Below are 111,498 nucleotides of genomic sequence, written 5' to 3'. Positions count from 1 at the left end.
GTGTCCACGGTCCACCGCACGGGGACGTAGCCCAGGCTGTTCACGGCGTCGATGGTCCTCGCGTCGCGTTCACCGAAGGGGAAGCGGAAGAACGGGCGGGGATCGCCCCCGGCGGAGAGGATGGCCTGCTCGGCGCCGCGGACCTCCCGGGCGATCATCGGATCCGGCAGGGACGTGAAGCCGGGGTGCGTCATGGAATGGTTCGCCACCCGGTGGCCTGCTGCGGTGATCTGCCCGACCCCGCCGGGATGTGTCGCGACCCAGTTCCCGGTCAGGAAGAACGTGGCAGGGACGCCCTTCGCCGAGAGGGTCGACAGGATCGTCGGCAGGCCCTCGGCGTTCGCGCCGGCGTCGAAGGTGAGGGCGACGACGTACCCTCCGCCGGGCATGACCTCGACGTCCTGCCCGCTCAGCGATGGCGGGAACGGCGCGGGGGGCGGGAGGGGCGTCGGCTCCGGTCCCGGTTCCGGTGCGGGTGTCGGGGGCGCGACGCCGGGTGACGGCACGGGGTCCGGGGTCCGCGGCGCAGGCGCAGGCGCAGGCTCAGGCTCAGGTTCCGTTCCCGACTCGGGCGCCGTCGCGGCGGTGGACATCGTGACCGGCCCGGCAGGCGGCCCGGCCGACGGCGGCCCGGCGGCACGGATCGCGATCGCGACGGCGACCACCACGGCGAGTGCCAGGAGCGCGAGGGTGAGCACGACGGCGGCCGCTCGCCGTCGTGCGGGTCCGGCCGGCGCCGACGTCATGGTTCCTCCCCGGACGGCGTTCGCGGGAGGAATCGGGCAACGGTTCCGTGCGCCGCCGTCCTGCCCATGATCGGCCGTGGCCGGGTGGAGCGGGAGGGGCTTTGGTCCGGCTATTCCTTCACGGCACCGGCCGACGCGTTCATGATTTTCTTCTGGAAGACGAAGAACACGATGGCCACCGGCACGGTCATCAGCGCCGCCGCCGCGAGCTTCAGCGGGTACTGCGTGCCCTGGCTCAGCTGGCCCGAGGAGAGCTGGGCGACGCCCTTCGTCAGCGTGGTCAGCGCCGGGTCCTGCGTCGAGACGATGAAGTGGTTCAGCTCGTTCCAGGACCCCTGGAAGGACAGGATGACGATGGTCATGACGGCCGGACGGGCCATCGGCAGGACCACGGACCAGAACGTCCGGAACGTGCCGGCGCCGTCGATCCGCGCCTGCTCCTCGACGCTGACGGGGATGGACTCGAAGAAGTTCTTCATGATGAAGACCCCGGCGGCGTCGGCGAGCAGCGGCAGCACCATGCCTGCGTAGGAGTCGTAGATGCCGAGCTGGTTGATGACGAGGAACTTCGGGATGAGCAGCACCACGCCGGGCACGGCCATGACCGCCACGAGGAGGGCGAAGACCAGGCCCCGCCCGCGGAACGGGATGCGCGCCAGCGCGTACCCGGCGAGGGAGTTGAAGAAGACGCGTCCCGCCGTCACGAAGAGGGTGACGATGAAGGAGTTCTTCGCCCACGTCGGGAAGTCGGACGCCGCGAAGAGCTGCGTGTAGGCCGCGGTGGTCCAGTTCTGGGGGATCAGCCCGAGCGGGTTCTGGGCGGCTTCCGGCTCCGTCTTGAAGGAACTCGACACCTGGATGAGGAAGGGGAAGATGTAGATCAGGGCCAGGACGGCCAGCAGCGCGTAGAGCGCCAGGGCCCGCCGGCCCACCCCCGGGGACCTCCGGCGGCGTCCCGCGGACGGGGCCGGCGACGGGGGAGGCGTCGGGGCGGCGGGACGGGTGGCGAGCTGGCTCATCGCTTCGGCTCCTTGACGGGCAGGGCGCTGCTGGACGCGGTGCGCGCCCCGGTGGACGACGCCGTCACCGGCACCATGCGGCGGCGTCGCGGGACGTCCCGCTCGCGGAGGGCGAGGCGCTGCAGCAGCGTGAGGGTGACGATGATGGCGAACAGGATGAACGCGATCGCCGCACCCTCGCCCCACCGCTGGTTGTTGAAGGCGGTACTGAAGGACAGGTAGGCCGGGGTCAGCGTGGTCTTCGCGGGACCGCCCTGCGTGCCGGTGTAGATCTGGTCGAACACCTGCCAGGACCCGATCAGTCCCAGCGTGAGCACGGTGAAGAGGGTGGGGCGCAGCATGGGCAGGGTCACCTGCCAGAAGCGCTGCCAGCCGTTGGCGCCGTCGACCATGGCCGCCTCCTGCACCTCGCCGCTGATGTTCTGGAGCGCCGCGATGAACAGCAGCATGAACGTGCCGGACGTCGTGAAGATCGCCATGAGGATGAACGCGCTCATCGCCACGGACGGGCCGGCGAGCCACTCCCACCCGGACACGCCGAGGAACCCGGGCGAGGTCAGCGCCTCGGGGGCGGTCCCGATGCCGACCGCCGCGAGGATCACGTGGATCACGCCGCGGGGATCCTGGAACCAGTTGGGTCCGCTCACCGAGATGAACGAGAGCACGCGGTTGACGACGCCCGTGGAGCTGAACAGGAACAGCCAGAGGACCGTGATCGCCACGGAGCTCGTGACCGAGGGGAAGTAGAACGCCGTGCGGAAGAAGCCCCGTCCGCGCAGTACCTGCCGGTTCACGAGGACTGCGAGGAACATGCTGAGCCCGGTCTGGAGGGGCACCACCAGCAGGACGTAGTAGAGGTTGTTGCGGATGGAGGTCCCGAAGTCGCGCGAGGCGAGGCCTTCGCCGTCGAGGATCGCGGTGTAGTTCTCCGCGCCCACGAAGGCCACGGAACCGCCGATGGGGCTGCCGCGCCCGGTCCAGTCGGACACGCTCACCCAGGCGGCCATGAGGACGGGCACTACGAGGAAGAGGCCGAGGATCAGCACGACGGGGGTGATGAACAGCCAGCCGGTCATGCCCTGCCGCCCCCGCGGCGTCCGACGGCGGACGGTGTCGGTGCGTCGCGGAGAGGGAATCGATCGTGCCACCGGAATGCTCCTTTGCAGCGGTGCGGCCGGCCGTCAGGGCCGGGCCGGGGGTGGAACCGCGGCAGCGCCCGTCTTGCGGGCCGGGCGCTGCCGCGGGGTCTTCAGGTGCCCTACTGGGCGTCGGCGATCACAGCTTCGAGGTCCGGCTGGACGCCGTCGAGGAGCTGCTGCGGATCGGCGGTCTTCAGGCTCTCGAGCTGCGCGTTGAGCTCGGCGATGACGTCCACGGCGCCCGGCTGGGCCGGGACGTTCTGGGCGTAGTCGCCGCCTGCGATGAACGGCGCCAGGTCGGGGTACTGCTCGGACCACTGGTCCGCCGCCGACTGCACGGACGGCATCACGCCGAAGGCCTCCGCGAATGCCAGCTGGCTGTCGACGGAGGTCAGCTGCTCCACGAGCTGCCGCGCGCCCTCGATGTTGTCGCTGTCCGCGGCGATGCCCCAGCAGTTGGTGAACTGCAGGGTGCCCTTGCCGCCCGGGCCCTCGGGCAGTTCGGCGACGGTGTACTCGACGTCCGGGAAGTCGGCGTTCATGGCGCCGGCGATCCAGTTGCCCTCGATGACCATGGCGGCCTGCCCCTTGCCGAACGCCTCCCCGCCCCAGCCTGCGCCGAGGTCCGAGGAGTAGCTGGCGACGCCGTCGTTCAGGAGCTGCTGCACATAGGTGAGCGCCTCCACGTTCTCGGGGGAGTTCGCGGTCGCCTCGCCGTCGGTGACGAGGCCGCCGCCGGCAGCGGCCGCGAACGCGCCGACGCGCTGGAACTCGGGGCTGAAGGCGAGCCCCACGGTGCCGTCCTTCGTCAGGGCCGCCGCGGTCTCCGCGAGCTCGTCCCACGTGGTCGGCACGTCCGCCTCGGAGAGTCCGGCCGCGGCCCAGAGCTCGTCGTTGATCACGAGTGCGAGGGTCGAGAAGTCCTTCGGCGCGCAGTAGAGCGTGTCCTCGTAGGTGAACGCCTCGCGCAGCGCGGGGTAGAAGTCGTCCTTGGCGGGGAGGTCCTCGGCGTAGGGCTCCAGCGATCCGTTGGCCGCGTAGCCGGCGAAGGAGTCCGCGGAGACGTAGAAGACGTCGGCGGGATCGCCCGAGGCGAAGCCCTGGCTGAGCTGCTGCGGGAGGTCGGAGGCGACGTTCACGGTCGCGTCGATCCCGGACTCGCCGGACCAGGAGGACACTGCCTCCGTCACGGCGTCCGTCTCGGCGGTGCCCGAGGACCCGATCAGGACGGTCAGGGGAGCGTCCGTGGCTTCGGTCTGGTCGCCCGAGCCCGCGCCGGCGTCGGAGAAGCCCGACCCGCCGCAGGCGGTGAGTGCCAGGGCGCTCACGGCCACGAGGGCGGCGGCTGCGAGGCGCCGGGAGGTGCGTGGAGTGCCAGTCATCATTGTCTGTGTCCTTCGTCGGTGGTGTTCGATCAGGGGGTACCGGCGGTGGAGATGCCGGCGTCGAGGGGATACGGGGTGCGCCGGACGAGCGTCGCCGGAAGCAGCAGGTGCTGCTCCGGCGCCGGGACGCCGGCGCCTCCCGTGGTTGTTTCCGCAAGTTGGTGGGTGAGGACGGCGATCGCATGGCGGGCGGCGGCCTCGATGGGCTGGGCGACGCTCGACAGCCCGACGGCGGCGGCCACCGGGGTGTCGTCGAAACCGGTCACGGCCGCGGGCATCCCGGGGAAGGCCAGGCGCAGCTGCATGGCTGCGCCGAGGGCGAGGGAGTCGCTCACGCAGACGATCGCCGTCGCGCCCGCCGCGAGGAGGTGGCGGGCCGCCAGCGCCCCGGTCTGGACGCCGTCGTCGATGGACGCCGTGAGTTCCCGCATGCGGTCCGGGGCCACGCCGGCGGCGGCGAGGGTCCGCTGCCAGCCCGCCCGGCGGTCGTCCCCGGCCCCCGAGCCGGTGGGCCAGCCGAGGAACCCGATGGACTCGTGCCCCTCGCGGAGGAAGGCGGCGGTGGCCTCGGCCGTCCCGGCTCCGCCGTCGACGTCGACCCACGCGTGCCTGCTGCGGAGGGGATCCTCGGTGTCGCTCCAGGGGCGGCCGAAGGCGGCGAACGGGACGTCGTGGTCGAGGAGCCAGGCCGTCCGGTGGTCGCCGTGGTGGGTGCCGGTGAGGACGAACCCGTCGATGTCGGAGACCTGGAGCAGTTCCTCGTACTGGTGGATCTCGTCCGCGTCGGAGTCGGCGCAGAACAGTGTCAGCCGGTACCCCTCGCGCTGGGCGGTCTCCGTCAGGGCGTGCAGGAAGCGGTCGAGGATGGAGCCGTTGATGCCGTCGTGCACGGGCATGAGGCGCAGGCCGAGGTTCATGGACCGCCGGGTCCGCAGCTGGCGGGCTGCCGCGCTGGGTCGGTACCCGCTGGCGGCAATCGCGGCCTCGACCCGGGCGCGGGTCTCCGGCTTCACCCGGTGCGGGGCGTTGATGACGTTCGAGATGGTCTGCCGGGACACCCCGAGGGAGTCGGCCAGCGAGACCAGCGTGGTCTTCGTCATGGGTCCTCCTCCTCGTCGTCGTCCGCCGTGTGGCACCGGTCCCCGATGCGTGTTTACAACAATATGAACGTTCAAATAGGGTGGTGTCAACAGTCAATTTGATCGATCCAACAGTCGGGGCCCGTCGTCGGGCGCACGGCTGCATCAACAACTAGGAGCTCCGATGGCGCACCTCCAGCCCTTCCTGCACGACCTGACCGGCGTCTTCAGTGCGCCCATCCAGGCGTGGTCGGACCCGCAGGGCCAGATCCGCGGGGCGGGCGCGCAGGGCATCCACTGCGGCGACGACCGCGTGATCAGCTCCGCCGTCCTGACGGTGGACGGCGGAGAGCCGGAGTGGGTCGTCGCCCAGGTGCGGTCGGCCCGCCGGGTGGACTTCCTGGCCATGGTGCGCGTCGAGAACGCCGGCGCGGATCCGCTCGTCCAGCTCACGCGCACCCGGACGGCGTCCGCAGAAGGGATCAGCGAGGTGGTGCGCATCGAGTCGGCCCTCGACGGGCCGGTGACCCTGGTGCTCGCCTGCAGGCTCGCAGCCGACAGCACCCCCATGGAGAAGGTGAAGTCCGGTCAGGCATCCGAGGCGCCGCTGGCGGTCGATGCGCTGCAGTGGAACTGGCGCAACGCCGACACCACCGCCGTGCTGCACCCCGGCACGGCGTCCGTCTCCTTCGACGGCGGAGGAATCGACCTCCGCTGGGAGGTCACCGTGCACCCCGGAGCGGCGGCCGAGGTGGACTGGTCCCTGGCGCTGCAGGACACGGGCGCACCGATGACCGCCCCGACCACGGAGCCTCTCGAGGCGCCGGCCGTCGGGGACCGCCGCCTCGATCTGCTGCTGCGCCACTCCATCTCGGACCTCAACGGCCTGCGCATGGCGACGGTGGACCAGCCCGCGGCGACGTTCCTCGCGGCCGGCGCGCCCTGGTTCTTCACCATGTTCGGCCGTGACTCCCTGATCGCCGCCCGCCTGCTGCTCCCGGTGTCCACGGAGCTCGCCGGCTCCACGCTCACCGCGCTCGCCTCGAGGCAGGGCACCGTCAGCGACGCCGCCACGGCCGAGCAGCCGGGCAAGATCCTCCACGAGGTGCGCCGCGGCACGCTCCAGTTCGAGGAGAACGGCACGGGGATCGCCCTGCCGCCGGTCTACTACGGCACCATCGATGCCACCCCGCTGTGGATCCTGCTGCTCCACGACGCCTGGCGCGCCGGCCTGGACGCCGACGTCGTCGAGCGCCTCCTCGATCCGCTCGAGAAGGCGCTGACGTGGCTGCGTGACTTCGGCGACTCGGACGGCGACGGCTTCCTCGAGTACCTCGACACGAGCGGTCACGGCCTGGCCAATCAGGGCTGGAAGGACTCCGGCGACTCGATCCGCTGGCACGACGGTTCACTCGCGGAGGGCCCGATCGCGCTGAGCGAGGTCCAGGGCTACGCCTACGAGGCAGCCATCGGGGGAGCGGCTCTGCTCGAGGCCTTCGGCCGCCCCGGCGCGGACGGCTGGCGCAGCTATGCCGCCGGGCTGGCGGAGCGTTTCCGGGACGCGTTCTGGTGCTCGGACGCCACCGGCCGCTACCCCGCGATCGCGCTGGATGCGCAGAAGCGCGCGGTCGACGGCGTGACGAGCAATATGGGCCACCTCCTCGGCACGGGCATCCTCACGGACGAGGAGGAGGCCGTGGTGGTGGCACGGCTGCTCGACCCGACGATGTTCTCGGGCTTCGGCATCCGGACGGTCTCGACGACGAACGGGGGCTTCTGGCCCACGCGCTACCACGTCGGGTCCGTGTGGAGCCACGACACCGGCATGATCATCAGCGGGATGCTGCGGGCGGGTTTCGCTGACGAGGCCGCCGTCCTGGCGCGCGGCCTGCTCGACGCAGCGGAGGGCTTCGACTGGCGGCTGCCCGAACTCTTCTCCGGCCACGCGGCCGGCGACGTGGAACGGCCGGTGCCGTACCCGGCGTCGTGCCGTCCGCAGGCATGGGCGGCAGCCTCCGCGGTGCCGATCGCCCAGGCTCTCGGCGCGCTCTGACGCCCTTGCGTGTCGGCGGGACCGCCCGGGATCAGTGCAGGATGCGCTGGTACAGCAGGTGGTCCTGCCAGGACCCGGCGATCCTCAGGTAGGACGGCGCCGTCCCGATGAGCGTGAAGCCCGCCCCGCGCAGGACCGCCGTCGAGGCGGCGTTGCGCGGCAGGACGGACGCCTGGATGCGGTGCAGCCCCAGCTCGTCCCGGGCGTGCCGCAGCACCTCCTGCAGGGCGGCCGAGCAGACGCCCCGACCCTGCAGCCGCCCGGCCACCCAGTACCCCATGTGCGCGCTGAGGAACGGCCCGCGGACGATGCCCGCGAGGGTCATCGTGCCCACGATCCGCTCCTCCGCCTCGAGAACCCACGGTAGGTCGGTGCCCGCGGCCCCGGCCTCGAGCCGCGACGCGATCTGCTCGGCCTGGCCCGCCTCGGTGAAGAAATGGTCGTCCCGTAGGGGCTCCCACGGCTCGAGGTGCTCCCGGTTGTCCCGGTAGGCCCGGGCGAGGGCGGGCGCGTCCGCAGCCCTCAGGAGACGCAGGGTCACACCGGATGGCAGAGTAGGGAAGGGCACCCGGCCACTGTAGTCGGAGGCCCGGCGCCGCCGGTCGGGGTGGCGCCGGAGCGGCAGGAGAGGTGGCCCGTGGACGGTACCTGGACCATTCGCGAGGCGACGCGCGCGGACGCCGCCGGGTTCGCCCGCATCCAGATCGATGCCTGGCGCGCCACCTACAGCGGGATCCTGCCCGCCGACTACCTCGCGCGCCTGGACCTGTGGCGCCTCACGGCGGTCTGGGAGCAGCGGCTGGGCAGCGCGGCGGGCGCGGTCCGCCAGCTGGCCGTCTGCGTGGACGGCGGCATCGTCGGATGGGCGGGCTTCGGCGAGCCGCGGGACGACGTCGACGACGGCACGGGCGAACTGCACGCCATCAACATGGACCCCGCCCACTGGTCCCGCGGACTGGGCTCGTTCCTGTTCACCCGGGTGGCCCGCGAACTGGTCGGCATGGGATACAGCCGAGCCTATCTGTGGGTGGCCGACGGTAACTCCCGGGCCCTGGCGTTCTACGGGCGGCACGGGTGGTCACTGGACGGCACCAGCACCGACGACGACCGGTTCACCCCGCCGCTGCACGAACTCCGGGTGGTGTCCCCACTTCTCGCATGAAGGCTCTTCCGGCTGCTTCCTCCCGCTGCCACACTGTCGCCATGGCCGGAATCCCCGACGCACGCATCGACGCCTACATCGCCGCGCTCCCCGCCTGGCAGCAGGAGGTCTGCCGGACCGTGCGGCGTGTGGTGCACGAGGCCGATCCGGAGGTCGAGGAGACGATCAAGCGCACCCGCCAGCCCTACTTCGTGCTCCACGGCAACGTGTGCGCTCTTCTCGCCACCAGGGACCACGTGAGCGTCTTCCTCTACGACGGCGGCCTTGCCCCCGATCCGCACGGCATCATCACGGGCGGCCACGGCAACGCGACCGGACGGACGATCGCCGTCCACGAGGACCGTCCCGTGGACGAGGACGCGCTCCGGGAGATCTTCCGTGCCGTCATCGCGGACAATCGCAACGGCGGTTGGCGCAGCATCACCAAGCGTGCCAACCTAGGCGGATGAGCCCGCTCCAGGACATCCCGACCGCCACCGGCCCGCGGCCGGCCCCCGCGTCCCGGGCCCTGGACGTCCTTCCCCGGCACGTTGCCTGATCCGCAGGGACGGCGACGTCCCTCACAGGGCGAGACGCCCCCGCACCTCCGGCCCGCGTACCTCGGCCTGGTGTTCCTCGGCGGCATGGGCGGGACCCTCGCGCGTTTCGGGTTGTCCGAGCTCCTTCCGACGCCGTCGGGCCTCCCGTTCGGGATCTTCCTGATCAACCTTGCCGGCGCCTTCGCCCTCGGTCTGCTCCTCGAGGCGCTGGCGCGCCGTGGCCCCGACGCCGGCCGGCGTCGGGGCGTGCGGCTCCTCCTCGGGACCGGCTTCCTCGGTGGCTTCACCACCTACAGCGCACTCGCCGTCGACTCCGCGCTCCTCGTGGGGGGCGGGCGGGTCGTGGCCGGTCTGGGCTACCTCGCGCTGTCCGTCGTCGTCGGGCTCGGGGCGACGGCGCTCGGCATCGTGGCAGGCCACCTGGTCCACCGACGGTTACGGGGCCGCCGGGGAGGACGACCGTGAGCCTCGCACTGGTGCTCGCGCTGGGCGCCGCGGGCGGGCTGGGCGCGGTCGCACGCTTCGTGCTCGACGGCGTCATCCGCGGGCCGCTCAGCGGCGTCGTCCCCATCGGCACCATGACGGTCAACATCAGCGGCTCGTTCCTGCTGGGTCTGCTCACCGCGCTGGGCATGATCAGCGTCCTTCCCTCCGAGTGGATCCTCGTCTGCGGTGTGGGCTTCCTCGGCGGCTACACCACCTTCAGCACGGCGAGCAGCGAGACGGTGCGCCTCCTCCAGGCGGGCCACGTCGGTGCTGCCCTGCTCTCGGGAGCGGGCACCGCGCTGGGCGCGCTCGCGGCGGCCGCGCTGGGCCTGTGGGTGGGGCTGCTGCTCGCCTAGGCTGCAGCCATGCACGATCCCACCGGCGCCGTGCCGCGGCCGTCATCCAGCACGCGTCGTCCCGTGTCGGTCGTCCCGTGTCGGTCATCCCGTGTCCGTGTCGGTCCGGCCGGACACCGATGGCTGACGGGCGGGGAGGTGCACAGGCGTGGTGGTGAGTTCGCCGTGAACCGTGCGCCCTGCCTGCCAGTACCGGTTCCTTCGCGGGGTGTCGGTCCGGCGTCGATGACCCGGCGGAGTGAACCACGGTATGCCGCCGCGGAGCTCGACGCTCCACAGATCCTCGTGGATGACGTGATGGTGGCGGGAGCACAGCAGCACCCCGTTGTCGATGCTGGTCCCTCCACCGCACGACCACGGTGTCAGATGATGTGCCTCGCACCAGCTGGCCGGGACGACGCAGTCCGGGAAGGCACACCCCTTGTCCCGGGCGACGAGCGCCCGTCGAAGGTGTGGTGGAAACAGGCGTTGCGCGCGTCCCAGGTCGAGGACCTCTCCCTCGCTGCCCAGGACCAGCGGGATGATGTCGGCATCACAGGCCAGCCTCCTGATGGTCCGCGCACCGATCTGTACGGAGAAGACGGCGTCGCCCGCCCGCTCGGTCTCGCCGACCAGGTCCCTGTAATCAATGGTGACCATCACCTGTGGACGATGCCCGCCCGTCGCGGGTAGGCCTCCGGTCGACAGGGCGATCCTGCAGGCCGAGACCAGTCCATCGAGGAGTTGCTGCGGACGGGTCGGACCGCAGTGATCGACCGGCTGCTCCTGCGAAGCGGGTTCCGGCCCGGGCGCCGGGTCGCGTGCCGGACCGGGCGCACGGCCGGCCGCCTCCGGTCCTCCGCCATCGATCGGGTGTGCCGCATGCCCCCGGGATGCTCGTGGGTTGGCGGCCGTATTCATGACGGTGGCGAGCTGTTCGAACTGCTCGTCCGTGGCGCCGATCTCCAGGACGTGCAATCCGTGGCGCCGTCCCTTGAGGAAGACACCCTGGCGCGCGCGCAGTACCTTCTCCGTGGGTTCCCGTCCGTCCTGGTCGAGCACTGATTCCCAGCGGCGGACCAGGACGCGGAGGATGTCCTCGTCGGACTCGATCGCCTGCCGGGTGAGGTGCTGCTCCATCGACGCGAGCTGATCCGGTGGCGCGAAGGACTGCACCCGCTCGATCGCCTGTGCCACGGCGGCAGCCGCTCGTCCACTGACAGCGAAGGAATCCATGGCCCCACCCAGCGACTCCAGCCGGGGCGGGAGCGGGTTCCCGGTGGGTGACAGGCTCGGCAGCACGACCGCAGCCAGGTGCAGGCGACGTCGCGCCTCGGTCCGGCTGATACCCAGTGTCTCCCGAAGGAAATCAGCGCAGTTCCTGACCCTTCGCCCGACGTCGGCAGCTGACGCGGGTGGGCCGGGCGGGCTGGAAGGGCTGGATGACGTGGTTTCGGGACCCTCCGCAACCGACGGCGCTTCCGCCGGACCGGATGGGCCGGGAGCGCCCTGTTCCGACGCAAGGCCGTGGTGATCCGCCACCCTCGCTGCGAGGACCTGCAGGTAATCGACGACCTTCGACACCTGCTCCACGTCCACGACGAACCGCAGGGCGTCCTGGCGTGACAGGAGGTGGTGGTACTGGGCCAGGCCGAGGGCGCAGGCGCCGAGGACGGTGCGCGCCTCCTCGAGGGAGGATCCCGGGTGTGGGGAGCGTGCGATCGAGGTAATGACCATGAGCCGATATTATCGAACACATCTTCTAATAATCGAGGCGGGCGCGCGATTGTGGAGGGGTAGTGGGCGACTTGGTCTCCACAGGATTGCCCGCTGTTCACACGGGATCGGCGCCTCTCCGGGAGGGATGCCCTGCCCGCTAGGCTGGACGGGTGCCCCAGGAAACCTTCGACCTCCGTGCGATCGCCGTCGGCGCCTACGGCCCGTCGCTGCTGTACGGAGTCGCCACGGGCGCCATCCTGCCGGTCATCGCGCTCACCGCGCGCGACCTCGGCGCGGACGTGGCGACGGCCGCGCTCGTCATCACGCTCTCGGGTATCGGCTCCCTCGTCACGAACGTCCCGGCGACGCTGATCGCCACGCGCTTCGGCGAACGCAGGGCGCTGGTAGGGGCCGCGCTCTGGTGCGCGGCGGCCATGTTCCTCGCACTGGCAGCCACCACCCTGGCCGTCTTCGCGGCCGCCGTCTTCATGGTGGGCATGGCGGGCGCCGTGTTCGGGCTCGCACGCCAGAGCTACCTCACCGAGGCCGTGCCGGCGCACTTCCGCGCCCGGGCCCTCTCCACGCTCGGTGGCGTCACGCGGATCGGGGTCTTCGCGGGGCCGTTCGCGGCCGCCGTCGCCATGAGCGCCGTCGGTCTGGACGGCGCGTACTGGGTGGGCGGGTCGGCGAGCCTCGCCGCTGCGGCCCTGAGCTGGCGCGTCCCCGAGCTCGACGCCCCGGGGCGGGTCGCGATGACGGCCCGCACCCCGGTCGAGGCCGCGCTCGCGGCTCCGCCGACAGTACGCTCCACGGTGCGCAGCCACGCCCGGATCTTCCTCACCGTCGGGATCGGGGTGCTGCTGATCGCGGCGGTGCGGGCCACCCGGCAGGCGGTCCTGCCGCTGTGGGCCGAGAACATCGGTCTGGACGCCTCGGCCACGGCGCTGATCTACGGACTGTCGGGTGCGATCGACATGCTGATCTTCTACCCGTCCGGCAAGGTCATGGACGTCCGGGGCCGCCGCTGGATCGCCGTCCCGTGCATGCTCATCATGGGCACCGCCCTCACGCTCCTGCCCCTCACCGGGGACGCGACGGGCCTGCTCCTGATCGCCCTGCTCATCGGGTTCGGCAACGGCATCGGCTCGGGTATCGTCATGACGCTCGGGGCGGACTTCTCGCCGTCACCCGGCCGTCCGCAGTTCCTCGGCGTCTGGCGCCTGCTCACGGACGGCGGGACCATGGCCGGCCCCGGGCTGCTCGCCCTCGTCACCGCGCTCGCCACGCTGTCGGCCGGTATCTGGGCGACGGCGGTTCTCGGCTTCCTCGGTGCAGGGATCCTCTGGTACTGGATCCCGCGGGCGGCGCCGGGGTCGGCGCAACCGGCGCGCTCCCGGAGCTGACACCCCTCGGCGTCGTGCGCCGGACCGTGCCGCCCGTAGATCGGAAGACCCAAAGCATCCCCGACGCCGGCACGGTCAGGGGGTGCGCGGAGCGGCGGAGACGCGGGCCTGCGCGGAGAAGAGCCATCCCGCGGCGGCCGCGAGGGTGAAGCCGACGCCCACGATCCACGTGAGCCCCCACCAGAAGAACAGCGGGACGTTCGCGGTGCCGGGCTCCGGGGCCGGCCCGATGGCCAGGACGGAGAGGTAGAGCACCATGGACAGCGCGAGGCCGCCGAGTCCCAGCGCCCAGCACGCCACCAGCCACGCACGCGACGACGCCCAGAACGCGTCGTAGCCGTGCCAGTTGTTCCAGTGGTCACCGGTCCGCATGATGATCAGCCCGCCGATGAGCGTCCACGTCCCGACGGCCAGGAGCGCGGCGACGACGTCGGCCGGGCGGTGCCAGAGGTTGATGAACGTGGCCGCGCCCGCGAGGACGGAGTACGCCCCGCCGGCGGCGGCGGCGAACGGCCGCCAGCGCGGCGAGGCGATGATGAACACTGCGGCCGCCGCCGAGGCCGCGAGCGTCGTATGCCCCGACGGCAATGAATTGAACGCGAGGGTCTCGACGCCCCGGTCGGGGCGGTCGAACACGATGTTCTTGAGCAGCTGCGTGGTCAGGTTCGCGGCGAGGATGACGCCGACAGCCGTCACGGCGGCCGCCACCCGCCGTCGCACCACGGCCACGAACAGGATCGCCGCCGCAGCGACGACGATCGAGACGAGCGGCAGGGTGTCGAGGAACCGCAGGAACGGGAGCTGGGTGTCGGGTGCGGCGACGTCGGCCTCACGCCAGGCGGACTCGTCCGCGAACTGGCCCCTGGTGGTCCGGACGAAGGCCCAGTAGGTCCAGCCGAGTGCGGAGGCGCAGAAGACCGCGGCCAGCACGAACAACAGCGGCGAGCGTGCTGCCCGCGCCGATCCGGTGGAGGTTCGCTGGGACGTCATCCCGTCCATCGTTCCACACCACCGGGCCTGTCCGTCGCTGTTCCGTGACCTCCGCGGCGGCGTTCCGCTCCCGTACCCTGAGGGCGTGCGAACCTCGGACCATCCCCAGCCGGACGCCCTCTCCCTGCCGACCCTCGAGGAGGTGTCGGCCTCGGCGCGAATCGTCTCCGTGCCCATGCGCGTGAAGTTCCGCGGCGTCCTCGTCCGGGAGGCCCTGCTGGTGCGGGGGCCGGCCGGCTGGGGGGAGTTCTGCCCGTTCCTGGAGTACGACGACGCCGAATCCGCGCCCTGGCTCGCCGGTGCCCTCGAAGCGGCCTGGCACGGCTTCCCGGCCCCGGTCCGGTCCGAGGTCCCCGTGAACGCGACGGTCCCTGCCGTCGGGCCCGCCGATGTCGAGGGCGTGCTGGCCCGCTTCGGTCAGGTGGGCGCCGTCAAGGTGAAGGTGGCCGAGCGGGGTCAGGTCCTGGCCGACGACGTCGCGCGGGTCGCCGAGGTGCGCCGCCTCCTCCCCGATGCCGGGATCAAGATCGACGCCAACGGCGGCTGGACGGTCGAGGAGGCGCTGACGGCCCTCGAGGAACTCGCGCGGTTCGGCCTGCAGTACGTGGAGCAGCCGGTGGCCGACATCCCCGGCCTGCGCACCGTCCGGCTGGAACTGCGCCGCCGCGGCGAGGCGGTCCTCGTTGCCGCCGACGAGAGCGTGCGCCGCCAGGACGACCCGCTGCGGGTGGCCCGCGAGGACGCCGCCGATGTGCTCGTCATCAAGGCCCCGCCGCTCGGCGGCGTCCGGCGCGCGCTGGACATCATCGGCCGCGCGGGGCTGCCCGCCGTCGTCAGTTCCGCCCTCGACACCTCGGTGGGTATCCGCGCCGGGGTGGCCCTCGCCGCCGCGCTCCCCGCACTGCCCTACGCCTGCGGGCTCGCCACCGTCTCCCTCATGGCCGGCGACGTCGCCGAGGCCTCCCTCGTCCCCGAGCACGGGGTCCTCCCGGTGCGCGACGTCGAGGCGTCGGAGGAGCTGCTCGAGCGCTTCGCGGCCGGCGAGGATCGGCGGCGCTGGTGGCTGGACCGCCTGGCGCGCTGCTACCGGGTCCTCGACGGGGCGCAGCCGCACTGACGCGAGTTCCGATCCCGTTCACGCGGGGTTCACCGGCGTGCACCCCGCCCGTTCAGGAACCCCCGACAGGGTGGGGGCACGCCGTCCACCCCGTCGAGAGGTATTCCATGACTGACACCGCGCGCCGCCTCCTGCCCATGCTCGGCCACACCAAGGGGAAGCGCAGTGCCGTCACCTGCGCCCTGAAGTGTGACAACGCCTGCGCCGACGCCGTCTGCAACACCTCCGCCAACAACTACTTCCGCGATATCGCCTCGCGCGAGTTCTCGCGCCGCAGCGCGCTCGGGGCGGGCGCGGCCGGGGCCCTGACGCTCCTCGTCGCCTCCCAGACCGGTGCCGGTTCCGCCGTCGCGGCGCCGGGTGGGAAGGGGGCCGGCGCTCTGCCCTTCACCGCCATCGAGCCCGTGGACGCGCTGGTCGACGACATGACGGTCCCGCGGGGCTACGGCTGGAAGCCCGTCATCCGCTGGGGCGATCCGCTCTTCCGCACGTCCCCGGACTTCGACGCCGACCGCCAGACCGCCGCCGCGCAGGCGCTCCAGTTTGGCTACAACTGCGACTACACCGACGTCCTCGAGATCGAGGGCAGCAAGGGCCGCCGCGCGGTGCTCTTCGCCAACCACGAGTACACGAACGAGAACATCATGGTGCCCCCGACGACGCCCGCGGCGGAGGTCCGCGGCATCGGCAGGGCCGCCCACGGGCTCTCCGTCGTCGAGCTCGAACGCAGGAACCGGAACAAGCCGTGGTCCTACGTCCAGGGCGCCCCGCTCAACCGCCGCTACCTGACCACCACCGCCTACGAGGTGACCGGCCCCGCGGCGGGGTCGGATCTGCTGAGGACGAAGGACGACCCGGCCGGCCGCAGCATCCTCGGCACCCTCGGCAACTGCGCCGGCGGCACCACCCCGTGGGGCACCATCCTCTCCGGCGAGGAGAACTTCAACGGCTACTTCGTGGCCGCCGGCACCAGCGACGGCGATCGCCGCTACGGCATCACCAGCAAGCCGACGGCGCGCGGCTGGGAGATCGACGAGCCCCGCTTCGACACCCGCAACGCCGGGTACGAGAACGAGAAGCACCGTTTCGGCTACATCGTCGAGGTGGACCCGTTCGACCCCACGTCGACGCCCCGGAAGCACTCCGCGCTGGGCCGCTTCAAGCACGAGGGTGCGAACGTGACGGTCTCCGCCGACGGCCGCGTGGTCGCGTACATGGGCGATGACGAGCGCTTCGACTACCTCTACAAGTTCGTGTCCACCAGGAAGGTGCAGCCGGGCAGCAGCCCTGCGGCGCGCCGGGCCAACATGACCCTGCTCAGCGAGGGCTCGCTGTACGTCGCGCGGTTCCAGGGCAACTCCGTCGCCGAGATAGACGGCACCGGCACGCTCCCGACCGATGGCGCGTTCGACGGCGTGGGCGAGTGGCTGCCGCTGCTCATCGACAACGAATCCGTGGTCGCGGGCATGACCGCCGCCGAGGTGTGCGTCTTCACTCGGATCGCCGCGGACAGGATGGGCGCCACCAAGATGGACCGGTGCGAGGACGTCGAACCGAACCCGCGCACGGGCAAGGTGTACGTGGCGTGCACCAACAACACGAACCGCGGCGTCGGCAGCAGCGCCGTCGCGGACGAGGCCAACCCGCGCACGCAGAACCGCGACGGCCACGTCGTCGAACTCACGGAGGCCGGCGGCAACGCGACGGGCACCCGCTTCACGTGGAACCTGCTGCTGGTCTGCGGCGATCCCGCGCGCAACCCCTCCACCTACTTCGCCGGCTACCCGACGGACAAGGTCTCCCCGATCTCCTGCCCCGACAACGTGGCCTTCGACTCGGCGGGCAACCTGTGGATCTCGACGGACGGGCAGCCGGGCACCGTGGGCTTCGCGGACGGCCTGTTCAAGGTGGGACTGGAAGGCGCCGAGCGCGGCCGCGTGCAGCAGTTCCTCGCCGTGCCGCGGGACGCCGAGACGTGCGGGCCGGTCATCCACGACCAGGACGGCACCGTCTTCGTGGCGGTGCAGCATCCGGGGGAGGACGGAGAGTGGGCCGCGCAGGCCTCCCTGTTCCCCGACTACGTGCCCCTGGGCGGTGCCCCGCGCAGGGGAGAGGCCGCGCTGCCGCGTCCGTCGGTCGTCCAGGTCTATCGTGCGTCCGAGGGTCGCCGCGACGAGGACCACAACGGTCGCGGTCGGAAGCGGCAGGGCACGCCACGCCGCTAGCAGGTCCGCACGGTCGACGGGACGGCCCACGCCGGCTGATGCCACGCACCCCCACCTCCGGGTGGGGGTGCGTCCGTGTGGGGGTGGAAGGATGGAGCCGTGACCGACGCAGCCGTTCCCCAGCCCTCCTCCCTCGACTCCGCGGCCTCGGCCGCCCGTGTCGTCCGGGCCCTCGTCGCCGGTGGCGTGCACGACGTCGTCGTCGCCCCCGGCTCGCGCAGCGCCCCGCTGGCCTACGCGCTGTCCGAGGCGGAGGACGCAGGCCTCGTCCGGCTGCACGTGCGGATCGACGAGCGGTCCGGTGCCTTCACCGCCCTGGGGCTGGCGCTCGGCGGCCAGCGTCCGGCGGCGGTGGTGACGACGTCGGGCACGGCCGTGGGTGAGCTCCTGCCGGCGGTCATGGAGGCGAACCACGCCGCGGTGCCATTGGTGGTGATCTCCGCCGACCGACCCGCCGAGCTGCGCGGCACCGGGGCCAACCAGACGACGGTGCAGCCGGGACTGTTCGGCGTACATGTACGGATGGGCATCGACGTCGGTGCGGGCGAGGACCCGGGCCCGACCGTCCGGGACGCCCTCCACGCCGCCCTCGGCCGCGCCGTGGGCGGCGTCCCGACCGCTCCGCCGGGCCCGGTCCACCTCAATCTGGCCTTCCGTGACCCGCTCGTCCCGGCAGATCCCGGGGACGCAGGGGACGCCTGGGACACAGGGGTCACCGGGAACACGGGCGAGGATCGGCCGGCGACCCGACCGGGGGCGGGCTTCGCGGTGGCCACCGGTGCGGATGACGGCGGCGGCACGGCGGTCGGGTCGGTCGGTGGTGCGGCGGGCGGCTCGGTCGGTGCGGACGACGGCGGCGCCGCGACGGCCGGGCCGGGCGGGGGCGCCGATGCTTCCGTGCCAGGCGGCGGCGCGGAAGCACCCGTGTCCGCGGAAGCAGGCCCGCAGCCCGAGGGCAGGCCGCACCGCACCGGCGCCGGGCGGACCGTCGTCGTCGCCGGCCACGGGGCGGGGGAGCTCGCCGCGGTGTTCGCCGCGCACCTGGACCTCCCGCTGTTCGCGGAGCCGTCCTCCAACGCGCGGTTCGGCAGCAGCGCCGTCGCTCCGTACCGGCTGCTCCTGGAGCACCTCGGCGCCCCCATCACACGGGTGGTGACGTTCGGCCGGCCCACGCTGTCCCGACCCGTCGCCGCGCTGCTGGCCCGGCCCGACGTCGAGCACGCGCTGTACCTGCCCGCGCCCGTCGCCTGGTTCGAGGACGGCCGGCGCCCCGAGCGCATCATCGACACCCTGCCGGAACTGCTCGCCTTCGCGGGGCGCGGCGAGGAGGGCTGGCTGCGCTCCTGGCGGGAGGCCGGCGCGGCGGCGGACGCCGCGATCCAGTCGCTGCTGGGCGACGAGCCCCAGCTCACCGGACTGCACGTGGCCGACGCCGTCTGGGAGTACACGCACGGCAACCTGGTGCTCGGCTCGTCCAACCCGATCCGGGACGTCGACCTCGTCGCCGCGACGGACCAGCATCCGCTGGAGGTCTTCGCGAACCGCGGCCTCGCGGGTATCGACGGCACCATCTCGACGGCCACCGGGGTGGCCCTCGCGGCGGGCATCCCCACGCGCGCGCTGCTGGGCGACCTCACGTTCCTGCACGACGTCGGCGGCCTGCTGGTCGGCAGCGGCGAACCGCAGCCCGACCTGCAGATCGTGGTCCTCAACGACGGCGGGGGCGGGATCTTCGGCCTGCTCGAGCACGGGGCCGAGAGCACGACGGCGCGCTACGGGCCCGCCGTGGAACGGCTGTTCGGGACGCCGCACACGGTGGACCTCGCTGCGCTGGCCGCCGCCTACGGGCTACGCCACGAACGGGCGACCACGCCCCAGGAGCTGGATACGGCGATGGAGCGGCCCATCAGGGGCCGCTCCATCCTCGAGGTGCGGGCGGAGCGCCCGACGCTCCGGGACCTCCACGCGCGCGTCCGCCACGCGGTGGCGTCCGCGGCGCCTCGCGCCTAGATGTACTGAGCCGTCAGGTTGGTGACACTCGGGTGATGGGTGTGGTTCCGATGCCGGTGTGGATACGTTCAGTGTTGTAGTGCTCGAGCCAGGGTGCAAGGGCGGCTTGACGGTGAGCGCTGCTGGTGAGGCGGGCGTTAACGTGAGACACGAGGACCTCCGAGCACGAAGTGTGGGAACTAGACAGCTCCACTTAGCCCGGAGGTCCTCCTCCATTTCAAGACCCCCGCGTCAACAACGTCCCAGCCCAGTACACCTAGAGCACCTTCGAGAGGAAGAGCTTCGTCCGCTCGTGCTGCGGGTTGCCGAGGACGTCCTCGGGCTTGCCCTGCTCCACGACGACGCCGCCGTCCATGAAGACCACCCGGTCTCCGACCTCGCGGGCGAAGCCCATCTCGTGCGTGACCACCATCATGGTCATGCCCTCCCGGGCCAGCTGCTTCATGACCTCGAGCACGTCACCGACGAGCTCGGGGTCCAGGGCGCTGGTGGGCTCGTCGAACAGCATCATGTCCGGGTCCATCGACAGGGCGCGGGCGATGGCCACGCGCTGCTGCTGGCCGCCGGAGAGCTGCGCCGGGAAGGCGTCGGCCTTCTCGGCGAGGCCCACCTTGGCGAGGTTCCGGTGGGCCACCTCGACCGCTTCCGCCTTCCGCCGCTTCTTGGCGCGCTGCTGGGCGAGGGTCAGGTTCTTCAGGACGCTCAGGTGCGGGAAGAGGTTGAACTGCTGGAAGACCATGCCGATGCGCGTGCGCACGCCGTCGAGGTCCGTCTCGCTGTCCGTGATGTCGACGCCCTCCACCATGACCGTGCCGCTGGTGGGCTCCTCGAGCCGGTTGACGCAGCGCAGGAGCGTGGACTTGCCGGAGCCGGAGGGCCCGATCACGCACACCACCTCGCCGTGGTCCACGTGGAAGTCGATGCCCTTGAGCACCTCGTTGGCGCCGAAGTTCTTGCACAGGGCGCGGACCTCGATCGCGGGGACCGCCGTCGAACGCGTCGGAACCGATGCTGGGTGTGCCACCGGGATCACCGGCCTCTCTTGTTGTGTCGTTCGAGCTTCGCCACGAGCTGGGTGAGCGGCAACGTGATGACCAGGTACATCATGGCGGCCACGACGAGGGGCGTCGCGTTGGCCTGGCTGGTCAGGGCGTCCCGGGCGAAGGTGGTGAGTTCCCGGTCCGCGATGGCCATGCCGGCGATGAAGAGCAGCGACGTGTCCTTGATGAGGATGACCAGCTCGTTCGTCAGCGGGGGAGTGATGATCCGGAAGGCCTGGGGGAGGACGACGGTGAGCATGGTCCACGCCGGGTTCATGCCGAGGGAGCGCGCGGCCTCGACCTGTCCCTTGGGCACGGCCTCGATCCCGGCCCGGATGGTCTCCGCGATGTACGCCGCGGACACCACGATCAGGCCGATGAGACCGGCCCCCGCGTTGCCTCCGGGCGGGCGCCACTCGAACGCGATGGGGACCGCATAGGCGAACCCGAAGATCACCAGCAGCGCGGGCAGCCCGCGGAACAGCTCGATGTACCCGGTGGCGACCCACCGGTACGGCAGCACCGGGGAGAGCTTCATGAGCGCCAGCAGGAGCCCGAGCAGCATGCCGCCGACGAAGGCGATGGCCGTGTAGACGATCGTGTTCTTCGCCGCGATCGTGACGACCTCGGGGAAGGTCGCAGCAGCGACCTCGAGATCGAGGAAGTTCGTCTGGATCTTGTCCCAGTCGGCCGCGAGGATGATGAACAGGACGACGGCGACGAAGACCGCGTAGAGGACGCCCTGGATGAGGCGTCTGCGGGTTGAACGTTTCACGCGGTGGATCTACCTTCCTTCGGGAGGTGGCACCCGCGCGGCCCCGGAGTCGTCGGACATCCGGGGCCGCACGGGCAGGGCTGGTCTACTCCGCGAAGTAGGAGTCGTAGATTTCCTGGTACTTGCCGTTGTCGCGCAGCGTGCCGAGCTGCTCGTTCACGGCGGCCACGAGTTCCTCGCTGCCGCTCTTGGCCATGATGAAGCCGTACTGCTCGTCGGTCGGGTACTCCTCCGCGATGGTGAAGGCGCCGTCCTCGGTGTGGCCGATGTTCACCGGGAGGTCCTGCAGCAGGGCATCGACGTTCCCGGCCTGGACGGCGGCGTACATCTCGGCGTCCGACGGGAACTGGATGATCTCGGCCTCGGGAGCGTTCTCCTCGGCATAGGTCTCGCCGGTGGTGCCCTGCTGCACGCCGACCTTCTTGCCGGCGAGGTCCTCGATCGAGGCGATGTCCGAGTCGGTCGGCACGAGGAGCGACTGCAGCGAGTCGTAGTACGGGTCCGAGAACGTCAGGTTCGCCTTGCGCTCCTCGGTGATCGTGACCGCGCTGGCGCCGATGTCGCACTGGCCGGCGGCGATGACGGCGCCGCTCTGGAGGCCGTTGAACTCGACGTCCTGGACGGAGAGCTCGAGGTCCATGCCGGCGGCGATCTCCTTCATGAGATCCATGTCGAAGCCGGTGTACTCGCCGTTCTCCTCGTACTCGAAGGGCGGGTACGGGATGTCCGAGCACACGGTGAGTGAGCCCTCGGACACGAGGTTCAGGCCGCTCGCCTCCTCGGAGGCGGCGTCGTCGGAACCTCCGCCGCACGCGCTCAGCGCGAGTGTGCCGGCGGCCATCGCGGCCAGCAGTGCAGATTTCTTGGAAAGCATCGGTACCTCATTCGGGCGGGTGGGACGGGGACGGTTCTGCTGATTCTAGCGGCAGGGAGAGGTGCATCACAGGCGACAGGGATTGCCTGCTGGTCACCAGGGCAGGTCGGTGGCGACGGTCATCGGGACAGGCCGAGGGCCTCGATCATCGGCCGGAACTTGCTCCACGTCTCCGCGAGCTCCGCCTCGGGCTGGGACCCCTCGACGATCCCGCACCCCGCGTAGAGCCGGACGCGCGTGGGTGTCTCGACGACGGCGCCGCGCAGGGCGATGCCCCACTCCCCGTTCCCCCCGGCGTCGATCCATCCCACCGGCCCGGCGTAGGGCCCGCGCTGCAGGTGCTCGAGCTCGCGGATGAGCGCCCCGGCGACCGTCGTGGGGGTGCCGCACACCGCGGCGGTGGGATGCAGCGCCTGCACGAGGGCCAGGGACGTCGGCACCCGGCCGTCGTCGTCCGCCGCGAGCTGTGCCGTGACGTCCGAGGCGAGATGCCACACGTTGGGCAACTGCAGCACGAACGGCTCGCTGTGGGAGGTCATGGAGCTCGTGAACGGCTGGAGCGTCTCGGTGAGGGAGTCGATCGCGATCTGGTGCTCGTGGAGCTGCTTCCCCGACCCCGCGAGGACCCGGTCCGCGTAGCCGGGGTCGCCGGCCGGCGCGTTGGCCCGGTCGAGGGTTCCGGCGAGCACGCGGGCGCGAGCCGTGTTGTTCTCCACCTTGATGAGCATCTCCGGCGTCGACCCGATCAGGCCGTCCACGGCGTACGTCCAGCAGTCCTCGTACCGCACCGCGAGTTCGCGCAGCACCTGCGCCGTCGCGACAGGCGTCTCGAGGTGCGCGACGACGTCGCGCGCCAGCACGAGCTTGCTCAGCTCGCCGGCCTGCACGTGCTTGACGCCCTCGGCGACCGCGTGCTGGTACTGGTCCTCGCTGAGGACGCCGGGGCCGAGACGGTCGCCCGGGTTGGGGGAGCGCCCGGCGTCGGGTTCCACGAGGTAGGCCGCGAGCGCCGCCTCGGCCGCCTCGGCGCTCAACTCGGCCTCGGCGTCGTCGGTGATGAAGGTCAGCCAGGCACGGCCCTCGCTGCAGCCCACCACCACCTCGGGGACGATCAGGCGTGATTCGTGCGCGGAGGTCTTGGAGAAGGCGAACGAGCCGAAGGCGATGAGGCCGCTGCCGGGGACGTCGAGATCGTCGAGCACCTCCGCGCCGGCGAGTTCGCGGCGCCACCATTCCTGGGCCTGCGTGAAGCGGTCGGGCCCGGTGACGGTGAACCGGGCGGTCTCGCCGTAGGCCACGAGTCCGGACCCGCGGCGGATCCAGGTGAGGGCGTCGTTGCGGACCACGTACTCGAGGAGCCCGGTCTGCGGGTCCATGTCCGCCCGTGCCACGGTGATGCTGCGGAGCCCGCGGGACTGCCCGGGCGCAGGGGGCAGCGCAGTGAGGGACGGTGTGCTCATGATGCCTCAAGCGTACTCCGCGGCGTCCGGGCGACGCCGTGCGGTCCCGTGAGGTTGGGCACGTGCGCCGGACGCCGGTCGGGTGGCCGGCGTTTCTTTGAGACAATGGGCGAGTGAATCGCGCATCGCTGGAGAAGCGGCCTGACGAAGTAGCAGCCATGTTCGACGACGTGGCGCCCAAGTACGACGTCGTCAACGACGTCCTGTCGATGGGGCAGACCCGCCGGTGGCGCCGCATCGTGGTGGACGCCGTCGGCGCGGAGCCGGGACAGCGCGTCCTGGATCTCGCGGCCGGCACCGGCACGTCGAGCGAGCCGTACGCGGACGCGGGGATCGACGTCGTCGCCTGCGATTTCTCGCTCGGCATGCTCAAGGTGGGCAAGCGACGCCGCCCCGACATCGACTTCGTGGCCGGAGACGCCACCGACCTCCCCTTCGCGGACAACTCCTTCGACGCGTGCACCATCTCCTTCGGCCTGCGCAACGTGAACGAGCCGAAGAAGGCGCTCGCCGAGATGCTGCGTGTGACGCGGCCCGGCGGTCGCCTCGTCATCGCGGAGTTCTCCCAGCCCACCGTCGCGCTCTGGCGCACCACGTACACCGAGTACCTCATGCGGGCGCTCCCCGCGATCGCCCGCAAGGTCAGTTCCAACCCCGACGCCTACGTCTACCTTGCGGAGTCCATCCGGGCCTGGCCGAACCAGGACGAGCTCGCCGCGTGGATCGGCGACAGCGGCTGGGACGGCGTCCGGTACCGGAACCTCAACGGCGGCATCGTGGCCGTGCACCGCGCCACGAAGGCGCCCGCAGCGCCCGGCGAGGAGCCGCTCCTGCCGGGCCAGGTGCGGCTGCGCCGTCGGACGACCGAGGTCGACTAGATGTCGGTCCTCATCGTCGGGGCCGGCCCGGCGGGCTCCACCGCCGCCTACTACCTCGCGAGCGCCGGGATCGAGGTGACCGTCCTCGAGAAGACCTTCTTCCCCCGGGAGAAGGTCTGCGGCGACGGCCTGACGCCCCGCGCCACGCGCGAACTGCAGCTGCTCGGCCTGCCGCACGACGAGAGCGAGGGGTGGCGCCGCAACCGCGGGCTCCGCCTGATCGCCGGCAAGCGCACCGTCGAGGTGCCCTGGCCCGAGCTGAGCGATTTCCCCGACTACGGCCTGGTCCGCACGCGCCTCGGCTTCGACGAGGCCCTGGCCCGGCACGCCCGGTCCGCCGGCGCCACGATCCTCGAGGGCCACTCCGTGTCCTCCGCCGTCCGCGACGACGCCGGACGCGTCACGGGCGTCGTCGTGAACCTGCTCGACGCCGACGGCCGCAAGACGGGCGAGAGGCGCACCTTCTCCGCCGACGTCGTCCTCGCCGCCGACGGCAACTCGACCCGGACCGCCGTCAGCCTCGGGATGCAGAAGCGCGACGACCGCCCGCTCGGCGTCGCCGTCCGCACCTACTTCACCAGCCCCCGCACCGACGACGACTGGATGGAAGGCTGGCTCGAACTGCCGGACGCCACCGGCAAGCCCCTGCCCGGCTACGGCTGGGTGTTCGGCGTCGGCGACGGCACCTCCAACGTGGGCCTCGGCATCCTGAACTCGTCCGCCGAGTTCGGCAAGCTGGACTACAAGCAGGTGCTGCGGGACTGGACGGCGGGCATGCCCGCCGAATGGGGCTTCACGCCGTCGAACATGGTCGGCGAGATCCGCGGTGCGGCGCTGCCCATGGGCTTCAACCGGACACCGCACTACAGTCCCGGACTCCTGCTCCTCGGGGACGCGGGCGGCATGGTCTCGCCGTTCAACGGCGAGGGCATCTCCTACGCGATGGAATCCGCCCGGTACGCGGCCGAGTTCATCGCGCGGGCGCAGGGAGTGGCGTCGCCGCTCGGCCGCGACCAGGTGATGTCCGGGTACGCCCCCTACATCCGCGAGCAGTGGGGCAGCCACTTCACGCTCGGCCGCGTCTTCGCGCAGCTCATCGGCAAGCCCGCCATCCTCTCGCTGGCCCTGCGCACCGGCATGCCCGTGCCGATCCTCATGCGCTTCGTGGTGCGCATGCTCGCCAACCTCACGGACGCCGGGGGCCGGGGCTTCGAGGACCGCGTCATCCACCTGCTCGAGTCGCTGGTGCCGCCCACCTCCAACCAGCCGTCCCTGGCCGGACACCTGCGTGCGCAAAGCGCCGCCCCACTTCGTTAGTCTTAGACCGTGACACAATCCTTCGACTCCGGGTGGGCCAGCGCGGGCCTCAACAGCGCGCTGGACACGGCGGACACCCCCGGCGACGCCCTGCGCCTGCCTCCCGGGTTCGCCCTCATCGCCGAGGACCCGGAACTCGGACCGTCCGTCTCCTCGTGCCTGGCCGAGGTGGAGAAGCAGCTCCGCAACGCCATCGCCAATTCCGACCCGCTGGCCGACGCGACGAGCCGTCACCTCGTGGAGGCCGGCGGCAAGCGGATCCGGCCGCTCCTGACCATCCTCGCCTCGCACCTCGGCAACCCGGCGCGGGCCAAGGTGGTCCAGGCCGCCGTCGTCGTCGAACTGACCCACCTCGCCACGCTCTACCACGACGACGTCATGGACTCCGCGCCGTACCGCCGCGGCGCCCCGACCGCGCACGAGGTGTGGGGCAACTCCGTCGCCATCCTCACCGGGGACCTGATCTTCGCCCGCGCGTCGATCCTCGTCTCCGAACTCGGCGGCGAGGCCCTCGGGATCCAGGCCCGCACCTTCGAGCGCCTCTGCCTCGGCCAGCTCCACGAGACCGTGGGCCCACGCGAGGGCCAGGACGCCCTCGAGCACTACCTCTCGGTGATCGCCGACAAGACCGGCTCCCTCGTGGCGGCTTCCGGGCAGCTCGGCGCCCTCTTCGCGGACACCCCGCGGGAGGTCATCGACATCATGGTCGCCTACGGCGAGAAGGTGGGCGTCGCGTTCCAACTGGCGGACGACGTCATCGACGTGACCGGCCTCAAGGTGAAGTCCGGCAAGGCCCCCGGCACCGATCTCCGCGAGGGTGTTCCCACCCTCCCGGTGATCCTGCTGCGCCGTGCGGCCGCAGCGGGCGACCGCTCGGCCGCCGACGTCGTCGCGCTCGTCGACGGCGACCTGTCCTCCGACGAGGCCCTCGCCGCCGCCGTCATCGCCGTGCGCGAGCACCCGCAGACGCAGGAGGCGTGGGCCGTGGCCCAGCAGTGGGCGGACGAGGCCGTGGCGGCGCTCGCGCCGCTGCCGGACAGCGTGGTCAAGCAGGCGCTGGAGAGCTTCGCGCAGGCGGTCGTCAGCCGGGACGTCTAGCGCCGACGCCGGTGCGCCCGGCGTCGTACCCGGACAGCGCGGCTTCCTGCACGGCTTTCCCTCGACTGGCCCTTCTGCACCGGCGTGTTCGGGCGCGACACGCGGTTCCGGCCCTGAAACCCGTGCACGACGCCGCACCACCCGACGCCGCACCACCCGACACCGCACCACCCGACACCGCACCACCCGACACCGCACCACCCGACACCGCACCACCCGACACCGCACCACCCGACACCGCACCACCCGACACCGCACCACCCGACACCGCACCACCCGACCTGGCCCGAGTCCACATACCCGGACCGGGGGTGCCCCGACGACCACCGGCCACCTTGGCTTGGGTGATGAGCATCGACCGGATCCTGGCGAGCAGGGGCGGCGTCGCACGGACCGGGGACCTTCTGGCCGGCGGCGTGAGCGAGCGCGACCTCGAGCGGCACCTCTGCGCCGGGAGCATCATCCGGGTACGTCGGGGGGTCCTGGCCCGCCCGGACGCACCGGAGGACCTCGTCCGGGCGGTCGCGGCGGGCGCCCGGCTCACCTGCGTCTCGGCGGCGGGGCACTACGGGCTGTGGTGCGTCCGTCGCACGGCCGAGCTGCATGTGTGCCGGGTGACGCGGTCGGCGGACGGGTGCGTGAACCATCGGGGGAGGACGGTCCCGCCGCACCCCCGCCTTCCCCTGGTCGGGCTCGCCGACGTCCTCGTCCACGTCCTGCAGTGTCGCCCTGCCGACGAATCGGCGCCGATGGTCGAAAGCGCCTTCCGCCGTGGGGACATCACCCCGGGCTTCCTCGAGGCGCGGCTGGTCGGGAAGCGGAACGGCAGGGCACGGGCGGCGCTGGCCTCGGTGGAGCTGACGGGTGGATCGGCGATCGAGGTCGTCGCCCGGCTGCTCCTGCGGGGAGCCGGGCTGGAGGTGCGGCCCCAGGTCCACATCGACGGCGTGGGGCGCGTCGACTTCCTCGTCGAGGGATTCCTGGTCGTCGAGATCGACGGCGCAGCCTACCACTCGGACCGGCAGGCACTCCGGCGGGACCGGAGGCGCAACAACATGAGCATCATCGGCGGCTATACCGTACTGCGCTTCTGCTACGAGGACGTGATGTTCGCCCCGGACGAGGTCCTCGCCCTGGTCTTCCGGGCGCTCGGACGCCGTCCGGTCCGGTGAGGCGTGGCTTCGTGCACGCGTTTCCGCCGGACGCCCGTCCCCACGCGGTGTGTCCCCGCGCGACACGCCCTTCGGCGCTGGAACCCGTGCACGAACCCACAGAGGGAGGAACGGCAGCGGGCGACGGCGGGGTCAGCGGGGGAGGAACGCCCGCAGCTCGTCGGCCTTCCGCGCCCTGATCTCCGGGTCCACGATGGGCCGCTTCGGCGTGAAGTAGAAGCCGTCGTCGTGCCAGCGGGGCAGGACGTGCTGGTGGTAGTGCCACACGTGCTGGCTGCCGGCGGGCTCGTTGTGCTGCCGGGTCGAGACGCCGTCGGGCTGCCAGGCGAGCTTGATGGCGATCGCGATGTCGCGCGTCAGCGTCATGATCCGCGCGGCGGCGTCGTCCGGCAGTTCGTACAGCAGTTCGACGTGCTCGCGCGGAGTGATCAGGACGTGCCCGGGGTTCGGGTCGAAACCGTGCGAGGCGATGAATGCGAGCGCGAGGTCGTCGGCGTAGATGACGTCACCCGGGCGGCAGAGGTTCCCCGGGTTGCCGAAGTCGGAGCGCGCGAGGTCGCAGAACGGGCACCGGTACCCCTCCGGCGCGTGGTGGGCGAACTGCATCAGTCCTCGTCGTCCTCCTCGAAGACCCACTCGAACAGATCGAGCACGTATTCGCTGAACGTGCCCTCCTCGCTCTGCCATTCGCCGCGGACGTTGTTGCGCCGCCAGACGATCGGGTCGGGGACGTCCAGCTGGTCCGCACGCATGCCCCAGGTGTACTGCTCGTCCTCGTCCTCGAGGAACAGGAGGAAGCCGTCCTCGATCTCGAGCTCGTCGGGGTCCCAGAAGAAGTGGAACGCCTCCATGATGTCCTCGGTGGCACCGACGGCGCGGTAGAAGTCGCGCAGCGCCAGGGGCAGGTCGAAGTCCTTGCCCTGGAGCATCTCGGCCAGCTCGTCGTCGGACAGGCCGTCTTCCTCGGCCCACTCGTCCTCGAAGTACTGGGGCACCAGGGCGCGGAATTTGTCGGAAAACAGCTCAGTCACAAGTACTCCAGGAGGGGGGTTGGGGGTACTCCCATCCTAGCGGCCGCGTCCGGGCTACGTGCGCGCGCTCCACGTCCGCACGGCGAGCGGCGCGTGCCAGCCGTAGCGCCAGGCGAGGACCCGCAGGGAGAAGACGAGGGAGGCGGCGACGGTCCCCGTGACGAGGGTGAAGGTCCCGGTCAGGTAGAGCACGGTGACGACGACGGAGCCCAGCATCGCGGGCAGCGCATAGATGTCACGGGGGTCGAAGAGTTGCGGCACCTCGTTCGCGACGACGTCGCGCAGCAGACCGCCGCCGACGGCCGTGGTCACGCCCAGGAGGGCGGCGGAGACCGGGTGGAGACCCGCGTCGAGGGCCTTTAGGGTGCCGGTGATGCAGAACAGGGCCAGCCCGCCCGCGTCGAAGACGACCAGGACGCGTTTGCCGCGTTCCACGCCGGAGAACACGAAGTACACCAGCGCGGTGGCGAGCAGGGGAGGCACGAGGTAGACGGGATCGGTGAAGGCGGCGGGCGGGACGTTGAGGATGAGGTCGCGGGCCACTCCGCCGCCGAGCGACGCGAGGGACGCGAGCAGGAGCGACCCCACGAGGTCGAAGCCCTTGCGGGCCGCCAGCAGGGAGCCGGAGACGGCGAAGAAGAAGACGCCGAGGAGGTCGGCGCCGAGCGCGACGTGCGGGACGGTATCCATCAGATCCTTCGAAGTTCCGGCGGGGTGCCCTCGGGGTCCGGAGGGTCGACGGAGGCCAGGAGGGCCTGTCCAGCATGACAGACGGGGCGGTGCGCCCGGGCGCTAGGCTGGCCCCATGACGAGCAGAGACGTGGACGGCACGGGGACGACGGCGCCGAGTGCGAAGGGCGGCTCGCGCGCGATGCGCGTGGCATCCCGGCTGATCGGCCTCCTGCCGACGAAGAGGAACCTGAGCGGCACCGACTGGGTCGACGCGAAGTATCCGGGCCGCACGTACCCGACGACGGCCGCCATCCCCTGGACGCTCAAGCAGACGCACACCATCCAGGAGAAGCGGATCGACGGCCTCAGGACCATCACGGTCCGCCCCCTGAAGGGCTCCACCCGTTCGCACATCATCTACACGCACGGCGGGATCTACATCAACGAGCTCGCCCGGCCGCACTGGTGGATCATCGCCGAGCTGACGAAGCGGACCGGCGCCGCCGTCACGGTGCCGCTGTACCGGCTGGCCCCCGAGAGCACCTACCGGGATGCCTTCCCGTACCTCGTGTCCGTGTACCGCGACGTCCTCACGACGGCGGAGGCCGACGACGTCACGCTGATGGGGGACTCGGCCGGCGGCGCGCTCGCCGTCGCGCAGACGTGGGCGTTCCGGGAGGCCGGTCTCCCCGCCCCGGGACGCGTCGTCGCGTTCTCGCCCTGGTTCGACGTGACCGCCACCAACCCCGACATCCCCGCCCTCGAGGCCGTCGATCCCATGCTCTCCGTCGCGGGCGGGGTGCAGGCGGGCCTGTGGTGGGCGGGCGGCGACGACCCCCGGACACCGCTGGTCAGCCCGGCCTGCGCGCCGGAGGAGCTGCTCGCGGTCCTGCCGCGCACCCGCATCTACCAGGGCACGCGCGATGTCTGCATGGCCGACGCCCTGGTGTTCCGGGACCGTGCGGTCGCGGCGGGTGCCGCCGTCGAACTGAAGGTCTACCCGGGCGGCTTCCACGTCTTCCCGGCGTTCCCCCGACTCCCGGAGTCCCGGGACGTCTATGCGGACCTCACGAGGTTCCTGGGCCGGCCGGCCCTTCCGTGACGGACGTCCGGGCCTCCCGGGAAGCCCCGGGCGGTCAGGCCCGGGCCGAGTCCCGGGACAGGACCCAGACGTTCGTGTCGCCCGCGCGCTCGACGGTGACGGTGGTGACGAGGGCACGGATCATGGAGAGCCCGCGCCCGGACTCGTCGTAGTCCTCCAGCAGGGCGTCGTCGTCCGGGCCGGGCCCCGCCGGTCCGGTGAGGTCGGGCACGGGGTCCAGCGGCGCCGCGCCGATCTCGCTGATGACGGCGCGCAGCCGCTCGACGGCGACCGTCAGCTCGACGCCGAGGAGGAGCGTGGCACCGTCCGCGGCGACACCGTGCTGGACGACGTTGCTCGCGGCCTCGATGACTGCCGTGGTGAAGGCCATCTGGTCGGGTGCCGGCACGAAGGCGGCGTCGAGCCACAACTGCTCGAGGAGGACGTGCAGGTCCTCGATCGCCTGCTCGGCGGCGGGCTCCTCGAGGGTGCGCCGCGCCAGGATGTCAGTCATTGCCGAAGGCTTCGTCCGCGGTCGCGTGGGGCGTGAGCACGCGGTGCATGCTGGTGAGTTCGAGCACCATGGTGACCTGCGGCTGGACGGCGGCGATCCGCAGGTCACCGCCGGACTGCCGGGCCAGTTTCAGGCAGCCGATGAGGGCACCGAGCCCCGAGGAGTCCATGAAGCTGGTGTCCGCGAGGTTCACGACGATCCGCGTGCCGCCCCCGTTCACCACGTCGTCGACGACCTTGCGCAGTTTCGGTGCCGCCACCATGTTCAGGCGGCCGTTCGCCGCGACCTCGGTGTAGCGCCCCTTGTCCTGGACCGTGAATTCCATCTGCTCTTCCCTCTTCCGCTGCCTGTCGGCCTGCCGTGGTTCGGTGTGTTGCTGGATCGATGCGCGCCGTCCCGGTGACGGGGCGTCAGCCGCGCGCGTGGCGCAGGATGACGACGGTGACGTCGTCGGCGACCTCGGGGACGTCGGCCAGGCCCAGCAGCACCGCGCAGGCCTCCTCGGCGCTCACCGCGGTGGCGACGACGCCGGCCACCGCCTCGGTGAACGCGTCGACCGTCTCGTAGATGTCGAGCAGGCCGTCGCTCACGACGGCGAGCGCGTCGCCGCGTTCCAGGCGCACGGTGGACGCGGCCCAGGCCTGGTCCGGCCACGCGCCGACGGGAGGGCCCGCGGAGGGCAGGCGGGTCACGGTGCCGTTCCCCGCGACGTGCAGCGCGAGGCCGTGCCCGGCATCGACGTAGCCGACGTCGCCGCTGGCCGCGTCGAGGCGGCCGTGGAACAGCGTGACGAAGGAACTGGTGTGGTCGAGGTCCGCCTCCGTGGCGCGCGCCGCCATCGCGAACGCGCTCTCGAGGCTCGGGTGGGACGCGACGGAGCGCATGGTCGCGCGCACCGTCGCCGCGACCAGCGCAGCCCCCATGCCCTTGCCCATGGCATCGGCGACCGTGAAGTGGAGGCCGTCCGGGGTCGGGTACCAGTCGTAGAAGTCGCCGCCGACGCTCCTCGACGACCGGAAGCGCCCGGCCAGCTCGAAGCCGTCGAGCGTGATCCGGTCGCGGGGAAGCAGGTTCTGCTGCACCTCCGCGGCGCGCCTGCGCTCGTCCGCGTTCGCGACGTCGACGGCGTCCTGGCGGCTCTGGCGCCGGAACAGCGAGTTGACGCGTGCCACGAGTTCGCGGGGACTGAAGGGCTTGCTGATGTAGTCGTCCGCGCCCGTCTCGAGACCCGTGAGGCGTTCGATCTCGTCGGTGCGGGCCGTGATCATGAGGATGTAGGCGTCGGAGAAGGTGCGGACCTCGCGGCAGATCTCCACGCCGTCACCGTCGGGGAGGTTGAGGTCCAGGGTGATGAGATCGGCACCCGCACGTGCGTGCCGGAGCCCCTCACGCGCGGTCGCCGCCTCGGTGACCTCGAAGCCCTCCCGTTTCAGGATCTGCACGAGCAGCCCCCGGATATCGACATCGTCCTCGACGACGAGGGCACGGCGGATCTCGGGGGCGGCAGTCATGGTCCTCATTAAACGCTACGCCCCGAGGCCTTCCGGACGCGGCACGGGGCGTCGGCGGAATCCCCGGGTTGTTGCGGTGAAATTGATGCGATCTTGAGGGGTCTGCCGACTTTCGCCAGCCGGAATCGCGGGACTGCCGCGTTACTGTGTGGCTGGCGAAACGAGAATCGCCCCGCCGTTCCGGCGGACGAGTCCGAGGACCACCTAGGGGGCGGTGAGCAGATGGACAGGGTGCTCTCCCACCTGACGCTCAACAGGAGGCAGTTCCACGAACTGTCGTTGCGATCGCGCGTCGTCCTCAGCCAGCTGCCGCTGTCGCTGACCGTCCTGCTGATCGTCGCCGGCGGCCTGGCCTTCCACCAGGACCTCTTCTCCAGCCAGGCCTTCCTGATCGGGCTCTGGATGCAGGCCGTCCTGCTGGGGCTGTGTGTACTCGTCCCGTGGGACCGGCTCCCGCACGCGAGCTTCCTGGTCATCCCACTGCTCGACTTCATCCCGATCGGGTTCATGCGCTACGGGGCGGGCACCGTCATCACCGGGGTCGGCCTTCTCACCGTGTTCCCCATCATCTGGCTCGCGGCCTCCGGCCTTTACCCGCGGGCGGTCCTCGCCGCAGGTTTCCTCGCCTCGCTCGGCATCGTCTGGGTGCCGGTCTTCGCCACGGACACTCCGGTCACCTCGCAGTCGCTGACGCAGTCCTTCCTCCTGCCGTTCATCATGCTCGCCATCGGCGTGACCGTCCGCGTGATGACGGCGAGCATGATGGCGCAGCAGGCCGTCGTCGAGGAGAAGGACCGCGCCCTGCACGTGCTGCTCGAGGAGAGCGCACGCCGCGAACGGTTGCTGGACACCGTGGTCAACAGCGTGAACATCGGCGTGGCCGCCGTCGACGAGGCGGGCCGGACGGTCCTCTCGAACCGCAAGCTCGAGCAGTTCCGGGTGCTCGCCGGCGGGGCGCCCACCACCGACGAGGGGGGCCTGCGCATCTTCCAGCAGGACGGCGAGACGGACCTGCCGGCCGTCCGGCGTCCGACGCGGCGTGCGGCGGAAGGCCAGGTGTTCTCCGACTATCTCCTGTGGTGGGGCGAGCGGCCCGACCAGCGCGTGCTCTCGACGTCGTCCCGGCTGATGACCAACCAGGCCGGGGACCGCGAGGGCTCCGTCGTCACGTTCAACGACGTCACGGAGCTCGTCACCGCGCTGAACGCGAAGGACGAGTTCGTGGCGACCGTCTCGCACGAGCTGCGGACCCCGCTGACGGTGATCCGGGGATACCTCGAGCTGCTCCTGGGGACGCCGGATCTCGATCCCGACGTCGCGGCGGGCCTCGAGGTGGTGTCCAGGAACTCCGAGCGGCTGCACAAGCTCGTGGTGGACCTGCTGTCCGCCGCGGAGGACTCGCCCGGGATCGCCCCGGTGCCCACGGACTTCTCGGGGCTCGTGGGCAACCACATCGCCACGGCCGAGCAGGCCAACATGAACCCGCTGGTGCGCTTCGAGGACCTCACCGACCCGGGGCTCGTCGCACTGTGCGACGCCTCCCGCATCGGCGAGGTCCTGGACAACCTGCTCTCGAACGCGGTCAAGTACTCGCCGGGCGGCGGCCGCGTGAGCATCCGCGCCCGCGAGGTCGGCGGCCAGGTGGAATGTTCCGTCACGGACCAGGGCAGCGGGATGACGGCGGAGGAGCAGCGGGGCGTCTTCTCGAAGTTCTTCCGCACCGCGGGAGCCCGCAACGCGGCGATCCCGGGGGTGGGGCTCGGCCTCGCCCTCTCCAAGGCGATCGTGGAACGCCACGGCGGCACCATCACCTGCCGGAGCATCGTCGGCGAGGGCTCCACCTTCACGTTCCGCCTCCCGCTCGCCCACGCGGACCAGGTGCAGGTCCTGCAGGCCCAGGACCACTAGCCGCAGCGCCGGCTGAGCCTGAGTCGGCCCGGGCCGGGGTCAGGCGGGGCGGAACCGGTGACCCGGCCGGGCGGCGGACCGGCGTGGCGGAACCGGGGTCAGGCGGGGCCGAGATCCACGGTGGCCGTGATTCCGCCGCCGGGCGTCTCCGTGAGGCCGATCGACCCGCCGTGTGCCGCCGCGATGCGTGCGCACGTCGCCAGGCCGATCCCGCTCCCGGCCGGATCGCCGTCCCGGTGCAGCCGCACGAGCGGTTCCAGGACCCGCTGCCGGTCCGCCGGCGCGATGCCCCTGCCGTGGTCGATGACGCGCAGCAGCTGCGTCTGGCCGACGGTCGCGACCACCTCGATGCGAGGGGGAGAGCCGGGCGTCGAGTACTTGATGCCGTTCGCCACGAGGTTCTGCAGCAGCGCGGTGACCTGCGCGTGGTCGACGTTCAGTTCGGCGTCCTGCACCGTCACCACGGCGTCGCAGGCGCTGCTGAGCGGCAGGACGTCCTGCAGCACGGCGTCCATCATGGTGGTCAGGCTGACCGTCCGGCGGCTGATCCTGCCGCCGATGCGGGAGAACTCGAGGACCTCCTCCACGGTGGACAGCATGCGGCTGGCACTGCCACGGATGATGCTGAAGTAGCGGGCCGCCGGGCCCGCGGCGACGTCGTCGTCCTGCTCGCTGAGCTCCGCGTAGCCGAGGATCGCCGTCAGCGGGTTCCGGAGATCATGGCTCACGCGCGCGGCGAACCCCGCCAGGTCCTCGTTGCTGCGCCGCACCACCTCGAGGGCCTCGACGAGCTGACGGGTCCTCAACTGCAGTTCGAGGACCTCCACCACCTGCCGTGCCAGGATCTCGAGCCCTTCCCGCTGGTCCTGGTCGATCGTGCGGACCGTCGGCGAGAACACGCAGAGGGTGCCGAGGGCCGCGCCGTGCTCCGCCACGAGCGGCACGGACGCGTAGGAGCGCACGTGGGCGATGCCGCCGTTGACGAAGGGGTTGTCGGCGAACCGCGGGTCGCGGGAGGCGTCCGCCAGGGCGGTGATCGCCCCGCTGGTGAACACCCGGGAGCACATGGAGTCGTCGCGCGAGCACACGGCGGCATCCACGCCGACGGCCGCGATCTGGTGCTGCTGGTCCGCGGTGATGATGTTGATGACGCCCGCGTCCAGGCCGCTCACCCGCACCGCGAGCTTCACGAGGTCGAGCAGTTCCGGCGGCGTCGCGTAGTCGGCGGTCCCCGCCGGGGACGCGTCCACGTCGCCGTAGGGGAGCCGGTAGTCCTGCAGGACCGCCAGGCGCGCGAGCTCCTCGGGAGGGGACTCGTCGGTGGAGAGCCGGGAAGAGAGCAGAGACACGAGGACCCCCGAGGAACTGTGAGACCGGTACAGGTGCGTCAAGCATGCCATGCGGCCGGGTGGGCGCGGGGGATGGTGCCGCGTCCGGGGAGGGTGGCGTCAGCCGAGCGCCCGCACGCGGAGCGCGAGGTACAGGTGCACGCGGTCCGCGGTGACCGCAGGATCGTAGCCCGTGAGCGCCACGACCTGCTGGAGCCGGTAGCGGATCGTGTTGCGGTGCAGGCCAAGGTCCGCGGCGACGGCGGCCACCGAGCCGTCGAGGTCGAGGTAGCGCTGCAGCGTGGCCAGGAGTCCCGCCCCGTGGGCGTCGTCGAACTCCTCGAGCGGCCGGAGGGTCTCCGCCGCGAGGTCGGCGAGCGGCACGTCCGCGCTGGCCATCAGCAGGGACGTCAGGCTGAGGCGGTCCGCGACATTGAGGGACTGCCCCCGCTGGAGCGCCTCCCGGGCCTCGAAGTAGCTCCACCGCAGCCCGTTCGGCTGGACGTAGGTGCCGCCGACGCCGACGCGCGCCGTCAGTCCCGCGCCGTGCAGGTACCGGCTCAGCTCTGCCGGGTCGGGCATGGATCCGGCCGGGAGGACGAGCACGAGCCGGTCGTCGACGAGCCCCGCGACGCCGCGGCTCCAGCCGTCGGGCAGCGGGAGCGTCCGCAGCGCGCGTCGCTGCCCGGAGGCGACGTCGACGATCAGGACGCTGTGCCGCAGCGTCGTGTCGATGCCGGAGCCGGCGAGACGGGCCGCTGCTTCGGCGCCGGCCAGCGTGCCGCGCACCACGTCCTCGAGCAGCTGGCCCGCCGCCGCGCGCACCCCGGTCCGGTTCCTGGCCTGGTTGGTGAGCTCGACCGAGATCAGGCTCTGCGCGTAGTCCACGACGGCGGTCCGTCCGTAGGGTTCGGCGAGGGCGAGGGTACAGCGGTCCTTGAGGCCGGTGGCGACCGGCACCCGATGCCAGGCCGCCGGGTCCCCGGCCGCCGGATCCGCTGCCCCGGCCCCGGGCCCGGACCCGACCCCGGTCCCGGCCCGCGGGGCGGCGGCGACGCCGGGGGAGCCGGCACCCACGCGTGGGCGGGAGGCGCGTGCGATGCAGGCGCCGTACTGGAACAGCGCGACGTCGGTGCGCAGCATCCGGGCGAGCTCGTCGAGGAGCGCGGCGAGGCCGCCCGGTCCCAGCAGCGCCGACGCCAGGACGGCGTGGCCCTCGAGGAGGTCCTCCAGCCCCGCGTAGTGGTCGGCCGAGAGGGCATCGGCCACCCGCTTGCCGATGGCGATGAACGGGACCTCGTACGGGACCCGGACCACGGGGAGGCCGACGGCGGCCGCCTCCGCGAGCACGGCCGCGGGGATCCTCCGGTGGGTGAGCCCGACGCCGAACCCGATGGCCAGGGCCCCGGCCTCGTGCACCCGCCGGACGAAGGCCCGTTGCGCCGCGCCCGTCTTCAGCCGCACGCCCGTCGTGAGCACCACCTCGGCCCCGTTGAGGAAGGGCCGGGGGTCCTCGAGCTCGGTGACCGCGACCCACTGGATGGGCTGGGCGGGCGGCTCCGAGGTGCCTTCGACGACCAGGCCCAGGGCGGGATCGGACAGCAGGTCGGCGAGCGTGATGGCCATGCCTCAAGCTTAGGCGGCGCTGTGCTCCTGCACGTCCGCAAGGGGCAGGCGCTGTGCAGATAGCTCTGGCACGCCGTCCGGCGTCCCGGTACCGTCGTTCCGATACCCCGTGGCCGGTCGCACCCCTCCCGCGCCGCGGACTCCATCCTCGTGAAAGGCACTGCAGCGTGGCTGAGACCCTTCAGAACTACATCGACGGAGCGTTCGTGACGCCCGCCGGGACCGAGCTCCTGGACATCGTCAACCCGACCAACGGCGAGGTGGTGGCGCAGTCCCCCGTCTCCACCGCGGCGGACGTCGACGACGCCATGCGCGCCGCAGCGCGTGCCTTCACCACCTGGAAGCGGACGACGCCGAGCCAGCGCCAGCTCATGCTGCTGAAGCTCGCGGACGCCGTCGAGGCCGCCAGCGACGAGCTCGTCGAGGCGCAGCACCGCAACACGGGCCAGGTGCGAGCGATGATCGCCGACGAGGAAGTGGCCGTCGGCGCCGACCAGCTGCGGTTCTTCGCCGGCGCCGCCCGGCTCATGGAGGGCAAGTCCGCGGGCGAGTACATGGAGGGCCACACCTCCTACGTGCGCCGCGAGCCCATCGGCGTCGTCGCCCAGGTGGCACCGTGGAACTACCCGCTCCTCATGGCCATCTGGAAGATCGGTCCCGCCCTCGCCGCAGGCAACACGGTGGTCCTGAAGCCGAGCGACACCACCCCGGAGTCGACCCTCGTCCTCGCGCGCCTCACGCAGGGCATCCTGCCCGACGGCGTCCTCAACGTCGTCCTGGGAACGGGCGAGACCGGTGCGGCCATGACCGAGCACCCCGTCCCCGGGCTGGTGTCGATCACCGGGTCCGTGCGCGCCGGCATCGCCGTCGCGACCAGTGCCGCGAAGGGCCTCAAGCGGGCCCACCTCGAACTCGGCGGCAAGGCCCCCGCCGTCGTGTTCGCCGACGCCGACCTCACGAGGAGCGCCCAGGCCATAGCCGAGTTCGCGTTCTTCAACGCCGGCCAGGACTGCACGGCCATCACCCGCGTCCTCGTGCAGGAGCAGGCGCACGACGAGTTCGTCGCGGCGATGGTCGCGCACACGGCCACCCTGAAGACCGGCAGCGCGGAGGATTCGGAGAACTACTTCGGCCCCCTGAACAACATCAACCACTTCAACGCCGTGAACGCCGTCATCGACGCGCTGCCGGCCCACTGCAGTATCGCGACGGGCGGCCGGCGCGCCGGGGACAAGGGGTACTTCTTCGAGCCGACGATCGTCACGGGCGCCCGACAGGACGATTCCGTGGTGCAGCAGGAGACGTTCGGTCCCGTCGTGACGGTCCAGACGTTCACCACCGAGGAGGAGGCCGTCGAGCTCGCCAACGGCGTGGACTACGCGCTGGCCTCCAGTGTCTGGACCTCCGACCACGGCACGGCGATGCGCGTGTCCCGCGACCTCGACTTCGGCGCGGTCTGGATCAACACGCACATCATGCTGACCGCCGAGATGCCCCACGGCGGGTTCAAGCACTCCGGCTACGGCAAGGACCTCTCCATGTACGGCGTGGAGGATTACACCCGCATCAAGCACGTCATGAGCGTCCTGGACGCCTGACGGTCCCGTACTAGATAGGAATCCCAGATGACCACGTTCACAACCACACCCGGTGCCGTCGCGCCGGGTTTCCGGCTCGAGCAGAAGCGCCGCATCACCGGCGCCTTCCCCGGCCCGAAGTCCACCGAGCTGGCCGCGCGCCGCTCCGCCGTCGTCGCCAAGGGCGTCGCCTCCGGCGTACCCGTGTACGCGGCGGACGCCGACGGCGGGATACTCCAGGACGTCGACGGCAACTCCTTCATCGACCTCGGCTCCGGAATCGCCGTGACGAGCGTCGGCGCCTCGGACCCCGCCGTGGTCGCCGCGGTGAGGGAACAGGTGGAGCACTTCACGCACACCTGCTTCATGGTCACGCCCTACGAGGGGTACATCGCCGTCGCGGAGCAGCTCGCCGAGCTGACGCCGGGCGACTTCGAGAAGCGGACGGTCCTCTTCAACTCGGGCGCCGAAGCGGTGGAGAACGCGGTCAAGGTGGCGCGGCTGGCCACGGGCCGGGACGCCGTCGTCGCCTTCGACCACGCCTACCACGGGCGCACCAACCTGACCATGGCCCTGACGGCGAAGTCGATGCCGTACAAGGCGAACTTCGGCCCGTTCGCGCCCGAGATCTACCGGGTGCCGATGAGCTACCCGTTCCGCGAGGAGAACCCGTCCATCACGGGCCCCGAGGCAGCGCAGCGCGCCATCACCATGATCGAGAAGCAGATCGGCGCCCAGTCGGTCGCCGCGATCATCATCGAGCCCGTCCAGGGCGAGGGCGGCTTCATCGTCCCCGCCGAGGGTTTCCTCCCCGCGCTCGCGGAGTGGGCCCGGGCCAACGGCGTCGTGTTCATCGCCGACGAGGTGCAGTCGGGCTTCTGCCGCACCGGCGAGTGGTTCGCCGTGAACCACGAGGGTGTCGTGCCCGACCTCATCACCATGGCCAAGGGGATCGCCGGTGGCATGCCGCTCTCGGCGATCACGGGGCGGGCGGACCTGCTCGACGCCGTGCACGCCGGGGGGCTCGGCGGCACCTACGGCGGCAACCCGGTCGCCTGCGCGGCCGCCCTGGCGGCGATCGGCACGATGAAGGACAAGGACCTCGCCGGCCGGGCGCGCAGCATCGAGGCCCGGGTCACCGAGCGCATCGCCGCCCTGCAGGCCGACCTCGGCGATCGCAGCATCGTGGGTGAGCTCCGCGGACGCGGTGCCATGCTCGCCCTCGAGTTCGTCGAGCCCGGCGGCAAGACCCCCAATGCCGAGGCCACGAAGGCGATCGCCGCCCAGTGCCTGCGCGAGGGCGTCATCATCCTCACCTGCGGTACCTACGGCAACGTGGTCCGCCTGCTGCCCCCGCTCGTGATCACCGACGAACTGCTCGAGGACGGCCTGGACGTCCTCGAGGCCGCAATCCGCGCGGTCAGCGCCGGCTGATCCCGGACCGGCGACGAAGGCCCCGCAGCAGTGCTGCGGGGCCTTCGTGCATCTCCTGGACCCCGGCATCCGGGGCGAGGTCCGGAGCGGCCCGCGTGCCGGGAGCCGCGCGGCGGGGCCACGGCTTCAGGGGCGGGCGGCGAGCTGGTGGCGGAGGCCGGCGATCATGCCGTCGAGCCCGGCCCGGAAGGCGGCGTCCGCCGCCCGCCCGGCCCCGGCAGCCTCCGAGGCGCTGCGCACCGCGGAGGTGAACACCGGGAAGTCGTCAGCGAGCGTGCCGGAGTCGAAGATGTCCCCGGGAGCCGCGACGTCGAGCGCGGAGCCGTAGATGAAGGACTCCAGGGCCACGATCGCGGGCACGATCCGCTCCTCCGGCCATCCCGCCGCCGCGAAGCCCCGGGCCACCTCCTCGTACATGCGTAGCGTCTCCGCGGCGTCGGTCACCGGCAGGACGGCGATCACCGGGATCAGCGGGGCGTGCCGCGCGAAGACCTCGCGGTAGGACCAGGCCCACTGCCGCACCGCCTCGTCCCAGGGCTCGACGGCGAACGCGCTGAAGTCGACCATGGTCATGACGTGGTCCTGGACCCAGCGAAGCACCTCCTGCTTCGACGCGGCGTGGTTGTAGAGGGCGGACGGCGCCACGTGGAGACGTCGGGCGAGGGCGGACATCGTCAGGCCCTCGTAGCCCTCGGCGGCGATCAGGTCGAGCGTGGCCGCCGTGATGCGATCCCGGGACAGGACGCTGCGCGGAGGACGCCCGGCGCGCCGGGGACTCGGTACTGCTGAGGTCATCGATCCTGCTCCCTGTTGCGATGGCGTTAACCCTACGGTCCGGGCCTTCCCTCCACGGCACCGTGTGGCTATAGTAGGCCCCAATAATGAATACCATTCATTTTGTGGCCTGCGTCATGCAGCACGAGGAGGAGCACGTGAACACCATCGAACGCGACGTCGTCATCATCGGGGCAGGACCGTCGGGCCTCACCGCCGCCCGCGAGCTGAAGAAGGCCGGGCACTCCGTCGCCGTGCTCGAGGCGCGCGACCGCGTGGGCGGGCGCACCCACACGGACGTCATCGACGGCGCCGTCCTCGAGGTCGGAGGGCAGTGGGTGTCGCCCGACCAGACCGCCCTCATCGGCCTCCTCGACGAGCTGGGGCTGCAGACGTTCTCCCGGTACCGGGAGGGCGATTCCGTGTACATCGGTCCGGACGGCGAACCGATCCGCTACAGCGGGGAAATGTTCCCCGTCAGCGACTACACGCGGGAGGAGATGGAACGCCTCATCGTGCTCCTCGACCGGCTCGTCGAGGAGGCCGGGCCGGAGGCGCCGTGGAACCACCCGGACGCCCGGGCCCTCGACACGATCTCCTTCCACCACTGGCTCCGGCAGCAGTCCGACGACGAGGAGGCCTGCGACAACATCGGGCTGTTCATCGCCGGCGGGATGCTGACGAAGCCGGCGCACTCGTTCTCCACCCTGCAGGCCGTCCTCATGGCGGCGACCGCCGGGTCCTTCTCGAACCTGGTGGACGAGGACTTCATCCTCGACAAGCGCGTGGTCGGCGGTATGCAGTCCGTGTCGGAGCGCATGGCCGCGGAGCTGGGGGAGGACGTCATCCTCTCGAGCCCGGTGCGCACGCTGCGCTGGAGCGGCATGGAGGGCGGCCCCGTGACCGCCGAGGGCGTCACCGTGGTCTCGGACACGACGACGGTGCGGGCGCGGTACGCCGTCGTCGCCGTCCCCCCGAACCTCTACTCGCGCATCAGCTACGATCCGCCGCTGCCGCGCCGCCAGCATCAGATGCACCAGCACCAGTCCCTCGGCCTGGTGATCAAGGTCCACGCCGTCTACACCACGCCGTTCTGGCGCGAGGAGGGGCTCTCGGGGACGGGCTTCAGCGCGGGGTCGATCGTCCAGGAGGTCTACGACAACTCGAACTTCGAGGACCCGCGCGGCACCCTGGTGGGTTTCGTCTCCGACGAGAAGGCCGACGCCATGTTCGAACTGGCACCGCACGAGCGCCGCGAGCGCATCCTCTCCGCGATCGCGAACTTCCTCGGCCCGAAGGCGCTGGAACCGGAGGTGTACTACGAATCGGACTGGGCGTCGGAGGAGTGGACCCGCGGCGCCTACGCCTCGAGCTACGACCTCGGCGGACTCCACCGGTACGGCCGGGACCAGCGCACTCCCGTGGGTCCCATCCACTGGTCCTGCTCCGACATCGCGGCAGAGGGCTACCAGCACGTCGACGGGGCCATCCGGATGGGCCAGCGCACCGCCGCCGACATCCACCGTGCGCTGGCCGCCGGTATCCAGCCCGCCGCGACCGGTCAGGGGGCATGATCATGCGGTATGTCGTCGGATACACCGCCGATGAGCGCGGGCACGACGCCGTCTGCCTCGCCGTCGCCCTCGCGCGGCGCCAGGACGCGGACCTCGACCTCGTCCTCGTCACCCCCGCGCATTCCCCCTACGCCGGGACGTACCTCCCGGGCCGGGGCTTCGAGAGCCTCCTGACCGAGCAGTTGCGCGAGTGGATGGACCAGGGCCTCGCGCTGGTCCCCGAGGACGTCTCCGCGCGCGGCGTCGTGGTGCGTGCCGAATCCAACGCGGAGGGCCTCATCCGGGCCGCCGAGGACACCGAGGCGTCCCTGATCGTCATCGGTGCCAGCTCCCGCGGGCTCGCCAACCGGTTCAACGTCGGCAACGTGGCACGGAGCCTCCTGCACGCCTCGCCGGTGCCCGTGGCGCTGGCACCGAAGGCCTACCGCCGCACCGACCCCATCACCCGCCTGACCTGCGCGGTCGGCAACCGGGCGGGAGCGGACGACGTCGTCGCCGTCGCCGTGTCCGCGGCGCAGCGCCGCGGGCTCCCGCTGCGCCTGGTGTCCCTCGTCGCGCTCGACGCGGGGCACTCGGACCCGGAGGGCGTGGAGGAGGAGGCGAACCGCCGGCTCGCGGACGCCGCGTCCGCGCTCGCTGCCGGCGGACGGGTGAGCGTCGAGACGGCGCACGGCGCGTCCATCGAGCAGGCCATCGAGGCCCTCGCCTGGGACGAGGGTGAGGTGCTGCTGGTCGGGTCCAGCCGCCTCGCGCAGCACATGCGCATCTTCCTCGGCTCCACGGCCAACAAGATCCTGCGTACGCTGACGATCCCGATGATCGTCGTCCCGCGTACCTACGCCACGCCCGGCACCACCACCGGCCCGGGTGCCGTCAACACAGAGGCGAGCGCATGAGTATCGAGGAGACAGCACAGAAAGGCACGGGGCTCAGCAAGAAGGGCCTCGAGGCCGGGACCGTCGGCCTGCTGGGGGCCGTCGTCATCGGGGTGTCCTGCGTGGCCCCCGCGTACACGCTGACCGCGGCCCTCGGGCCCACGGTCGCCGAGGTCGGGGTGAATCTGCCGGCCATCTTCCTGGTGGGCTTCATCCCCATGCTGCTCGTGGCCTTCGGCTACCGGGAACTCAACAACGCCATGCCGGACTCCGGCACCACCTTCACGTGGGCCACGCGCGCCTTCGGTCCCTGGGTCGGCTGGATGGGCGGGTGGGGGCTCATCGCCGCCACCGTGATCGTGCTGTCGAACCTCGCCGCCGTCGCCGTGGACTTCTTCTACCTGATGCTCGCGCAGGTGTTCGGCAACCCGGGTCTCGCCGACCTCACGCTCAACCTGCCGGTGAACATCGCGACGACGCTCGTCTTCATCGCGCTCGCCTGCTACGTCTCCTACCGCGGGATGGAAACCACCAAGGCCGTCCAGTACGTCCTGGTGACCTTCCAGATCGTGGTGCTCGCCTGGTTCGCCATCGCCGCTTTCGTGCACGTGGCCAACGGCACGGCCTTCGATGCCACGCCGATCAGCGCGGAATGGTTCAACCCGTTCGCCGTCGGATCCTTCTCCGCCTTCGCAGCGGGCGTCTCGCTGTCCATCTTCATCTACTGGGGCTGGGACGTGACGCTCACCATGAGCGAGGAGACGCGGAACCCGGAGAAGACCCCGGGCCGCGCGGGCGCCCTGACCGTCGTCGTCATCGTCGTCATCTACCTCACCGTCGCCCTCGCGACACTCTCCTTCGCGGGCGTCGGGGAAGGGGAGCTGGGAGCCGGCAACCCGGACAACCAGGAGAGCATCTTCGCGGCGCTCGCCGGTCCGGTGATGGGCCCGTTCGCCATCCTGATGTCGATCGCCGTCCTCAGTTCCTCGGCCGCGTCCCTCCAGTCCACGTTCGTCTCCCCGGCACGCACCCTGCTCGCCATGGGCCACTACAAGGCCCTGCCGAAGGGGTACGGGCGCATCAGTCCGCAGTACAAGTCGCCGAGCTACGCCACCGTCGCCGCCGCGGTCGCCGCCGCCGGCTTCTACGTGTTCACGCGCCTGGTGTCCGAGAACGCGCTCTGGGACACCATCACCGCGCTGGGCATGATGATCTGCTTCTACTACGGCATCACCGCGCTCGCGTGCGTCTGGTACTTCCGTGCCCAGGCCTTCAGCAGCGCCAGGGCCGTGCTGTTCCGCTTCCTCTCGCCGCTGCTCGGCGGGGTCATCCTCCTGGTCATGTTCTTCAAGACCGCCGCCGATTCGATGGACCCCGCCTACGGCTCCGGCTCCGAACTGTTCGGCATCGGCATGGTGTTCATCCTGGGTATCGGGGTGATCCTGCTCGGCGCAGTGCTCATGCTCATCTGGTGGCGCATCAATCCGGGGTTCTTCCGCCAGGAGGTGATCCTCCGGGGGTCGGCGCTGAAGGAGTAGCGGACGGACGGGGGGCGCCGCTGCGCTAGAGTGGACCGACTCCGCGGCGCTCCCGAAGGCCGCACCGCCTTCGCACCGACCGAAGAATGAGGAACCGCCGTGCGCTACGTCGTTGGCTACACCGGGAATGACCGCGGGCAGGACGCCCTCGAGCTGGCCACGTCGCTGGCCCTCACGCAGGCGGCGGCCATCGACCTGGTCACCGTCCTCGACTGGCCGCAGGACGGCAGCGTGGGATCCGGTCGGCAGCGCGTGCAGGACGAACTCGACCGCGCGGCCGCTGGCGTGCCCGACGGCGTCGAGATCGCCACGCACGTGCGCCTCGCCGACTCGTTCGCGCAGGGACTCCTCGAGGTGGCGGCCGATGTCGACGCCGGCCTGATCGTCGTGGGCGCCTCGAGCAACGGGCTGCTGCGGCGCTTCACCGTCGGCAGCGTCGCGAACGCCGTCCTCCACAGCTCCAGCGTCCCGGTGGCGCTCGCCCCGCGCGGCTACCGGCACCGGTCCGCCTTCACCCGGATGACGAGCGCCGTCGGCGCCCGGGCCGGAGCGGACGGCGTGCTCGACGTCGCCGTCGAGTCCGCGGCGAGGCGCGGACTGCCGCTGCGGCTGATCTCCCTCGTGGCCCTGGACGTCCACGAGTCGTCCGACTCCGGCGAGGCCATCAACAAGGCGCACCAGCACGCCCACTCGGTGCTCGCCCGCGCCGTCGAGCAGTTGCCCGCAGGCCACGAGGCATCGATCGCCGTGGCCCACGGCCGGACGATCGAGCAGGCCATCGACGAGATCGAGTGGGACCCCGGAGAGCTCGTGATCGTCGGGTCGAGCCGTCTCGCCCAGCGTCGCCAGATCTTCCTCGGCACCACGGCGAACCAGATGCTCCGTGCGCTGCCGGTGCCCATGGTCGTGGTCCCCCGGGACTGGGTGCGCACGCCCCGCTGATCCGCTGACGGGCCACGCCCGGAGTCAGGCGGTGGTTGCCGCGGGTTCCGGCGACGCCGCCGGCCGAGGCTGGCGGCGCACGGTGCGGAGCATGTCCACGGTCAGGAGGATCAGCCCCACCCACACGAGGCTGAAGCCGATCCATCGCTCGAAGGGCATCTCCTCCCCGAGGACGAGGAGTGCCAGCAGGAACTGGAGCACCGGGGCGAGGTACTGGAGCAGCCCGATGGTCGTCAGGGGCAGACGGCGGGCAGCCGCGCCGAAGAAGATGAGGGGGACCGCCGTGATGACCCCCGAGGCCGCCATGATCCAGAAATGCCCTGCGCCCTCGGTGGTCAGCGTCGCGGCGCCGGTGGAGCCGAGCCACAGCATGACGGCGAGCGCGATCGGCGCCAGGACCACCGTCTCGATGCTGAGGCTGGAGATCGCGTCCACGCGTGAGCCGACCTTCTTCTTCGTGAATCCGTAGAGACCGAAGGAGAAGGCGAGGGTCAGGGCGATCCACGGCACCGCGCCGTACCCGACGGCCAGGACGATCACGGCGAGGACGCCCATGCCGATCGCCGTCCACTGCAGCGGACGCAGCTTCTCCCGGAGTACCACCACGCCGAGCAGGACCGAGACGATGGGGTTGATGAAGTACCCCAGAGCGGCCTCGATCGCCTGCCCAGTGGTGACCCCGTAGGTGTAGACCAGCCAGTTGACCGCGATCAGCAGTGCGGCCACGGTCAGGGTCCCGACGATCCGCGGCGTGCGCAGGGCCGTCAGGACGGGCCGCCACGAGCGCAGCGCGGTCAGGAGCAGGGCGCAGAAGATCAACGACCAGAGCACGCGGTTGGCCACGATCTCGACGGGTCCGGCGGGCGCGAGGACGAGGAAGTACAGCGGGAGCAGGCCCCAGAGGCCGTATGCGCCGATGCCGAAGAGGATGCCCGTGGAGTTCTCGCTCCGAGCCGGCCGCGCTGTCTTCCCGCCTGTTGCACTCACGAGGGCGGGAACCGGGTCCGGGAGGCCTTTATTCCCCTGCAGTCCCGATCCCGCGTGCCTTCGGGAACGAATCCAGGGGGAGATGCGTACCACTGTTTTCGTCGGGGCCGCCGCCAGGCATTTAGAATAGGGAACTGTGCGTTTATTCCGCACCGCGGTAACCATCGGGAGCATTCCACCGGGAAGAAGGCTAATCAGTGTCTACCTCAGCTGCGGCACGACCGCTGCGGGTCGCGATCATCGGCGCCGGCCCGGCGGGCGTCTACGCCGCCGACATCCTGACGAAATCGAACGAGGTCCAGGGGGGCGACTTCGCCGTCAGCATTGATCTCTTCGACCAGTACCCGGCTCCCTACGGCCTCATCCGCTACGGGGTCGCCCCGGACCACCCCCGCATCAAGGGCATCGTCAACGCGCTGCACAAGGTTCTGGACCGCGGTGACATCCGCTTCCTCGGGAACGTCAACTACGGGCGCGACCTCACGCTCTCCGACTTCCGGCGCTTCTACGACGCCGTCATCTTCGCGACCGGAGCCATCAAGGACGCCGACCTCGACATCCCGGGCATCGGGCTCGAGGGCTCCTTCGGTGGCGCCGACTTCGTGTCCTGGTACGACGGGCACCCCGACGTGAGCCGCGACTGGCCGCTCGAGGCCCGCGAGATCGCCGTGATCGGCAACGGGAACGTGGCGCTCGACGTCGCCCGCATCCTGTCCAAGCACGCCGACGACCTCCTCTCCACCGAGATCCCGGACAACGTCTACCAGGGGCTCAAGGCCTCACCCGTGACCGACGTCCACGTCTTCGGCCGCCGCGGGCCGGCGCAGGTCAAGTTCACGCCCCTGGAGCTGCGGGAGCTCTCGCACTCCCGCGACGTCGACATCGTCCTCTACCCCGAGGACTTCGACTTCGACGCCGGCTCCGAGGCGCAGATCGCGTCGAACAACCAGACCAAGACCATGGTGAAGACGCTCACCAACTGGCTCGTCGAGGACGAGCCGACGGGGGCCTCACGCCGCCTCCACCTGCACTTCCTCCACTCGCCGGTCGAGATCCACGATTCCCCGGAGGCTCCCGGCAGGGTCGCGGGGATCCGCTTCGAGCGCACGGAGCTGACCGGGGACGGCAGCGTCCGCGGGACGGGCGAGGTCGTCGACTACCCCGTCCAGGCCGTCTACCGGGCCATCGGCTACTTCGGCTCGGAACTGCCGGAGGTCGGCTTCGACGAGAAGCGCGGCGTCATCCCCAACGAGGGAGGGCGCGTCATCGACGAGGACGGCAGGCCGGTGCCCGGCATCTACGCCACAGGCTGGATCAAGCGCGGGCCCGTCGGCCTGATCGGCCACACCAAGGGAGACGCTCTCGAGACCATCGGCTGCCTCCTCGAGGACCGGCTGAACCTCCCGCCGGCCGAGGACGGGTCGGAGGACGCCATCATCGATCTCCTCGAGGAGCGCGGCGTGCGCTACACCACGTGGGAGGGGTGGCTGAAGCTGGACGCCCACGAGATGAAGCTGGGAGCCAACTTCGTCAATGTCTCGGGCAACGCCGAGCTCGTCCGGGAGCGCGTGAAGCTCGTTCCCCGCGAGGACATGGTGGCCATTTCCCGCGGTGAGTAGTCCGGCTACACTGTGACCTGTCCCACGCCATCCATGGGACTGGTCACGAAGCGGAGTGCCGATGTCGCCGTCCCGTTCACTAGCCGAAGCCGAGCTCTCCTCCGACGCGCTGCAGCGAAGAGCGTTCGCGGCGCACGAGGCCCTGGGGCGGGGCCCGGAAGTCGACGGTGACCTCCGCGGCGTCGTCCGCGAATCCTGGCGCAGATCGCTCGGTTTCCTCCGCGATCCCGCGGCCGCGGAGGCCCGCCTGTTCTGCTCCGAGGAGGAGCTCGAAAGCTATCGTCAGGGGCACCCCCTGGCGGCCGTCATGCCGGTGATCGACCGCCTGCTCGTCCAGCCGAGCCTCGAGGCGGGCATGCTCGTGGCCGTCGGCGACGAGAACGGGCGGCTCCTCTGGGTGGACGGTGACCGCGAGCTGCGGCGCCGGGCGGAAGGCATGCTCTTCGTCCCCGGCGCGGACTGGTCCGAGTCGACCGTCGGGACGAGTGCTCCCGGCACGGCGCTCGCCCTCGATCGCAGCGTGCAGATCGCCGGGGCGGAGCATTTCAGCCGCAAGGCCCATCCCTGGAGCTGCACTGCGGTGCCGGTCCATGATCCCGACTCGAGGACCGTGCTCGGCGTCGTCGACATCACCGGGACCCACGACGCCGTGGCCACCCACACGCTCGCGCTCGTCGAAGCGGCAGTGGCGGCCGCGGAGGCGCAGCTGAGCATCCACCGGCTGCAGGACCGGCTGCCGCGCACGAAGCGCCGCCGGCCGGGGCGCAGCCAGACGGCCCTGTACCGGAACAGCCTGCAGATCCTGGGCATGGATCACGGGATCGTGCACACCGGCGGCGCCTCGCTCGAACTGAGCCTCCGCCATGCCGAGCTGCTGACCATCCTCGCCCTGCACCCGGAGGGGCTCACGGCGGACCAGCTGGCCACCATGGCGTACCCCGAGGAGGCCTCCGGGACGACGGTCCGGGCGGAGATCCTCCGGCTGCGGAAGGTCCTGGCGCAGTACGGGGACGCGACGGTGCCGCAATCCCGCCCCTACCGGCTGCCCGGTCAGCTGGTCGTGGATGCGGTGCAGGTCCTGAGCTATCTGCACCGCGGCGCCCACCGCATGGCACTCGGGATCTACCGGGGGCCGGTCCTCCCGCGGTCGCAGGCACCGGCGATCGTCAGACTGCGCAACGAGGTGTCGGTCCTCCTGCGCGATGCGGTCCTCAACGACGGCGCCCCCGAGACGGTGCTGCAGTACCTCGCACTGGCGGAGGCGGAGTACGACGCCGAAGCGTGGGATCTCGCCCTGCGCGTCCTGCCACTGCGTTCCCCGCGGCGGGCAGCGATCGTCGCGCATGCGGAGTGGCTCGACGCCGAGCTGGCGGCACCCTCGACGTCCGCCTCAATTTCTCCTAAAGTTTGTTAGCCAATCGCAATGTTCCGTCGTCGTACGGGGCGGGGCCGGGTTAGCGTTATGCCTGGTGGCTGATGATTCCGCCGTACAACATTTCCCGGCTGCTGCGCTGACGCAGGAGGCGGGCCAGGGGGGAAACTCATGACGCAGTCCGCAAGGCATCCGGAGCCCGCCCGGAGCGTTCGAACATCGCGCACCACCATGCATGCCAGCGTGGCGATCGTGGTCTGCTTCGTCGGTTTCCAGGGCTTCGTACCGCAGTCCTGGGAGGCCGCGTCCGCGATCTCCTCCGGTTCGTTGTCGGCCTCCACCGTCGCCCGGCCCGGGGCCGACGCCCTGTCGCCGACCGGCCTCGTGGGCCCGTCGCTGCTGATGCCCATGGAGGCGCTCGATCCCCTGGGCGCCCTGACTCCCGGTCGTTCGCCCCTCGCCGTCCCGAAGACCGCCGGCGGCGACGCGGCCGGCCCCGCGCTCTCGACGACGTCCGCCGTGCGGCGACCGGTTGCGGGCACCCTCTTCGCCCCGCTCGCCGAACTCGTGCCCAGCTCCTCCTTCGGCCACCGGACCAGCCCCATCTCCGGGGAAGCCGGCGAGTTCCATACGGGCCAGGACTACGCGGCCCCCTGCGGCACCCTCGTCTACGCTGCGGACGCCGGCACGGTACGGGCCGTGGGCTGGCATGCGTGGGGCGGGGGCAATCGCGTCGAGATCGACCACGGCAACGGCCTGATCACGAGCTACAACCACCTCCAGGGAATCTCCGTGCAGAAGGGGGACGCCGTCAACGGAGGAGACCCGATCGCGGAGCTCGGGACCACGGGCTCCTCGACCGGCTGCCACCTGCACTTCGAGACGATCCTCGACGGGGAACACGTGGACCCCACCCGGTGGAAGATGGCGCCCACGCACCACGGTAGGAGCGTCGGCGTGTTCACGGACTACAGCCCCGAGGGCGCCGGTGCAGCGGACATCCCGGCGTGGGCCCAGTCCACCACCCGGTCCGACCAGGGGGCGTATGGAGGTCTCCCGCTCGATGCGCTCCCGTGGAACGGGAACGCCGTCGCGGGCGATGCGGCCGGAGCGGCCGGAAGCATTGCGACAGGACACGTCGCTCCGGCGCCGCGCCCCGCTCCTTCGGCGGGCTCGTCGGTCGGCAAGCCTGCCCCTGCGGCCCCGCCGGTCCGGAAGCCTGCCGACAAGCCGATTGCACAGCCCACGGAGAAGCCGGCCGACAAGCCGGTTGGCAAGCCTGCTGAGAAGACTGTCGAGGAACCGACGAAATCGGCCGAGCCTGCGCCGACGAAGACAGCCGAGCCGACCAAGCCGGTCAAGCCCACGCCGACGAAGCCGGCCGAGCCCACGAAGCCGGCCGAGCCGACCAAGCAAGTCGAGTCCACGCCGACGAAGCCTGCCGAGTCCACGCCGACCAAGCAGGTCGAGTCCACGCCGACGAAGCCTGCCGAGTCCACGTCGACCAAGCCTGCCGAGCCGGTCGAGTCCACGCCGACGAAGCCGGCCGAGCCGGTCGAGTCCACGCCGACGAAGCCGGCCGAGCCAGTCGAGTCCACGCCGACGAAGCCTGCCGAGCCGGTCGATTCCGCGCCGACGAAGCCGGCCGCGCCGGCCAAGCCTGCCGAGCCCACACCGACGAAGCCGGCCGAGCCTGCGCCTGTTCCCGTTCCGACCCCGACGCCCGGTCCCACGGACCCCGACGCCTCGTGCGACACGGATCCGTCGACGCCCGAGGACCCGGACACGGCGGAGCCTGCCGAGGGTGCCGATCCCGCCGCACAGCCGGAGGCGACCGCAGGTGCCGCCGAGCCGGTGACGGAACCAGCGACCGCACCAGCGGACTCGACGCCGGCGGAGGGCTCCGAGACGGGTGTGGAGCCGGGTGCCGAGGACGGAACCGCGCCGACACCCGCCGACGAGCCCACCGACGCCCCGTCCTGTGACGACCCCGAAGCACCGGCGGAGCCCGCCCCTGCTCCTGTGCCCGATCCGGCCGCACCCGCCCGGCCCGCCGAGGACGAGGCGGCCACGAACGGGAAGGGCTGACGCGCCGGTGCAGTGACCGACGGAGCCGGGTCGCCGTCGGGACGCATGCAACGTCGATGCAACCTTCGCGCTCCTACTGTGTGCTTCAGGGACGACGACGTCCTGCACCCACGGAGTTCAAGGAGTTCGACGATGACTGTTTACGCCCAGCCTGGCCAGGATGGATCGAAGGTCAGTTTCAAGCCGAGGTACGAGAACTGGATCGGTGGGGAGTGGGTTCCCCCCATCAAGGGCCAGTATTTCGAGAACATCTCCCCGGTGACGGGCAAGGCCTTCTGCGAGGTGGCGCGGGGTACCGCCGAGGACATCGAACTGGCGCTGGACGCAGCCCACAAGGCGGCCCCGTCCTGGGGCAGGACCTCCGCCGCCGATCGGGCCCAGGTGCTGAACCGCATCGCGGACCGCATGGAGGAGAACCTCGAGATGCTCGCGGTCGCCGACACCTGGGACAACGGCAAGCCCGTGCGGGAGACCCTCGCCGCTGACATCCCCCTCGCGATCGACCACTTCCGGTACTTCGCCGCCGCCATCCGGGCGCAGGAGGGCCAGCTGTCCCAGCTCGACGAGGACATGACGGCCTACCACTTCCGCGAGCCGCTCGGCGTCGTCGGGCAGATCATCCCCTGGAACTTCCCCATCCTCATGGCGACGTGGAAGCTCGCCCCCGCGATCGCCGCCGGCAACGCCGTCGTGCTCAAGCCCGCCGAGCAGACGCCGTCGTCGATCCTCGTGCTGATGGAACTGATCAGCGACCTCCTGCCGGCCGGCGTCATCAACGTCGTCAACGGCTTCGGCGTGGAGGCCGGCAAGCCCCTCGCCTCGAGCAAGAGGATCCGCAAGATCGCCTTCACCGGCGAGACGACCACGGGTCGCCTGATCAGCCAGTACGCGAGCCAGAACCTCATCCCGGTCACGCTCGAGCTCGGCGGGAAGAGCCCGAACATCTTCTTCTCCGACGTCGCGGACGACAACGACGCCTTCTACGACAAGGCGCTCGAGGGCTTCGCCCTCTTCGCCCTGAACCAGGGCGAGGTCTGCACCTGCCCGTCCCGCGCGCTCGTGCAGGGCTCCATCTACGACTCCTTCATGGCCGACGCCATCGCCCGCGTGGAGAAGATGGTGCAGGGCAACCCGCTGGACACCGACACGCAGGTGGGGGCGCAGGCCTCCAACGACCAGCTCGAGAAGATCCTCTCCTACATGGACATCGGCAAGCAGGAGGGCGCGAAGGTCCTCACCGGCGGGGAGCGGAACATCCTCGGCGGCGACCTCGCCGAGGGCTACTACGTGAAGCCCACCGTCTTCGAGGGCACCAACAGCATGCGGGTGTTCCAGGAGGAGATCTTCGGCCCGGTGGTCTCGGTGACGCGGTTCGAGGACTACGCGGAGGCCCTCGAGATCGCCAACGACACCCTCTACGGGCTGGGTGCAGGAGTGTGGTCGCGGAACGGGAACGTGGCGTACCGTGCGGGGCGCGAGATCCAGGCGGGACGGGTGTGGGTGAACAACTACCACGCCTACCCGGCAGGAGCGGCGTTCGGCGGCTACAAGTCCTCGGGCATCGGCCGCGAGAACCACGCCATGATGCTCGACCACTACCAGCAGACCAAGAACCTGCTGGTCAGCTACTCCGAGTCCAAGCTCGGATTCTTCTAGGAGCTGCCATGACCGTCGAGGCTTCCGTGACGATCCCCGGTGAGACCACCTCGCGGGTGGCGCTCACCGACGCCGCCGTGGAACTGCTGAGCAAGCTGTGGCTCGTCCACGGCCCGCTGATGTTCCACCAGTCCGGGGGGTGCTGCGACGGCTCGTCGCCGATGTGCTACCCGGCCGGCGAGTTCATCACGGCGGAGGCGGACGTGCTGCTCGGCGTCCTGGACATCTCGGAGGCTGCCCCCACGGAAGCCGGGGAGGGCGGGCGGCTCATCGAGTTCTGGATGTCGCGTGAGCAGTTCGAGTACTGGCGCCACACGCACCTGACGGTCGACGTCGTCCAGGGGCGGGGGAGCGGCTTCTCCGTGGAGGCGCCGGAGGGCAAGCGTTTCCTCATCCGCTCGCGGCTGATGGGCTAGAGCAGGGCCAGGGCCCGGCGCAGACGATGCGCCGGGCCCTTTCTGCGGACGCGCCCGGTGTCAGCGGTGCCCGTGGTGGTCGGGGTCCACGGCGAGGACGATGCCGAGGAGGTCCGTGAGGGCGTGTCCGAGCTTCGGGTCCACGAGTTCGTAGCGGGAGCGCCTGCCCTCGGGGACCGACACGACGAGACCGCAGCCCCGCAGGCAGGACAGGTGGTTGGACAGGCTCTGACGGCTGACCCCGAGCAGTCCCGCCAGTTCGGTGGGGTACGCCGGAGCATCCCGCAGGGCCACGAGGATGCGCACGCGGGTCGGATCGGACAGGGCGGTACCCACGCGGTCGAGGACCGACGTCGAGGTCAGGGTCTGCAGCATCAGTGGGTCAGCTCCGTCTCGTGGCGGACGTGGCCCAGTGGCTCGATCTGGAAGGTGCAGTGGTCGATGCTGACGTCGAAGTGCTCGGCGACGCACTCCTGGAGCTGGTCGAGCACGGCGTGCGCGGAGCCGTCCCGGTAGCAGTCGTCGTCGACGACGATGTGCGCGGTGAGGACCGGCAGCCCGGTGGCGATCTGCGTGATGTGCAGGTCATGGACGTCGCGGACGTGGGGCAGGCGCGCGATGTGGGTGCGGACCTCCTCGAGGTCGATGCCGGCGGGGGTGGATTCGAGCAGGACGTCGATGGTCTCCCGCAGCAGCCTCAGCGTCCGGGGGATGATCAGTGCGCCGATCAGCATGGCCACGACGGCGTCCGCCCGCATCCACCCCGTCAACGTGATGATCACCGCGGCCACGATGACGGCCACCGAGCCCAGGGCGTCGTTGAGCACCTCGAGGAACGCGGCCCGCAGGTTGAAGCTCGCGGTCCGGTGCCGCGCCAGCAGCCCGAGTGCGGCGAGGTTGCCGGCGAGCCCGATCACGCCGAAGACGATCATCTCCGGCGCGGCGACGTCCGTCGGCGTGATGAGGCGCCGTACCCCCTCGACCAGGACGTAGGTTCCGACGGCGAGCAGGAACGCCGCCTGCAGCAGTGCGGCGATGACCTCCGCCCGGCGGAAACCCCAGGAGCGTCGTGCCGACGTGGGCCGGACCGAGAGCGTGGCGGCGCCGAGCGCCATGGCCAGACCGGCGGCGTCGGTCAGGACGTGCACGGAGTCGAACAGGAGCGCGAGGCTCCCCGTCCACAGTGCCCCGACGATCTGGAGGACGAAGACGCCGAGCGTGATGGACAGTGCGCCGGCCAGCGGGCCGCGCCGGTCGGTGCCCGGTGACGAGTGGTGGTGGTGACCCATGCCCCGATAGTACATCCGTCCGTGAACCGTGCGCCCGAGGCCGGCCTCTTGTTGCACACTGTGCAAGAATTCGCCTACGCTGGTTCGGTGCTGGACACCACCGACGACGAGCTGCCCCTGGGTCGCCGTGAGCAGAACAAGATCGACACCCGGCGGGCAATCGCGGATGCGGCCTTCGACCTCGCGCTGACCGTGGGGCCGGGCGCATTCACCGTCGACCAGATCGCGGGGCGCGCCGGGGTGTCCCGCCGCACGTTCTTCAACTACTTCCCCAGCGCCGAGGACGCCCTGACCGTCCGAACGGACGGATTCCTCGACCTGGCGTTGGAGGTCTTCGGGCGGATGCCGCAGGACGAGCCCCTTTTCGACTCCATCATCCGCGCGTTCACCGAGACCACGCGGATGGAGGGCCTCTCGCAGCACGGGGCGCTCTTCCGCATGGCGGGGAGCAACCCGGACCTCCTGCGGGCGCAGCTGCACGCGTGGGAGCGCGCCGAGGCGCGGGTCGTCGTGGCGCTGCGCCGTCGTCTCGGAGCCGGGACCTCCGAGCTCTACCTCACGGCCCTCGTGGGGAGCGTGCTGTCCTGCACCAAGGCGGCGATGCGCGACTGGGCCGCCATGACCTCCGACTCCGCCGGCGACCCCGGGCAGGAGCTCGAGGAGCGCATCCTCGCAGCGCTGACAATGCTCCGCGACGGCTTCTCCCAGCACCCCAGCGGTCCCGTCCTTCGGGACTGATCCTGCCCTTTCCCTGAACGAACCCCTTCCGCTCCCTTCCTGCTAGGACTCCTCGATGGCTTTCCTCCTCTACCGGCTCGGTTCCTTCGCGTTCCGGAGGCGGTGGTGGGTCGTCTCCGCATGGCTCGCCATCATGCTGGCGGTCGGCGCCGCCGCCGTCGCCTTCTCCGGGACGCTCACCAACAACTTCACCATCCCCGGCACAGAGTCGCAGCGGATCTCCGACCGGCTGCGGGACGAGCTGCCGGAGGCGGTCGGCGGCACCGGCACCGTGGTGTTCACCTCCGACGACGGCGCCGCGTTCACGCCCGCGCAGCGCGAGGGCGTCCAGTCGGCGCTGGCGGACATCGCGGCGCTCGACGGCGTGCGCAGCGTCGTCGACCCCTTCGACGTCGCTAACCAGGTCGCGTCCGGCGGCGAGGAGCTCGAGGCGGGGCGCGCCGAACTCGATGCCAGCGAGCAGCAGCTGAGCGCCGGCGAGGACCAGCTCGCGCAGGGCCAGCAGCAGCTCGATGAGCAGCGGGCGCAGTTCGAACAGGCCCGGGCGCAGCTCCCGGCCGCCCAGGCCGCGGCCACCGCCCAGCAGCTCGAGCAGGGTCAGGCGCAGCTGGATGCCAGCCGCACCGAACTGGAGTCCGGGCGGGAGCAGCTCGAATCCGGGCGCGCCGAGCTCGAACTCGCGGAGCGACAGCTCGAGGCCACCTCAGGGGTGCGGCTGGTCTCCGAGGACGGCTCCACCGGCGTCGCCAGTGTGCAGTTCGACCAGCAGATCAACGCGGTCTCGCCGGAACTGCGCGCGGAGGTGCAGGAGAGAGCCGCCGGTGCGGAATCGGCAGGAGTGACGGTCGAGTACAGCAAGGAGATCGTCGAGGACGTCTCCGGGATCGTCGGGGCGGCTGAGATCGTCGGCCTGGCCGTCGCCGCGATCGTCCTCGTCCTGATGCTCGGCACCCTCGTCGCCGCCGGGCTGCCGCTGCTCATGGCCATCGTCGGTGTGGGGGTGGGCGTGGGGATCACCTTCGCCCTGTCGGGGATCATCGAGATGAACAGCCTCTCCCCGGTCCTCGCCCTGATGCTCGGCCTCGCCGTCGGCATCGACTACTGCCTGTTCATCGTGAACCGGCACCGGACGCAGCTGCTGCACGGCATGGACCTCCAGGAGTCGATCGCCCGTGCCACGGGCACCGCCGGCAACGCCGTCCTCTTCGCGGGCATCACGGTGATCGTGGCCCTCGCCGCGCTCGCCGTGCCGGGGCTGCCCTTCCTGACCGTCATGGGTCTCTCCGCCGCAGGCACGGTCGCGGTGTCCGTCCTCGTGGCGCTCACCCTCACCCCGGCACTCCTCGCGGTGATGGGGCGCCGCGTGATCTCCAAGCGCCGCTGGGCGAGGGCCGCCGCCCAGCATTCCGCAGGCGAGCCCCTGGACTCCGGGGACAGCACGGTCCTGGCCGACCAGCGTGCGGCGAGGGGGGCGGGCTGGGGCGGCTTCGTGACCCGCAAACCCGTCCTGACGGTCCTCGCCGCCGTGGCACTGCTCGGCATCATCGCCCTCCCCGCGGCGCAGCTGCGCGTCGGGTTGCCCGACGGCGGCACCGAGCCGGCCGATTCCACGGCGTTCCAGGCGTACAGCACCATCGGCGACAAATTCGGGGCTGGGACCAACGGCCCGCTGATCGTCGTCGGGTCCCTCCCCGCGACCGCCGACGAGGCGGAACTCACCACGCTCAGGCTCGACGTCAACGACCGCCTGCGGGAGATCCCCGGCGTCGCCGCGTCCGTGCCGGCGACGGTCAGCGAGGACGGCCGCACCGCCATCTTCCAGGTCATCCCCGAGGAGGGCCCGGCCAGCGAGGGCACCGAGAACCTGGTGCGCGACCTCCGGGGAGCGACGGACGAGTTCGAGGACCGGACGGGCGTCGCCATCGCCGTGACCGGCCAGACCGCGGCGAACATCGACGTCTCCGCCAAGCTCATGGAGGCGCTACCGGTATATCTCACCATCGTCGTCGGGCTGTCCCTGATCCTGCTCCTGCTGGTGTTCCGCTCCATCCTGGTCCCCATCATCGCCACTGCCGGGTTCCTGCTCTCCCTGCTCGCGAGCTTCGGTGCGACGGTGGCCATCTACCAGTGGGGGTGGCTCGGCGACGTCTTCGGGGTCACGAATCCCGGGCCGATCCTGAGCTTCCTGCCCATCATCCTGATCGGGGTGCTCTTCGGCCTCGCGATGGACTACCAGATGTTCCTGGTGTCCGGGATGCGGGAGGCGTACGTCCACGGGGACGACCCGAAGGCCGCGGTGCGCATCGGCTTCAGCCACGGCGCGCGTGTGGTGACGGCCGCCGCGATCATCATGGTCTCCGTGTTCGCCGGGTTCGTGTTCTCCCACCTGGCCATGGTGCGGCCCATCGGGTTCGGGCTGGCCTTCGGAGTGCTGCTCGACGCCTTCGTGGTCCGCATGACCCTCGTCCCGGCCGCCATGTACCTGCTGGGCCGGCATGCCTGGTGGCTCCCGGCGTGGCTCGGGAAGATCCTGCCGGACGTCGACGTCGAAGGAGCGCGGCTCCTGCGCGAGGAGAAGAAGGAGACCGTTCCGGCTCCGGCCTGACGCCCGGCGAGGCGGGGAGGCGCCGGCGGGCGAGGCGCCGACCCCGCCCGGAGCCGCTCAGACGCCGAGGTACCGCCCGGGCCGGTGGTTCAGCGCCACCACGAGGTTCAGCACCACGGCACCGACGGCGGAGAGCAGGACGCCGGCCGGTTCGACGACGGTCAACGCCCCGAGGATCACCGTCGTGTCGAGTGCCATCTGCACGTAGCCGGCACGCCAGCCGAGCCGCTCCTGCAGGATGAGGGCGAGGATGTTGAAGCCGCCGAGACTCGCGCGATGGCGGAAGAGGATCAGCAGGCCCACGCCGGCCAGCAGGTTCCCGCCGAGCACCGCGTAGAGAGGGTGGACGGTCAGGGCGCCGAGCGCCAACGGGTGCACGGCGGCCAGCCCCGACACGAGGGCCACGGCCACCACGGTGCGCAGCGTGAAGTCCCAGCCCTTCTTCCACACGGCGAGGGCGAAGAAGGGGACGTTCACCAGAAGGAACAGGGCACTGAAGGACAGAGGGCCCGCGTAGCTCAGGAGCAGGGCGAGGCCCGCCGTCCCGCCGGTGACCGCGCCGCTCGTGGTGAGCAGGAACAGGCCGAGGGACACCGTGAACGTTCCCGTGACCATCCCCAGGACGTCCTCCGGCATCGAATGCCGGAGGGCTGTGTCGGTGCCGGCCCGGGCAGGGGTTGTCATGGTATCCATGGCGGCAAGTTATCACCGGCGGGTGCGGCCCTCCGCACTGAGGGACGCCGATGTGAACAAGGGCACAGGATGCTGCGCCCGGGTACCGGCCCTAGCGGGCGGGGACGGGCCGCCCGCCGGCCGCCCCGAGGGAGGACAGCCAGGCGCGGGCCTCCCCGCGCTCCGTGAAGTAGCGTGTCCGGCTGCGCGACTGGACGATGAACGCCGCGAGGACCCGGTCCACGGGGTCGCGACCAGTCAGCCCGATCGGCCCGGCATGGTGGTAAGCGATGAGCATCCGTCGCGCCGGCTGCGTGATGTGCCGGACGAGGTCCAGGTGCACGAGCACCGGCGAGGCATGCCAGCGGGGGAAGTGCGTGATCGTGTTCGCGAGGACGTCGAGCTCCGCGGGACCGATCCGGACCCCGGGTCGCCAGAGGACCTCCAGGATGCCCGCGTCGTCGGTGATGGTGAAGTCAGCCACGGCGGAGCCTCCCTCGGTCGGCGCCCGCCGGTGCGGGGCCTGTCCAGTGCAGTCTCCCACTGCGGGCGGAGCCGACGCCTATCCGGCGCGCGGGGCGTGGGCGGAAAGCCGCCATGCCTCGATCTCCGTCAGGAGCTCCCTGCGCCGGTCCTCGCCGACGAACGCCGACCGGACCGAGTTGCTTGCGAGCCGCGCGCGGTCGTCGATGCCCAGGCCGCAGGCGTCAACCAGTGCTGCCACGTTGTCGTCGAGGTAGCCGCCGAAGTAGGCCGGATCATCCGAGTGCACGGACACGTTCAGGCCCCGCGCGAGCATCTCCGGCAGGGGATGGTCGCCGATGGCGTCGACGGCGCGCAGCCGCACGTTCGAGAGCGGGCACACGGTCAGCGGCACCTGGTCCTCGACGAGCCGTTCCACGAGGGCATCGTCCTCGAGGCAGCGGATCCCGTGATCGATGCGGTCCACCGCCAGGACGTCGAGGGCCTCCCAGAGGTAGGCGGGCGGCCCCTCCTCGCCCGCATGGGCGACGCACTTCAGTCCGGCGTCCCGGGCGAGGTCGTACACCTCCCTGAAGAGCGACGGCGGGTACCCGAGCTCTGCCGAGTCGAGGCCGATCCCGATGATCGGGGCGTCCATCGCGAGGAGGTCGCGCAGCACCTCGAGCGCCTCCGCCGCAGGACGGTCGCGCAGGAACGCAGCGATCAGGGACGTGCTGATGCCGACGTCGGCCTCGCTCGTGGACAGGGCCGCGGCGACGCCGTTGACGCACGTCGCGAGGGACACTCCGCGTGCCAGGTGCGCCTGCGGGTCCATCATGATCTCCGCGTGGCGGACCCCGGCCGCGGCAGCCCGCCGCAGGTACGCCCGGGTCATGTCCGTGAAGTCCTGCTCCGTGCGCAGCACGTCCATGTTCGCGTAGTAGAGATCGAGGAAGGACTGCAGGTCGGTGAACGCGTATCGCGCCGCGAGGTCCGCGGGGTCGGCGTAGGGGAGGTCGATGCCGTTCCGTGCCGCGAGCGCGAAGATCAGCTCCGGTTCGAGGGTCCCCTCGATGTGCAGGTGCAGTTCGGCGCAGGGCAGTGGCGGCATGGCTCCAGCCTAGGAGGCCTTCGCGCCGATGACGACCCGGTCGTGTCCGTCGGTCGGCCAGGGCGATCCTGGGTGCGCCGGGCGTCATCCATCGAACGGGTTCGAACGGTGCGGCTGCTCACGCAGGGCAGGCTGCTGCGCGCTCCAGCTGGCGAGGAACGGCAGGGTGCGTGCCGTCGCGGAGTCCGGCTGGGCGGTGTAGACGATCAGGACCTGCTCGCTGGTTCGTGCAGGTGTGACCGTCTCGATATCGAAGGACAGCTCGCCGACCACCGGGTGGCGGATGCGCTTGGGCGCTGAGGCGTAATCGCGGACCCCGTGATCCGCCCACCAGCGCGCTGCGTCCGGGTCCCTCGTCCGCAGTTCGTCGATCATGGCCACCAGCCGCCCATCCTCCGGGTGGCGTCCCAGTTCCCCGCGCAGCGCGGCCATGGTGGTGGCGGCGAAATGCTCCCAGTTGACGATGCGCTTGCGTGCCAGGGGGTCGAAGAACATGAACCGCACGAGGGACGTCGATGGCGGCAGGTCCCGCAGCACCGCGGTGAGCAGCCCATTGGTGGCGAGCACTTCGGCGCGTCGCCCGAGGATCAGTGCCGGGACATGGTCGAGGGCTGTCATGAGGCGGAGCAGTCCGGCATCGGCTTGCTGGGGCGTCCACGCCCTGGGGTGCCGGGCCACGGCCGGGTCTGCCAGGGCGAACAAATGCGTGCGTTCCACCTCATCGAGTCGCAGCGCCCGCGCCAGCGCCTCCAGCACGCTGCGTGAGATGTTCGCCTGCCGGCCCTGCTCGAGCCTGCTGTAGTAATCGGAGCTCACGCCTGCGAGTACGGCCAGCTCCTCCTTGCGCAGTCCTGGGACCCGGCGCGGCCCGGGGAAGGCCTGCATCCCGGCCTCCGCCGGCGTGAGCCCGTCGCGACGTGAGCGAAGGAAGGCCCCGAGCGGGGCGCGGTCTACTGGCATGCACCCACCCTAGGTCGCATCACTGGTTCCGGGGTGGCCCTGCCATACCCCGGTTGGTTGCGCTCTGGTCCGCACGCCGTAGCCCGCCTGAAACTGGACCATGACATCGAGCAGCTCTCCCGACGCGGTCGGCATGAGACTCGACCTTCCCGCACGCGACGCCAGGAGCACCCTATGACGACGATCGTCTCCCCCTTCACTGCGACAAGCACGGCTCTCGAGGTCGTGGAGGGATGTGACCTGTCGGGACGGAACGCCGTCGTGAGCGGCGGTGCATCCGGCATCGGCGTCGAGACCGTCCGGGCCCTGGCGCATGCCGGGGCGACCGTGACCATCGCGGTGCGTGACGTCGACGCCGGGCGGCGCGTTGCGGAGGACATCGTCCGGAGCGTCCCCGGGGCCCTCGTGCAGGTCCGCGCGCTGGACCTCGCCGATCTCGGTTCCGTCGACCGATTCGCTGATTCATGGTCGGCGCCCCTGCATGTCCTGGTCAACAACGCGGGCATCATGATGACGCCCGAGCTGCGGACAGCGCTCGGGTGGGAACTGCAGTTCGCGACCAATCACCTCGGCCATGCCGCTCTGGCGATCGGCCTCCACGACGCCCTCGTGGAAGCCGATGGGGCGCGGATCATCTCGTTGAGTTCCAGCGGACACGGTAGCTCGGACATCGTCTACGACGATCTCTTCTTCGAGCGCAGGACCTATGACGCCGGTGCGGCCTACGGGCAGTCGAAGACGGCGAACGTATTGTTCGCTGTCGAGGCGACCCGCCGGTGGGCCAAGGACCGGATCACGGCGAACGCCGTCATGCCCGGCGGGATCTGGACGAACCTGCAGCGGCACTGGGACCCGGAGGTCCTCACTGCGATGAAGGCCCGGACGGCGGCGGGCGAACTCACCGTGAAGACCCCCGGGCAGGGCGCCGCGACATCGGTCTTCGCCGCAACGTCACCCCTGCTCGAGGGCATCGGCGGACGGTATCTCGAGGATTGCGGTGAAGCGGAGATGGTGCCCGATATCGTCGACGGTGTGCACGGTGTGCGTTCGTACGCCCTCGATCCGGCCAACGCCGAGCGTCTGTGGGACGTGACGCAGGAACTGCTGGATGGGGCTCGCCGCTAGCCCAGGCAGTGGCGGACACCCTGGATCCCGTGCACTCGCGATCACGAGCGCCGGACGGCGACCGGCTACATACGGAGGAGGGCGGACCCGTGCGGGTCCGCCCTCCTCAGGTGGTGCCGGAGCGCCTAGTAGAGCGCCGCTTCGGATTCGGTGGCCGGCGTCTCGCCGCTGCCGAGGTTCGCGGCGAGCTTCGCGCCGAGGTCGGCATCGACATTGGCCCAGTACTGGATGGCACGCGCGCGGATCTCGTCGCTCTGCACGCCGCCGACCGCGCCCGTGATGGTCTCGAGGAACCGTGCACGCTGGGCGTCGTCGAACACCTCGCGGTAGAGCGTCCCGGCCTGGCCGAAGTCGTCGTCCTCGGCATGCAGCGAGTGCGCCGCGTACACGAGGTCGCCGTCGTTCTCCCAGCCGCCGTGGGCGCCGTACTGCGCCGGATCGGCGGCGGGGCCGCCCACCGAGTTCGGTGCGTAGACCGGGGTGGAGGCCGCGTTGAAGTGGTAGCGCGCCGCGCCGTCCTTCGAGTAGTTGCGTACCTCGTTCTTCGGCATGTTCACGGGCAGCTGCGCGTGGTTGGTTCCCACGCGGTAGCGGTGCGCGTCCGCGTACGAGAAGATGCGCGCCTGCAGCATGCGGTCCGGGCTCGCGGCGATGCCGGGCACGAAGTTCGACGGCGCGAAGGTGGCCTGCTCGATCTGCGCGAAGTAGTTCTCCGGGTTGCGGTTCAGTGTGAGCCTGCCGACCGGGATGAGCGGGTAGTCGCCCTGCGGCCACACCTTCGTGAGGTCGAACGGGTTGAAGCGGTACGTCTTCGCGTCGTCGTACGGCATGATCTGGACCTTGAGGTCCCAGCTGGGGTGGTTCCCCTTGGCGATGTTCTCCGAGAGGTCGCGCAGGTGGTGGTCGGCGTCGGACCCGGCGAGCGCTTCCGCCTCGTCGACCGTCAGGACCTCGTGGCCCTGGTTGGACTTGAAGTGGTACTTGACCCAGAACTTCTCGTTCAGCTCGTTGATCCACATGTAGGTGTGGGAGCCGTACCCGTTCATGGTGCGCCAGGAGTTCGGCAGCCCACGGTCGCCCATCAGCCAGGTGACCTGGTGCGCGGACTCGGGGCTCAGGGTCCAGAAGTCCCACTGCATGTCGGCGTCGCGGAGGTTGGTCCCGGGCAGGCGCTTCTGCGAGTGGATGAAGTCGGGGAACTTGATGCCGTCGCGGATGAAGAACACCGGGGTGTTGTTGCCCACGAGGTCGTAGTTGCCCTCGGAGGTGTAGAACTTCAGGGCGAAGCCGCGCGGGTCCCGCCAGGTGTCGGGCGAGCCCTGCTCGCCGGCCACCGAGGAGAAACGCAGGAGCGTCTCCGTCGTCGCGCCCTTCTGGAAGAGCGCGGCACGCGTGTACATGCTGACGTCCTCGGTGGTCTCGAAGACGCCGAACGCCCCGCCGCCCTTGGCGTGGACCACGCGCTCGGGGACGCGCTCACGGTTGAACTGCGCCAGCTTCTCGACGAGATAGTGGTCGGTCAGCGGGATGGCGCCGTCGCGGCCGAGGACGGACGAGTTGCTGTCGTCGATGACGGGGGCGCCGGACTGCGTGGTGCTGAAGTTCGCGGACATGGTGCTCCTATTCCTGGTGGGGGGATGGGGATCGGGGGGCTGCCGGGCGGCAGTCGTCGCAAAGGCCCTGGTAGAGGACCTCGGCGATCTGGATGGTCATCCGGGAGGCGCCCGGCGACCATTCGGGGGTGAGGCACGGTGCGTGCCCGACGGCGCAGTCGACGTCCTCGATCCGCCCGCAGCCGGTGCAGACCGCATGATGGTGGTTGTCGTCCACGCGGGTCTCGTAGCGGGCGGGGGAGTGCGGGGTCTCGATGCGGCGCAGCAGGCCGATGCCGGTGAGGTCGGCGAGGATCACGTACACCGACTGCACGGTGATGTGGGGCAGCTCGGCGCGCACGGCGATTGCGGTGTCGTCCGCAGTGGCGTGCGGCGACTCCTCGACGGCGGCGAGGACGGCCAGGCGCTGGCGTGTCACGCGACGGTGATGCGCGTGCAGGGCAGCCGACCACCGGGCCTCGCGGGTCACCTCCGTCGTCTGCGTCATTGCTTCAGTGAACCAGTAAATCTGAATCGCTCATAATAAGGCGCAACTAACTTGCGTCCCACGGGGCCGGTGCAGTCGGTACCGTTGACGAGGTGAACCTCTTCTCGCGCGGCTGGGCCTGGACACTGGACTATGCCTATGTGGCCTTCTGGCAGGCGCACGGGTTCCTGCTGCGGTCCGATCCCGAGCAGTACCGGACACCGGCGCCGGGGGCGCCGGAAGGCAAGGCGCCCGTCCTGCTCCTTCCCGGGATCTACGAGACCTGGCAGTTCATGCGCCCGATCGCCCACCACCTGCACCAGGCGGGGCATGCGGTCCACGTGGTGCAGAGGATGGGCTACAACCGCGGCACCATAGAGGACATGGCGCATCTCGCCGCCGAGCATCTCAAGCAGCACGAACTCACCGACGTGGTCATCGTCGCGCACAGCAAGGGCGGCCTGATCGGCAAGTTCCTCCTGACCATGTCCGGCGTGGCCCCGCGCGTCGACCGCCTCGTGGCCATCAACACGCCGTTCTCCGGGTCCATCTACGCGGCCTTCTTCCTGCTGCCCAGCATCAGGGCGTTCTCGCCCTTCGACCGCACGCTGCAGAGGCTCCGCGCCGAATTCTCCCTGAACGCGCGCATCACCTCGATCTACAGCCGGTTCGATCCGCACATCCCGGGCGGCAGCTTCGTGGACGGGGCCCGCAACGTGCAGCTCGACACGATGGGCCACTTCCGGCCCATCGCGGACAAGCGCGTCCTGCAGGAGATCGAGCAGGCGATCGCCGCGGGAGACGCCGGCACGGCCTGAGCAACCTCGCCCGACCGTTGCCGGAGCGAATCAATCCGCGGCTAGACTTTGGCCGTGCCCAGACTCCTCGCCGACATCACCCCGCTGAAGGAGAGCCCGGCCTTCCGCAGGTTGTATATCGGCACCGCGCTCTCCGCGATCGGCACGCAGCTCACCATCGTGGCCGTGAGCCTGCAGATCTACTCCCTCACGCAGTCCACCCTCAGCGTCGGGCTGCTCAGCCTCTTCGCCCTCGTGCCCCTGGTGGTCGCGGGCCTCTACGGCGGAGCCATCGCCGACGCGCAGGACCGCCGCACGGTCGCGCTGCTCTCCGGGCTCGCACTGTGGGCAACCACCGCGGCCATCGCCCTCCAGGCATGGCTCGGCGTGGACAGCGTCGGGCTGCTCTACGGACTGATCGCCGTCCAGTCCGGAGCCGCGGGCATCAACCAGCCCACACGGAGTTCCATCATCCCGCGCCTGGTCCGTCCGGCGCTGCTGCCTGCCGCCAACGCCCTGAGCATGATCACCTTCGGCCTGGCCTTCACCGTGGGTCCGCTGCTCGCGGGCGTCCTCGTGGCGCAGGTGGGCTACGCCTGGACGTACACGGTCGACGTCGTGACCTTCACCTTCGCGCTCTGGGCCCTGTACCGGCTGCCGCCGCTGCCTCCGGAGGGTCCCGTGCGGCGCGCCGGCCTCGCGACCGTGCTCGAGGGGTTCCGCTTCCTGGGCACGCGACCGAACATCCGCATGACCTTCATCCTGGACCTCATCGCCATGATCACGGCGCAGCCGCGCGCACTCCTGCCGGCCGTGGGAGCGGTGCTCATCGGCGGCGGTGAGCTGACCGTCGGCATCCTGCTGGCCTCCGGCGCCTTCGGCTCGGTGCTGGCCGGGCTGTTCTCCGGCCCGCTCGGGCACATCCACCGCCAGGGCCAGGCCGTCATCTGGTCGATCGTCGGATGGGGTGCCTCCGTCGCCGGGTTCGGCCTCGTCGTCGTCATGGCCACCGCGACCGGCCAACCAGCAGCAGGCGAGGGTGAGATCTCCGGGTGGGTCCTGCCCGCCGCCGCGTGCCTCGTCCTCGCGGGCATTGCCGATTCGATCAGCAGCGTCTTCCGCAACACGATCCTCCAGTCGGCGACACCGGACGCGATGCGCGGGCGGCTCCAGGGCGTGTTCATCGTCGTCGTCGCGGGCGGACCGCGCCTCGGCGACATGGTGGCCGGTGGCCAGGCGGCATGGCTGGGGGAGGGGTGGACCGCCGTCGTCGGCGGCATCGCGTGCGCGGTGCTGGTGCTCGCCGTCGCCCGCTGGCAGCCCCGCTTCGCGCAGTACGACGCACGTCATCCGCAGCCCTGACCCTGCGCTTCCTCCCTGCCGGCTCGCAGTACCGGCCCGTACGATGAACGGAACAGGCCACCCGCCACCCGCGTTCTACTGGTGATCGCCACGGCCTCCACGGCGCAAGGAGAGAGAGCAGTGCACAACCATTTCAACGGTGCGAAGACGGCGCTGCTGTTCGGCGCCCTGATGGGGATATTCCTCGTCTTTGGCGCGGTCATCGCCGGGGCGACCGGCAGCTCCATGTTCATCTGGCTGTTCGCCCTGCTCGGCGTCGGCTCGGTCGCGTACAGCTACTGGAACAGCGACAAGATCGCCATCCGCAGCATGCGCGCGGTCGAGGTGACGGAGCAGCAGGCGCCGGCCATGTACCGGATCGTCCGGGAGCTCAGCGCGCGGGCGAACAAGCCCATGCCGCGGCTCTACGTCTCGCCGACCATGGCCCCCAACGCCTTCGCGACCGGTCGCAACCCGGAGAACGCCGCCGTGTGCTGCACACAGGGCATCCTGCAGCTGCTCAACGAGCGTGAACTGCGCGGTGTGCTGGGGCACGAGCTCATGCACGTCTACAACCGGGACATCCTCACCGGGTCCATCGCCGCCGCCGTCGCCGGCGTCATCACGTCGGTGGCGCAGATGTTCGCGTTCGCCGGCATCATGGGCGGCAACCGTAACCAGGGCGGCAACCCCATCGCGGCGCTGCTGCTCGCCTTCCTGGCACCGCTGGCGGCGGGGCTCATCCAGACCGCGATCGGCCGCACCCGGGAGTACGACGCCGACGAGGACGGCGCCATCCTGACCGACGACCCGCTGGCGCTCGCCTCCGCCCTGCGCAAGCTCGAGAGCGGAACGCAGCGGGCCCCGATGCCGCAGGACCAGCGCCTCGTCAACACCTCGCACCTGATGATCGCGAATCCGTTCAAGGGCGGCGGGGTGGGCAAGCTGTTCGCCACGCACCCGCCCATGGATCAGCGAATCGCGCGCCTCGAGGGTATGGCCGGCCGGCCGCTGAGCCGGTAGGCACCTACCGACGACGGCGGCCCCACCTTCCGCAGGTGGGGCCGCCGTCGTCCGTGCTGATCGCGGGTGTCAGCGCATGTTCACGAACTGCAGGTCGGCCTCGTCGAAGTTCTTGAGCAGCGCCATGGTGGCCTGCAGATCGTCGCGGGACTTCGAGCTGACGCGCAGCTCGTCGCCCTGGATCTGCGACTTGACGCCCTTGGGGCCCTCGTCGCGGATCAGCTTGTTGATCTTCTTCGCGACGTCCTGGGCGATGCCCTCCTTGATGGAGGTCTCGAGGCGGAACTCCTTGCCCGAAGGGAAGGGCTCACCGGTGTCGAGGGACTTCAGGGAGATGCCGCGCTTGATCATCTTCGACTGCAGGACGTCGAGCACCGCGAGGACCCGCTCCTCCGAGTTCGCCTTCATGAGGATCTTCTCGCCGCTGAAGTCCACCTCCGCGCCGACCCCCTTGAAGTCGTACCGCTGTGCGATCTCCTTCTGCGCCTGGTTGAGCGCGTTGGCGACCTCCTGCTTGTCGACTTTGCTCACGACGTCGAACGTGGATTCACTCGCCACGATGCCTCCTCGGGTGGTTGGGTTCCTTGCCCTCCAGCCTATCCGCAACCCCCGTGCTTCACAGCGGGCGCTCAGGCAGCGCAGGGGGCGGACACACGGTCGGCTGGCATCGTGGTGATGAGTTCCCGCACCCGAAGGAGTATCCCCATGACCGAGTCGCAGCGCCGCCGCCACCGCGTCGAGCTCAACCGGGCAGTCGCCGGGTCCTTCCTCGCGGCAGCCACAGCCGCATCGCTGACCGGATTGACCGCGGCGCCGGCGCTCGCCGTCCCGCCGTCGGTGATCACTCCGGTGGACAGCACGGACGGCGATGCGCCCGATCTCCTCCTCGGGGCGGCGCCGGCATCGGGGGACACTGCGCCAGGGGGTGCCGCGGCGAGCGAGGTGCCGGTCACGTCGGAGCAGGAGCGGCTGGCGGGCGTCCGGGCGGACCTCGACAACGCCGTCCTGCTGCGCCTGGTCACACCGGAGCAGGCCGCCGGCTTCTACGCGCAGATCGAGCGCCGGGTGGCCGCGGGCCTGTAGCGTCCCGGGCCGATTCGTCACCGGGCCGGTTTGTGGGTAAAGTTGTCTTGCCCGCGCTTGCTGCGGGCGGTCTTCCTGTGAAGACGTTCGGCAGATTACCCGAGCGGCCAAAGGGGGCTGACTGTAAATCAGCTGGCAACGCCTACGGGGGTTCGAATCCCTCATCTGCCACTCGCCAGTAATGGCGGGAAATTTAGACCCACTGGGATCTCTTCGGAGGTCCTGGTGGGTCTTTTTTATTGCTCCGTGAGCACGGTTGTGAGCACACTCTTACGGCTCGGTAGCAGCGACGCCGCACCCTCAGCCGCGTTACGGGCAGCATCGCCCACCATGTGCGCGTACAGGTCCCGCGTGATCTGACTGTTCGAGTGGCCCATCGTCTTCGACACAATCGCCAGATCCTGCCCGGAAGCGAGCATCAAACTCGCGTGTAGGTGCCGCAGGTCATGGAACCTCATCGGCGGCAGCCCCAGCTTCGCCACGGTGAGCTCAAAGAGCTTCGACGGGTAGGCGGGGCGAAGTTGCCGGCCGTCCTCATAGGTGAACACCCGCCCCGTCTCGACATACGCCTCGCCCCACTGCTCGCGTTCCTCTACCTGCTTGAACTGCCAGGCCATCAGAGCGGCCACAGCGCGGTCTGAGAGGGCCACCACGGGGTTCTGTCCGGCCTCAGTCTTGATCGTGCCCTCTAGGACGTCCTTGCCGACCTGTACAAGCTGCACACGGACGACCAGGCGCCTTGCAACGAGGTCAACGTCCTGCCAGCGGAGACCGCACAGCTCCCCGCGGCGCATACCGGACAGGATGGCTACCTCGAATAGCGCGCCGAGCCTGTGCTCGGCGATGGCGTCGAGGAATGTGCCGGCGTCTTCGGGCTCCCACACTTCAATGCGGTTCTTCTCGACCCGGGGGAGGCGCGCCCCAGCGGCAGGGTTCAGAGCGAGTAGCCCGTCTTGCACGGCATCGGCCAGAGCGCTCGAGAGTGTCGCGTGGATCCGCTTGATGGTGACAGCGCCACGTCCCGCGCCCTGCAGGTCAGCGATGAGGCCCGCTACGTGCGGCTTCCGCAAGTCATTGAGGAGCAACTTGGGCCCGAAGGCCGGCACGATGTCCTTATCGACGTATGTCCGGTACATGCGCATCGTCGAGGGCTTCAACTGGTTGTGCTTCTCCTGGGCATCCAACCAGCCCTGTAGGTACGATGCGGCCGTGGTGCGCTTGAAGCCGTAGACAGCGGTCTTCAGGCCCCGCTCAGCGTCGCGCATGGCCTCCTCGGCCTCGTCCGCGGATCCGTACTCGAACTCCGTGATGTAGCGGCGGTTGGCGCTACTGATCCTCGGGGACCTCGACCCCTTCCCGCCACCCCTCAACCGGAAAGTCTCAGGTCCTCACCCCCACCGGATGTCCGAAGAGCCACATAACTGTCCATGACTAGCAATACTGTTTCGGCTCATGACAACTAAATTCCCCACCGAAGGCATCCAGAACCTCATCCTCAACAACAAGGGTGACCGATCATACGAAGACCTAGCCCGCGGCTGCGGCGGTGAAATGAAATCACGGGCTCTGCACTCTGCCGCCACCAAGCAGAGCAAGGGCTTTGCTGATCCGGAGACCATTCGTGGACTCTCACGCGGGCTCAACGTCCCCATCATCGACATCATCCGCGCCTATGCCATATCGCTAGGGCTTCCGGTAATCACCGAGGATCCTCTTATCCTGCGGATCGTGGGCGGCGGATCCCTGCCGCAGTCCGGGCAGCAACTACTCCTCAGCGTCGCTCGAGACCTCCAGAGAGCCTACGAAGCACCGGCTGCGTCAGCCTGATGCGATACTGGCGCGATGGGGGAAAGGCCGATTGGCGAGCTGGCAGCGATCATCATCGAGCAAGAACGCACGGCGCTGCGCAGCGCGCTCAAGCACGCATTCAGTGAGGCAGACCAGCCGCGGCCAGGCTCCGCGCTTCTGCAGGATCGAACTTTGATTCGGGCACAAGCGAAAGGGCGAAGAAGAAACCTGGAAGGGCTTGCTGCCGGTCTGATCCAAGAGGTTGTGGAGATACTTGCCTCTACAGACCAGTTTGCCCTTGCGCTCAAGGAGATATACACGGCAAAAGACATGTTGCCGCTGCCTGCCTCATCAATGGCCCGGTCGATCCACGAGTCCGTCCTGGCTATCAGTCGACTCTATGACCCGGCTCTGACTTCAGAGACCCGGCTCGCCAGGATGGCAGGAGTGCAGCTCAGAAATGTGCAGGGCAGCTTGGTGGCATTGGAAGCGTTTCCTAGGGAGTATCAGCAGGAGAAGGAGCGGGTCGCAGGAGCAATAGTCGGCATCCGGAAGTACATGGAGGAAGCTGGCTACGTGATTCACGACCGCAAAGATGATCCCTTCGTTGCCACGGGAATCTCTTGGGGGCTCGTGAAAGAGACCCTGCGCGATAACGCGACCGCGACCAGTCTTCTCTACACTCCCAGCATCCATTACAACTGGGTATTAGGATCGGGCGCGGCTCACAGCAAACCTTGGTACATCCGAGGGCTTAGCGGTCCTTGGGAAACCTTGGTTGTCGGGACGCTCGCGCCATTGCTAGACATCAGCGACCTTCTGATCGACATCATCCTTGGATATGTCGGGTTGCCGGTCGACAGTTACCATCGCTCTACGCACCTCCGACGATGCACCCTTTTCCACCGCACCAACCCCGAAATCGGCTTTGGCTCGTACGAGCACTACCGACAGCAGGCGAGCAGCCTTCACGACCCTGCTGTCAAGCGATAAGGTTCTGGGAGGCGTCGAGCGGTAGCTGCTAGCTGATTAGGGATCAATTATCACGCCTCCAATACCTGCCGTTGCTGGGCTGTTTCGGCGTGTGCGCACACAGTGAGCACACCTGCCAACGGCGTTTACCCCTAATGGGACGCTTACGGTCGTGTCTTCAGAGCGGGCCCTAGCCAAATGCAAAGCGGGTTTTGAGGGGTTGCGGGGCGCTCCGGGCATGGTGATCTCTGAGGGGTTGTTTCGGGTTCGATAGAGTTCTGATTCGGACCGGCCGCGATCGACGGCTGGCAGATTGAGGGAGTGCAGTATGGCAGTACATGTTGTCTTACCGGATGGTGCAGACGAGCAGTTTCACGATGGTGAAGACGGCCGCTACGCGTATCGAGCACAAAGCAGCGGCGTCTTGCTTGTGCTCATGAAGCAGGGGGACTCTCCTTGGTTTGTCCGCTGGGAGTACTCGCCGGGAGGATGGGCGAAGGTTGAGGGCACCCGGTACAATCAGGATCCATCCTCAGCCGAAGGCGCGGACGGGAAAGTGCACTTCGGCAGCTAGAGCGACCCTGGCCAAGTCCAGATTCACTGGCGGGCATTAAGGCTTGTCCTGTAGGTCAGATCCGCCCGGGCGTTCGCTTCGCGCCAAGCAGACACAATCCGCCGACGGGCGCGAAGCGAACGCCCGCTACTGCACCGGTTTGGTGTCCCACGGCTCGGGAATGGTGGAAGAAAGATCCACCTAACCAAGGAGCCGGGAAATGCCCGAAGCATACTACCCAGGAATCACAGCCGGCGACGCCGCCTCGATCCAGCCAGATGGCACTGTGGAGAGGGCGTTCGTGCCGTCGAATTCATTCATACAGGTCTTCGAACTCAGCGACACTGCGTATACAACACCGTTGACCATACGCAGCGAATCAGGGCTGACGCGGACGGACGTACCGGTCGGAGACCTACCGGTCCTGCCGGATGTGTATGTGCAGTCGCCGAACTTCTCCCACAAGTGGAAGTCCGGGGATATCGTGTTCCGCCGGGACTCGCAGGACGCGAAGGACCAGGCCGTTTCTGATGCGTTGGCGGCGGTTCAGTTGGCGGCGACGAACGCGGGGGTGGAGGCGGTGGCGGAGATCGCCCGGCGAATCGCTGAGGGCGAGTTCAAAGGCAACGACGGCTCGAACGTGGTCCCAACCGCGGAGGCCATCGCCGCGGAGATCCAGACTCCGGGCACTCCGGCGTTCACTGCACTAAGTGCCACGATTGCCGAGCAGGTGGGCGCGGCCACCGTGGACCTGGACGTCCTGAACGGGTATGCGGCGAAAGCAGCGGGTTCGCCCCGCCTAGAAGCCCCGTTCTCGCCGGCGAAGACCATGCCGAATAAGCCCACTGTCACGTTCGGCGGGTCCGCCAACTTGGCAGGAAAGACCCTCGTCCCGTTGCTCCGGATGGTCCGCGCCACGCTGACAAACGGGAGCGCCGCACTGGTCGCGGTCGAGGGCGTCTTCACGTCCGCCGACGTTGGCAAGAGGATTACTTGCGGCTCCGGGGCGTTCCCAAGCGGAAACCTGACCATCACCGCGGTTGCCAACTCGACCAGCGCGACAATGAGCGCCCCCGCGGTGAACAACTCAACCGCAGGCATCCACTTTGGGGAAGTGTCTTCCGAGTTTACCCTGTTGTCCTCGGCCAAAGTCGGCCATGGTTCCAGCAACGGCATCGCGGGTACGTTCGGGGTGCTGGTCAACGACACCCCGACGATTTTCATCCCAGCGGCGGCTTCCATCGCGCATGAAGTGCGCAACGTGTCAGAAGTTTTCTTCTACTGCTACGGGCACCCCACCGCCGACAGGCAGATCCGCGTCATGATCGACACGGGTTTCGGATACGAATCCGCAACACCCCAGCCCATCATGCTCACGAAGACAGCCTCCCCGATCCTGGTCACCCTGAACTTCGGGGCGCCCCTGCCGCTGGCGAAGATCCGGTGGGAGTTTGCGAACCTCGACAGCGGCGTGCAGGGCATCTACGTTCCGACCGCGGAACTAGCGGGAAAAGCAGGGCCGGAAGTGCTGGCGAAAACCCCGCCGATCAGGTCCGTTTGGCTCGGCGACTCCTACCTCGAAACCGGATACGGCGGACCGACCGGCACCCTCAACGCATGGTCAGCGCCCTCCGCCGTGGCATCGAAGCTGCTCGGGTACGCGCACACGTTCAACCGTGGGCAGGGCGGCACGGGCTGGCTCAACGATGGAACCAATGTCCGGGCGACGAACAGCAGGGCGCGGAACCGCCTCGCCGAATTGGACGCCCTCGCCCCGGACGTGCTGGTCATCGCCTGGGTGAGAATGACACGGCGTCCACCGAGACTGCGATCCGTGACGAGGTGACCTACGTGCTGGGGCAGGTCAGGACACTTCTGCCAGCCACGCGTGTCTACCTGGTCGGCGCTTGGGGGTCGACGTCGCTCCCGGCAACCAGCCTCCAGGCAGTGAACGCTGGCATCAGGACAGCCGCAGCGGCAGCAGGCGTGCCCTACATGGACCCCATCGCGGGTGTTGTGTACGACGCATCCGGGGCGAGGGTGCGAGAGACGGGAGTGGCTGCAACCTGCCGACTTCACCCCTGACGGCATCCATGTCACCGGTGCCGCGTCGAACAAGCTGGGAAACCTCGTTGCAACGGCCATCGCCACCCTCGATCGCATCCGCTAGGCATAGATCCGGCTTAGTGCAGTGACGCCCCCGTCCTCCTCGTGAGGGTGGGGGCGTTCTCGGGTGTTGAACCGATTGACCTTTACTTGGTTTCGGGTATCTTCTCCGCGCCGCCTGTGCCGTAGGTAGCTAAAGCTTCACTGCTTAGCTTGTCGTAGTGATCCCACTTCTTGTCCCGATGCTCCATGAAGTGCAGGGCGTGTTTCCGAGACCGGGCGAGGTTTCGACCCCATTCATCGAGGATTACTTGCTTTGGCACGTACTTGCGGCTTGCGTACATTGCAAGGACGTCGTACATGGCGAGAGCACGGTTTACCTCCTGAAACTCGTCTAGGTTCTCCTGCTCAAGACGCTTCACATCATCCACCGAATGGATTTTCGTGAACAGAATGCGGCGTCCTTCCTGGATGTCGTAAGCGATCAATTTCTCGTGGATGGCGAGGAAGGCGTCCCGTTTTGCTTTCAGTTGACTGTAGATAAATGCAGTGAAAGAGAGTATGAACGCGAGAAGTGCTAGGAAGAACGATGCCCAGTCCTTCAGGCCCATCCCGGTGCCTGGCAGGTCCCCGTCCTCGACCATCTCACGCAGTACCGTGTATACGCCGGCGCCGAGAACGAGGCCGATGACGAAGCTAACGCCCAGCCATGAAGCTAGAGCCCGGGTTTTTGCCCACGCGTTAGACGCGGCTGATTTGATTCTCACTGGCTCATCCTAGGGCGGATGCTGCTAGGCCCCGCCCCTTTCGTCGTTGGTGACCGCTACGGTCACGAGCATGGAACACGCTCCCCGCCAAGGCTGGCACGGCATCCCACCCTCGAGGGATAGGTTCATCCCGCCGACGTCCCTTCCTGAGCCATCGGACGGTGTCACCCGGACGACGGAGAAGGCGCCGCCCGTGTGGGCTGACCTAACCTACCCGGACGACCCTGCGCAGACGGTGAAGGGCTTCGCTATGGCATGGACCCGCGAGCTTGTGCAGATCCAATGGGTTGAGCACTCAAGGGCACGGCACGCGTGGGTTCGCCCTGACGTCATACGCCGCCGGAAGCTCGAGGAGCGCCGCCCGCACCGCGATGGTTAGAACAGGGTAGGCGCCGGCGAACTAGGCCTTAGTAGCCGCCATGCGCTCGTACTTGAGTCTTCTCGTACCGGTCTAGGTCGGCCGCGGGGATCCGGTAAGCAGCCGAGATGCCGCCGGTGCCGATCTTGTAGGCGTTTGGAAAGGCCCCGATTCTGCAGAGGTGCCGGATGGCTTTCTCTGTTTGATTCAAGGCTTTGGCGGCTTCCTTGACGGTGAGGGGTGGTTCACGCCGCGGCATGTTTCTCCTTCTTGGTCGCTCTAGATGTCTATGAAGACCCTAGGTGGCCGGCATGACACGATGCGTCGTCGAGCTTCGCTCCGCACCGCTAAGCGGGTCGAGCTGGAGGAGTGCGCCACCCGCATGTATGAGTGTGATCGCCGGCGCGTGTGTTGTGGAGTGGGGCAAGGGCGCTCACCCTGTGCTCACACCATGAAAGAGGTCAGCAAACATGCGGCTCAGGAGCATGCTGGCTGATTCCCAATCAATCACTGATCCTCTCAAACGCCTGAAAGCAACGGGAACTATCCTCTGGCAGGCTGGTAGTTCCACAGGGCCTCGTTCTCCCAGCCTTCAGGGAAGTCCATGTCTGATGCGGCAGAAACCCCAGGAACATCGGGGAACTTCTGCTTCACTTTCGTGCGCAGCGCACGAGGCCAATTGCTGGTGGGATCGATCCTCACAACTAGGTAGGCGATGAGAGCCAAGGGGAGGTAGACCTTCTTGCTGTTGAGCTCCGAGGTCACATGGGCGAGATCTGACTCGACGATGTTCGGATTGATCCGACCTGCGTCGTAGGTGAGGTGCTTGTTCCACAAGCGTGAGTGGTGGGCGCAGATGTTGCGTAGGTTCCCTAGCACGAGCAGCCACGTATGCAGCGTGCGTCCGTCTTTCACGCCCCACTGCCTTGCGATGGTGTTTTGATCGTTTCGATTGAGCAGGGAGAAGAGGCGAGTGATCGCCCCGAAGTCCATCACTTCGACCGCCACCCACACCGGGAGCTTGTCGTTGTACTTCAGCGTGTAGTGACGAACGAAGTCCTCGGACTGCGCTTGGCGCTTCAGTTCGTGGTACCGCCTCAGCCAGTAGTCGAACATGTCGCCGTCACGATCACGTGCCGGCTTCGCGCAAGCATCCGGATCAAGCGCCTCTCGATTGCTGTGCCCGAACCGATCTCGTTTTCCGAGAACGTATGCCACCTGAACACGGAGACCAACCTCCAGTGTCTTCAGCGCTTCCAAGCAGAGGAGGCGTAAGCCTTGGTCGAACTTGTAGAGGTCCAGGGCGTGGTTCAACTTGTAGCCGGGCATGAAAGCTGCTGACCGGTACTGCCACGGGGTATCAGACTGCTTGTCGAGTGCCAGAGGCTCTCGGAAGACGTAGGTGTATGCGGACAACCTGTAATAACCGATTCGAGACAGCGCGGCCGCGGCATCGCAGCCCGAGCAGTCCAGCCCTCGTGAAGCCATCAGCGCTACTTGTTCCTCGAAGTTGAGGTAGGGCCGGTCGTACTCAGTCATTGTCTCCCCAAAAGAAAACCGACCCTTGATAGCGCGAAGCTAACAGCGGGGCCGGTGTTTATGGAAGAATCCTAGCAGGAAAACTGTTGCGCAACGCTACGGGTTGGGGGTGATTCTGCGATGCTCCCGCCGTATGGCAGCAGCTCCCACGCGGCACTTCGGGCAAAGGTGTTGTGAGCACCACGTGAGCACACACTCCGGGTGAGCGCCGGACATGAGCGGTGATGAACGCCGCTCGCGAACCCTTCGGATCCCCGCGTTCACGGGCTAGAGGGGCCTGAAGGTGAAGCACGGTCAGCGCAGCAACATCACTGTAAATCAGCTGGCAACGCCTACGGGGGTTCGAATCCCTCATCTGCCACAGCAAGGAGAGGCCGGTACTACCGCTAGGACTAGCGGAAGTACCGGCCTCTCGTATGTGCACTGGAGTACTCCACAGAGGCTCCCCACCGGCTACGCCGCGCGCGGCATCCCCAGGAAGGTGCGGGACAGCGGCGTCCGGTGGAGCACCAGCGCGATGGTCCACGGCACCGCTACCGCCACGACGAGCACCCACAGCGGCCGCTCCGCGGTCGGGATGGCCAGCAGCCACAGGATGTAGGTATGGGTCAGGACGACCATCAGGCATCCGGCGGCAAGCGTCGTGGACACGGCGTGGACTTGTCCGGGCAGGCGGGTGAACACGCCCTCGAGGACCAGCAGGAGCCCGCAGCTGATGAGGACGGCGACGACGATGCTGAGGACAGGCGCGCCGAGCTCGCCGTACTTGATGTCGAGGTGCGCCGACACCCCGGTGAGGATCGGTGTTGCGCCCGCGATGAGGCAGGCCAGCCCTACCCGGATCGGTTGTTCCACCTTGGCGCGCACGTGCCGCAGTCCCTGGCCCGCCAGCATGAAGACGAGGGCCGCGCCGGCAACCCCGACCGAGAGGGGCAGGGGCGCGAGTACGTCTCCGAACCGGTAGATGGCAGCGGTGATTCCCATGATGATCGCCGTCCGCAGGGCGAGGGGAACGAGTTCGAGTGCCCGGAACACGACGGCCGAGAAGAACAGGGCGGGCATGAACCAGTAGGCGCCGAACGGTCCGGCGTTCTCGGAGCCGCCGATGAGCGGCAGGGTCACGGCCTCGCGCTCGAGTTGGCCGCGGTGGCTGAGCACGACGAGGTGGACGGCGAGGGTCAGGACCAGCCAGGCGACGTAGGGGACCATGATCGTCCGGAACCGCTTGCCCGCCTCCGTCGCCACAGCCCACCGGGCCCCCGGCTTCCGCGTCTTCCAGAGATACCCGGAGAGCAGGAAGAACGCGGGGACATGCCAGGTGTACAGTCCGGCGTCGACGAGCGGTCCCGACCAGACGTGGCCGGCGACGATCCCGACGACGGCGAGCACGCGGAGCGCGTCGATCGCGCCGGATCGGGTCGGCGTACTTGCTGCTGTGGCTGGGGTTGGTGCATACAGGGTGGCCAAATGGTCCTCCTCGGTCGCATCGACAGGTATCGAGTGTAGGTGAGCGCAGATCCCCAGTTCGAACCCACACGGCAGGCGGAACCCCTGTATAGTGCCGCCGCGCCTGCCGTCCCCGGGCGGGTCGACGCCCCGGCCTCTCGGTATCGCATGCTTCCCTGCCCCGTCTCCTGACCTCGTCGAACCGGCCTCGTCGAGTCGGTCATCCGGATGGTCTCCGCCCCCGAAGAGTCAGTAAGCAGAAGAGCCAGTGAGCAGCGGTGTCGGTGAGCATGCCTAGAGTGGACACGGGCGGAGCAAGGGAGACCATGGCGGGGGACACAGCGGGAACACGTATCGGATGGCTGGACAGCCTTCGCGGCGCCGCGATCCTCCTCGTCGTCCTGCTCCACGCGAGCGAGGCGCTCAGGGTGACGGTCGGCCCGACGCCGGGCCTCGACCAGTTCAACCTCTTCCTCGAGCCCTTCCGCATGCCCGTGCTGATGTTCCTCTCCGGCATCCTGCTGCCGCGGTCGGTGGCGAAGCCCGCCCGTGCGTACTTCACCGGCAAGCTCTCCCTGGTGGCGTGGCCCTACCTCCTGTGGTCGCTGATCATCCTCACCGCGACCGGTGGTCTCAGCCCCGGGGCCGTCGCGCAGATCGTCTATCTCTCGCCGACCTACCTCTGGTACCTGTGGTTCATCCTCATCTTCTACGCCGTGGCCTATCCGCTGCGCCGTGTCCCGCCGCTGTGGGTCGCAGGTGCGGGCGTGGCCGCGTCCCTCGTGCTGCCCGACGGCGGTCGCTTCGAGACGATGGCCTTCCTCGCCGCGTTCTTCTTCTTCGGCGCGTGGTGTGCACTACACGCAGGCACGGTGGAGCGGGACATCGGCAGACCCTGGGTGTTGGCGCTGGCGGCGGTCTCGGCCGTCACGGTGGGCGCCCTCAACGTCACCGGTAGGGACGTGCTCTACCAGGGAGAATTTGCCTGGGGCGTGGTGGGCGCGCTCGGCGTCGTCTGCCGGCTCCTCCCGCGGCTCGGCACCCATCGGGTGACGGCGGCCCTCGAGTTCGTCGGGCGCCACTCGATCGTCTTCTACGTGGTGCACCTCGGGCCCATCATGGGCGTGCTCGCGCTCGCGGATACGCTCGGGGTCGCCGGAACCTGGCTGCTGCCGGTGCTCCTGCTCGTTGGGGTGGGGATCCCCGGCGGAGTCGCGTGTATGTACTCGAGGCGGGAGCACGCGTCGGTGACCCTGCTGTTCGAGCTGCCCGCACTCAAGCGCCGCCCCACCGGAGCCGCACCGGGTGGACGGCGCTCCAGGGATTCCCTGACGGGCTAGGTCCGCCGCGTGAGCGTCGTGGTCAGCAGGAGGTCCTTCGCCGGTCCGGTCACGTCCCAGGAGTACCGCACCGTGTCCGGCGACGGCACGACGAACTCCACGCGGTAGGTGTCGGGGGAGCAGAGGTGTTCGTCGTGTGCCGTCCCCGAGCGGAGATCGAGGCGGCACAGCACCCGACCGTCCGGGAACATGACGACCACCCCGGCCTCGCCCGCGACGAGCCGGTACGAGCGCGACGCCGGTCCCCTGAAGGAGGCCCAGCGCGCCGTCCCCTCCTCCTCCCAGCCCAGGCCGTCGCCGTCGGGCCTGAAGACGGTGACGCCTGTGAAGGTGCCCGTTGTGCCGCTCGACCGGTCCAGCATCGTCCGTTCCGTCGCCCAGGCGCCGGCGAGGAAGGCGAGCGGATCATGAACGGGAACCAGGCCGTCGCGCCTCGCGGCCCACTCGTCCTCCGGCATGGTCCCCCTCACGGTCGGTGTGCTCCCCGTCGACGTGGCGCGCGTGGCCGCGTACCCCTGACCCCCACAATGTTAGGCTCCCTTCTGATGAGCCCTGACACCTCCGACCGGGAACTGCTGGCCCTCGCGCAGTCCTTCCGCACCACGCTGCGCCACGCCGTCTACCTGAGCCGATCCATGGACAGCGAGGGCGACATCACCACGATGCAGATGAGCACGCTCGCCATGGCGGCGGACGCCCCGCTCCGCGTGAGCCGGGTCGCCGCGAACCTCGGCATCCGGGTCCCGTCCGCGACCGAGCAGATCATCAAGCTCGAGCAGGCCGGCCTCGTCAGCCGCCGGCCGGACCCGAGCGATTCCCGCGCTGTCCTGGTGGAGCTCACCGGGAAGGGCCGCGCCGCCTGGGAGGAGGCCGGCCGGCGTCGGAACGCACGCGTGGCGGCCCTGCTGGACCGCCTCGACGACGACGAACGGGCCACGCTCGCCGCGGCCCTGCCCGTCATCGAGAAGATCAATCACTTCCTCCGGTAGGACGCAGGGCCCGACGACGTCAGCCGGCAAGGACCGACGTCGTCGCCGGGTCCTCGACGCCGCCGTAGTAGCGGTCCAGCACGGCCTGGAACCACGGTTCCTGCGGCGCGGCCCGGTTGAAGAGCGTCATGGAGGACTGCAGCTTGCGCGCGTCGATCCCGCCGAGCACCGCCGCGGGATCGTTGCCGTCCAGTCCGAGGAGGGCCTGCGTGCTCTCCATCAGCCGGGGCCCGAGCACGGGATGCGACAGGTAGGCCTCCGCCTCCTCGAGTGACGTGATCGCGTACCGGACCGCCGTCGGACTGCTGCCGAGCCCTGCGATCTGGGGGAAGACGAACCACATCCAGTGGCTCGTCTTGCGGCCCTGATTCAGCTCGGCGAGGGCCTGCGGGTACGTGCCGTGGGCGTCCTGCGCAGCGACGAAGCGCGCCAGGTCATGGGGGTCGTCGGTCACTTGTGCCTCCGGGATCGGTGGTGCTGGATCTTCATTGGTAGCGAACACACCTGACAGGGCGGTGCCGGGTCGCTAGCGTTGAAGGATGTCGACAATCAATATCACTGAGGCAAGCTTCCCAGAAACCATCGAGGGCAACGACATCGTGTTCGTCGACTTCTGGGCCGAATGGTGCGGCCCGTGCAAGCAGTTCGCACCGGTGTACGACGCCGTGTCGCAGCAGCACGAGGACGTCACCTTCGCGAAGGTGGACACCGAGGCGGAGCAGTCGCTCGCCGCTGCCGCCGGCATCACCTCCATCCCCACGCTGATGGCGTTCCGCGACAAGGTGCTCGTCTTCTCACAGCCCGGCGCCCTGAACGCGACCCAGTTCGGCGAACTCGTCGACGCCGTCAAGGGCCTGGACATGAAGGCCGTGCACGAGCAGATCGCCCAGCAGCAGGCTGACGGACCCGCAGCCGCAGACGGCCAGTAGCCACACCCCCCCAGAACGAGGAAAGCCCCGCACTCCGTCGAGTGTGGGGCTTCTTCGTCCGCGGGTGCGGCGGCGCTCCGGGCGGGTCAGGCCTGGTCGGAGCGCACGACGTCGACCGGCCGGGCGAGCAGGGCGCTCAGGGACTCGCCGAGATCCTGGATTGCGGGGCCGCGCAGGTGCTGGTCGAGGAGTTCGGTGGACTCCCACTGCTCGGAGAGCACGATGCGGTCCTCCTGGGCATCCGTGATCTCGTAACGGATGCAGCCGGGCTCCTCCACCACCTGTTCGATGGCGATGTCGAGGGCGAGCTTCACGCGGAAGAACTCGCCGTCGAGCGGGGTGAATACTGCGGTGACGTCTACGGGCTGGCTCATCCCCCAACCCTAGCGGTGCCCGCCCGCCCGCCGCATCGTCGCGGGCCCCGCGCCGTGCCGGTGCGGCCGTCAGCGCCCGATCAGCGCCGGCGGTGGTCCTCGGGCGAGAGCCGCGGACCGAACGTCGGTTTGCGGAATCCGCTGGCGTAGAGCGAGCGGACCACGCGCTGGCGCTGGCCCTTCCACGGTCGGAGGAGTTCGATCATGCCGGCGTCGTCGGTGCGCCGGCCCGTGAGTGCCGCGCCCACGTAGGCGGCGAGGTGGTAGTCGCCCACCGAGATGGAATCGGGGCAGCCGTGCGTCCGCTGCACCACTTCGGCGACCGTCCAGACGCCGATCCCGGACACGGACCGCAGCCCTGTCCGGACGGCGTCGCCTCCCGGCAGCGAGGCCAGGCGCTCCAGGCCGCTCGCCACGTGGGCTGCCTTCAGGATGGTGGACGAGCGTTGGGCGTCGACGCCGGCCTTGTGCCAGTCCCAGGAGGGGACCCGGCGCCACTGCTCGGCGGTGGGCGGGAGACGGAGCGCCGCTGGTGCGACGTCGCCGGCCCCGGGAGCGGCATCCCCGTACCGGACGAGCAGATAGCGCCAGGCACGCTTGGCCTCGATGCCGGTCACCCTCTGCTCGAGGACCGCGCGGGCGACCGTGTCGAGCATCCGGCCGGACGACGGCAGGCGCATGCCGGGAGCCAGGTACCGGCCCTTGCGGGCCAGATCGGGCAGGGTGGCCCGGAACTCCGACGCGTCGAAGGTGCTCCAGTCGTCGTCGGCGCCGAGCAGTCGGGGAACGGACGCGAGAGCGCATGCAGCGCCGGGTCCCCACGCCCTCGCCTGGACGCGGCTCTCGTTCAGCGACCCGCGCTGGCGCAGGGCCAGCGTGACCGGCCCGTCGGCGGTCCGGAACGCGAGCCAGTGGTCGGGGCCCTCCACGATGAAGGACGGGTCGTGCGGCCCGCACTGCAGGGTGCCGATCGTCCTTGCCAGACTGTACGGACCGTCGGGCACCCACTCCGTGGCCTCGGCGCCCGGAGGCACGACGGCGGGAGCGATGGTCATGCCTCAATCGTGCCACGGCGGTCGGACGGTCCGGTGTCCGGTGCGGCGCTGCACACGGCGGCGGGGCGCTCACGGTACCAGCACGGGTCTGCGGCCGCTACGGTGATCCCTCCATGACGCGACCGCCGGCCCACCCTCCCCGCGGAGTAGCATCGGGAATCCGGTGGAATCGTCATGAGGACAGCAGATGGCCGCGGCGCCTAGGAACCGGGTGCGGAGCATCTCCCCGGTCGGGATCGGCATGCGCCGTCCTACCACGGCTCTGGTCACGCGGCTCGTCGTCCTCCTGTGGGTGGCGCTCCTGTGCGGCGGCTGCGCGGGGAACGGGTCCGGGGACGCGGCGGACGACCCTTCGCCGGGACCGACGGCGGACCAGCCGTCGACGACGCCGCCCTCACCTCCGGCACCGGACCCCGGGGCCTGTGCGGATTGCGCGAGCATCGTCCTCACCGGGGACCTCCTGGTCCATCCGCAACTGTGGGAGCAGGCGGCGGCGGATGCGGCCGTGACGGGGAAGCTCCCGCTCGACTTCGAGCCGCTCCTCGCGGGCCAGCGCCCCTACCTCTCGGCCGCCACGCTGGGGATCTGCCACCTCGAGACCCCGGTCGCCGACGCGGACGGACCCTTTGCGGGGTACCCGCGGTTCAACGTCCCCCCGCAGATTCTCCGTGCCGCCCGGGATGTCGGCTACGACGCCTGCACGACCGCCAGCAACCACTCCCTGGACTGGGGGCCCGAGGGCGTCGAGCGGACCCTCGCGGCACTGGACGCGGAGGGCCTGGGACACACCGGCTCCTATGCCAGTGCCGCGGACGCGCGGGAGATCCTGATCCTCGACCGGTCGGGGGTGAAGGTGGCGGTCATCGAAGCGACCTACGGCCTGAACGGGGCCGTCCCCGACCAGGCCTGGCGGGTGGACCTGCTCGATGCGTCGACGATGGTCGCCAGGGCCCGGACCGCGAAAGCCCTGGGATCGGACATCGTGATCGCGGCACTGCATGCCGGGGACGAATACTCCTCGACACCGAACGCCCAGCAGACCGAGATCGCGCACGCGCTCGCGGACAGCGGCCTGGTGGACTTCGTCTACGGCCACCACACCCACTCGGTCCTGCCCATCGAGAGGTACAAGGGCACCTGGATCGTCCATGGCCTGGGGAACGGGGTGACGGAGCTGTCACCGGTCCACGAGGTCAACAACGAGGGCCTGATGGTCCGGGCCCGCCTCAGCCGGGACGAAGCGGGCGCCTGGTCGGTTTCGGGGCTCGACTGGCTGCCGTCCCTGATCGTCGCCGGCCCCTACCGGTGGTGTTCCCTTGCCCCGGACCGGCCCGTCGGTGCCTGCTCGTCGCCCGAGCACGAGGCAGCCGTTCGGGGGCGCACCCGGAGCGTCGTCGAGTCCCTCGGCGCAGCCGGTGCCGGAGCAGTCCAGTGGGAGCTGTCCTCCGAGGGGCGGGGGCGCTAGGTGTACTGAGCCGTCAGGTTGGTGACACTCGGGTGATGGGTGTGGTTCCGATGCCGGTGTGGATACGTTCAGTGTTGTAGTGCTCGAGCCAGGGTGCAAGGGCGGCTTGACGGTGAGCGCTGCTGGTGAGGCGGGCGTTAACGTGAGACACGAGGACCTCCGAGCACGAAGTGTGGGAACTAGACAGCTCCACTTAGCCCGGAGGTCCTCCTCCATTTCAAGACCCCCGCGTCAACAACGTCCCAGCCCAGTACAGCTAGGGTCGGACGCCGCGCGGAGCCGTCGTCGTCCCATGGCACGACCCGCGGCGTAACGGCGGCGCGGAGGTTGGGGGAGCCAGCCGGTAGCGTTGTCCCCATGAAGTACGCCAATTCCATCGTTGACCTGATCGGCAACACCCCGCTGGTCAAGCTCAACTCCGTCACCGACGGCATCAGGGCCACCGTTCTCGCGAAGGTCGAATACCTCAACCCCGGCGGGTCGGTGAAGGACCGCATCGCGGCGAAGATCATCGACGCCGCGGAGGCCGAGGGCAAGATCAAGCCCGGCGGCACCATCGTCGAGCCGACCTCCGGCAACACCGGCGTCGGCCTCGCGCTCGTCGCCCAGCAGCGCGGCTACAAGTGCGTGTTCGTGGTGCCCGACAAGGTGGGCGAGGACAAGCGCAACGTCCTGAAGGCGTATGGCGCGGAGGTCGTGGTGACCCCCACGGCCGTGGCCCCCGACAGCCCGCAGTCCTACTACGGTGTCTCCGACCGCCTCGTCCGCGAGATCCCCGGCGCCTACAAGCCCGACCAGTTCTCCAACCAGAACGGTCCGCTCAGCCACTACGAGACCACCGGGCCCGAGATCTGGAACGACACCGACGGCACCCTGACCCACTTCGTCACGGGCGTCGGCACCGGCGGGACCATCACCGGGACGGGCCGGTACCTCAAGGAGATCTCCGCCGACCGCGCGGGCGGCCCCGTCCGCATCATCGGTGCGGACCCGGACGGCTCCATCTACTCCGGCGGCACCGGCCGCCCCTACTTCGTCGAGGGCGTCGGCGAGGACATGTGGCCGGACTCCTACGACCCGTCGGTCCCGGACGAGATCCACGGCGTCACCGACGCCGAGAGCTTCGCGATGACCCGGCGCCTCGCCCGCGAGGAGGGCCTGCTCGTCGGCGGTTCCTGCGGCATGGCCGTCGTCGCGGCGCTGCGCGTCGCGAAGGACCTGACGGAGGACGACGTCGTCGTGGTCCTCCTGCCCGACGGCGGCCGCGGCTACCTCGGCAAGATCTTCAACGACGAGTGGATGAAATCCTACGGCTTCATGGACGGCGGCGAGGGTGAGCACGTGGGGGAGGTGCTGCGCGCCAAGAGCGGCGTCCTGCCCGACTTCGTGTACGCGCACCCCACCGAGACGGTCCGCGAGGTCATCTCGGTCATGGGCAGATACGGCGTGTCCAGCATCCCCGTGCTGTCGCAGGAGCCGCCGGTCAGGATGGGCGAGGTGCTCGGATCGATCGACGAGCGGTCCCTGACGGCGAAGATCTTCCGCGGCGAGGCGAAGCTGACGGACGAGATCTCCGGGCACATGGACGCCAGGCTGCCGCTCATCGGATCGCTCGAACCCGTCGGGACGGCCCGCGAGCGGCTCGAGCACCACGACACGCTGATGGTGACCTCCGTCGGCGCGCCGGTGGGAATTCTTACCCGCCACGACTTGCTGACCTACATGAGCAAGTAACCGCCGAACTCCAGGAGCATCGTGACGCACTCTGACGCCCAGGGCTTCAACACCCGGGCCATCCACGCAGGTCAGACCCCCGATCCGACGACAGGGGCGGTCATCCCGCCCCTGTACCAGACCACCACGTTCGCGCAGGACGGCATCGGCCAGCTGCGCAACGGCTACGAGTACGGGCGGGGCACCAACCCCACCCGGGACTCGCTGCAGGTCCAGATCGCGGCGCTGGAGGGCGGCAGGCACGCCTTCAGCTTCTCCTCGGGCCTCGCCGCCGAGGACGCCCTGATCCGTGCCGCACTGCGTCCGGGTGACCACATCGTGCTCGGCAACGACGCGTACGGCGGCACCTACCGCCTGATCGACCGCGTCCTCTCCGAGTGGGGCATCACGAACACCGCCGTGGACATGGCGGACACCGCCGCCGTCCAGGCCGCCATCGCCGCGAACAACACGAAGATGGTCTGGGTCGAGACGCCGTCGAACCCGATGATGAAGATCACCGACATCGCGGCCACGGCCCAGCTCGCGCACGAGGCAGGAGCCCTGCTCGTCGTCGACAACACGTTCGCCTCGCCGTACCTGCAGCAGCCGCTCGTGTTCGGGGCCGACGTCGTCGTGCATTCGACCACCAAGTACATCGGCGGGCACTCCGACGCCAGCGGCGGGGCCGTCGTCGTGAACGACGACGCACTCGCCGAGAAGGTCGGGTTCGTGCAGTTCGCCGTCGGCGCAGTGTCCGCCCCGATGGAGGCCTGGCTGACCACGCGCGGCCTCAAGACCCTCGGCGTCCGGATGGACCGCCACTCCTCGAACGCGACGGCGATCGCCCTGTGGCTGCAGGAGCAGGAGGAGGTGGAGCGCGTGCTCTACCCCGGCCTGCCAGAGCACCCCGGTCACGATCTCGCCGCAGCCCAGATGAAGGACTTCGGCGGCATGATCTCCGTGACCTTCAAGGGCGGCGCCGAGGCGGCGAAGAAGGTGGCCGAGTCCACGCACGTGTTCACGCTCGCGGAGTCCCTCGGCGGTATCGAGTCGCTCATGAACTATCCGAGCGACATGACGCACGCCTCCGTGAAGGGCACCGAATTGGCCGTCCCCGAGAACCTCATCCGGCTGTCGGTCGGCATCGAGGACGTCGAGGACCTGATCGGCGACCTCGAGCAGGCCATCGCGGCACTGCGCTGAGCCGTCAGGAACGGGCCCCTTCCCAGGAAGGGGCCCGTCCCATGTCCGGGTAGGTTCTGCGCGACCGGCGCCGCGGGTCCTAGGGAGCGGCGGTCCAGGCGTCGGCGTAGAAGTCGGCGGAGCGCGAATCCAGCAGATCGGCGTAGGGGCCCGGCTCCATGGCCTGCGCGGACCCGTCCGGGACCGTCGGAGCGAAGGCTGACACGCCGAGACCGGCTTGCCGGTCCTTCAGGGTCAGGCCGGCGGCCTCCAAGAGGGTCGGGTACATGTTCAGCTGGTCCACGCCGGGACGGAGCGTGCTGCCGTCGCCCGTGGTGCCGGGGATCCAGATCCGGTTGAAGATCGTGCGGTTGGGGTGGTCGTCCAGCTGCTCGTGGAACGCATCGCCGGCGTTCATGTGCTTGAGGTGATCGCCCATGATCACCACGGCGGTGTCCTCGAGGTAGCCCTGCTCCTCCAGATGGTTCACGAAGCCGGCCACCTCGGTCATGGAGCAGGCGAACACGGAGGTGACCTCGTTCTGCGTGTCGACGGGACAGTAGTCGTAGACGTGCACGGGCTCGTGGGTGTCCAGGGTCAGGATGGAGAGGTTGAACGGCCGGCCGGTCTTCTCCGCCTCGGCGTGCAGCCCGTCGACCTCGTCACGGGCGCGGGCCAGCAGGCGCTGGTCGCTCAGGCCCCAGTCGCTGCGGAAACTCGTCACGGGCTCGCCGGCGGCGCGCCAGTCGGCGAGGTCCTTGACCTCGGAGTAGCCGTGGCTGGTGAGGAACGTCTCCTTCGCGGCGAAGGAGGCATTGGCGCCTCCCATGAACACGCTCGTGTATCCGTGCGTCGCCAGGACGTCGCCGAGGCAGGTCGTCCCACCCAGGTAGGTGTCGACGTCGTTGCCGAGCTCGTTGGGGGAGCCGCTGGTCGACGCGGGTCCGCCGCCCTTCAGCGGGATGCCGCACTGGGTGGAGGCGAGCCCGGCCATCGTCCAGCCTCCACCCCTGTACTGCTGGAGGTCGTCGATGCTCTGCCAGCCGTCCGCGGCCTGCGTGGCGTCCTTCAGGGGAGCGAAGGCGTCCTTCTCGAAGAGCTGGTCGTCAGCGAGCGTGGCTTCGCCCGACTCCAGGTAGATCAGCACCAGATTGCGTTTCTGCACCTCACCGGTGACGACCGGATCCACATGGTACTCGCCGAGGTCGTAGTCGGAGTTCGCCGCCTTGATGTAGTCGCTCATGCCGACGGCACTGCCGAAGGCGGTGGTGCCGCCGATGACCACGGCGGCGACCAGGGCCGTGGATGCGGTCCGTCCGATCCACGGTGAGCGTCGTGTCCCCTCGCTCTCGCGGAGGCGGCGACGTCGGACGTACTGCCACACTGCCACCCCGAGGGTGAGGAGAAGGGGCAGTACACCGACGCCCAGGAGGCCCATCCAGACGAGCGAGCCGCCCCCGCCGTCGGTCTCCACGGAGACGAGGTTGAGGAGCATCTGGTTGACGGAGATCTCCCCCCAGAGGAACCGGATGCCGACGGCGGCGATGAGCAGGGCGAGCCCGGCCCAGAGCAGTACGTAGAGCAGGACGCGTCCGGCCGCGACCCCCAGCCGTCGGGTCCTGGGGAGAATCGGGTCAGACATGCGCCACCTCGCGTTCCAGATGCCCGCTTGTTCGCCGTACACCCTTGACATTGCACCCGTTCTCGGGTCCGGAAGATCCTAGTACCATCACGCTACCCGTTCAACACCAGTTCACCCCTGAGCGGTGAGCCGTTCACATGCTTTTCCCAGCTCGAGCCGTCCGGGCAGGTACGGGCGGCGCCTCGTGCACGCGTTTCAGTCGGGCTCGGTCCGATCCGCGGCGTGTCCTGTCGCGACACGCCTCCGGGCGGGCAAACCCGTGCACGAACCCGCGCTGCCCGCCAGCGGCGGCAGGCCCGGTGCAGGTGCGGGGGAACGGAGCCGCGGGTGTGGGCCGCCGCGCCGGGGGTGCAGATCCGGGGGAACGCAGCCCCGGGTGTGGGCCGCCGCGCCGGGGGTGCAGATCCGCGGGAACGGAGCCCCGGGTGTGGGCCGCCGCGCCGGGTGCACAGCGATCAGAGAGCCATGAGGCCGGGCGGCGATGCGGGAGGGCTGGGGCTACCGGGACCCCGGCAGCCGGAGGCGCTTCTTCGCCTTCGGCTGCGTGAGCTGGAAGTAGTCGCTGCTCTGCGGCAGCCACATGAGCAGCACCGCGACGAGCATCGCCCCCGCGATCAGCGACAGGCCGGGCGTCCCGCGGACCACGATCGGCACGCCCGCGATGATGCCGACGGTGCTCAGCAGCTCGCGGGCGCTCCTCCTGCCCCGCCGCAGCGGGAGCAGGAGGAGCAGTTGGAGGACGGCGAGTGCCCCGAAGACCGTGCCGAGGCCGATGAACCCGGCGCGGTCGGTGTCCTGCACGGCCGCCGACGTGAGGAAGGTGCCGGCGGCGACGAGCAGCAGGACGGCGATCACCAGCCACAGCACGACGGCGGCGCGCAGGGTGAACGGTCGGGGCGGCAGGGGTTTCGCCAAGGGGGAGTCCCTAGACCCGCGGTGCGACGGTGGCGGTGCTGGTCTCGGTGTCGTAGGAGTAGACCTCCGTGCCGCCGATCCACACCTGGAGTGCGCGCTGCATGACATCGAGCGGGTCGCCGCTCCACAGCACGAGGTCCGCGTCCTTGCCCACGGCGAGCGAGCCGAGGCGGTCGGCCAGCCCGAGGACCTTCGCCGGATTGATGGTGATGGAGCGCAGCGCCGTCTCGCGGTCGAGGCCCTCCTTGATGGACAGGGTCGCCTGGTGCACGAGGAAGTTGATCGGGATGACCGGGTGGTCGGTGATGATCGAGATCTCGACACCGGCCCTGGCGAGCTTGCCGGGGTTGGCGATCGAACGGCCGCGCAGTTCCACCTTGGACTTCGTGGTGAAGAGGGGGCCGATCAGGACGGGGGTCCCGCGTTCCGCCAGGACGTCGCCCAGCAGGTGTGCCTCGGTACCGTGGTCCAGGACGAGGTCGTACCCGAACTCGTCGGCGATCCGGATCGCGGTGGCGATGTCGTCGGCCCGGTGGGCGTGCTGGCGCCACGGGATCTCGCGGCGCAGCACCATGGCGAGGGCCTCGAGGTGCGGGTCGCGGGCGTTCTCGTCGGCCTTGCCCATGTAGTTCTGGGCCTTCATGAACGCCTCGCGGATCACGAGGGCGGTGCCGAGGCGGGTCGAGGGCGTCTTGTCCTTGCCCCCGTACACGCGCTTGGGGTTCTCGCCCAGCGCCGACTTCAGGCCGCTGGGGGAGCGCAGCACCATCTCCTCCAGGTACCGGCCGTGCGTGTGGAGGGCGACGGCGAGTCCGCCGATCGGGTTGCCGGACCCCGGGTTCACGTTCACGGTCGTCACGCCGCCCGCGAGGGCGTCGTCGAATCCCGGGTCGAAGGGGTTGATCGCGTCGATCGCGCGGACGCCGGCGGTGTTCGGGTTGGTCATCTCGTTCGTGTCGTCACCCGCGGAGCCCTCGCCCTCCTCGTGCGTGCCCAGGTGGACGTGGGCGTCGACGAAGCCGGGCAGCAGCCACTTGCCGGCTGCGTCCACGACGGTCGCGCCGTCGGGCACGGGGACGGACGCGCCGAGGGCCGTGATGCGGCCGTCCTCGACGACGACGGTGCCGTCGAAGGGGTCTCCGTCGATCGGGACGACGTGCGCGTTGGTGATGGCGGTGACGGGCGCGGGGTTTCCGCTGGAATGCGACATCGAATGGGGCCTTTCACAGGGGTCGGGTGATTTCCACCATATCGGCCCGCGGGCGGCCCTCAGGGGCGTGCCTACACTGGATGAGCCGTCCGTCGGGCTTCCCGGGCCGGTTCCAGTACTGATCCCTCGGAAGGGGAAGCATGAGCCAGCGCACCACGCCGGTGAGGACCCGTGCACTGGGCCTGGTGGCCGCAGCGGTGGTGGCCGGAGCCCTGGCGGCCTGGGCGTTCGCCTGGGCGGACTTCATCGGCCTCGACTTCCGGGTGTACCGCATGGGCGGGCAGTCCGTGGTCGACGGCGACGGCTCGCTCTACTCGCGGTCCTTCGGCGAGGGTGAGGGGTCGCTGCTCTTCACCTATCCTCCGTTTGCCGCCCTCGCGTTCACCGTGCTGACGCTCGTGAGCGCGGAGACGGGGGCGGCACTCTTCGTCGCGCTGTCCGTCGCCATCGCAGGCGCGACGTCGCTGCTGGTCACCCGCTATCTCGGCGGCTTCTCCGCCGTCCGCGACGTGCTCCGGCACCCGACCGCCCTGCCGCTCGCGATCGCCGGGACCGGCCTCGTGTGCCTGCTCGGTCCCTGGCGGGAGACCATGGCGTTCTCGCAGGTCAACATCGTGCTGTTCGCCATGATCGCCGCGGATCTGCTCTCGGGCCCGCACCGCCGGATGCCCACGGGCCTGCTCACCGGCATCGCGGCCGGGATCAAGCTGACGCCGCTGGTCTTCGGCCTGTACTTCCTCGTCCGCGGCGAGTGGAAGCAGCTGTTCACCATGGCGGGCGGCTTCTTCGGGACGATCGCCGTCGGATTCCTCCTCCTGCCGGGCGAGTCCGCGACGTACTGGCTCCAGATGCTGCGGGACACCGGACGCATCGGCGGTGAAGGGTATGTGGACAACCTCTCGGTCCGCGGGGCCATCCTCCACTTCCTGGGCCCCGACTTCCCCTCCACCGTCCCGTGGCTGGTGATCTCCCTCCTGCTGGTGGCCGCGACCGCCTACGTGATCCGTTCCTCGATCCTCCAGGGCGACCGGTTCCTGCCCATCGCGACGACGTCGCTGCTGATGCTCCTCATCTCGCCGATCTCGTGGTCCCACCACTGGGTCTGGATCGTCGTCGTCCTGGCGGTCCTCGCCGGACAGGCCGCCGGGCTGCCCGCAGGACTGTCGGGCTACCGGACGACGGCGGCCATCCTCTTCGTCGCGACCCTCGTGGTCTTCATCTACTCACCGAAGACGATCGGCCTGCTGTTCGGGGCCGAGGATCTCAACTCGCAGCTCACCACGGGCTGGCTCATGGCCTCCAGCGCGGGTGTCTTCTGCGCGCTGGCGATCACGGTCTTCTGGGTGCTCCTGTCCCGCGCCCGGCGGTCCCCGACCGCAACGGATCCGCGCCATGAGCGCGCCCGCCGCGGTCCGGCCGACCCCGAGCACGGCAGCACCGCCACCGGGCGGGGCGGCACGGCAACCGCCGCGGCCGGCACCGAGGCCCGGGCCGGCCTCGGTGCGCCTGCGGCGGACCGCTCGACAGCGCCCGACGACGCCGTCCCCGGCACTCCGCACCGCTGATGGCACCGGCGGCGCGACGCACCCTCGCGGCTCCCGTCGGGCGCCTGCGCCTCGCCGCTGCGGTCGCCGTGGCCCTGGTCCTACCCCCGCTGCTCGAAGCGGCCGTGGTCAGCGCCGGCGGATCCCTGCTCGCGGTCGACGTCCTCTTCCAGCTCGCCTGCGTGATCGCCGTCGCCCTGATCGGCGGCCTCTGGCCGGCCCTGCTCGGGGCGCTGTGGAGCAGCATCATCCTGAACTACACGTCCACCGAGCCGTTGGGGTCCCTCGAGATCGCGGACGCCGAGAACCTCGCCACGGTGCTCATCTTCATCGCCGTCGCGGTGGCCGTGTCCCTCGTGGTCGGGCTGTCGGCGCAGCGGTCCCGCGACGCGGCGCTGGCCCAGCAGGAGGCGGCCCTGCTCGGAGCGCTGGCCCGCGGTGCGCTCGCGGAGGAGGACACGCTGCAGGGCTTCCTCCGACACGTCCAGGCCCAGTTCGACGTCGATGCCGCCGCCCTGTTCGCCCGTCCCGCGGCCGCGCCGGACGCCTCGCCGGATGTCCCCGGAACCCACGCGGGCGCCCCGGTGACCCCGATGGATGCTCCGGCGGACACCCCGCCGGACACACAGCCTCACACCCAGCCGCAAACCCCGCCGGACGACGGGACCACGGCGGTCCCCGGCCTGGAGCGGACGGCGCTCGCAGTACGCGACACCCCGGAATCTGCCCTGCCCGGGGCGGCGCGGGGCGGTCGCGGGCGCGGTGATGATTCGGACCCCTGGACGCCCGACGCGGCGACCACCGTCGAACCGGTGGACGGCGACGTCGTCCTGGCCCTCTACGGCCACCAGTTGTCGACGCGCGAGCGAGGCATCCTGACCGCGTTCGCCGGGCAGCTGCGGTCCATGCTCCAGCGGCAGGAACTCGTCCGGAGTACGCGCACCAACCGGCGGCTCGCCGAGGACAATGTGATGCGCACGGCGATCCTCCGGTCGGTCTCCCACGATCTCCGCACGCCGCTCGCCGGCATCAAGCTGGCGGTAAGCAGCCTCCGGCATTCGGAGATGAGCTTCTCCCGGGAGGAGGAGGACGAACTCCTCGAGACGATCGAGGACTCCTCCGACCGCCTGGACGCGCTCGTGAGCAACCTCCTCGACATGTCCCGCATCACCGGCGACGCCGTGAACGCGCTGCTGCGCCCCACCCGCTGGATCGACGTCGTCGGGCCCGCCCTCGCCGGCATCCCCGCGGACCGCGTGCACGTCGGCCTGCCGCCGAACCTCCCCGCGGTCGAGGCGGATCCCGTCCTGCTGGAGCGCGTCCTGGCGAACATCGTGGAGAACGCGGTGAAGTATGCGCCCGGATCGACCGTCGAGGTGACGGCGTCGGTCGGTGGGACGGGCAAGGCACTCATCGATGGGTTTCCCGCCAGCGAGCTGCGTGTGATCGACCACGGTCGTGGGGTGTCGCGGACGGACGTGGACGCCATGTTCCGCCCGTTCCAGCGACTCGACGACGCCCCGTCCCGCGCCGGCGTGGGGCTCGGCCTCGCGGTGGCGAAGGGTTTCACCGAGGTGATGGGCGGCGTGCTCGACGCCGAGCAGACGCCGGGCGGAGGCCTCACACTCGTGATTCGCCTTCCCATCTCCACGGGGGCGGAGCTGTGACGCGCGTGCTGGTGGTCGACGACGAACCGCAGCTCCTCCGTGCCCTCGAGATCAACCTCCGGGCCTGCGGCTACCAGTGCGTGACGGCGGTCGACGGCGAGACGGCCCTCGCCGCAGTCACCGAGCACCACCCGGACATCGTCGTGCTGGACCTGGGGCTGCCGGACCTCGACGGCGTGGACGTCATCCGGCGGATCCGGGCGTGGTCGCAGGTGCACATCATCGTGCTGTCCGCCCGGCACGGGTCGCAGGACAAGGTGGACGCGCTCGACGCCGGCGCGGACGACTACGTGACGAAGCCCTTCGGGCTCGACGAACTGCTGGCCCGGCTACGCGTGGCGGCCCGACGGTCGGCGATCGCAGCGGAAGCGCCTGTCATCGAGACGCCCGACTTCACCCTCGACGCCGGTGCACGCCGCGTGGTCAGGGACGGCAGGGACGTCCGGCTGACGCCCACGGAGTGGAGGATCGTCGACCGGCTGATCAGCCGCCCCGGCCGGCTCGTGACGCAGCAGCAGCTCCTGCTGGACGTCTGGGGTCCGGCCTACGCGAAGGACGTCCAGTACCTCCGCGTGTACATGGCACAGCTGAGGAAGAAGCTCGAGCCGGACCCCGGGGCGCCCCGCTACTTCGTCACGGAGAGCGGTATGGGGTACCGGTTCGAGCCGTGAGCGCCGTAGCCGCCAGCGCCGCCGTGGGCGCCGTAGCCGCAGTGGGCGCCAGCGCCGCCGGCGCCGCCGTGGGCGCCGTCGTCGTCGGGATCCCCGGCCGCGCCCTGTCCGCGCCCTAGGATGGTGGCCATGACCTCCGGCACCCTCCTCGCGGTATGCCGCGTGCACGAACTGCTGCCCACCCGGGATTCCACCGGCGTGACCGCGATCGACAAGCGGGCCGTCCCCGGGCCCGTGAACGTCCATCCGTTGGGACTCACGGGGGACATCCAGGCGAGCCGTAAGCATCACGGCGGGCCGACGAAGGCCGTCTACGCCTACTCGCAGGAGGACGCCGACTTCTGGGGCGCGCAGCTGGAGCGGGAGATCCGCCCGGGCCTCTTCGGCGAGAATCTACGCGTCGGAGGGATCGACGCCTCCAACGCGGTCATCGGCGAACGGTGGAGCGTGGGGGAGGAGGTGGTCCTCGAGGTCACCATGCCGAGGACGCCGTGCGTGAACTTCGCGCGGTATCTGGGGGAGAAGTCCTGGGTGAAGCGCTTCAGCGAGGCCAACCGCGTCGGCACCTACCTGCGCGTAGTGGTGAAGGGCAGCATCACGGCCGGGGACACGGTCCGGGTCAGCAGCGTCCCGGCCCACGGGGTCACCGCCGCCCAGGTCTATGCGGGCCTGGACGAGCCCCGCGCCGTGGCGCTCCTCGATGCCGCGACGGAGGGTCCCCTGACGCTCACCCCGCAGGTGCGCAAGGCCGCACTGCAGGCCCTGAGGGTCGCGGCCCTGGCCTGACGTGCCGAAGGTCACCCGTCCGTCGTCGAACTTCTGGCACGGCACGACGCCTGAGTGCCGTAGACTGGGAACATCCCCCACACCGGTATTCCCTTTATGTCCGCCCTCTCGGGCCGGATTGGTTGTGTTGGGGCTCGGAGCACAGACTCGCGAGCAGATTCATCAGGGAGCGCCGGCTAGAAGAAACGTCACACGTCACTGCTGAGAGAGCAGAGAGAACCGTGTGGCGCGGAGTTCGGCGCCGGGATTGAAACAGTGCCGGATTCCTACGTTCATTCGGCACTGCGGGCTCCATCCTGCCAGGGCCGTCCGGCACCTACCTGGAGGATTATTTCCCGTGCCTGAAAACCTGTCCGAACAGATCATCGACTCCACGCCCGTCACCGACGAGACCGCGGCAGCGCCGGCGGCACCGGCGGACGACGACGCCGTGGAGATCCGCTTCACCGACCTGAACCTCGACGGTCGCGTCCTCGCCGCCCTCACGGATGTCGGCTACGAGAAGCCCTCGCCCATCCAGGCGGCGACCATCCCCGCGCTGCTCGAGGGTCGCGACGTCGTCGGACTCGCCCAGACCGGCACCGGCAAGACCGCCGCGTTCGCCATCCCCGCGCTGTCGAAGATGGCCGAACTCGCCGACGTCAACGGCGGGCCGAGCAAGAACACGCAGGTCCTGGTCCTCGCCCCCACCCGCGAACTCGCGCTGCAGGTCGCGGAGGCCTTCACCTCCTACGCCAAGCACATGGAGGGCTTCAGCGTCCTCCCCGTCTACGGCGGATCGCCCTACGGCCCCCAGCTGGCCGGGCTCCGCCGCGGCGCGCAGGTCGTCGTCGGCACCCCGGGTCGCGTCATCGACCACATCTCCAAGGGCTCGCTCGACCTGTCCAACCTCGAGTACGTGGTGCTCGACGAGGCGGACGAGATGCTGCGCATGGGCTTCGCCGAGGACGTGGAGCAGATCCTCTCCTCCACCCCGGCTGAGAAGCAGGTTGCCCTGTTCTCCGCGACGATGCCCCCGGCCATCCGCCGCATCGCCAAGAAGTACCTGAACGACCCCGCCGAGATCTCGGTCAAGGGCAAGACGACGACGGGCACCAACACGCGTCAGCGCTACCTGCAGGTCATGGGCCCGCACAAGCTCGACGCGATGACCCGCATCCTCGAGGTGGAGGACTACGACGGCATCATCGCCTTCGTCCGCACCAAGATGGCGACCGAAGACCTGGCGGACAAGTTGCGTTCACGGGGCTTCTCGGCTGCAGCCATCAACGGAGACATCCCCCAGCAGCAGCGTGAGCGCACCGTCGAGGCGCTGCGCGACGGCAAGGTCGACATCCTCGTCGCCACGGACGTCGCCGCCCGTGGCCTCGATGTGGAGCGCATCTCGCTCGTCGTGAACTACGACATCCCGCACGACACCGAGTCCTACGTGCACCGCATCGGCCGTACCGGCCGTGCGGGCCGCTCGGGCGACGCGATCCTGTTCATCACCCCTCGTGAGAAGTACCTGCTCCGTTCGATCGAGAAGGCCACGCGCCAGCCGGTCGAGCAGATGCAGCTGCCCTCCACGGAGAAGATCAACGAGCTGCGCCTCGGCAAGTTCGCGGACAAGATCACCACCACGCTGGCCACCGAGGACGTCTCGCTGTTCCGCGACCTGATCGCGAACTACGAGCGCGAGCACGACGTGCCGGCAGCCGAGATCGCCGCGGCCCTCGCCGTCATGGCGCAGGGCGGCCAGCCCATCCTGGTCAAGGACATCCCGGTGGCTCCCGCCGGGCAGCGGGAGCGCGCCGACGGTCGCAAGGATGCCTTCGGGTCCCGAGGCCCCACGCGCACGCTCACCGAGGGCAACGCCACCTACCGCATCGCGGTGGGCCGCCGCCAGCGCGTCCTGCCGGGCTCGATCGTCGGCGCCATCGCGAACGAGGGCGGGCTGTCCTCCTCGCAGATCGGCGGCATCGACATCCGTGCGGACCACAGCCTGGTGGAGCTGCCGGCTGATCTCTCGAAGGACCAGCTGCGGGCGCTCTCGAAGACGCGCATCGGCGGCGAGCTGATCCACCTGGAGCTCGACAAGGGTCGCAAGCCCGCGGGGAACCGTGGCGCGGGCGAGTTCAAGAAGCCCTTCAAGAAGGATTACCCCAAGCGCGACGGCGACACCCGCTTCTCGGGCGACACCACCCGCAAGCCGCGCCAGGCCAAGGGCGCCGGAGCCGGGGCGGGGCGCTCCAGCGCGCAGTCCGAGCAGTGGTAGGACCTAGCTGACCCACCCGGTCGGACCCGCGCCCTGCGCGGGTCCGACGCGGAATCCGGGGTCCGCTCGAGAGGGTGGCCGTCGATTTCGCACCAGCGGCGGGGAACTGGTAAAGTTTCTTGCTGTTGCCCCCCTAGCTCAGTGGTAGAGCGCGTTCTTGGTAAGAACGAGGTCACCGGATCGATTCCGGTGGGGGGCTCGCAAATGAGGGGGCCCGTGACGATCATCCGATCGGTGCGGGCGAACTCATTTAGGGCGGTGTAGCTCAGCTGGTTAGAGCGCACGACTCATAATCGTGAGGTCGTGGGATCGAGTCCCACCACCGCTACAGACAAGACCCCGGAATCCGAGATTCCGGGGTCTTTCTGGTCGTCGGCCGGATCCGGTTACCTTCGCCCCTGCCGCAGGGTGGCCCCTGCGGCGGACCATCATGGCGTGATCGTGTCCCGAAGGAAGGCCGTCAGGGTACTTCGCCCGTCCTGCCGGCGCAGAGACTGAGACGGCAGACGATAGTGTCCGGGCAGGACGCGGATATCGCCCAGATCCTGGCACGGCGCCATGACAACGGTGCCGATTACTGGGCCACGCCCGACGGACGTATCAGCAAGGGGAGTCCCTTCACCACGCTCGACTGTGCGCTGATGCTGAAAGACCTCGGGATGGACCCGACCGACCCGGTGCTGAAGGGAACAGCGGATCTCGTCTTCCGGACGCTGCGGGACGACGGGCGCTTCGCGATCGCCCCGCATGGCGCGATCTACCCCTGCCACACCATCAACGCGGTGAGGGCGCTCTGCCATCTGGGCTACGCCGAGGATCCCCGACTGCGGGGGACCTTCGATCACCTGGCCCGGATCGAGGAGGCCGACGGGGGTTGGCGGTGCAGGAAGTTCAGCTACGGAAGGGGGCCGGAGACCGATTGTTCGAATCCCGGACCGACCCTTGCTGCGCTCGACGCCCTGCGGTTCGTGCCCCTGTGCCATCAGCCGGAGGCCCTGGACGCGGCGGTGGACTTCCTGCTGGACCACTGGGTCGTTCGGGCGCCGATCGGCCCGTGCCATTTCGGCATAGGCTCCCTCTTCCTGCAGGTCGCCTATCCCTTCTCCAGTTACAACCTCTTCTTCTACGTCTACGTCCTGTCGTTCCACGAGCGTGCGCGGAGGGACCCGCGTTTCCTGGAGGCCCTGAGCCTCCTCGAGTCGACCCTCGACGACGGGAGGGTCGTGGTGCAGAGACCTCACCAGAAGCTCCGTTCCCTGGCCTTCTGCCGCAGGGGAGAGGTCAGCGACCTGGCGACCGGGCACTACCTCGAGATTCGGCGGAACCTGGAAGAGGGGCCCCGCCTCGACGGACCCGCACCGCCTGCAGGACGGCGTCCCTGATGGCCACGTCGCGGCCGTCCGGGGTGCGCTGCGTCCGCGGCCGGGATTCGCAGGCGCGGATGTCCCAGGAATCGTCGAGCAGGGCCGCGATCTGCTGCGGGGTGTAGAACACCTCGGCGTGCGGTGGCCGGCCCACCCCGGTGTGCCGGTCCGAGGGGTCGTGGCCGACGATCAGGAGGGTGCCGCCGAGGCCGACGAGCGCCGCCAGTTGCCGGAAGATCCGTGCACGGTCCGGATCAGGCAGGTGCATGAACTGGACCGACACGAGGTCCTGGTCACCCGGGAGCTCCGGGGAGTCCAGCAGGTCCGCGTGCCGCCACTCGATGTGGTCGGTGATCGTGTCCCCGAGCGCCCCGGCGTGGGCACGGGCGCGGGTGAGGGCCACCTCCGAGACGTCGACCCCGAGGACCGTCCATCCCCGGGAGGCGAGCCAGACGGCGTCGGCCCCTTCGCCGCAGCCGACGTCGAGCGCCCGGCCGGGCGCCAGGCCCTCCGCTGCTGCGACGAGCTGCGCATTCGGGTTGCCGCTCCAGATCCTCGCGGCGTGCTGCCGGTAGCGGTCGTCCCAGAATTCCTGTGTGTACTCACCGGGCACGGCGTACCTCTTCCTGACGCTACGAGCAGACGGGTGCGGCGGCACCCGTAGCAGCCCATCATCCAACCCGGAGCGGCGAAGACCAAGGACGCGCTCACGAAGCCGGCGCCGGACGGCATTCCTACCGCCCTATGCTCAGCTTGCTTATGATCGGGCTGCTTCCTAGGCTGGAACCGGTACGACAGCATCGCTCCACGGAAGGGAGAACAGCATGTCCGAACACAACATCTCCGGCAAGAAGGTCGCGTTCCTGCTGACGGACGGGGTGGAGCAGATCGAGCTCACAAGCCCCTGGAACGCCGTAAAGGAAGCGGGCGGCATTCCCACGCTCGTCTCGCCCAAGACCGGGACCCTGCAGGGTTTCGACGGCATGGACAAGGGTGACACCTTCGAGGTGGACCTCGCCGTGGCCGAGGCGAAGGCCGACGACTACGACGCCCTCGTCCTGCCGGGTGGCGTCGTGAATGCGGACTTCCTGCGCGTCGACAAGGATGCCCAGGCGTTCACCCGTGCCTTCTTCGAGCAGCACAAGCCTGTCGCGTCCATCTGCCACGGACCGTGGCTCCTGATCGAGGCCGGCGTGGTCAGCGGCCGGGACCTCACGTCCTACCACACGCTTGCCACGGACCTGAGGAACGCGGGCGCCAACTGGAGCGACGAGGAAGTGGTCGTGGACCAGGGGCTCGTGACGAGCAGGAACCCCGACGACCTCGAGGCCTTCAACGACAAGCTCCTCGAGGAGATCGAGGAAGGCCCCCACGAGGGCCAGACGGCGTAGCGCGCGCCACCGACCAACACCGCAGGGTCCGCCGTCCGGCGGGCCCTGCGGTGTTCTGTGTGAGCGCCGGGCGAGCATGGTCAACGACGGGCCGATGGGACAGGATCAGAGCATGACCGATCTTCCCTTCCCCGTCCGTCCCATGCTCGCCAAGGCCGTCGCCGCCGTCCCGGAGCAGGACGCCGTGCCCGGCGGCCTCGTCTACGAGCCGAAGTGGGACGGCTTCCGGGCGATCGTGAGGATCGCGGACGGCACGTGCGAGATCGGCAGCCGGGGCTCGAAGATGCTCACCCGGTACTTCCCGGAGCTCGTCGATGCACTGCTCGAGAATCTCCCGGAACGCTGCGTCGTGGACGGGGAGATCGTGGTGCGGAGGGGACGGCCCGGGGCGGAGCGGCTGGACTGGGACGCCCTGTCGCAGCGGATCCATCCCGCGGAGAGCCGGGTGCGGCTCCTGGCCGGCCAGACGCCGTCGTCGTTCATCGCCTTCGACCTCCTTGCCCTCGACGGCGCCGACCTCACGGGGATCCCCTTCCGTGAGCGCCGGACAGCGCTGGAGGACATCGGTGGGTTCTTCTCGCCCCCGGTCCATCTCTCACAGGTCACCGACGACGTCGACCTCGCGCGGCGCTGGCTCGTCGAGTTCGAGGGCGCGGGCCTCGACGGCGTCGTCGCGAAGCCGCTCGCCGCAGCCTACGAACCGAACAAGCGGCGCATGCTCAAGGTGAAGCACCATCGAAGTGCCGACACCGTGGTGCTGGGCTACCGGATCCACGCATCGGGGCAGGGTGTGGGTTCACTGCTGCTCGGTCTCTACGACGACGACGGCGCGCTGCGGAACGTGGGTGGTATCTCCGCGTTCTCGGATGCCCGCCGGCTGGAGCTGGTCGACGAGCTGGAGCAGGACGTTCTGCGCGACGGCGACGGCGTGGCGGAACTCGGTGCAACCGAACGAAGCCGGTTCGCCGCCGCGAAGGACGTCTCGTACATCCGCTTGCACCCGCGACGCGTCGTGGAGGTGAGGTACGACCAGATGGAGGGCGACCGCTTCCGCCACACCGTGCAGTTCGAGCGGTGGCGGCCGGACCGGGAGGCGCGCTCGTGCACGTTCGGGCAGCTCGACCTGCCGGCGGCCTACGACCTCAGCCGCGTCCTGACGGGCGGGGCCGGGGCTACGGGGTGACCTGCGGCTCAGTACCGATCCGGTTCCTCGCCGAGCTCGAAGTGGCGACCGTGGATGTACGTCGGCGTGATCTCCACATAGGTGTACTTCCGCGTCGGGATCCAGGGCCTGAGCGGTAGCATGTCCGCCGCGTCCACCTCGGACTGCGAGACGATCACGCGGGCCGTGCCCTTGAGCACCACGCTCCAGGCCTCGTCGTCGGACACCTCGTCCACCTCGAAGGCGACGCGCTCGTTCACCGTCAGTTCGGCCAGCTTCGTCCCCGGGTTCGTCCGCATGAACAGGGCCCCGTTGTGCGCGACGAAGTTCAGCGGGTAGATGTCCGGCTCGCCCAGGACGCTCAAGGCCAGTCGACCGTATTCAGCGCGCTTCAGCAGGTCCCATGCCTCGGCTTCGGACAGGACCGTTCCGGGGCGTTCGTCGCTTTCCATGGCGTGCTCCTCCTGAACATCGGGGCGTCCGGTCGGGCGGACGCGTGGCTGGTGCAGCCAGTGTCCCCGACGCCCGATGCGGGCACCAGAGCCGTGCGACCCGAGTGCGCGGCCGGCCGGCCCAGGCACGACGCCGGTGCAGCCAGGCGCACGACCCTCCGCCGGTGATCCGCCGGAGGCCGCGCGGCCCGATCCCATGTCGGCGGGGGCCCCTAGGCTGTAGGTGTGGAACCCACCTACCTCTGCAGCGGCGTGGCCTGGCACGAGTCAGGGCCCGTGCTGTCCCTGCGCGAGGCAACGGCAGGGAATCCGGGCTCGGAGGACGAGGGGCACGATGTCCCGCTGGCTCCCGGCACGCGACTGGCTTTCGAGGTCACTGCCGAGGGGAGGTTCTGCCTCGGCTTCCACCGGGTCCATGGGCGGGACGATCGCACGTGGGTGGGGTGCGCGGGCCAGGCGCCGGCGGAGCGTGGCTATCAGTGCGGGCGCTGTTTCGCGCAGGACGACCTCCGTTTCATGCACGACATCCATCGCTCCGGGATCGCCCCCGCCGGGTTGAAGCGCTATCTCGACCAACCCCACTGGCTGTACGTCGCCACCTTCGCCGACGGTTCGACGAAGGTCGGGACGGCGTCGGACCTGCGGAAGCGCGCGCGCCTCGTGGAGCAGGGCGCCGTCGTCGCACAGTTCGTCGCCTACGCCCGGGACGGGCGGGTCGTCCGGATCCTCGAGGACGAGGTCACCCGCACGGTCGGTCTGCCGCAGGCCGTGCGATCCGCCACGAAGGCGGCGTCCCTGTGTGCCCCGCTCCCTGCGGTCGAGCTCGAGCGCCTCAACGACGGGTTCGCACTGGCGGCCCGCGGACTACTGTCCGGTGGGATGGGGATAGAGGGCTTCGAGGTGGTCCACGAGGAGTTCGAGCCGCCGCCGTCGTGGTCCACCGTTCTCCGACACCGGGGCCTGCAGCCGTATCCGGAGCCGCTCGGCCAGGGCCGGCACGGCGTCACCGTCCGCGCGGTACTCGGTCCGTCGGCGCTCGTCGCGATCGACGGCGCGGACCTCGTGTTCGTCGCGGATCTCTCCCAGCTCAAGGGCCGGCGGCTCCGGGCAGGGGACTTCAGGACGCCGGTGCCGGCCGTCCAGGAAGCGCTCTTCTGAGGACCGGGAGGCGGGCGGCAGTAGAATCGGTGCATGCTGAATACGCCCTGGGAGACCGGCTCGGACCTGTACCGCAAACTGGTGGTCTCCGCACTGGTGACCACGGCGCTCGGCATCCTCATTGCCGTGGTCGGAGCCATGACGGACCGGAGCGGGCTCGTCTACACCGGCATCCCGGTCATCGTGGTCGGGATGGTGTGCCACATCGCCGGCCTCGTGGTGCGCTCGCGCGACACGCGTCGCCGCCTCAGGGACCGGCGCTGAGCCGGTACGGTCCGACGGCGGACGCCGTCCCTTTCCCGCGCCTTCAGCCACGACTGCCCGCTCGCCCGACGACGTTTCCATCGGAGGAACCATGACCATCGACCCAGACCTGCAGGGGCGCAGCTACCCCGCGGGAGAGACCTACTCCGTGGGGCGCGAGGCAATCCGTGACTTCGCCCGGGCCGTCAAGGCCACGCACCCGGCGCACTACGACCTCGATGCCGCCCGGGCGCTGGGGCATAGGGACCTCGTGGCCCCGCCCACGTTCGCGATCATCGTGGCCCAGCGGGCCGACGCGCAGCTCATCGCGGACCCGACTGCGGGGATCGACTTCACGCGCGTGGTCCACGCCGACCAACGCTTCATCCACCACCGTCCGATCCTCGCCGGGGACGAACTCGTCGCCGCACTCCACGTGGATCAGGTGCGGGCCATGGGCGGTGGAGCGATGATCACCACGCGTGCGGAGATCTCGACCGTCGACGGCGAGCCGACGGCCACCACGACGTCGTCCCTCCTCGTCCGTGGGGAGGACCAGTAGCCATGACCGTATCCATCAGCACACTCGAGGTGGGCCGGCAGATCGGCTCCACCACCATAGACATCACCCGCCAGGACCTCGTCCGGTATGCGGGCGCCTCGGGGGATCTCAACCCGATCCACTGGAACCAGGCGTTCGCCGAGGGTGTCGGGCTGCCCGGCGTGATCGCCCACGGGATGTTCACCATGGGCGCCGTCGTGCAGCTGGTGGCCGACTGGGCCGGCGACCCCGCCGCGGTCGTCGACTACCAGACGCGCTTCACCAAGCCCGTCGTCGTGGAGGACACCACGGCGCGGCCCGGGGAGCCCGGAGCCGTGGTGGAGGTGACCGGCGTCGTCGGGGCGATCGACCCCGAGCGGTCGACGGCGCGCATCGACCTCACCGTGACGTTCGGCGGCCAGAAGGTGCTCGTGAAGGCGCAGGCCGTGGTGAGGCTGCCATGAGCGTGCCCCTGACCGGAACGCTCCTGGCCGATCTCACCACGGCGCGCGTCGGAGGTCCTGCGCGCACGCTCGTCGAGGCCTCGACCGAACAGGAGATCGTCGAGGCCGTCCGCGCCGCCGATGCCGCCGGGGATCCGCTGCTGATCATCAGCGGCGGATCGAACCTGCTGATCGGTGACGACGGTTTCGCTGGCACCGTCGTCCGCATCACGTCGAGCGGGTTCACGGTCGACGACGACGACGCCACGTGCGGTGGCGTCATGGTGAAGGTGCAGGCCGGCCACGACTGGGACGACCTCGTGAAGTACACCGTGCTGCACGCGTTCACCGGCCTGGAAGCCCTCTCCGGCATCCCGGGGTCCACCGGCGCGACGCCCGTGCAGAACGTCGGGGCCTACGGCTCGGACGTGTCCCACACCATCGCCACGGTCCGGACCTTCGACCGGAAGGCGGACAGCATCAAGAGCTTCACCAATTTCGAACTGCAGTTCGGGTACCGGGACTCCCTGCTCAAGCGCAGTACCGTCAACGGGTCCCCCCGCTATGTGGTGCTCACGGTCGAGTTCCAGCTCGGACTCGGCCGCATGAGCACCCCGATCCGGTATGCCGAGCTCGCCCGGGTACTCGGCGTCGAGGTCGGCGCGCGTGCCTACGCCAATGACGTGCGCCGTGAGGTGCTCCGGCTGCGGGCGGGCAAGGGGATGGTGCTGGACGCGCCGGACCCGGATACCTGGAGCACAGGATCGTTCTTCACCAATCCGATCGTCCCGCAGCACGTCGCGGACCGGCTGCCGGCGGACGCGCCCCGGTATCCGGCCGGCGAGGACGGCTCGGTGAAGCTCAGTGCCGCCTGGCTCATCGAGCACGCCGGGTTCTCCAAGGGGTTCGGTCTCGCGGACGACGACGGCTTCGCTGCTGCCGGCGGCCGTGCATCCCTCTCGACGAAGCACACGCTCGCCCTGACCAACAGGGGCGGCGCCTCGGCAGCGGATCTGCTGTCCGTCGCGCGGCTCGTCCGCGACGGGGTGGAGCGGGCCTTCGGTATCCGTCTGGAGCCCGAGCCACTGCTCATCGACTGCTCCCTCTGACGTCGATTCCGTCGATGGTTCGCGCACCCGTCGGTCCGGTGCTGTCCGCTGACAGGTCCTCTCAGCGGGCGGGCGAGCGTCGCGCCTGTTCGGCAGCGGCACGGGTGAGGACGACGTCGTGCCAGCTGTCGTCCCGCTGAACGAGCTGCCGTGAGCAGAGCCACTGGGCAAGACGCGAGGCGACGCTGATCTGCGCGAGGCGGTCGTGGAAGTCCGGGAGGAGCTGCGGCGGTGCCAGGAACTCGGGCAGGGCATGCAGCAGCTGCCGCGCGCCCATGACCTTGACGTACGGGTCCTCGGTGCCGAACTGGCGTTCGAGCGCGAGGAGCTCCTGCTCGGCGCCGGTGAGCCTGGTCGCGGCGACGTGCTCGAGGTAGGCGCGGAGGTGGTCCTGGACCCGCTCGTATCGCAGCAGGCTCTCGGGGTGCCGCGTATGGCCACTGGCCGCGAAGAAGCGCCGGAGGACGATGTCTGCGTTCACGGGATCCATGCGCCCATCCTCCCTGGACCCTCCGACCTTTTCACGCGATCGTGCTGCGGCGCGGATGAACGGCGTCGGCTGTTGCGGGTCGGCGTCGTGGCGCTGAGGGGTGGGCGTCGACTTGTCCACATACCGGGGTCGAGCCGATGAATAGAACGCGTGTTCGATAAAATCAGGTATGGCTGTCGCACCGATGGAGATCGCAGGAGACCCGGGACCCTCCCTGGGATTCGTGCACACTGCGCTGGTGCACGTGGCCGATTCGCTCACGGTTCGGGGCCGGATGCTGTCACGGACCGACGTGCTGCAGATGCTGGTCGACGTCGAGGATATCTCCCGGGTCGTCGACTACCTCCAGGTTCTTGCCGCGGGCATGGCGGAGGAGAGGGGGCCGGCGTCGGGGGACAGTCCGGGTGATGCCGGTTCGCTCCAGGCGCAAGCGGAACAGTCCCTCGGCAGGCCAGGAACAGTCGGTGCCACCGGGCAGCGGATGTCCGCGGACCGCACCGCCGATGATGCGGCCGGCACCAGGACCTGCGCGGACTACCTGCGGGTTCGACTGGGGATCAGTCGCGCTGAGGCGAAGCGCAGGCTGGACCTCGCACACAGGGTGCTGCCCGGCGTCTCTCCGACGGGAGCGCCCGTCGAGGCACCGTCGACGGCTGTGGGTGCTGCGTTCGCCGCAGGTACCTTGAGCGGGCGTGCGGCGACAACCATCTGTTCCGCGGTCGAGCGGGTTCGCTGTCTTGCTGCTCCCGAGCATCTCGTATCGATGGAGCAGCATCTCACACTGCAGGCGCTCGAGTCCGACGAGGATGTGCTGCGCGTCGTCGCCCGTCGCTGGGAGACCGTTCTGGACCAGGACGGGCAGGAACCGACGGAGAAGATCCTACGGAGTCGCCAGGGCGTTTTTCTTCGAGGTCGCCGCAATGGACTGCGGATCCTCGAGATCGGCGCCACGGACGAACAGTACGAGCATCTCGTCACAGCCATGACCACCGCCACCAACCCCCGCACCCGGGTGGACCGCACCCCGGGGTCTGCCCGCGGCTGCACACCGGACGACTCTCCGGGCATCGGCGCTGCTGGAGCTCCGCTCCACGGTGGGGCTGTCGAATCCCTGCCGGCGGCCGGACCGGACAGCCCGACCCGGGCACAGAGCCTGCTCGACGGACTGGTCGGCGCGTGCAGGATCGCCCTGTCCACCTCCGCGCTGCCAACCACCGGCGGCCATCGGCCCCAGGTGATGGTCACCATCGACTACCGCGACCTCCTCGGCGAGCTCTGTGACACGAGCGCCGGACGAACGAGTGCTTCAGGGAGCATGGGGACACAGGACCGTGGTCGGGAGGTGTGCGATCGGGGCACCCTGGCTGATGCGTGCTTCGCCGGCGGGACGGGTGGCAGCGGAACCGGGCGCACCGTCTTCGCAGAGCAACTGAGTGCCCGTGCCATTCGGCGGATGGCGTGCGACGCCGACCTCATCCCGCTCGTGCTCGGCGGTGAGGGGCAGATCCTCGACATCGGCCGTGCGGGACGGCTCTTCCCACCGCACATGCGTCGGGCGCTGGTTGCACGTGACCGCGGCTGTGCTTTCCCGGACTGCACTGTTCCAGCCAGCTGGTGCGAGGCGCACCACCTCGCGCCCTGGTCCCGCGGGGGTGCCACCAGTATCGACAACGGAGTCCTGCTGTGTGCGCACCACCACCACACCATCCACGACGGTCTCTGGACCGTCGTGTCGCACAACGGCATACCGTGGTTCGCCCCACCGCGACATCTCAACCGCCATGGGACCACCGCCCGACGCAACAGGTACTGGCACGCCGAGCCCGGGTCACCGGTCGGTGCCATGGACGCGGCGCCGTGAGAACAACAGCGGAACCGCTCGGCCCGGGCGCTCACCGGGATGACACGTCGCGGGGCGCTCACCGGGATGACACGTCGCGGGGCGCTCGCAGGAGTGACACGTCGCGGGGCGCTCGCCGGGATGACACGTCGCGGGGCGCTCGCAGGAGTGACAAGTCGCGGGGCGCTCGCAGGAGTGACACGTCGCGGGGCGCTCACCGGGATGACACGTCGCGGGGCGCTCACAGGATCGACACGTCGCGAGGAGACAGCGGCGGCTCAAGGGCTCCGGGGCCGCCCCCGGGCGCCCCCGGCCGCGGCCGGGCGCTCCCGGCGTCGCCGGGCGGGGTCCCGGACGATCACGAGTCGGACCGGCCGACCCCGGACGGTCGAGAGCACGGCCGAACCGACCCCGAGGACGCGCGGCGTCCGCCGGGGGACCTCAGAGGTTGCCGGTGGCGATCATCAGCATCCGTCGGAGCGGCTCGGCTGCTCCCCACAGCAGCTGGTCACCCACCGTGAAAGCACTGATGTACTCCGGCCCCATCTCGAGCTTCCTGATCCTGCCGACGGGGATCTCCAGCGATCCGGTCGCCGCTACGGGTGTCAGGCCGGCGACCGTCTCGGTCTTCGTGTTCGGGATGACGCGCACCCACTCGTTGTCCGCCGCCAGGATGGACTCGATCTCGCTGACCGGCAGGTCCTGCGTCAGTTTCAGGGTCAGCGCCTGCGAGTGCGAGCGCATCGCCCCCACACGGACACACAGACCATCGAAGGGAATGCGCGTGGCGGTACCGAGGATCTTGTTGGTCTCGGCTCCGGCCTTCCACTCCTCCCGGGACACACCGTTGCCGAGGTCGCTGTCGATCCAGGGGATGACGGACCCGGCCAGGGGAACACCGAACTGGCTCGCTTCGAGGCTCGGGTGCCGCTGCTTGGCGAGAATGGCGCGGTCGATGTCGAGGATGGCGGAGGCGGGATCGTCGAGGTTGACGGCCACGGTGCCATGGAGCGCACCGAACTGGTTGAGCAGTTCCCGCATGTGCCGTGCGCCTCCACCCGAGGCGGCCTGGTAGGTCATCGAGGTGCCCCACTCCACGAGGCCGTTGCGGAAGAGACCGCCGAGCCCCATGAGCATGCAGGAGACCGTGCAGTTTCCGCCGATGAAGTCACGCACCCCACGCGCGAGCCCGGCGTCGATGGCGTCCCGGTTGACCGGGTCGAGGACGATGATGCTGTCCTGCTCCATGCGCAGTGTCGAGGCGGCGTCGAGCCAGAGGCCCTGCCACCCTGCATCGCGCAGCTTGGGGTAGACCTCGGCCGTGTAGTCCCCGCCCTGCGCGGTGACGATGATCGGCAGCTTGGCGAGCGTCTCGACGTCGTACGCGTCCTGCAGGGTGCCGGTTCCCTCCGCGAACCGCGGCGCGGCACCCCCGGCCGACGAGGTCGAGAAGAACACGGGGTTGATCCTGGCGAAGTCGCCCTCGTCCTGGAGGCGCTGCATGAGGACAGAGCCCACCATGCCGCGCCAGCCCACGAAACCGACAGAGGGCAGAGCGGAACTCTCGGGTGCTGAAGTCATGCCTTCCAGTTTAGGCGGAGGCTCCCCACGGCGCCGGTTTGTGACCGGGGCCTTCCGTGTCAGCCCTGCTTCGTCCAGAGACTGATGCGGTAGCGGATCCCCTTCGCCGACTCCAGCCAGCCCGTCTCCGGCGTCAGGGCCGCCAGCGACCATTCCGTTCCGAGCAGTGGCGCGACGGTGTCGCCCTCCGCTGCGGATTCGACGACCGTGACGAGCGCGGCATTGGCACGCGACATGGCGTCGGCGTACACGCGGCCGCCGCCGATGACCCAGATCTCCTCGGCGCCCGGGCTGGCCCCGGCAGCCTCGAAGGCTGCATCGAGCGAATCGACGACGACGGCGCCGGGCAGGTCCGCGCCGGACCCGGAGACGACGATGTTCGTGCGGTCCGGCAGGGGACGGACCGTCGACGGGAAGGACTCCCACGTACGCCGCCCCATGATCACGGGATGCCCCGTCGTCGTCGCCTTGAAGTGCGCCAGATCCTCGGGCACGTGCCAGGGGATACCGCCGTCCCTGCCGATCACGCCGTCCTCGGTCTGCGCCCAGATCATGCCGATCACGGGACGGGACCCGACCGCATCCGCGACGCTCAGGGTGCCGGGCGAAGAGACCGTGCTCATA

108 protein-coding genes and 3 tRNA genes (2 of these 111 only partly in view) are annotated in these 111,498 nt (G+C 69.9%); 60 read left to right on the top strand and 51 right to left on the bottom strand.

Translation table 11 applies throughout. The features are described 5' to 3' along the window. The 5 genes from ACSGDB_RS05940 to ACSGDB_RS05920 form a co-directional block, all read right to left on the bottom strand. Positions 1 to 746, bottom strand: partial view of a polysaccharide deacetylase family protein gene (locus tag ACSGDB_RS05940; protein ID WP_434993539.1) — the 5' portion only. 217 nt of this gene lie to the left of the window's left edge; 746 of the gene's 963 nt are visible here — the first part of the coding sequence; its start codon is at positions 744 to 746; its stop codon lies beyond the left edge, outside the window. A gap of 110 nt (positions 747 to 856) precedes the next feature. Next, entirely contained in the window at positions 857 to 1,765 is a 909-nt protein-coding gene (locus tag ACSGDB_RS05935) for a carbohydrate ABC transporter permease (RefSeq protein ID WP_434993538.1), read from the bottom strand. Continuing rightward, positions 1,762 to 2,841, bottom strand: a complete 1,080-nt coding sequence (locus tag ACSGDB_RS05930; RefSeq protein WP_434993569.1) for a carbohydrate ABC transporter permease — start codon at positions 2,839 to 2,841, stop codon at positions 1,762 to 1,764. Before ACSGDB_RS05930 ends, ACSGDB_RS05935 begins: the two co-directional genes overlap by 4 nt. 182 nt (positions 2,842 to 3,023) lie before the next feature. Continuing rightward, a complete protein-coding gene (locus ACSGDB_RS05925) occupies positions 3,024 to 4,289 on the bottom strand; it encodes a sugar ABC transporter substrate-binding protein (protein WP_434993536.1) in 1,266 nt (421 codons plus the stop codon). Positions 4,290 to 4,318: 29 nt separating this feature from the next. Then, positions 4,319 to 5,389 carry a LacI family DNA-binding transcriptional regulator gene (locus ACSGDB_RS05920; protein ID WP_434993535.1) on the bottom strand — a complete coding sequence of 357 codons (1,071 nt, stop codon included), beginning with the start codon at positions 5,387 to 5,389 and terminating at the stop codon, positions 4,319 to 4,321. A 163-nt stretch (positions 5,390 to 5,552) separates the two neighbouring features. Here ACSGDB_RS05920 and ACSGDB_RS05915 point away from each other — a divergent pair, with 163 nt between their 5' ends. Next, positions 5,553 to 7,421, top strand: coding sequence for a glycogen debranching N-terminal domain-containing protein (locus ACSGDB_RS05915; protein ID WP_434993534.1), 1,869 nt, complete (start codon positions 5,553 to 5,555; stop codon positions 7,419 to 7,421). Between the two features lie 31 nt (positions 7,422 to 7,452). Here ACSGDB_RS05915 and ACSGDB_RS05910 read toward each other — a convergent pair whose 3' ends face one another. Beyond that, positions 7,453 to 7,962 (bottom strand): GNAT family N-acetyltransferase, encoded by a 510-nt coding sequence (locus tag ACSGDB_RS05910; protein WP_434993533.1) that lies wholly within the window; start codon positions 7,960 to 7,962, stop codon positions 7,453 to 7,455. Between the two features lie 96 nt (positions 7,963 to 8,058). Here ACSGDB_RS05910 and ACSGDB_RS05905 point away from each other — a divergent pair, with 96 nt between their 5' ends. From ACSGDB_RS05905 to crcB, 4 genes are all read left to right on the top strand, one after another. After that, positions 8,059 to 8,583 (top strand): GNAT family N-acetyltransferase, encoded by a 525-nt coding sequence (locus tag ACSGDB_RS05905; RefSeq protein WP_434993532.1) that lies wholly within the window; start codon positions 8,059 to 8,061, stop codon positions 8,581 to 8,583. Between the two features lie 41 nt (positions 8,584 to 8,624). Then, positions 8,625 to 9,032, top strand: a complete 408-nt coding sequence (locus tag ACSGDB_RS05900) for a DUF1801 domain-containing protein (RefSeq protein WP_434993531.1) — start codon at positions 8,625 to 8,627, stop codon at positions 9,030 to 9,032. 81 nt (positions 9,033 to 9,113) lie between these two features. Further along, positions 9,114 to 9,587: a fluoride efflux transporter FluC gene (locus ACSGDB_RS05895; RefSeq protein WP_434993530.1), complete on the top strand. Its 474-nt coding sequence runs from the start codon at positions 9,114 to 9,116 to the stop codon at positions 9,585 to 9,587. Next, positions 9,584 to 9,964: a fluoride efflux transporter CrcB gene (gene crcB / locus ACSGDB_RS05890; RefSeq protein WP_434993528.1), complete on the top strand. Its 381-nt coding sequence runs from the start codon at positions 9,584 to 9,586 to the stop codon at positions 9,962 to 9,964. The genes ACSGDB_RS05895 and crcB overlap by 4 nt, the downstream gene beginning before the upstream one ends. Positions 9,965 to 10,048: 84 nt before the next feature. On the opposite strand, the gene ACSGDB_RS05885 is transcribed toward crcB, so the two are convergent. Further along, positions 10,049 to 11,680: a DUF222 domain-containing protein gene (locus tag ACSGDB_RS05885; protein ID WP_434993527.1), complete on the bottom strand. Its 1,632-nt coding sequence runs from the start codon at positions 11,678 to 11,680 to the stop codon at positions 10,049 to 10,051. Positions 11,681 to 11,832: 152 nt separating this feature from the next. On the opposite strand from ACSGDB_RS05885, the gene ACSGDB_RS05880 reads away from it, so the two are divergent. Continuing rightward, entirely contained in the window at positions 11,833 to 13,065 is a 1,233-nt protein-coding gene (locus tag ACSGDB_RS05880; RefSeq protein WP_434993526.1) for an MFS transporter, read from the top strand. 75 nt (positions 13,066 to 13,140) lie between these two features. Here ACSGDB_RS05880 and ACSGDB_RS05875 read toward each other — a convergent pair whose 3' ends face one another. Next, positions 13,141 to 14,055 (bottom strand): phosphatase PAP2 family protein, encoded by a 915-nt coding sequence (locus tag ACSGDB_RS05875; protein WP_434993524.1) that lies wholly within the window; start codon positions 14,053 to 14,055, stop codon positions 13,141 to 13,143. A gap of 85 nt (positions 14,056 to 14,140) precedes the next feature. Between ACSGDB_RS05875 and ACSGDB_RS05870 the strand changes: the two genes are divergently transcribed. The 3 genes from ACSGDB_RS05870 to menD all read left to right on the top strand — a co-directional run bounded on the left by ACSGDB_RS05870 (position 14,141) and on the right by menD (position 19,407). After that, a complete protein-coding gene (locus tag ACSGDB_RS05870) occupies positions 14,141 to 15,172 on the top strand; it encodes an o-succinylbenzoate synthase (protein ID WP_434993523.1) in 1,032 nt (343 codons plus the stop codon). 107 nt (positions 15,173 to 15,279) lie between these two features. Continuing rightward, positions 15,280 to 17,397: a PhoX family protein gene (locus tag ACSGDB_RS05865; protein ID WP_434993522.1), complete on the top strand. Its 2,118-nt coding sequence runs from the start codon at positions 15,280 to 15,282 to the stop codon at positions 17,395 to 17,397. Positions 17,398 to 17,496: 99 nt separating this feature from the next. After that, positions 17,497 to 19,407, top strand: a complete 1,911-nt coding sequence (menD, locus tag ACSGDB_RS05860) for a 2-succinyl-5-enolpyruvyl-6-hydroxy-3-cyclohexene-1-carboxylate synthase (protein ID WP_434993521.1) — start codon at positions 17,497 to 17,499, stop codon at positions 19,405 to 19,407. 13 nt (positions 19,408 to 19,420) lie between these two features. Here the strand turns inward: menD and ACSGDB_RS05855 are convergent, their stop codons facing one another. The 5 genes from ACSGDB_RS05855 to ACSGDB_RS05835 all read right to left on the bottom strand — a co-directional run bounded on the left by ACSGDB_RS05855 (position 19,421) and on the right by ACSGDB_RS05835 (position 23,556). Beyond that, complete coding sequence (locus ACSGDB_RS05855) at positions 19,421 to 19,600, bottom strand: integrase core domain-containing protein (protein WP_434993449.1); 180 nt, start codon at positions 19,598 to 19,600, stop codon at positions 19,421 to 19,423. Positions 19,601 to 19,663: 63 nt separating this feature from the next. After that, entirely contained in the window at positions 19,664 to 20,431 is a 768-nt protein-coding gene (locus ACSGDB_RS05850; protein WP_434993520.1) for an amino acid ABC transporter ATP-binding protein, read from the bottom strand. Between the two features lie 5 nt (positions 20,432 to 20,436). Continuing rightward, entirely contained in the window at positions 20,437 to 21,222 is a 786-nt protein-coding gene (locus tag ACSGDB_RS05845) for an amino acid ABC transporter permease (protein ID WP_434993519.1), read from the bottom strand. A gap of 85 nt (positions 21,223 to 21,307) precedes the next feature. Then, positions 21,308 to 22,096: a transporter substrate-binding domain-containing protein gene (locus ACSGDB_RS05840; protein WP_434993518.1), complete on the bottom strand. Its 789-nt coding sequence runs from the start codon at positions 22,094 to 22,096 to the stop codon at positions 21,308 to 21,310. Positions 22,097 to 22,215: 119 nt separating this feature from the next. After that, the gene (locus tag ACSGDB_RS05835) at positions 22,216 to 23,556 is read right to left on the bottom strand and encodes an isochorismate synthase (RefSeq protein ID WP_434993517.1); all 1,341 of its coding nucleotides are present in this window, start codon (positions 23,554 to 23,556) and stop codon (positions 22,216 to 22,218) included. A gap of 113 nt (positions 23,557 to 23,669) precedes the next feature. Here ACSGDB_RS05835 and ACSGDB_RS05830 point away from each other — a divergent pair, with 113 nt between their 5' ends. The 4 genes from ACSGDB_RS05830 to ACSGDB_RS05815 all read left to right on the top strand — a co-directional run bounded on the left by ACSGDB_RS05830 (position 23,670) and on the right by ACSGDB_RS05815 (position 28,021). Continuing rightward, positions 23,670 to 24,434: a demethylmenaquinone methyltransferase gene (locus tag ACSGDB_RS05830; protein ID WP_434993516.1), complete on the top strand. Its 765-nt coding sequence runs from the start codon at positions 23,670 to 23,672 to the stop codon at positions 24,432 to 24,434. Next, entirely contained in the window at positions 24,435 to 25,751 is a 1,317-nt protein-coding gene (locus ACSGDB_RS05825) for a geranylgeranyl reductase family protein (RefSeq protein WP_434993515.1), read from the top strand. 9 nt (positions 25,752 to 25,760) lie between these two features. Beyond that, positions 25,761 to 26,849 carry a polyprenyl synthetase family protein gene (locus ACSGDB_RS05820; protein WP_434993513.1) on the top strand — a complete coding sequence of 363 codons (1,089 nt, stop codon included), beginning with the start codon at positions 25,761 to 25,763 and terminating at the stop codon, positions 26,847 to 26,849. Positions 26,850 to 27,196: 347 nt separating this feature from the next. After that, a complete protein-coding gene (locus ACSGDB_RS05815; protein WP_434993512.1) occupies positions 27,197 to 28,021 on the top strand; it encodes a DUF559 domain-containing protein in 825 nt (274 codons plus the stop codon). Between the two features lie 132 nt (positions 28,022 to 28,153). Here ACSGDB_RS05815 and ACSGDB_RS05810 read toward each other — a convergent pair whose 3' ends face one another. From ACSGDB_RS05810 to ACSGDB_RS05800, 3 genes are read right to left on the bottom strand one after another with little or no spacing between them, the layout of a single operon-like run. Then, a complete protein-coding gene (locus ACSGDB_RS05810; protein WP_434993510.1) occupies positions 28,154 to 28,627 on the bottom strand; it encodes an HIT family protein in 474 nt (157 codons plus the stop codon). Further along, positions 28,627 to 29,052, bottom strand: a complete 426-nt coding sequence (locus tag ACSGDB_RS05805; RefSeq protein WP_434993509.1) for a hypothetical protein — start codon at positions 29,050 to 29,052, stop codon at positions 28,627 to 28,629. Before ACSGDB_RS05805 ends, ACSGDB_RS05810 begins: the two co-directional genes overlap by 1 nt. A gap of 54 nt (positions 29,053 to 29,106) precedes the next feature. After that, on the bottom strand, positions 29,107 to 29,742 hold the full coding sequence (locus tag ACSGDB_RS05800; protein ID WP_434993508.1) for a trimeric intracellular cation channel family protein: 636 nt from the start codon (positions 29,740 to 29,742) through the stop codon (positions 29,107 to 29,109). 115 nt (positions 29,743 to 29,857) lie between these two features. Here ACSGDB_RS05800 and ACSGDB_RS05795 point away from each other — a divergent pair, with 115 nt between their 5' ends. Further along, positions 29,858 to 30,826 (top strand): alpha/beta hydrolase, encoded by a 969-nt coding sequence (locus tag ACSGDB_RS05795; protein ID WP_434993507.1) that lies wholly within the window; start codon positions 29,858 to 29,860, stop codon positions 30,824 to 30,826. A gap of 34 nt (positions 30,827 to 30,860) precedes the next feature. Here the strand turns inward: ACSGDB_RS05795 and ACSGDB_RS05790 are convergent, their stop codons facing one another. From ACSGDB_RS05790 to ACSGDB_RS05780, 3 genes are all read right to left on the bottom strand, one after another. Continuing rightward, positions 30,861 to 31,319, bottom strand: coding sequence for an ATP-binding protein (locus ACSGDB_RS05790; protein WP_434993506.1), 459 nt, complete (start codon positions 31,317 to 31,319; stop codon positions 30,861 to 30,863). Then, positions 31,312 to 31,644: an STAS domain-containing protein gene (locus ACSGDB_RS05785; protein WP_434993505.1), complete on the bottom strand. Its 333-nt coding sequence runs from the start codon at positions 31,642 to 31,644 to the stop codon at positions 31,312 to 31,314. The genes ACSGDB_RS05790 and ACSGDB_RS05785 overlap by 8 nt, the downstream gene beginning before the upstream one ends. Positions 31,645 to 31,729: 85 nt before the next feature. Continuing rightward, a complete protein-coding gene (locus ACSGDB_RS05780) occupies positions 31,730 to 32,830 on the bottom strand; it encodes a SpoIIE family protein phosphatase (RefSeq protein ID WP_434993504.1) in 1,101 nt (366 codons plus the stop codon). A gap of 222 nt (positions 32,831 to 33,052) precedes the next feature. Between ACSGDB_RS05780 and ACSGDB_RS05775 the strand changes: the two genes are divergently transcribed. Continuing rightward, positions 33,053 to 34,738, top strand: coding sequence for a sensor histidine kinase (locus ACSGDB_RS05775; protein ID WP_434993503.1), 1,686 nt, complete (start codon positions 33,053 to 33,055; stop codon positions 34,736 to 34,738). 98 nt (positions 34,739 to 34,836) lie between these two features. Here the strand turns inward: ACSGDB_RS05775 and ACSGDB_RS05770 are convergent, their stop codons facing one another. Both ACSGDB_RS05770 and ACSGDB_RS05765 read right to left on the bottom strand, forming a co-directional pair. Next, entirely contained in the window at positions 34,837 to 36,087 is a 1,251-nt protein-coding gene (locus ACSGDB_RS05770) for a sensor histidine kinase (protein WP_434993502.1), read from the bottom strand. 99 nt (positions 36,088 to 36,186) lie between these two features. After that, positions 36,187 to 37,692 carry a PucR family transcriptional regulator gene (locus ACSGDB_RS05765; RefSeq protein ID WP_434993501.1) on the bottom strand — a complete coding sequence of 502 codons (1,506 nt, stop codon included), beginning with the start codon at positions 37,690 to 37,692 and terminating at the stop codon, positions 36,187 to 36,189. A 167-nt stretch (positions 37,693 to 37,859) separates the two neighbouring features. On the opposite strand from ACSGDB_RS05765, the gene ACSGDB_RS05760 reads away from it, so the two are divergent. Further along, positions 37,860 to 39,290 (top strand): gamma-aminobutyraldehyde dehydrogenase, encoded by a 1,431-nt coding sequence (locus ACSGDB_RS05760; RefSeq protein WP_434993500.1) that lies wholly within the window; start codon positions 37,860 to 37,862, stop codon positions 39,288 to 39,290. Positions 39,291 to 39,317: 27 nt separating this feature from the next. Continuing rightward, entirely contained in the window at positions 39,318 to 40,703 is a 1,386-nt protein-coding gene (gene gabT / locus ACSGDB_RS05755) for a 4-aminobutyrate--2-oxoglutarate transaminase (protein ID WP_434993499.1), read from the top strand. Between the two features lie 126 nt (positions 40,704 to 40,829). Here the strand turns inward: gabT and ACSGDB_RS05750 are convergent, their stop codons facing one another. Next, entirely contained in the window at positions 40,830 to 41,498 is a 669-nt protein-coding gene (locus tag ACSGDB_RS05750) for a TetR/AcrR family transcriptional regulator (RefSeq protein ID WP_434993498.1), read from the bottom strand. 86 nt (positions 41,499 to 41,584) lie between these two features. On the opposite strand from ACSGDB_RS05750, the gene ACSGDB_RS05745 reads away from it, so the two are divergent. From ACSGDB_RS05745 to ACSGDB_RS05730, 4 genes are all read left to right on the top strand, one after another. After that, positions 41,585 to 43,051 carry a flavin monoamine oxidase family protein gene (locus ACSGDB_RS05745; RefSeq protein WP_434993497.1) on the top strand — a complete coding sequence of 489 codons (1,467 nt, stop codon included), beginning with the start codon at positions 41,585 to 41,587 and terminating at the stop codon, positions 43,049 to 43,051. A 2-nt stretch (positions 43,052 to 43,053) separates the two neighbouring features. After that, entirely contained in the window at positions 43,054 to 43,947 is an 894-nt protein-coding gene (locus tag ACSGDB_RS05740) for a universal stress protein (protein ID WP_434993568.1), read from the top strand. Beyond that, positions 43,944 to 45,464: an APC family permease gene (locus tag ACSGDB_RS05735; protein ID WP_434993496.1), complete on the top strand. Its 1,521-nt coding sequence runs from the start codon at positions 43,944 to 43,946 to the stop codon at positions 45,462 to 45,464. The genes ACSGDB_RS05740 and ACSGDB_RS05735 overlap by 4 nt, the downstream gene beginning before the upstream one ends. Positions 45,465 to 45,563: 99 nt before the next feature. Then, positions 45,564 to 46,406, top strand: a complete 843-nt coding sequence (locus tag ACSGDB_RS05730; RefSeq protein ID WP_434993495.1) for a universal stress protein — start codon at positions 45,564 to 45,566, stop codon at positions 46,404 to 46,406. A gap of 24 nt (positions 46,407 to 46,430) precedes the next feature. Here ACSGDB_RS05730 and rarD read toward each other — a convergent pair whose 3' ends face one another. After that, positions 46,431 to 47,393 carry an EamA family transporter RarD gene (gene rarD / locus ACSGDB_RS05725; RefSeq protein WP_434993494.1) on the bottom strand — a complete coding sequence of 321 codons (963 nt, stop codon included), beginning with the start codon at positions 47,391 to 47,393 and terminating at the stop codon, positions 46,431 to 46,433. 197 nt (positions 47,394 to 47,590) lie between these two features. On the opposite strand from rarD, the gene ACSGDB_RS05720 reads away from it, so the two are divergent. The 5 genes from ACSGDB_RS05720 to ACSGDB_RS05700 all read left to right on the top strand — a co-directional run bounded on the left by ACSGDB_RS05720 (position 47,591) and on the right by ACSGDB_RS05700 (position 54,544). After that, on the top strand, positions 47,591 to 49,012 hold the full coding sequence (locus ACSGDB_RS05720; RefSeq protein WP_434993492.1) for an FAD-dependent oxidoreductase: 1,422 nt from the start codon (positions 47,591 to 47,593) through the stop codon (positions 49,010 to 49,012). Positions 49,013 to 49,073: 61 nt separating this feature from the next. After that, the gene (locus tag ACSGDB_RS05715; RefSeq protein WP_434993490.1) at positions 49,074 to 50,426 is read left to right on the top strand and encodes a GAF domain-containing protein; all 1,353 of its coding nucleotides are present in this window, start codon (positions 49,074 to 49,076) and stop codon (positions 50,424 to 50,426) included. Between the two features lie 189 nt (positions 50,427 to 50,615). Next, positions 50,616 to 52,472 (top strand): peptidoglycan DD-metalloendopeptidase family protein, encoded by a 1,857-nt coding sequence (locus tag ACSGDB_RS05710; protein WP_434993489.1) that lies wholly within the window; start codon positions 50,616 to 50,618, stop codon positions 52,470 to 52,472. 132 nt (positions 52,473 to 52,604) lie between these two features. Further along, positions 52,605 to 54,128: an acetaldehyde dehydrogenase ExaC gene (exaC, locus tag ACSGDB_RS05705; protein ID WP_434993487.1), complete on the top strand. Its 1,524-nt coding sequence runs from the start codon at positions 52,605 to 52,607 to the stop codon at positions 54,126 to 54,128. Positions 54,129 to 54,136: 8 nt separating this feature from the next. Next, entirely contained in the window at positions 54,137 to 54,544 is a 408-nt protein-coding gene (locus ACSGDB_RS05700; protein WP_434993486.1) for a DUF779 domain-containing protein, read from the top strand. A 60-nt stretch (positions 54,545 to 54,604) separates the two neighbouring features. Here the strand turns inward: ACSGDB_RS05700 and ACSGDB_RS05695 are convergent, their stop codons facing one another. Beyond that, positions 54,605 to 54,916, bottom strand: a complete 312-nt coding sequence (locus tag ACSGDB_RS05695) for an ArsR/SmtB family transcription factor (RefSeq protein WP_434993567.1) — start codon at positions 54,914 to 54,916, stop codon at positions 54,605 to 54,607. Positions 54,917 to 54,918: 2 nt separating this feature from the next. Then, the gene (locus ACSGDB_RS05690; RefSeq protein ID WP_434993484.1) at positions 54,919 to 55,833 is read right to left on the bottom strand and encodes a cation diffusion facilitator family transporter; all 915 of its coding nucleotides are present in this window, start codon (positions 55,831 to 55,833) and stop codon (positions 54,919 to 54,921) included. 87 nt (positions 55,834 to 55,920) lie between these two features. On the opposite strand from ACSGDB_RS05690, the gene ACSGDB_RS05685 reads away from it, so the two are divergent. Together ACSGDB_RS05685 and ACSGDB_RS05680 are read left to right on the top strand one after the other, a co-directional pair. Further along, positions 55,921 to 56,571, top strand: coding sequence for a TetR family transcriptional regulator (locus ACSGDB_RS05685; protein WP_434993483.1), 651 nt, complete (start codon positions 55,921 to 55,923; stop codon positions 56,569 to 56,571). 55 nt (positions 56,572 to 56,626) lie between these two features. Beyond that, entirely contained in the window at positions 56,627 to 59,176 is a 2,550-nt protein-coding gene (locus tag ACSGDB_RS05680; protein WP_434993481.1) for an MMPL family transporter, read from the top strand. A gap of 57 nt (positions 59,177 to 59,233) precedes the next feature. Here the strand turns inward: ACSGDB_RS05680 and ACSGDB_RS05675 are convergent, their stop codons facing one another. The 4 genes from ACSGDB_RS05675 to ACSGDB_RS05660 form a co-directional block, all read right to left on the bottom strand. Next, positions 59,234 to 59,869, bottom strand: coding sequence for a YitT family protein (locus ACSGDB_RS05675; RefSeq protein ID WP_434993480.1), 636 nt, complete (start codon positions 59,867 to 59,869; stop codon positions 59,234 to 59,236). A 91-nt stretch (positions 59,870 to 59,960) separates the two neighbouring features. Beyond that, complete coding sequence (locus ACSGDB_RS05670; RefSeq protein WP_434993478.1) at positions 59,961 to 60,332, bottom strand: hypothetical protein; 372 nt, start codon at positions 60,330 to 60,332, stop codon at positions 59,961 to 59,963. A 78-nt stretch (positions 60,333 to 60,410) separates the two neighbouring features. Beyond that, complete coding sequence (locus ACSGDB_RS05665; RefSeq protein WP_434993477.1) at positions 60,411 to 61,421, bottom strand: adenosine deaminase; 1,011 nt, start codon at positions 61,419 to 61,421, stop codon at positions 60,411 to 60,413. Positions 61,422 to 61,505: 84 nt separating this feature from the next. Further along, positions 61,506 to 62,381 carry a helix-turn-helix transcriptional regulator gene (locus ACSGDB_RS05660; protein WP_434993476.1) on the bottom strand — a complete coding sequence of 292 codons (876 nt, stop codon included), beginning with the start codon at positions 62,379 to 62,381 and terminating at the stop codon, positions 61,506 to 61,508. 174 nt (positions 62,382 to 62,555) lie between these two features. On the opposite strand from ACSGDB_RS05660, the gene ACSGDB_RS05655 reads away from it, so the two are divergent. Then, positions 62,556 to 63,506 (top strand): SDR family NAD(P)-dependent oxidoreductase, encoded by a 951-nt coding sequence (locus ACSGDB_RS05655; protein WP_434993475.1) that lies wholly within the window; start codon positions 62,556 to 62,558, stop codon positions 63,504 to 63,506. A gap of 125 nt (positions 63,507 to 63,631) precedes the next feature. Here the strand turns inward: ACSGDB_RS05655 and ACSGDB_RS05650 are convergent, their stop codons facing one another. Further along, a complete protein-coding gene (locus ACSGDB_RS05650) occupies positions 63,632 to 65,119 on the bottom strand; it encodes a catalase (protein WP_434993474.1) in 1,488 nt (495 codons plus the stop codon). 7 nt (positions 65,120 to 65,126) lie between these two features. Beyond that, positions 65,127 to 65,606, bottom strand: a complete 480-nt coding sequence (locus tag ACSGDB_RS05645; protein ID WP_434993473.1) for a Fur family transcriptional regulator — start codon at positions 65,604 to 65,606, stop codon at positions 65,127 to 65,129. A gap of 92 nt (positions 65,607 to 65,698) precedes the next feature. On the opposite strand from ACSGDB_RS05645, the gene ACSGDB_RS05640 reads away from it, so the two are divergent. The 3 genes from ACSGDB_RS05640 (at position 65,699) to htpX (ending at position 68,746) form a co-directional block, all read left to right on the top strand. After that, the gene (locus ACSGDB_RS05640) at positions 65,699 to 66,403 is read left to right on the top strand and encodes an esterase/lipase family protein (protein WP_434993472.1); all 705 of its coding nucleotides are present in this window, start codon (positions 65,699 to 65,701) and stop codon (positions 66,401 to 66,403) included. A 54-nt stretch (positions 66,404 to 66,457) separates the two neighbouring features. After that, a complete protein-coding gene (locus tag ACSGDB_RS05635) occupies positions 66,458 to 67,744 on the top strand; it encodes an MFS transporter (protein WP_434993471.1) in 1,287 nt (428 codons plus the stop codon). 120 nt (positions 67,745 to 67,864) lie between these two features. Continuing rightward, positions 67,865 to 68,746 carry a zinc metalloprotease HtpX gene (gene htpX / locus ACSGDB_RS05630; RefSeq protein ID WP_434993470.1) on the top strand — a complete coding sequence of 294 codons (882 nt, stop codon included), beginning with the start codon at positions 67,865 to 67,867 and terminating at the stop codon, positions 68,744 to 68,746. A 69-nt stretch (positions 68,747 to 68,815) separates the two neighbouring features. On the opposite strand, the gene ACSGDB_RS05625 is transcribed toward htpX, so the two are convergent. Then, the gene (locus tag ACSGDB_RS05625) at positions 68,816 to 69,304 is read right to left on the bottom strand and encodes a YajQ family cyclic di-GMP-binding protein (protein WP_434993469.1); all 489 of its coding nucleotides are present in this window, start codon (positions 69,302 to 69,304) and stop codon (positions 68,816 to 68,818) included. Between the two features lie 147 nt (positions 69,305 to 69,451). Here ACSGDB_RS05625 and ACSGDB_RS05620 point away from each other — a divergent pair, with 147 nt between their 5' ends. Next, entirely contained in the window at positions 69,452 to 69,829 is a 378-nt protein-coding gene (locus ACSGDB_RS05620; protein ID WP_434993468.1) for a hypothetical protein, read from the top strand. Positions 69,830 to 69,918: 89 nt separating this feature from the next. Next, positions 69,919 to 70,000, top strand: a tRNA-Tyr gene (locus tag ACSGDB_RS05615). 65 nt (positions 70,001 to 70,065) lie between these two features. Here the strand turns inward: ACSGDB_RS05615 and ACSGDB_RS05610 are convergent. Continuing rightward, positions 70,066 to 71,094, bottom strand: coding sequence for a site-specific integrase (locus tag ACSGDB_RS05610; RefSeq protein ID WP_434993467.1), 1,029 nt, complete (start codon positions 71,092 to 71,094; stop codon positions 70,066 to 70,068). A gap of 187 nt (positions 71,095 to 71,281) precedes the next feature. Between ACSGDB_RS05610 and ACSGDB_RS05605 the strand changes: the two genes are divergently transcribed. From ACSGDB_RS05605 to ACSGDB_RS05595, 3 genes are all read left to right on the top strand, one after another. Then, positions 71,282 to 71,656 carry a hypothetical protein gene (locus ACSGDB_RS05605; RefSeq protein WP_434993466.1) on the top strand — a complete coding sequence of 125 codons (375 nt, stop codon included), beginning with the start codon at positions 71,282 to 71,284 and terminating at the stop codon, positions 71,654 to 71,656. A gap of 15 nt (positions 71,657 to 71,671) precedes the next feature. Further along, positions 71,672 to 72,610, top strand: a complete 939-nt coding sequence (locus ACSGDB_RS05600; protein WP_434993465.1) for a hypothetical protein — start codon at positions 71,672 to 71,674, stop codon at positions 72,608 to 72,610. A 752-nt stretch (positions 72,611 to 73,362) separates the two neighbouring features. Further along, positions 73,363 to 74,988 (top strand): hypothetical protein, encoded by a 1,626-nt coding sequence (locus tag ACSGDB_RS05595; protein WP_434993464.1) that lies wholly within the window; start codon positions 73,363 to 73,365, stop codon positions 74,986 to 74,988. A 406-nt stretch (positions 74,989 to 75,394) separates the two neighbouring features. Here ACSGDB_RS05595 and ACSGDB_RS05590 read toward each other — a convergent pair whose 3' ends face one another. The 4 genes from ACSGDB_RS05590 to ACSGDB_RS05575 form a co-directional block, all read right to left on the bottom strand. After that, positions 75,395 to 76,015, bottom strand: coding sequence for a hypothetical protein (locus tag ACSGDB_RS05590; RefSeq protein ID WP_434993462.1), 621 nt, complete (start codon positions 76,013 to 76,015; stop codon positions 75,395 to 75,397). A 407-nt stretch (positions 76,016 to 76,422) separates the two neighbouring features. Continuing rightward, entirely contained in the window at positions 76,423 to 76,632 is a 210-nt protein-coding gene (locus ACSGDB_RS05585; protein ID WP_434993461.1) for a helix-turn-helix domain-containing protein, read from the bottom strand. A gap of 284 nt (positions 76,633 to 76,916) precedes the next feature. Next, positions 76,917 to 77,912 carry an Abi family protein gene (locus ACSGDB_RS05580; protein ID WP_434993460.1) on the bottom strand — a complete coding sequence of 332 codons (996 nt, stop codon included), beginning with the start codon at positions 77,910 to 77,912 and terminating at the stop codon, positions 76,917 to 76,919. Positions 77,913 to 78,365: 453 nt separating this feature from the next. Then, positions 78,366 to 79,379 carry an acyltransferase family protein gene (locus tag ACSGDB_RS05575; RefSeq protein ID WP_434993459.1) on the bottom strand — a complete coding sequence of 338 codons (1,014 nt, stop codon included), beginning with the start codon at positions 79,377 to 79,379 and terminating at the stop codon, positions 78,366 to 78,368. 305 nt (positions 79,380 to 79,684) lie between these two features. Here ACSGDB_RS05575 and ACSGDB_RS05570 point away from each other — a divergent pair, with 305 nt between their 5' ends. After that, entirely contained in the window at positions 79,685 to 80,698 is a 1,014-nt protein-coding gene (locus tag ACSGDB_RS05570) for an acyltransferase family protein (RefSeq protein ID WP_434993458.1), read from the top strand. On the opposite strand, the gene ACSGDB_RS05565 is transcribed toward ACSGDB_RS05570, so the two are convergent. Beyond that, on the bottom strand, positions 80,695 to 81,156 hold the full coding sequence (locus ACSGDB_RS05565) for a DUF6314 family protein (RefSeq protein WP_434993457.1): 462 nt from the start codon (positions 81,154 to 81,156) through the stop codon (positions 80,695 to 80,697). The genes ACSGDB_RS05570 and ACSGDB_RS05565 overlap by 4 nt on opposite strands. 87 nt (positions 81,157 to 81,243) lie before the next feature. Here ACSGDB_RS05565 and ACSGDB_RS05560 point away from each other — a divergent pair, with 87 nt between their 5' ends. Next, positions 81,244 to 81,687, top strand: a complete 444-nt coding sequence (locus ACSGDB_RS05560) for a MarR family winged helix-turn-helix transcriptional regulator (RefSeq protein ID WP_434993455.1) — start codon at positions 81,244 to 81,246, stop codon at positions 81,685 to 81,687. 19 nt (positions 81,688 to 81,706) lie between these two features. Here the strand turns inward: ACSGDB_RS05560 and ACSGDB_RS05555 are convergent, their stop codons facing one another. Next, a complete protein-coding gene (locus ACSGDB_RS05555; protein WP_434993454.1) occupies positions 81,707 to 82,141 on the bottom strand; it encodes a DUF1810 domain-containing protein in 435 nt (144 codons plus the stop codon). 85 nt (positions 82,142 to 82,226) lie between these two features. Here ACSGDB_RS05555 and trxA point away from each other — a divergent pair, with 85 nt between their 5' ends. Then, complete coding sequence (gene trxA, locus ACSGDB_RS05550) at positions 82,227 to 82,616, top strand: thioredoxin (protein WP_434993453.1); 390 nt, start codon at positions 82,227 to 82,229, stop codon at positions 82,614 to 82,616. An 86-nt stretch (positions 82,617 to 82,702) separates the two neighbouring features. On the opposite strand, the gene ACSGDB_RS05545 is transcribed toward trxA, so the two are convergent. Both ACSGDB_RS05545 and ACSGDB_RS05540 read right to left on the bottom strand, forming a co-directional pair. Next, positions 82,703 to 82,990: a putative quinol monooxygenase gene (locus ACSGDB_RS05545; RefSeq protein WP_434993452.1), complete on the bottom strand. Its 288-nt coding sequence runs from the start codon at positions 82,988 to 82,990 to the stop codon at positions 82,703 to 82,705. Positions 82,991 to 83,070: 80 nt separating this feature from the next. Continuing rightward, the gene (locus ACSGDB_RS05540) at positions 83,071 to 84,045 is read right to left on the bottom strand and encodes a DNA-3-methyladenine glycosylase family protein (protein ID WP_434993451.1); all 975 of its coding nucleotides are present in this window, start codon (positions 84,043 to 84,045) and stop codon (positions 83,071 to 83,073) included. Positions 84,046 to 84,256: 211 nt separating this feature from the next. Between ACSGDB_RS05540 and ACSGDB_RS05535 the strand changes: the two genes are divergently transcribed. After that, positions 84,257 to 85,510 (top strand): CapA family protein, encoded by a 1,254-nt coding sequence (locus tag ACSGDB_RS05535; protein WP_434993450.1) that lies wholly within the window; start codon positions 84,257 to 84,259, stop codon positions 85,508 to 85,510. A 13-nt stretch (positions 85,511 to 85,523) separates the two neighbouring features. Here ACSGDB_RS05535 and ACSGDB_RS05530 read toward each other — a convergent pair whose 3' ends face one another. Continuing rightward, positions 85,524 to 85,703: an integrase core domain-containing protein gene (locus ACSGDB_RS05530; RefSeq protein WP_434993449.1), complete on the bottom strand. Its 180-nt coding sequence runs from the start codon at positions 85,701 to 85,703 to the stop codon at positions 85,524 to 85,526. A gap of 164 nt (positions 85,704 to 85,867) precedes the next feature. Between ACSGDB_RS05530 and ACSGDB_RS05525 the strand changes: the two genes are divergently transcribed. Together ACSGDB_RS05525 and ACSGDB_RS05520 are read left to right on the top strand one after the other, a co-directional pair. Further along, the gene (locus ACSGDB_RS05525; protein ID WP_434993448.1) at positions 85,868 to 87,244 is read left to right on the top strand and encodes a cystathionine beta-synthase; all 1,377 of its coding nucleotides are present in this window, start codon (positions 85,868 to 85,870) and stop codon (positions 87,242 to 87,244) included. 21 nt (positions 87,245 to 87,265) lie between these two features. Further along, positions 87,266 to 88,429 (top strand): cystathionine gamma-synthase, encoded by a 1,164-nt coding sequence (locus ACSGDB_RS05520; protein WP_434993446.1) that lies wholly within the window; start codon positions 87,266 to 87,268, stop codon positions 88,427 to 88,429. Between the two features lie 79 nt (positions 88,430 to 88,508). Here ACSGDB_RS05520 and ACSGDB_RS05515 read toward each other — a convergent pair whose 3' ends face one another. The 3 genes from ACSGDB_RS05515 to ACSGDB_RS05505 all read right to left on the bottom strand — a co-directional run bounded on the left by ACSGDB_RS05515 (position 88,509) and on the right by ACSGDB_RS05505 (position 92,175). Continuing rightward, complete coding sequence (locus ACSGDB_RS05515; protein ID WP_434993445.1) at positions 88,509 to 90,050, bottom strand: LTA synthase family protein; 1,542 nt, start codon at positions 90,048 to 90,050, stop codon at positions 88,509 to 88,511. Positions 90,051 to 90,548: 498 nt separating this feature from the next. Next, the gene (locus ACSGDB_RS05510) at positions 90,549 to 90,965 is read right to left on the bottom strand and encodes a hypothetical protein (RefSeq protein ID WP_434993444.1); all 417 of its coding nucleotides are present in this window, start codon (positions 90,963 to 90,965) and stop codon (positions 90,549 to 90,551) included. Between the two features lie 10 nt (positions 90,966 to 90,975). Further along, the gene (locus ACSGDB_RS05505; protein ID WP_434993443.1) at positions 90,976 to 92,175 is read right to left on the bottom strand and encodes an amidohydrolase; all 1,200 of its coding nucleotides are present in this window, start codon (positions 92,173 to 92,175) and stop codon (positions 90,976 to 90,978) included. A 140-nt stretch (positions 92,176 to 92,315) separates the two neighbouring features. On the opposite strand from ACSGDB_RS05505, the gene ACSGDB_RS05500 reads away from it, so the two are divergent. The 9 genes from ACSGDB_RS05500 (at position 92,316) to ACSGDB_RS05460 (ending at position 100,482) form a co-directional block, all read left to right on the top strand. Then, positions 92,316 to 93,740: a glycosyltransferase 87 family protein gene (locus tag ACSGDB_RS05500; protein ID WP_434993441.1), complete on the top strand. Its 1,425-nt coding sequence runs from the start codon at positions 92,316 to 92,318 to the stop codon at positions 93,738 to 93,740. Beyond that, entirely contained in the window at positions 93,740 to 95,386 is a 1,647-nt protein-coding gene (locus tag ACSGDB_RS05495) for a sensor histidine kinase (RefSeq protein ID WP_434993440.1), read from the top strand. Before ACSGDB_RS05500 ends, ACSGDB_RS05495 begins: the two co-directional genes overlap by 1 nt. Further along, positions 95,383 to 96,057, top strand: coding sequence for a response regulator (locus tag ACSGDB_RS05490; RefSeq protein WP_434993439.1), 675 nt, complete (start codon positions 95,383 to 95,385; stop codon positions 96,055 to 96,057). The genes ACSGDB_RS05495 and ACSGDB_RS05490 overlap by 4 nt, the downstream gene beginning before the upstream one ends. After that, positions 96,054 to 96,176: a hypothetical protein gene (locus ACSGDB_RS05485; protein ID WP_434993438.1), complete on the top strand. Its 123-nt coding sequence runs from the start codon at positions 96,054 to 96,056 to the stop codon at positions 96,174 to 96,176. The genes ACSGDB_RS05490 and ACSGDB_RS05485 overlap by 4 nt, the downstream gene beginning before the upstream one ends. A 10-nt stretch (positions 96,177 to 96,186) precedes the next feature. Beyond that, positions 96,187 to 96,843, top strand: a complete 657-nt coding sequence (locus ACSGDB_RS05480; protein ID WP_434993437.1) for an MOSC domain-containing protein — start codon at positions 96,187 to 96,189, stop codon at positions 96,841 to 96,843. 337 nt (positions 96,844 to 97,180) lie between these two features. After that, positions 97,181 to 99,100, top strand: a complete 1,920-nt coding sequence (locus ACSGDB_RS05475; protein WP_434993436.1) for a DEAD/DEAH box helicase — start codon at positions 97,181 to 97,183, stop codon at positions 99,098 to 99,100. A gap of 127 nt (positions 99,101 to 99,227) precedes the next feature. Then, positions 99,228 to 99,299, top strand: a tRNA-Thr gene (locus ACSGDB_RS05470). A 55-nt stretch (positions 99,300 to 99,354) separates the two neighbouring features. Continuing rightward, a tRNA-Met gene (locus ACSGDB_RS05465) sits at positions 99,355 to 99,428 on the top strand. Positions 99,429 to 99,612: 184 nt separating this feature from the next. Further along, positions 99,613 to 100,482, top strand: coding sequence for a hypothetical protein (locus ACSGDB_RS05460; RefSeq protein WP_434993435.1), 870 nt, complete (start codon positions 99,613 to 99,615; stop codon positions 100,480 to 100,482). Here the strand turns inward: ACSGDB_RS05460 and ACSGDB_RS05455 are convergent. Then, a complete protein-coding gene (locus tag ACSGDB_RS05455) occupies positions 100,382 to 101,077 on the bottom strand; it encodes a class I SAM-dependent methyltransferase (RefSeq protein ID WP_434993434.1) in 696 nt (231 codons plus the stop codon). The two genes, ACSGDB_RS05460 and ACSGDB_RS05455, sit on opposite strands and share 101 nt — an antisense overlap. Positions 101,078 to 101,288: 211 nt before the next feature. Here ACSGDB_RS05455 and ACSGDB_RS05450 point away from each other — a divergent pair, with 211 nt between their 5' ends. Both ACSGDB_RS05450 and ACSGDB_RS05445 read left to right on the top strand, forming a co-directional pair. Then, on the top strand, positions 101,289 to 101,855 hold the full coding sequence (locus tag ACSGDB_RS05450; RefSeq protein ID WP_434993433.1) for a type 1 glutamine amidotransferase domain-containing protein: 567 nt from the start codon (positions 101,289 to 101,291) through the stop codon (positions 101,853 to 101,855). A gap of 112 nt (positions 101,856 to 101,967) precedes the next feature. Then, positions 101,968 to 103,038: an ATP-dependent DNA ligase gene (locus ACSGDB_RS05445; RefSeq protein ID WP_434993431.1), complete on the top strand. Its 1,071-nt coding sequence runs from the start codon at positions 101,968 to 101,970 to the stop codon at positions 103,036 to 103,038. 8 nt (positions 103,039 to 103,046) lie between these two features. Here ACSGDB_RS05445 and ACSGDB_RS05440 read toward each other — a convergent pair whose 3' ends face one another. Further along, positions 103,047 to 103,469 carry a pyridoxamine 5'-phosphate oxidase family protein gene (locus ACSGDB_RS05440; RefSeq protein WP_434993429.1) on the bottom strand — a complete coding sequence of 141 codons (423 nt, stop codon included), beginning with the start codon at positions 103,467 to 103,469 and terminating at the stop codon, positions 103,047 to 103,049. Positions 103,470 to 103,694: 225 nt separating this feature from the next. Here ACSGDB_RS05440 and ACSGDB_RS05435 point away from each other — a divergent pair, with 225 nt between their 5' ends. The 5 genes from ACSGDB_RS05435 to ACSGDB_RS05415 all read left to right on the top strand — a co-directional run bounded on the left by ACSGDB_RS05435 (position 103,695) and on the right by ACSGDB_RS05415 (position 106,963). Continuing rightward, the gene (locus ACSGDB_RS05435) at positions 103,695 to 104,627 is read left to right on the top strand and encodes a DUF2797 domain-containing protein (RefSeq protein ID WP_434993427.1); all 933 of its coding nucleotides are present in this window, start codon (positions 103,695 to 103,697) and stop codon (positions 104,625 to 104,627) included. Positions 104,628 to 104,660: 33 nt separating this feature from the next. After that, on the top strand, positions 104,661 to 104,891 hold the full coding sequence (locus ACSGDB_RS05430; protein ID WP_434993426.1) for a hypothetical protein: 231 nt from the start codon (positions 104,661 to 104,663) through the stop codon (positions 104,889 to 104,891). A gap of 91 nt (positions 104,892 to 104,982) precedes the next feature. Continuing rightward, entirely contained in the window at positions 104,983 to 105,432 is a 450-nt protein-coding gene (locus ACSGDB_RS05425; RefSeq protein ID WP_434993424.1) for an FAS1-like dehydratase domain-containing protein, read from the top strand. A 2-nt stretch (positions 105,433 to 105,434) separates the two neighbouring features. Then, positions 105,435 to 105,875 carry a MaoC family dehydratase gene (locus ACSGDB_RS05420; protein WP_434993423.1) on the top strand — a complete coding sequence of 147 codons (441 nt, stop codon included), beginning with the start codon at positions 105,435 to 105,437 and terminating at the stop codon, positions 105,873 to 105,875. Beyond that, positions 105,872 to 106,963, top strand: a complete 1,092-nt coding sequence (locus ACSGDB_RS05415; protein WP_434993422.1) for a UDP-N-acetylmuramate dehydrogenase — start codon at positions 105,872 to 105,874, stop codon at positions 106,961 to 106,963. The genes ACSGDB_RS05420 and ACSGDB_RS05415 overlap by 4 nt, the downstream gene beginning before the upstream one ends. 61 nt (positions 106,964 to 107,024) lie before the next feature. Here ACSGDB_RS05415 and ACSGDB_RS05410 read toward each other — a convergent pair whose 3' ends face one another. Next, on the bottom strand, positions 107,025 to 107,453 hold the full coding sequence (locus ACSGDB_RS05410) for a hypothetical protein (RefSeq protein ID WP_434993421.1): 429 nt from the start codon (positions 107,451 to 107,453) through the stop codon (positions 107,025 to 107,027). Between the two features lie 169 nt (positions 107,454 to 107,622). On the opposite strand from ACSGDB_RS05410, the gene ACSGDB_RS05405 reads away from it, so the two are divergent. Then, entirely contained in the window at positions 107,623 to 109,314 is a 1,692-nt protein-coding gene (locus ACSGDB_RS05405; protein WP_434993420.1) for a DUF222 domain-containing protein, read from the top strand. A 420-nt stretch (positions 109,315 to 109,734) separates the two neighbouring features. Here ACSGDB_RS05405 and asd read toward each other — a convergent pair whose 3' ends face one another. The 3 genes in view from asd to ACSGDB_RS05390 are tightly spaced (at most 59 nt apart) and all read right to left on the bottom strand, a layout consistent with a single transcriptional unit that may run on beyond the window. Further along, positions 109,735 to 110,874, bottom strand: a complete 1,140-nt coding sequence (gene asd, locus ACSGDB_RS05400; RefSeq protein WP_434993418.1) for an aspartate-semialdehyde dehydrogenase — start codon at positions 110,872 to 110,874, stop codon at positions 109,735 to 109,737. Positions 110,875 to 110,933: 59 nt separating this feature from the next. Further along, positions 110,934 to 111,497, bottom strand: a complete 564-nt coding sequence (locus ACSGDB_RS05395; protein WP_434993416.1) for a dihydrofolate reductase — start codon at positions 111,495 to 111,497, stop codon at positions 110,934 to 110,936. Further along, positions 111,494 to 111,498, bottom strand: the end of a protein-coding gene (locus ACSGDB_RS05390) for a thymidylate synthase (RefSeq protein ID WP_434993565.1). 775 nt of this gene lie beyond the right edge of the window; the window shows 5 of its 780 coding nt (coding positions 776–780); its start codon lies off the right edge, out of view — the gene reads right to left on this strand; the stop codon is at positions 111,494 to 111,496. Before ACSGDB_RS05390 ends, ACSGDB_RS05395 begins: the two co-directional genes overlap by 4 nt.

The organism is Arthrobacter sp. Ld5 (assembly GCF_051172775.1).
Taxonomy (GTDB): Bacteria; Actinomycetota; Actinomycetes; order Actinomycetales; family Micrococcaceae; genus Arthrobacter_D.
Note: the sequence above shows the minus strand (reverse complement) of the source record. Positions and strands in the feature narration are given on the sequence as shown.

Excerpts from the sequence above, each read along its gene's own strand:
- ACSGDB_RS05495 (WP_434993440.1), top strand. The coding sequence starts at position 93,740 with ATGGCACCGGCGGCGCGACGCACCCTCGCGGCTCCCGTCGGGCGCCTG.
- exaC (WP_434993487.1), top strand. The coding sequence starts at position 52,605 with ATGACTGTTTACGCCCAGCCTGGCCAGGATGGATCGAAGGTCAGTTTC.
- ACSGDB_RS05410 (WP_434993421.1), bottom strand. The coding sequence starts at position 107,453 with ATGGATCCCGTGAACGCAGACATCGTCCTCCGGCGCTTCTTCGCGGCC.
- ACSGDB_RS05580 (WP_434993460.1), bottom strand. The coding sequence starts at position 77,912 with ATGACTGAGTACGACCGGCCCTACCTCAACTTCGAGGAACAAGTAGCG.
- ACSGDB_RS05525 (WP_434993448.1), top strand. The coding sequence starts at position 85,868 with ATGAAGTACGCCAATTCCATCGTTGACCTGATCGGCAACACCCCGCTG.
- ACSGDB_RS05445 (WP_434993431.1), top strand. The coding sequence starts at position 101,968 with ATGACCGATCTTCCCTTCCCCGTCCGTCCCATGCTCGCCAAGGCCGTC.
- ACSGDB_RS05515 (WP_434993445.1), bottom strand. The coding sequence starts at position 90,050 with ATGTCTGACCCGATTCTCCCCAGGACCCGACGGCTGGGGGTCGCGGCC.
- ACSGDB_RS05595 (WP_434993464.1), top strand. The coding sequence starts at position 73,363 with ATGCCCGAAGCATACTACCCAGGAATCACAGCCGGCGACGCCGCCTCG.
- ACSGDB_RS05420 (WP_434993423.1), top strand. The coding sequence starts at position 105,435 with ATGACCGTATCCATCAGCACACTCGAGGTGGGCCGGCAGATCGGCTCC.
- ACSGDB_RS05835 (WP_434993517.1), bottom strand. The coding sequence starts at position 23,556 with ATGAGCACACCGTCCCTCACTGCGCTGCCCCCTGCGCCCGGGCAGTCC.
- ACSGDB_RS05500 (WP_434993441.1), top strand. The coding sequence starts at position 92,316 with ATGAGCCAGCGCACCACGCCGGTGAGGACCCGTGCACTGGGCCTGGTG.
- asd (WP_434993418.1), bottom strand. The coding sequence starts at position 110,874 with ATGACTTCAGCACCCGAGAGTTCCGCTCTGCCCTCTGTCGGTTTCGTG.
- ACSGDB_RS05650 (WP_434993474.1), bottom strand. The coding sequence starts at position 65,119 with ATGTCCGCGAACTTCAGCACCACGCAGTCCGGCGCCCCCGTCATCGAC.
- ACSGDB_RS05750 (WP_434993498.1), bottom strand. The coding sequence starts at position 41,498 with ATGACCTCAGCAGTACCGAGTCCCCGGCGCGCCGGGCGTCCTCCGCGC.
- ACSGDB_RS05735 (WP_434993496.1), top strand. The coding sequence starts at position 43,944 with ATGAGTATCGAGGAGACAGCACAGAAAGGCACGGGGCTCAGCAAGAAG.
- ACSGDB_RS05740 (WP_434993568.1), top strand. The coding sequence starts at position 43,054 with ATGCGGTATGTCGTCGGATACACCGCCGATGAGCGCGGGCACGACGCC.
- ACSGDB_RS05815 (WP_434993512.1), top strand. The coding sequence starts at position 27,197 with ATGAGCATCGACCGGATCCTGGCGAGCAGGGGCGGCGTCGCACGGACC.
- ACSGDB_RS05875 (WP_434993524.1), bottom strand. The coding sequence starts at position 14,055 with ATGACGTCCCAGCGAACCTCCACCGGATCGGCGCGGGCAGCACGCTCG.
- gabT (WP_434993499.1), top strand. The coding sequence starts at position 39,318 with ATGACCACGTTCACAACCACACCCGGTGCCGTCGCGCCGGGTTTCCGG.
- ACSGDB_RS05745 (WP_434993497.1), top strand. The coding sequence starts at position 41,585 with ATGAATACCATTCATTTTGTGGCCTGCGTCATGCAGCACGAGGAGGAG.
- ACSGDB_RS05765 (WP_434993501.1), bottom strand. The coding sequence starts at position 37,692 with ATGGCCATCACGCTCGCCGACCTGCTGTCCGATCCCGCCCTGGGCCTG.
- ACSGDB_RS05600 (WP_434993465.1), top strand. The coding sequence starts at position 71,672 with ATGGGGGAAAGGCCGATTGGCGAGCTGGCAGCGATCATCATCGAGCAA.
- ACSGDB_RS05900 (WP_434993531.1), top strand. The coding sequence starts at position 8,625 with ATGGCCGGAATCCCCGACGCACGCATCGACGCCTACATCGCCGCGCTC.
- ACSGDB_RS05440 (WP_434993429.1), bottom strand. The coding sequence starts at position 103,469 with ATGGAAAGCGACGAACGCCCCGGAACGGTCCTGTCCGAAGCCGAGGCA.
- ACSGDB_RS05660 (WP_434993476.1), bottom strand. The coding sequence starts at position 62,381 with ATGCCAGTAGACCGCGCCCCGCTCGGGGCCTTCCTTCGCTCACGTCGC.
- ACSGDB_RS05645 (WP_434993473.1), bottom strand. The coding sequence starts at position 65,606 with ATGACGCAGACGACGGAGGTGACCCGCGAGGCCCGGTGGTCGGCTGCC.
- ACSGDB_RS05775 (WP_434993503.1), top strand. The coding sequence starts at position 33,053 with ATGGACAGGGTGCTCTCCCACCTGACGCTCAACAGGAGGCAGTTCCAC.
- ACSGDB_RS05665 (WP_434993477.1), bottom strand. The coding sequence starts at position 61,421 with ATGCCGCCACTGCCCTGCGCCGAACTGCACCTGCACATCGAGGGGACC.
- ACSGDB_RS05430 (WP_434993426.1), top strand. The coding sequence starts at position 104,661 with ATGCTGAATACGCCCTGGGAGACCGGCTCGGACCTGTACCGCAAACTG.
- ACSGDB_RS05865 (WP_434993522.1), top strand. The coding sequence starts at position 15,280 with ATGACTGACACCGCGCGCCGCCTCCTGCCCATGCTCGGCCACACCAAG.
- ACSGDB_RS05800 (WP_434993508.1), bottom strand. The coding sequence starts at position 29,742 with ATGGATACCGTCCCGCACGTCGCGCTCGGCGCCGACCTCCTCGGCGTC.
- ACSGDB_RS05795 (WP_434993507.1), top strand. The coding sequence starts at position 29,858 with ATGACGAGCAGAGACGTGGACGGCACGGGGACGACGGCGCCGAGTGCG.
- ACSGDB_RS05450 (WP_434993433.1), top strand. The coding sequence starts at position 101,289 with ATGTCCGAACACAACATCTCCGGCAAGAAGGTCGCGTTCCTGCTGACG.
- ACSGDB_RS05395 (WP_434993416.1), bottom strand. The coding sequence starts at position 111,497 with ATGAGCACGGTCTCTTCGCCCGGCACCCTGAGCGTCGCGGATGCGGTC.
- ACSGDB_RS05570 (WP_434993458.1), top strand. The coding sequence starts at position 79,685 with ATGGCGGGGGACACAGCGGGAACACGTATCGGATGGCTGGACAGCCTT.
- ACSGDB_RS05565 (WP_434993457.1), bottom strand. The coding sequence starts at position 81,156 with ATGCCGGAGGACGAGTGGGCCGCGAGGCGCGACGGCCTGGTTCCCGTT.
- ACSGDB_RS05610 (WP_434993467.1), bottom strand. The coding sequence starts at position 71,094 with ATGCGCGACGCTGAGCGGGGCCTGAAGACCGCTGTCTACGGCTTCAAG.
- ACSGDB_RS05710 (WP_434993489.1), top strand. The coding sequence starts at position 50,616 with ATGCATGCCAGCGTGGCGATCGTGGTCTGCTTCGTCGGTTTCCAGGGC.
- ACSGDB_RS05680 (WP_434993481.1), top strand. The coding sequence starts at position 56,627 with ATGGCTTTCCTCCTCTACCGGCTCGGTTCCTTCGCGTTCCGGAGGCGG.
- ACSGDB_RS05780 (WP_434993504.1), bottom strand. The coding sequence starts at position 32,830 with ATGACTGCCGCCCCCGAGATCCGCCGTGCCCTCGTCGTCGAGGACGAT.
- ACSGDB_RS05790 (WP_434993506.1), bottom strand. The coding sequence starts at position 31,319 with ATGACTGACATCCTGGCGCGGCGCACCCTCGAGGAGCCCGCCGCCGAG.
- ACSGDB_RS05585 (WP_434993461.1), bottom strand. The coding sequence starts at position 76,632 with ATGCCGCGGCGTGAACCACCCCTCACCGTCAAGGAAGCCGCCAAAGCC.
- ACSGDB_RS05655 (WP_434993475.1), top strand. The coding sequence starts at position 62,556 with ATGACGACGATCGTCTCCCCCTTCACTGCGACAAGCACGGCTCTCGAG.
- ACSGDB_RS05605 (WP_434993466.1), top strand. The coding sequence starts at position 71,282 with ATGACAACTAAATTCCCCACCGAAGGCATCCAGAACCTCATCCTCAAC.
- ACSGDB_RS05810 (WP_434993510.1), bottom strand. The coding sequence starts at position 28,627 with ATGCAGTTCGCCCACCACGCGCCGGAGGGGTACCGGTGCCCGTTCTGC.
- ACSGDB_RS05690 (WP_434993484.1), bottom strand. The coding sequence starts at position 55,833 with ATGGGTCACCACCACCACTCGTCACCGGGCACCGACCGGCGCGGCCCG.
- trxA (WP_434993453.1), top strand. The coding sequence starts at position 82,227 with ATGTCGACAATCAATATCACTGAGGCAAGCTTCCCAGAAACCATCGAG.
- ACSGDB_RS05925 (WP_434993536.1), bottom strand. The coding sequence starts at position 4,289 with ATGATGACTGGCACTCCACGCACCTCCCGGCGCCTCGCAGCCGCCGCC.
- ACSGDB_RS05915 (WP_434993534.1), top strand. The coding sequence starts at position 5,553 with ATGGCGCACCTCCAGCCCTTCCTGCACGACCTGACCGGCGTCTTCAGT.
- ACSGDB_RS05715 (WP_434993490.1), top strand. The coding sequence starts at position 49,074 with ATGTCGCCGTCCCGTTCACTAGCCGAAGCCGAGCTCTCCTCCGACGCG.
- ACSGDB_RS05885 (WP_434993527.1), bottom strand. The coding sequence starts at position 11,680 with ATGGTCATTACCTCGATCGCACGCTCCCCACACCCGGGATCCTCCCTC.
- ACSGDB_RS05620 (WP_434993468.1), top strand. The coding sequence starts at position 69,452 with ATGACCGAGTCGCAGCGCCGCCGCCACCGCGTCGAGCTCAACCGGGCA.
- ACSGDB_RS05505 (WP_434993443.1), bottom strand. The coding sequence starts at position 92,175 with ATGTCGCATTCCAGCGGAAACCCCGCGCCCGTCACCGCCATCACCAAC.
- ACSGDB_RS05480 (WP_434993437.1), top strand. The coding sequence starts at position 96,187 with ATGACCTCCGGCACCCTCCTCGCGGTATGCCGCGTGCACGAACTGCTG.
- ACSGDB_RS05425 (WP_434993424.1), top strand. The coding sequence starts at position 104,983 with ATGACCATCGACCCAGACCTGCAGGGGCGCAGCTACCCCGCGGGAGAG.
- ACSGDB_RS05675 (WP_434993480.1), bottom strand. The coding sequence starts at position 59,869 with ATGGATACCATGACAACCCCTGCCCGGGCCGGCACCGACACAGCCCTC.
- ACSGDB_RS05545 (WP_434993452.1), bottom strand. The coding sequence starts at position 82,990 with ATGAGCCAGCCCGTAGACGTCACCGCAGTATTCACCCCGCTCGACGGC.
- ACSGDB_RS05840 (WP_434993518.1), bottom strand. The coding sequence starts at position 22,096 with ATGCTTTCCAAGAAATCTGCACTGCTGGCCGCGATGGCCGCCGGCACA.
- ACSGDB_RS05785 (WP_434993505.1), bottom strand. The coding sequence starts at position 31,644 with ATGGAATTCACGGTCCAGGACAAGGGGCGCTACACCGAGGTCGCGGCG.
- ACSGDB_RS05700 (WP_434993486.1), top strand. The coding sequence starts at position 54,137 with ATGACCGTCGAGGCTTCCGTGACGATCCCCGGTGAGACCACCTCGCGG.
- ACSGDB_RS05825 (WP_434993515.1), top strand. The coding sequence starts at position 24,435 with ATGTCGGTCCTCATCGTCGGGGCCGGCCCGGCGGGCTCCACCGCCGCC.
- ACSGDB_RS05560 (WP_434993455.1), top strand. The coding sequence starts at position 81,244 with ATGAGCCCTGACACCTCCGACCGGGAACTGCTGGCCCTCGCGCAGTCC.
- ACSGDB_RS05540 (WP_434993451.1), bottom strand. The coding sequence starts at position 84,045 with ATGACCATCGCTCCCGCCGTCGTGCCTCCGGGCGCCGAGGCCACGGAG.
- ACSGDB_RS05935 (WP_434993538.1), bottom strand. The coding sequence starts at position 1,765 with ATGAGCCAGCTCGCCACCCGTCCCGCCGCCCCGACGCCTCCCCCGTCG.
- ACSGDB_RS05920 (WP_434993535.1), bottom strand. The coding sequence starts at position 5,389 with ATGACGAAGACCACGCTGGTCTCGCTGGCCGACTCCCTCGGGGTGTCC.
- ACSGDB_RS05405 (WP_434993420.1), top strand. The coding sequence starts at position 107,623 with ATGGCTGTCGCACCGATGGAGATCGCAGGAGACCCGGGACCCTCCCTG.
- ACSGDB_RS05415 (WP_434993422.1), top strand. The coding sequence starts at position 105,872 with ATGAGCGTGCCCCTGACCGGAACGCTCCTGGCCGATCTCACCACGGCG.
- ACSGDB_RS05930 (WP_434993569.1), bottom strand. The coding sequence starts at position 2,841 with ATGACCGGCTGGCTGTTCATCACCCCCGTCGTGCTGATCCTCGGCCTC.